Origin of the sequence: Halomonas sp. Cn5-12, assembly GCF_021532545.1 — a bacterium.
Taxonomy (GTDB): domain Bacteria; phylum Pseudomonadota; class Gammaproteobacteria; order Pseudomonadales; family Halomonadaceae; genus Vreelandella; species Vreelandella aquamarina.
In genome coordinates, this window is record NZ_JAKGAY010000004.1 from 57305 (window position 1) to 169452 (window position 112148).

Below are 112148 nucleotides of genomic sequence, written 5' to 3' on the forward strand. Positions count from 1 at the left end.
GCTGCGCAAGCTGGCATTCGCCCACGACTGGCTGCGGCGTGGGGCGCAAGAGCTGTAAACCACGTGCGCTTCGCTCGATGCGGTTTAGTGAAGGCTCAGAGTTTCGATCACCGCTGCCACCTGTTGGCGGGCCTCCCCTTGCAGGGTGTTCAGCGGCTGAGGCAGGCAGGGGGCGCTCACGCGGCCAGTGAGTTCGGCCATGGTCGCCACCACCCGCAGGCTGCCACCATAGTCGTGATAGAGCGCCCATAGCGGGGCCAAGGCGTCGGAACGGGCTTGGGTTTCTTCAGTGTCGCCCGCTTGGGCGGCACGGGTGAGCGCCAGCGCGAGTTCTGGATAGAGCCCGCCGATCACCGAGTACCACGCATCACAGCCTGCCAGCAGGCCCGTGGCGGCGGCGGGGTCGCCGCTGATCCCGATGGTCACGTCCTCGGGAATCAGCGCCCGCAGCCGCGCCACGCGGGCGTTGGCCTCGTCTGGATGGTTGGACACCGGCGGAATTTTGATCGAGCGCACCTGGGGCAGCTCGGCAATGCGCCCGTGCAGTTCGTCGCTGAACGTAAAATGCGTGGTGCCAGGGTTGTCGTACACGCACAGCGGTACGCTGATAGCGCGGCTAACGGTGCTGAACAGGTTGAACACATCGTCATCGGTCAGCTTTTGATAAGAAACAGGCGCTAACAGTAGCCCGCTCGCCCCGGCCTGCTGGGCATGTTCGGCATTGGCCAGCACATCCCGGGTGCGCAGCGCGCCAATGCCCACCACCACGGGCACCCCAGCGGCGTTTTCCACGCTCAGCTTGGCCACCCGAGCCCGCTCTTCCACGCTCAAATAGGCGTAGCTTCCGGTGGAGCCCAGCACGCCGATGGAATCCACCTGCGCTTGCGCCAAACGGCTCACCAGCTGGATAAATTCCTGCTCGTGGATGCCCTGCTCGTTCATGGGAGTCAGCGGAAACGCACTCAGACCGGTAAACATGGGGGTGTCCTTTCAGAAATCTTATTGACCGAAACTAAGGCCCAAGCGCAGCGCTTGCAGGCTATCGAGCTGTAACGTGACGTCATCAGAGAACAGCGGGTGGCCTTGTAATTGCACATTGACTGCTGCCTGGGAGCCACGGTAGCTAAGCGTCACGGCAACATTGGCGCTGTCGCTCACCGGGGCCAGCCAATCGTACTCGACGTCATCCACGCTCACCGATGACAGCCCACGGGCTTCTAACTGCTGCTCGACTTCCTTCTCGATCACCACGCCGTAGTAGAAATAGATGCCTGCGTAGCCCAACCCCAGCAGTACCAGCAATGAAAAGAGCTTGCCCATGGTTTTCCTCTGTTTGAGTACACGTGACGTTATCCCGCCGTCAAACGTGGATGATGCCTGTTTTCTAGAAACAACGGCAAGTTGTGCGTGGTGGATTCAGTAAAACACAGAGCGGGCCATGATGGCCCGCTCTGTGTTTTTGATAGCGCTTTCCCACTTCCTTCAGGCTGGCAAACCCGCACGCTCCTGCCGCGTTTCTCGGCACCCTCTCACACTGGCAGCCAGTTCTTTCACCAACCCATGCACCCGCGTCACGGCGTCATCACCGCTGCTGGCATGTTCGATGCAGTCTACCAGCGCAGAGCCCACGACCACGGCGTCGCTGAAGCGGCCAATGGTGGCGGCCTGTTCGGCGGTGCGGATACCAAAGCCTACGGCGATGGGCAGCGGCGTGTGTTCGCGCAGCTGATTAACGGCGCTTTCTAAACGCTCCGGTGTGGGGGCGCTGCCGCCCGTCACCCCCGCCACGGAAACGTAGTAGATAAACCCGGAAGCGTTGGCCAGCACTTTGGGCAGGCGCTTGGCATCGGTGGTGGGCGTGGCGAGGCGGATAAAATCGATGCCGTGCTGGGCGGCAGGCTGGCACAGCTCTTCGTCGTGTTCGGGCGGTAGATCTACCACGATCAGCCCGTCTACCCCGGCCTTGGCGGCATCGGTGAGAAAACGCTCGACGCCGTAGCAGTAAATCGGGTTGTAGTAGCCCATCAGCACGATGGGGGTGGTGCTGTTTTGTTCACGGAACTGGCGCACCATCTCCAGCGTTTTGGCTTGGGTCTGGCCGTTTTCCAGCGCGCGCAGGGCGGCTTTTTGAATGGCGGGGCCATCGGCCATGGGGTCGCTGAACGGCATGCCGAGTTCAATGATATCCACGCCTGCTTCCGGCAACCCGTGCAGCAGACGGCGAGAGGTCTTGGCATCCGGGTCGCCAGCGGTGAGGTAGCTGATCAGCGCCGGACGGTTTTTCTGTTTGAGCGCGGTAAAGCAGCTGTCGAGCCGAGAAGTACGTTGCAAGGTAGGTTGCATGGGAGTCTCCTGTATCGCGCTCATGAGTGCTTCATGCCAAAGCGATCGCCCAGATGCTGGGCCACGCTGTTCATGTCCTTGTCACCACGGCCGCTGAGGTTAACCACCATCAGGTGCTCGCGGGGAAGTGTCGGCGCGCGCTTAGCCACTTCAGCCAGGGCGTGGGCAGTTTCTAGCGCGGGGATGATGCCCTCTTGGCGGCAGCAGATTTGGAATGCTTCCAGCGCTTCGTCATCGGTGGCGGAAACGTACTCGACCCGCCCTTGCTCGTGCAGCCAGGCGTGTTCGGGGCCAATGCCAGGGTAATCGAGCCCTGCGGAAATAGAGTGAGCGTCGATAATCTGACCATCTTCGTTTTGCAGCAGGTAGGTGCGGTTGCCGTGCAGCACGCCGGGGGTGCCGCCGTTCAGGCTGGCAGCATGTAGGCCGCTGTTGACGCCTTTGCCGCCTGCTTCCACGCCAATCATCTTCACATCGGCGTCATTCAGGAAGGGGTGAAACAGCCCCATCGCATTGGAGCCGCCACCAATGCAAGCCACCAGGGAGTCCGGCAAACGGCCCTGTTTTTCGAGCATCTGAGCGCGGGTTTCATGACCAATCACCGCTTGAAAATCGCGCACCATCGCCGGGTACGGGTGCGGGCCTGCCACGGTGCCAATGATATAGAAGGTGTCGTCGACATTCGTTACCCAATCGCGCAGCGCTTCGTTCATGGCATCCTTAAGCGTGCCGGTGCCTGAGGTGACGGGAATTACTTCCGCCCCTAACAGTTTCATGCGGAATACGTTGGGCTGCTGGCGCTCGATGTCGGTGACACCCATGTAAATCACGCAGGGCAAACCAAAACGCGCAGCCACGGTAGCGGTGGCAACGCCGTGCATGCCTGCGCCGGTTTCCGCGATGATGCGCTTTTTGCCCATTTGCTTGGCCAACAATACTTGACCAATGCAGTTGTTAATCTTGTGTGCGCCGGTGTGGTTTAGCTCTTCACGCTTGAGGTAAATGCTCGCGCCGCCGAAGTGCTCGGTGAGCCGCTCGGCAAAGTAGAGCGGGCTGGGGCGGCCGACGTAGTCGCCCTGAAAATAGGCGAGCTGGCGCTGAAATTCAGGGTCGTTTTTGGCGGTGGCGTACTCATCCTGCAGTTCAAGAATCAGCGGCATTAGAGTTTCGGCGACAAAGCGGCCACCGAAACTGCCAAACAGCCCGTTGGCATCGGGTAGGCTTAAAGGTTTATTCATCACGACCTCTGCGTTTTGGGGCGATTTAGGGTTGTGATGACGTTAGCGCAGGCAGGCGGGAAGAAAAATCGATAAGATGGCACCAACCTGTGAGTTTTACGCAACTATTGAAAGAGACATCCATGCAACACAGCCTGCCGCCCTTAAGCGCCCTACGCGCCTTTGAAGCCACCGCCCGGCTAGGCAGCGTAACCGCCGCCGCCGATGAGCTAAGCGTGACCCACGGCGCGGTAAGCCGCCAGCTAAAGAGCTTGGATGAGCATTTTGGCGTGGCGCTGTTCACCAAAGCTGGGCGGGGGCTAGTGCTCACTCACCACGGTGAACGGTTGCAAAGCGGCGTGGGGGAAGCCTTCGCTAAACTCAGGGATAGTTGCACCCGGCTCAAGCATGAGGTGGAAGAAGCGCCGTTTACCCTGGCCTGCCCCGGCAGTCTGCTGGCCCGCTGGCTGATTCCTCGTTTAGACCGCTTGAACCAAGCGCTGCCGGAGCTAAAACTTCAGGTGGTGGTGAGCGATGCCGAGCAGCCTGGGCAGCCGGAAACCAGTGTCACGCTGGCCTTTTTCGAACCGCCCTGGCCTGAAGAGGGTGAATTGATCACGCTGATGCCTGAGGAAATTTGCGCCGTCGCCAGCCCCCGCTTGGCTAGCGTTTGCCAAAACGCTGATCCGGCAACGCTATTTGCCAATAAGCTCCTTTATACCGCCTCGCGCCCCCAAGCGTGGCCCCAGTGGGCAGCCGCTCAAAAGTTGAATGGCAGCACCTTGGAAACGGCTCTGAAGAAGGGCCAAGGTTTCGCGCATCTTTATTACTTAATGGAAGCCGCCGTAGCGGGCTTGGGGGTAGCTATCGCCCCTAGGCTACTGGTGGAGGACGACCTAAACAGCGGCCGGCTAGTCGCCCCCTGGGGCAGCATCGAAACCCCGGCCAGACTTTGCCTATGGCTACCCAAACACACCAACGCCCGCCGCAGCGAAGCGCTGGTGGATTGGTTACTAAGGGAGTTGAAAGGTTAGAGTTTTACTCGGTGCGGATACACCACGAACGCCAGCTTGTTGCCATCGGGGTCGCGCACATAGGCGGCGTAGAAACCGTCGCCATACTGCGGGCGAAAACCCGGTGCGCCTTCGTCGCTTCCACCGCTTTCCAGGGCGAGGTGATGCAGGGTGTCGACCTCTTTGATATCGGCGAATTGGAAAGCGGTCATGGTGCCATTGCCGACGGTGGCCTCGTGACCATCGAAGGGGTAGCCTACGAAGTATTGGGGCACGTTGACATCGTCCGGGTCACCGAATGAGACGCAACTATCATCTTGCCAACAAATATCCAGCCCCATGGCATTGAACAGCGGCGTATAGAACCGCAGAGCACGCGCGAGGTCTTTCGTTCCCACCATGGTATAGGCCAGCATGCGCGTTCTCCTTACAAGCGATGGACATATACAGGTTATGCCATAACGCCAAACAATCGGCCAATCAGCGATGTCAACGCCATGGCCAGCGCGCCCCAAAACAGCACGCGTAAGGCGGCGGTACGCACTGGCGCACCGCCCACTTTGGCGGCCAGTGCACCCAACAGCGCCAGCGACGCCAATGACGCAATGGCAACGAGAGGTATCAGCAGCACTAAGGGTGCCCACCAAGCGACGAGTAGCGGTAGCAGCGCACCGAGGGTAAACATCACCGCCGATGAGAACGCTGCCTGCAATGGCCGCGCTTGGCTCACATCGGTAATGCCGATTTCATCCCGCGCATGTGCCCCCAAGGCATCTTTTTGCATCAGCTGCTCCGCGACTTGGTGGGCCAGCTCAGGCGTCAGGCCACGCTCGACATAGATGGCGGCCAGCTCCTCTTTTTCGTCATCGAAATGGTGCGCTAACGCCTTCCGCTCCATGGCCAAATCGGCCCGCTCAGTGTCCGATTGCGAACTGACTGAGACGTACTCCCCCGCCGCCATCGACATCGCCCCAGCGACTAACCCTGCCACCCCTGCCAGCAAAATATCGCTTTGTGCCGTAGCCGCTGCGGCTACCCCTAAAATCAAGCTGCTAGTCGACACAATGCCATCGTTGGCGCCTAGTACAGCGGCCCTTAACCAGCCCGACCGATGAGAGCGGTGATGTTCCTTATGAATCATGACATCTCCTGAGCAACCTAACTGTTAGCGCTTTCTTTATTCAGTTTAGTTGATTAACGGGGCATCACCCGCAGCAGTTGCCCATCTGGGCTGTCGGTGAGCAGATACACCGCCCCTTCGGGGCCGACCCGCACATCGCGAATTCGGGCATCCCGCTCACCGAACAGCCTCTCTACCTCTTCTGCGCCGCCGTCTTCGCGCAGCCGCACCCTGCGGACCTCACGATTGACCAACGAACCGACGAGTAGATCGCCCTGCCATTCGGGAAACAGTTCACCTTGGTATAGCGCTAGACCGGAAGGTGCGATGGAGGGCGTCCATTCAAGCGCAGGTGGCAGCATGCCGGGATACGCTTCAAACGGGGATACCCGAGCGCCGGTGTAATCTAGTCCCCCAGTGGCAATAGGCCAACCGTAGTTGCCTCCTGGGGTGATCACGTTTAACTCATCGCCGCCTCGTGGGCCGTGCTCGTGGGCGATGAGACGTTGATTGGCGTCATCGAAGACCAGCCCCTGCACGTTGCGGTGGCCAATGCTGTAAAGCGCTGGCAGTGCGTTAGCATCTGCGATGAAGGGGTTATCGCTTGGGGCGCTGCCATCTGGATTCAGGCGCACAATCCCGCCAATATGGCTGGTCGTTCGCTGCGCTTCTTCGCGGTTATCAAACCCATCGCCTAGGGTCATGACCAGGGTATTATCCGCAAGCCACGCGAGGCGGCCGCCAAAGTGGGCATCGCCGCTTTTTGCTGGGTGTACGCGAAATATCTCTTCCACTTGCTCCAAGCGATTCTCCCCGAGCGTCGCTTTCGCCAAGCACGTGTGGTTAGCGCTAGCGGTGCCACAGGCATAGCTAAGATAGAGCTGTTGGTCTTGCTCGAATTGGGGTGATAACAGCACATCAAAAAGGCCCGATTGCCCAGAGGCATAAACGTCGGGAATACCCCCCAGCGACTCCACCAGTGTCTCGCCCTGCGCGCTTAACAGCCGAAGACGCCCAGGGCGCTCGGTGACCAGCATGCGCCCATCGGGTAACCATGCCAGCGACCACGGATACGCCAAGCCCTCCGTTAAAACGTCTATTTGGTAGGTGCTTTGAGCAGGCTGAGCGTCTACCGAAGGTGCCACGGGCAGTAGTAACGCCCCTGCCATCACGGCTATGTTGGCCGCCCCTCGAGCGTTACTCCTGCCACGTGTGAGCACTGCCAATAGCCACCCCGCAAGCCCTGCCGTAGCCAGCATGGCTACCAACCCTAACGGCCCGCGAGTCGCCGCAATCAACGTGGGCATGGGCGCAAAGGCATTCGCCAGCCAAAAAGTGACCCACAGCCCGACCACGGCCGCTAAGGCGTGAATCAGCGCGCGACACTTCCTCACCTTTCGGCGAACTATCAGCGCAGCAGCAACCTGTGACATGGCAAACCCAGGCAGCAGTACGGCTGCATAAAGGGGGGCAAAGTGGATGAGATCTTTCCCGGTAGTCGATGCTCTTACGCTAAACGGGATAGCCACGCCTAACGCTTGTAGTGCTGCCAGATTGATCTGAGTCTGCACCACGCTCCCCAGGATAATGCCTGCTAACAAAGCGATGACAAAACGCAGAACTCGCGCTCCGACGCTGAGCGGTTGGGTCATAACGCACCTCTGTAGTGGTTCTTTTTGATAACGCTATCCAGCAGACTAAAACATTCGGCGATGCTTGGTCGCTTTTACGTTTCCCGTTACTGATTCAACGGTCATTGCACTATTCCCAACGACGCTGCGTGCGTTTGTCATGTGGCGAGGTTAAGGTCGTTACATGACCTTCGTTATGACTCGTTTTCAAGGAGTGTTTATGTCGCGCTATTCCCTGATGACTGCTCTGTTGATGACTCCGATGGTGATCGCAGGCATTGCTACCGCTGCTACGGCGGCAAACGATACGCCGTTGTTACAGCAGCGTGAGGATTTAACTAGTTTCCAGGTGATTGCCCACCGCGGCGCAAGCGGCCACGCACCGGAAAGTACGTTAGCGGCCTACGAACTCGCCCACCGTTGGGGCGTAGACTATTTAGAGCTGGACGCGCAGCTCAGCGCCGATGGCGAGGTGGTGCTGTTTCACGATGACACCCTCGAGCGTACCAGCGACGGCGAAGGCCATATTCACGATTACACCTTGGCCGAGTTAAAGACGCTGGATACGGGGACATGGTTCCACGAGGCCCACCCCGAGCGTACGGAAGAGGAGTATCGCGGTGCGCAAATCCTGACGCTGGACGAGCTGTTCGATCATTTCGGTCATACGACCCGCTATTACATCGAGACCAAATCCCCCGACCTCAACCCTGGCTTGGAAGAAGCCTTGGTCGAACGCCTGGAAGCCTACGACATGATCGAGCAAGGCCGTGTGCTGGTGCAGTCGTTCGACCAAGAGAGCCTGCTCAAAGTGCGTACGGCGAACCCCCATGTGCCGCTCATTCAACTGCTCTGGTACTCCCCAAGCGAGCAGGATAGCGCCACGTTGACCGAGTGGAACGACACCACGCCGGGGGCCGACAGCATCCGAGATGAGGATTTCGAGCGCATTGCCGAATACGCCGTGGGGATTGGCACCAATGCCGCCTACCGGGGCCAAGAGGTCATCGATGCTGATTTTGTTCGTCAGGCGCAGGCACATGGCCTGTCGGTTCACGTGTATACCATCAATGAGCAGGACGAGATGAAGCGGTTGATGGCGCTAGGCGTCGATGGCCTGTTTACCGATTATCCTGATCGCCTGCTGGAGCTCGTCAGCGAGTAAGCCAGGCTACCTACACCACCGTTGATACAGGCCAACGCACGCACGCGAAAGGTGATGTAAATTACCATGACACCCTGGTCAGTTTTTGCCATTGCGTGTCGCTTGCGTCGTTGAATACAGTCGATAAGCGTTTGGCTCTGGCTGCTCTTTTTTGGTCGTACGTCGCAAGGGAGACGCGTCATTTATTCATTCACAGCTAATGGGTGGGCACTCCCCACAGGAGGCATCACGCTGACGTTTGGCCAGCACGGACACCCCTTAGGTCATGCCGTCTAAGAGGCCGCGACGTACGCTGCTGAGCGCTTCCCTGACAGCGCTCATGGCCGTTGGCCTGCTTTTGACCCCCGCGTCAGCCCAGCCCAACGAATTACCGAACACGATCGTTTTGATTGCCCACCCGTCGGTGGGCACTGCCAACGTTAGCCGGGATACCGCGCGCGCCATGTTCGCCATGCGCCAGCGCACTTGGCCCAACGGACAGGCTGCGCAAGTGTACGTGTTACCCAATCGGGACCCGGTTCACGGCCGATTTAGCAAAGAGCAGTTGGGGGTCTACCCCCATCAACTACAGTTAGCATGGGACAGAATGGTATTTTCCGGCATGGGGCAAGCCCCTAACCGAGCACGCGACCAAGCCGACATGCGTCAGCAAGTCGCTAGCACACCCGGCGCGCTGGGTTACCTTGAAAGGGAGTACCTGGATGAGAGCGTCCGTGTCATTTCAATGGAGTGAACGTTCCCTACTCACGTCATGGCTGGCTGCAGGGCTGCTGACGCTGCTGCCCTTGGGCGCTCATGGTAATGACCACCCAAGCGATACGCTGCAGGTACATGGCTTTCTTAGCCAAGCGCTGGTGGTCACCGATGATAACGATTTTTTTGGTGCCAGTAGCGATCACGCAGGCAGCCTGGAGTTCACCGAGCTTGGGTTGAACGCGTCGTTTCGTCCTCACCGTAAGGTTCTGGTGGCCGCCCAACTGTTGAGCCGCCGCGCTGGCGGCGACACCGAGGATGCCGAGCCCACGCTGGATTACGGCGTCATCGACTATCAAATGAGCTCCAATACCTCACGCACGGTGGGCGTTCAGCTCGGACGTTTCAAGAACCCTTTCGGACTCTACAACCAAACCCGCGACGTGGCGTTCACACGGCCCAGCATCTTACTGCCGCAATCTATCTATTTCGATCGCACCCGCGCCCTGGGCCTGGCCGCCGATGGCGTGAGCGTCTATTGGGAAGCCTACACTGACGCAGGCACGCTGCGTTTTCGCAGTGGGCTTGGCCGCCCGCAAACCGGCTCGACGCTCACGCGCCAGCTCTTCAATGGTGCGGCGCAGGATGTCTCGGCGGCAGAGCCTTCCGCGATTGCCCAACTGCTTTTCGAAGACCCTACCGGCCAGTGGGTCGCGGCGCTAAGTACCGCCAAGGTGAACCTCGATACATCGCTTGGCGGCCAGGCTGCCGATTTCGAGTTCCAGCCCTGGATCGCTTCGCTTCAGTACAACGATGAGTACTGGAGCCTAACCGCCGAGTACGCGCGTCGCCAACAGTCCCTCGACGGCGACTCCTTGCCGCGCACCTTCGATATCACCGGCGAGAGCTGGTACGTGCAATATCAGTACCGCTTTACGCCTACCTGGAGCGGGCTGGTCCGTTTCGATCGCTTGATCAACGACACTGACGACCGCTCGGGCCAGCGCTATCAGCAGGCAGGCCTTGGCCCGGCCCATTCACAGTTTGCCGACGACCTGACACTGGGCGTGCAGTGGACGCCCACGCCCAGGCTGATGTTGGCAGGCGAGTACCACGCGGTGGATGGCACTGGCTGGCTACCCAATCAAGACAATCCAGACGCCAACGCCACACGCCAACGCTGGAATATGCTGCTTTTTCAACTATCGCTGCGCTTCTAACCCATGGACCTGATCGGGAACTGCTGTGATGAGTCGGTTTTCTTCTTTACCAGCACGTCATCGGTTTAGCCTCGCTTGGCGGGTCACCGCGCTTAGCAGCCTTCTGTTGCTGACGTTGGTGGCACTGCTCATTTGGCTTGGGCATCACCACCTGACCCAGCAGTTTGCCAATAGCCGCGTGGCCCATCACGAGCGCCAGCAGCGCGAGATACGCCTTGCCCTTCAACGCTCTGCCGATAACTTACGCCAGTTGGCGGGGCTCACTGCTTCAGCAGCCCCCCTCGGCGAGGCACTGTCCATCGGCGATGTTACCGCCATCGATGACGCGCTACGCGATCAGTGGCCACCGCTGCAATTGGAGGCGGGTGTGGACGAGGTCTTTGTGTTCGACCCATTGGGACGGTTGCTCGGCCACTCCGGTGGCAACCACCCCCCGTTAGATATACCCGTCGAGGGCTGGGTCGACGAGGTGCTGTCAAGCGAGGCCCCGATGACCACGCTGCGCTGCGGGCTGACCTGTCAGCAGTTCGCCGCCGTGCCTATTTTATTGGCAGGCAGCAGCATTGGCATGGTGGTGCTGTCTCGTTCGCTGGCTGACGTGACCCGGGAAGCCAGAGAAGTTTCTGGTAGTGAGGTTGCCCTATTAGTGGCGGGCTACACCGGCACGAACCGCTTAGAGGCGAGCCGCCAGCTGCCGGAGTGGAACGGCCACTTGGTTGCCCTTACCAGCCGCGAGACGACGCTGCCTCTGCTGGAACGCGCGGCGCGCTCGGCGCCCATTGCGGAACTGGCCAAACGGCCGCTCAACCTGTCCTACGCGCAGCGCGACTTAGAACTCAGCGCCGTTTACATGGAGAACGATGCCGACTGGCGCAGCACCGGCTATTTTCTGCTGATTTCCGATGTGACGGCGCAGGTCGTCGCGATTCAGAAAGCCACCAATACGCTGCTGCTGCTCGGCGTGGCAGGCTGGCTGCTCAACTGTTACTCCTCGCCATTCTACTGGGTCCCATGGCACGCCTACGTCGAGTGGCCGCGCTGTTACCGGCGCTGGCCAGAAGGGACTTTACGGAGGTACGCGGCAAACTGCCTGCGCGCACGCCACGGCTCTCCAACGAAATCGATGTGGTAGAGCGCGCGACTCGCACGCTGGCGAACCAGTTAGCGAACTTGGAAGCCAGCGTGACCGAAAACAGCCGCCAGTTGGCCGAGCGTATCGACGAGCTGGCTCATGAGAGAGATTTCGTCAACAGTCTGCTAGATACCGCTCAGGTATTTATCGTGGTACATAGCCAGGAAGGGCGTATTCGGCGGATCAACGACTACACCCGCACTCGCTTGGCGCTGAAAGATAGCGAACTCATTGGCCGCCACTTTAGCGATATTTTCGATCAAGCCCGCCACACGGCGCTGCCGGGACGCTTCATGGCAAAAGATGCGTCGTTCGATTCCGCATCGTCCGCGCCACACCAGGAAGAGAAAACCCTACAAACCGCCAATAAACGCTGCTGCATCGTTGCGTGGTACCACTCCGTCCTGCCCGCTAGCCCCCGGGAAGAGGCGCTGTGCATTTCGGTAGGGTTGGACATTACCGAACGCAAAGCAGCCGAAGAGCGGCTGATTTGGTTAGCAGAACGCGACCCGCTCACGGAGCTGTTCAATCGCCGCTATTTTCAGGATGCCCTGCAAAATGCGCTGTTGCACAACGGCGAAGGCGCCATCTTGCTGCTGGATTTGGATCAGTTCAAAGAGATCAACGAGCTCAGCGGCCACCACGTTGGCGATCATCTTCTGCGCGAGGTCGCCGAGACGCTGTTCTTGAACCTTGGCCAGCGCAGCATCATTGCACGCCTGGGTGGGGATGAGTTCGCGCTGCTGCTGGAAGGGGTCAGCAGCGAGCAGGCCATTAGCATGGCGGGGTATATTCATCAGCTGCTAAGCGGGATCGGTTTCCAATCGGCGGGCAGAAAGCACCATATCTCCGCCAGCATGGGCATTGCGCTCTTCCCACTTCACGGGCGCAACCCCGCCGATCTGCTGGCGAGCGCCGACATGGCGATGTACAAAGCCAAGGAGAGCACTCACCAGCGTTGGTATCTCCTATCCCAGGCCGAAAACGCAAAAGACGAGTTACAGGATCGCGTGTATTGGGTAGAGCAGTTGCATCACGCGCTGGAAAACGACAGCTTCGAACTGATGGTGCAACCCATCGTGCGTTTGGCCGATCAAGATATCAAACATTATGAAGTACTGCTGCGTCTTCGCCATCCCGACGGCAACCTGATCGCTCCACAGCACTTCATTGCCATTGCCGAACAGAGTGGCTTGGTGGTACCGCTGGACCGATGGGTCATCCAGCATAGCGTGCAAGCGCTTGGTACGCTGCAAGATCGCGGTATTTCCTTGGCGGTGAATCTGTCAGGGCAGTCGCTGCATGACTTGGAGCTAAAGCAGTATCTAACCGACGAGCTGCAGTGTAGTGGCGCTGACCCTCATCATTTGATTCTCGAAGTCACCGAAACCGCTGCGATCACCGACTTTTCGACCGCACGCAACGTGTTACAAACGGTGCGCGATTTAGGCTGCCGCACGGCATTGGACGATTTCGGTATTGGCTTTAGCAGCTTTCACTATTTGGGCCAGCTACCGGTGGATTACATCAAAATAGACGGCTCGTTCATTCGTAGCTTATTGATCAGTCCCGATAGCCATACCATCGTGAAAGCCATAGCCGACATCGCCAAAGGGTTTGGCAAGCAAACCATAGCAGAGTTCGTCGACCAAGCGCCGCTACTGCCTATCCTACAAGGGTACGGTATTACATACGGGCAAGGCTTTCATCTAGGCAAGCCACTGCCCCTAGCGCAGCTACTGAGAGGATGAACGATGGGGATAACGACAATAAAACCCACCAGGACGCCACCTGATACGCTTCAAGAGAGCACGTTTAGCCCAACGTTTTTCAATGACCACTTTACGTTGCTCATTGCCCAGACCCCAGACGAACAATATCGAGCGTTTGCGCTGCGCCACGCGGTCTTCATCGAAGAACTCAACTATGCCATTGGTAATGAAAACACGCTGAACATCGAGTGCGACGCACACGATCAACACTCACTGCTCTGCTTGCTTCACCATAACGCGACGGGTATCGACGTGGGCTGCGTCAGGGTCGTGTTGATCGAACCCGTCCGTGGTCGACCTTTATGTTCCCTACCGTTGGAAGCGTACTATCCTGCTCCTCTCTTCATGCCTGATACCCATCCACATGCCTTTTCTTCTGACAAAACGTGCGAAGTGTCGCGATTGGCCGTCCACCCCACCGTGCGGAAAAAACCGCTCTCGCGTCCTGAGCTTGCCTCTCAGGACTTCCCTTCGACTTCACCAACGGCTCAAACGCCTTACGAAAGCATCAAAGAGAGCCCGGCCTTGTTGAGTCTTAGCCTCTTTCTTGCCGCCACGGCCATGGTGGGGTTGAGCGGGCGCCACCATGTCTTTGCCATGTTGGAGCCTCGCTTTAGCCGTTTATTGAAAGCGTCCGGACTGCATTTTCAACAAGTAGGTGGGGTGATCAATTATTGCGGCAGCCGAGCGCCCTACTACATCGACCAGCGGGTAGCGGAGGCGCATCTGCCCAAGCGCATCGTCCCGCTGTACCACACCATCAAAACGCAGCTGGCTGTGCAGCTTTTGGCATCGCTCTGCCCCTCTTGCCGATAGACGTTTCCCCTAAACGGCAGGCGTCATGGAGGACGACGTCGAAACGCTAGTGGGCGAGATGCTGGCAAACTTATCGACGAAATACACGAGCGTTTCAGGATGCCGAAAACGGCGCTCGAAGGTTTCCTGCCGATGCTCATCGTCCGCTTGGTAGCGACGCGTCACGTTGGCTAGGTAGTCGTTGCCAGCTTTGACGACGTTGACGCTATTTTCATGCCCCGGCTCCCGGTACACCAGCGTGACTTTCGACTGCTGCTCCAACAGCGTCGCCAGCCGCTTGGCCGCATCACGCTCTTCGTCGGTGGCCCATAACGGCTGGTCGCGGTTACCGTAGTGGTAGAGGAGGACCGCCAGCAGAACAGCGAAAATGCTGCTGGTCAGCATCCAAGTCAACAGTACGCCCGATACCGGCATGGTCAGCATGATGACGAGCTGAATCACGCTACCGACCAACAAGACCGCTGCCAGCGGCCGCCACATGCGTTGGCTCATCATGGCGCGATTCAAGATGTATCCCCACAGCCCCACCACGCCTAGCGCTCCGAAGAACAAGTGCGCCATGGCCAGCGGCGTTCCCCCGCCGGCAAAGATCGCCACGACGCCCATGACGGGTAACAGGCTATAAAGCCCGGCCAGTAGCACATAGGCACGCTGTAGAGACATAGAGGACTCCTTATTTCATGGTAAAGCCGCGTTTCACCAAGAAGTCACGCATATGGGGGCGCAGCTTGCTATCGAATAGAGGGGTTAGGTTGTGCGACCAATCACTGTTTTTATTACCGCTACTACGCGATTGATAGTACGCCTGCATGGTGTCGTCAAAGGCGGCTACATGATCGCTATCCTCAGTGTAGTAGTCCTCTTTCAGAATCGCTTCAACGGGCAGGCGCGGCTTCACTTCCGGCTGATGTGCTGGGTAGCCCAGGCACATGCCGAACACGGGATACACATGGGCTGGCAGGCGCAATAGTTCACTAACGGCTTCCGGGTTATTGCGAATGCCACCGATATAGCAAATGCCCAAGCCCTCGGACTCCGCCGCGACTGCCACGTTTTGTGCCATCAGCGCCGTATCCACGGTGGCCACCAAGAGCTGTTCTGTCATACCGCGTTCGACGTTGGCACCGGTGCGCTCAGACGCTTCCGTAGGTCGCTTCATATCGGCACAGAAAACCAAAAACGCCGCGCTGCTGGCTACGTAGCCTTGGCCTCCGGCCAGCTCCGCGATGGCTTCTCGATTAGCGGCATCTTTCACATGGATCACCGTATATGCCTGTACATGGCTCGACGTTGCCGCCGCTTGGCCCGCTTGAATCAGTTCACGCAGCAGGCCTTGGGGGATCGCTTGATCGGTGAATTTACGAATCGAACGGTGGGCGTTCAGTAGCTTGATGACATCATTCATACCAGTTGCCTCCTGAGTAATCGTCTATTGAGAAAGTTAGCGCTGGCGACGGTTGAACAGGCCCTGCTTACACTCTCGCTGCGCCTCGACGTCGCCGCGAATCTGGGCATGGCTGATCAGCGCAAAAATGAAGGTACCGCCAATGACGTTACCAGCCAGCGTCGGTAGCGCGAACCCGACAACCGCGTCGGACCATGTAATATGGCCATCGAACACCAAATACAGCGCTTCGCTGGTGCCGACGATGATGTGGGTGAATTCACCAATCGCCATGACATAGGTCACGATGATGATCATCCACACTTTGGCTTGATCGGCAGCGGGAATCAGCCATACCAGGGTCGCAATCATCCAACCAGCGAGAATCCCTTTAGAGAACATTTCCATGGGCGTGTTGGCCATCATGTGCTCTCCTAGCGCGATGAACGCCTGGTGCGTCGCTTCGTCGAACATCGGCATGTGCAAAAAAGTAAACGAGGAGAGCGCCGCCCCCATCAGGTTGCCTACCAATACCACGCCCCATAGCCTGCCCAATGCTCCCAGATTGGGTAACGTGGGTCGGCTCATCACAGGCAGAACGGCAGTGACCGTGTTTTCGGTAAATAACTGTTGGCGGGCCAAAATGACGACGATGAAGCCCACGGTATAGCCTAAACACTCGACTAAAAAGCCAATATCGGTTTGCGGCAGATGGGCATGCAGTACGCCACGTGCCACCATGGAGAAACTCATCGAAATCCCCGCTGCAATGGCTGACCATAGCAACGCCATGGAGTCTCTTGAGAGCTCTTTTTGCCCTTCTAGGCGTAAATGCTGATGCACCACGGCCGCTCTGGAAGGCAAATTCGCTTCTCGTGTTTCCTGCTGAGTACCGGACGCCTGGGAGGTGGGTTCGCGCTGGCCGGTCGCCTCACGACCCTGATCCCCCCCTTCAAAATTATCATCCGCTTGATGTTGTTGGTTCATACCGGCTCTCTCCCTGGTGAGGTTTCAGCGTAACGCTATTGTCTAAGATTGGGTAGCTACTCAAGCGGGTTAACGTACGGTGGATAAAAGAATTTTTACGCACTGTTGCACGCGGGATAGCCAAGGCTCGCTATACTGTTTGTAATACTCAGGCCTATTAACGTTGCTAGGAAGCCGATATGTCACACGCCTCTCACACACCGCCCGGTCAGGCATGGAACGCCGGTCGGTATGCGGAACACGCCAGCTTTGTTCCTGACCTAGGTATGGAGGTCGTGCGCCTGCTATCGCCGCAGCCTGGACAGCGTATTTTGGACTTGGGCTGTGGTGACGGTGCGCTTACCGAGCGCATCATGCAACTTGGCGCCGACGTGCTGGGTATCGATGCGTCAGAAGAGATGGTCGCCGCCGCCCAACAGCGAGGGGTGACGGCGCGTGTGATCGACGGCCATCAATTGCCCTTCGACCACGAATTCGATGCGGTCTTCAGCAATGCGGCGCTGCACTGGATGCTCGACCCTCAAGCCGTGCTGGCGGGAATAAAGCGGGCTTTGAAACCCGGCGGACGATTCGTGGCGGAGTTTGGTGGCCATGGCAATGTGGCAGCGATCTGCACCGCACTGATTGCCTCGCTACAGTTTCGCGGCATTAGCTCGAAGGGACGCCACGCCTGGTATTTTCCGACCACACAGGAGTACACCAACCTTCTGCAAACGGTCGGTTTTCGTGTGGAAAGCGTCGAACTCATTCCGCGCCCTACGCCGCTACCCAAAGGCATGGCAAGCTGGCTAGACACCTTTGCGAGTCCCTTCTTTCACGGGTTAGACCCGGACCTGAAAGACGCTATCTTCGACAACACCCTCAACCTGCTGGCCCATAGCCTAAGCGACGGCCAAGGTAACTGGACGGCGGACTACGTACGTATTCGCGTTGTCGCCCACGCTTAAAACGCGCTCCTTCCTATCGATGTCGGCATCCATCATCAGGGCGGCCCTCTAGCCGCCCTGTTTCGTGATGTTCGAGATGGCTGCTTGGCTAGAACTCATCCCAATCGTCGTTGTTGGGCGCCGCCGTAGACGTAGCGGGCTTGGCAGGCGCATGCTGCGGCGGTTGCGCTAATGTGGGTGCGCTGGCCGCTGGCGCTTGGCTACCTTCGGCCAGCCTGAAGGTGGCCATCAGCGTTGCCAACTGGCTCGCCTGAGCTTCCAGCGCGCTGGCTGCCGAGCTGGTTTGCTGCACCAGCGCGGCGTTTTGCTGCGTCACCGAGTCCATTTCCGTCAGCGCGGCATTGATCTGCTCGATGCCGCTATTTTGCTCGCGCGTTGCCGTGGAAATCTCGCCCATCAACGTGGTGACTTGGCGGATGGCATCGACGGTTTGGCTTAGGGTCTCCCCGCTGCGCTCGGCTTGAGTGGCGCCCGTGGTGATTTGCGACGTGGTCTGTTCGATCAGGCCCCGTATCTCTTTGGCCGACTCGGCACTGCGTGTCGCTAGGGAACGTACTTCGCTCGCCACCACCGCAAAGCCACGCCCCTGCTCGCCAGCCCGGGCCGCCTCGACCGAAGCATTCAGCGCCAGTATGTTGGTTTGAAAGGCAATCGAGTCGATCACCCCGATAATATCGTTGACCCGGTCGGCACTGGCGGCGATCTCACGCATGAGCTGAACGGTACGCTCGACCTCTTCACCGCTCGCCTCGGCAGACTGAGACGCCGTGACCGACAGTTGATCGGCCTCTTGCGCTATCTCGGCATTTTTACCCACCGTGGTGGCCATTTGCTCCATGCTCGAGGCCGTCTGCTGCAGCGCCGAGGCCTGTTGCTCGGTGCGCGACGAGAGATCTTGGCTACCCGATGAGATATCGCTGGCACCGCTGTAGACGTGCTCGCTGCTGCTGCGAAGGGACATGACCAGCGTCTTCAGTTTCTCTTGCATGGTCGCCAGCCCGATAAAGAGCTGGCCAATTTCATTATGTCCACGGTCCTCGATACGCCCGGTCAAATCACCGTTGGCGATGCGATCGAAATGGCCGAGCGCCTGCTGGAGCGGGTTCACCACGCCACGCATCATCGCGATACGAATGGCGATCGCCGCCAGCAGTGAAAACAGCAGCAAACCTATCGCCACTGCGCCGCCGATCGTCGCTAAGCGGTCTACCTGACTCATGACCTGCTGGCCGCGTGCTTCGGTGTAGGCCACGAACTCGCCCATCGCGACATCCAGGTCGGCTCCCAGCTCCCCCAACGCCTCCTGTTGGCGCTGAATTTGAAACGGCGCGGCGTCCAAGAGCGGCACGATGCCGTCGGTCACAAAGGCATGGTAGGCCTCGACCACGCTATCACGCCGTTGGGCCAGCTCGCTGCCCGGCGTGACCGGGATCGCCGAGAACTCAGCGAAGCGGGTTTGCGCTGCCGCCACGGCCTCTGCCGCCATGGCTAAGCTCTGCTGCCCTTTGTCAGGGTTGCCTTGGGTACTGAAGCTGGCCGAACGGTCGAGGAAGGTTTGCGCTCTGAGCGCGTTCACTTGAGTACGGTTTGCCAAGTTGGCAAGCCGCACGTTGATATTATTGATCTCGTTGAGTGCTCGATCACTCGTTGTGTTGGTGTAAAACCCCAGTGCACTGATCAAGCCAATCATCACGACGAGCAGCGCCAGGGCCGCCGTCAGGCTCCATTTTATGGAGAGTCGTTTCATCATTCTGTTCCCTTATGCTTTTTTAGTCGTCACCCCACTCATCACGAGGGTAAAGCATCACAGGAAGTAATATGAAGACACTAAGACCTTTGTCTACCAACGAAGATGACATAACGAACGAACAAAAAAGCCCACCGCCAACTTGCGGTGGGCTTGCTGGAGCACGATGGCTTAGGCAGCGGTATCTTTCAACGTCGCCATGTCGATCACGAAGCGGTAGCGCACGTCCCCTTTCTCCATACGCTCGAAGCCTTCGTTGATCTTGTGAATATCGAGCATTTCGATATCGCAAGAGATGTTCTGCTCGGCACAAAGCTTGAGCAGCTCCTCGGTTTCCGCAATGCCGCCGATGAGAGAGCCTGCGACGACGCGGCGCTTGAACACCAGATTGAATGCTTCGATGGCCGGTTCGATGGGTTCTAGAAGGCCGACCAGAATATGCGTACCGTCGTACTTCAGCGATGCGAGGTAAGGGTTCAAGTCGTGTTGAACCGGCACGGTATCGAGCATGAAGTCGAACGTCTCGGCCACGGCGTCCATTTGCGCCTGGTCGCTGGAGACCACCACATGGTCGGCACCGTTACGCTTGGCTTCTTCCACCTTGGCATCGGAGCGCGTGAAGACCGTCACTTCGGCGCCCAATGCCTTGGCCAGTTTGACCCCCATATGGCCCAGGCCACCCATACCAATCACGCCTACTTTATGACCTTTGCCTACACCGTGATGCTTCAGCGGAGAGTAGGTGGTGATACCGGCGCACAGGATGGGGGCTGCTGAGGCTAGATCGATACCGTCCGGCATTTTCAGCACGAAGTGCTCACTGACGACGATGGCGTCGGAATAACCACCCTGCGTCATGGTGCCGTCTTGGCGGTCCGGGCTGCCGTAGGTCATGGTGAAGCCTTCCAAGCAGTACTGTTCGACGCCATCTTGACAGGCGGAGCAGGTGCGGCAGGAATCGACCATACAACCCACACCGACCAAATCACCGGCTTTGAAACGGGTCACGTCGCTGCCCACGGACGTCACACGGCCCACGATTTCGTGACCAGGCACCACGGGATACTGGGTCATGCCCCAGTCGTTGCGTGCAAAGTGCAGGTCGCTGTGACATACGCCGCAGTAAAGGATTTCAATGGCAACATCGTCAGGGCGAGGCTCACGACGATCAAAGGTAAACGGCGCGAGCGGCTTGTCAGCGGAAAACGCGGCGTAAGATTTTGCTTGGCTCATGAAAACTCCTTTTTTGATGCATCCCGCAGAGGCGGAAGGTGTTTTCATTATTGGCTGCCTAGGCGGAGATAGCGATGAACGAAGCTACGTTTTTTTTGCTTATTTCTCTATAAAAGGGTAATAAAATAACAAAAATGCACAGCAAAACGTCATAATTCTCGCGAACGATTCGACTGCATTTGCGTAAGGAGGGCCTTGTGGCCAGTACCGCACATGTTGGTAATGCGCTTGCCGACCTCATCATACCGCTCGTAAAAGGCGACGGCCCCAGCCCTTCCCGCTTGGATCGCGTCAGCCTGCTCTGCCTGGGCAGGCAGCAAGTCCGTACACCTCTGATGTATGACCCTTGTCTCATCATCATCGCTCAGGGGCGCAAAGTGGGCTATCTGGGCGACCGAGAGATTCACTACAACCCCGGGCACTATTTGGTCCAGACGCTGCCCATGCCGTTCGAGTGCGAAACGTACGGTTCTCCCGAGGCCCCGCTACTGGGTATGTCGGTCAAACTCGACCCAGCACTGCTCAGTGAAATGGTCACCGCGATGGGCGAGGGATACCCGCCAAGCAGCACCGCGCCTTTGCCCATGGCATCGGTCGCAATGAACGAAGGGATGCAGGATGCCGTCATGCGCTTGGCCCATACGCTGCACGATGCGGTTGCGTGCAGCGCCATGGGCGATGCCCGAATACGTGACGTGGTGTTCGAAGCGCTCAAAGGTGAACAAGGCCCGGCTTTGAGGGCGCTGGTGCAGGGGCACGGCAACTATTCACGCATCGTGCAGGTGCTCTCGCAGCTACATACCCACTTTGCAGAGGACTTTTCGGTAGAGCGGCTCGCGCAGCAGGCGAACATGAGCGTGTCGACGTTTCACCAGCATTTCAAGCAGATTACCCGCGCCTCGCCCGCTCAGTATCTCAAGCGGCTGCGCTTGATCAAAGCGCAGCAGCTCTTATTGCAAGATAGCCATAACGTGAATCAGGCGGCGCTGGCGGTGGGCTACCGCAGTGTGCCGCAGTTTAGCCGCGACTATAAGCGCTACTTTGGCGAGTCACCGCTTCAGCATCGTCGCCAGGAGCAGGCGCTGCGCGCTTAGTGGCCTTTAGACACGCCCTGCCTATTTAGCGAAGATCTGGCTCTTGTCTTTGAATGCCTTGAACTCGAGCGCATTGCCGCAGGGGTCGAGCAGAAACATGGTGGCCTGCTCGCCCACTTCGCCCTTGAAGCGAATGTAAGGCTCGATGACAAAGTCGGTGTTACGCGCTTTCAAGCGCTCGGCCAGCGCTTCCCACTCGTCCCACTCCAAAATGACCCCAAAGTGAGGCACCGGTACGTTATGACCATCTACCGGGTTGGTGTGGGCGCTCTCTTGTCCGGGCGTTTTGGGATGCTCATGGATCACCAACTGATGTCCGAAAAAGTCGAAATCGACCCAATGATCGCTGGAACGGCCCTCTTCTAGGCCAAACACATCGTTGTAGAAAGTGCGCGCCAAAGCGACGTCATAAACGGGAATGGCTAAGTGAAAGGGGGAAAGGCTCATGGGTGTCTCCTGATAGGTGCTTTTGTTGGTACACGGCTAGCGCGCTGCGCTTGACCCGTGTCACTATCCTAAAAGGCGCAATGTAAAAATTAAATCAATTGTTTTTTGATCTATTCACAAATTTTATTGATGAAAATCTCACCATGATCCGCGAACTCAAAACGCTCATCGCCGTTGCCCAGCACGGCACCTTTGCGGCAGCGGGCCAGCATATCGGCCTGACCCAAGCCGCCGTCAGCGCGCAGATGAAACGTTTAGAGGCAGCGCTTGGCGTAGCGCTGTTCGAGCGCAGCGGGCGGGCAGCGGTACTGACTAAGCGCGGACAAGAGACGTTGCAACAAGCGCAGGCACTGATAGCCCTATACGGCACCTTAGGCGCCGCTTCTGCTGGACAGGAAGCTGCCACTCGCGTCAACTTGGGTGCGATAGCCTCCATTCAACGCTCGCTTCTGCCGAACGTATTGGCGCATTTTCACCGTCAGTTTCCCGAATGCCGCTCCCGCGTGGTGCCGGGGCTGTCTCTCGCACTGATGAACCAGGTGGATGCAGGGGAACTGGACATGGCGGTGATCATTCGACCGCCGTTTTCGCTGCATAGCGACCTGCGCTGGCAGCCGTTGGCCCATGAGCCGTTTCGTCTGCTGGTGCGCCGCAGGCTAACCACGGATGACTGGCGGGCGCTACTCACTCAACAGCCGTTCGTCCGCTACGATCGTGCCTCGTTCGGCGGCCGTCAGGTCGATCGTTTCTTGCGTGACAACCACTGTCACGTCAGGGACGTGTGCGAGGTAGACGAGCTAGACGCCATCATACAGCTGGTGGCCAACGGCGTGGGCGTGGCGCTAGTGCCGCAGCCAAGCGCCCTTCGGCGCTGGCCCGCGGGCGTGCGTGCCATCGACTTGAAAGAGCACACCTTCCATCGCGATATCGGTATCGTTCATCGCGCTAGCGGCCAGCTCAGCAAACCGGCCCAGGCACTGGCCGCCCTGCTGACGCAAGTCGCCGCAGCCGAACACTAAAACGCCAGCCCGAGGGCTGGCGCTAGTGAGCACGGAGCGCATGTGGCTTAAGCCTCGGTAGTGCTTTCGGCTTCCGTACTGCTCTCTTCTGTCATGCTCTCTTCTGTCATGCTCTCTTCGTCTGCACTCGGCTCGTCTTGCGACGCCTCGTCAGCGCTGGGTAGGTTCATGGGCTCGTCTAAATTGAGCGTCTGTGCCGTGTAAGCGCGCACCTCGCGCAACAACTCAGGGTTCTCCGCCAGCTTTTGGCCGTACGAGGGAATGATCTCGGTCAGTGTAGATTGCCACTCGTCGCTGGCCACCTGAGTCGGGAAGACGCGATCCAGCAGGCCAAGCATGATCGACGGCGCAGTAGACGCGCCCGGCGACGCGCCCAACAGCGCGGACATGGTGCCGTCCTGCGAGGTCACCACTTCCGTACCGAACTGTAGCACGCCGCCACGCTCGGGGTCGTTCTTGATGATCTGTACGCGCTGACCCGCCGTCCACAGCGTCCAATCGTCACGCTGGGCGTTGGGATAGTACGCCTGCAGCGCTTCGAAGCGGTCGTCGTCGGACATCAAGACCTGGCCGACGAGATAACTGACCAGATTGAAGTTATCCAGACCGACTTCCATCATCGGCCAGGTGTTATCCAGCGTCATGGAGCCAAATAGATCCGTCCAAGAGCCCTCTTTCAAGAACTTACTGGAGAACGTGGCAAAGGGCCCGAAGAACAGCGCAGGCTCGCCATCCAGATAGCGCAGGTCCAGGTGCGGGACGGACATGGGCGGCGAACCTTCGCCCGCTTTCCCATACGCTTTCACGTCGTGCTGTGACACGACATCCGGATTGGTGGTGTAGAGAAACTGGCCACCCACAGGGAAACCGGCGTATACCTCGGCTTCGGGAATGCCCGATGCCTGCAGCAGCGGAAGCGCTGCACCACCGGCGCCGATGAACACGTAGCGAGCATCGACCGTGCTCTCTTCACCGCTGTCCAGGTGGGCAATGGTGACTTGCCAGGTATCGTCGTCGTTACGGCTCAGGTCACGTACTTCGCTGTGCAAACCGAGCGTAAAGTGCTCGCTGCGCGTCAGCGCTTCGACCATTTCACGGGCCTGAGCACCGTAGTTCACTTCGGTGCCCATTTGCATGCGCGTGGCGGCCACTGGGCGGTCGTCGTTGTCACGACCTTCCATGATCAGCGGCATCCACTCGGCCAGCTCTGCGCGATCTTCCGAGTACTCCATGCCCGCATACAGCGGGTTCTGCGTCATTGCGTCGTAACGCTCACGCAGGAAGCTGACGTCTTCATCGCCCCACACCACGGCAATGTGCGGCACGCTATTGATAAATGAGGAGGGTTCACCAAGAATGCCGTTCTCGACTTGATGCGCCCAGAATTGACGAGAAATTTCGAACTGCTCGGTGACGTTGATGGCGCGCTGGATCTCGACACGGCCACTGGCATCCGGCGTGTAGTTCATTTCCATGAACGCAGAGTGGCCACTACCGGCGTTGTTCCACGCGTTGGAGCTCTCTTGCGCCACTTCACCAAGACGCTCGTAAAGGTGAATGTCCCACTCCGGCACTAACTCTTGCAGGTAAGTGCCTAACGTAGCGCTCATGATACCACCGCCGATGAGCACCACATCGATCGGTTCATCGGCGGAAACAGGCGATGTCGCCAAGGCTAAAAGTGGTGAACAAAGTAACAGACTTAAACGTTTTTGCATGTCATGTCCCTGACGATACAGAAATGACGTACCGGAACAGCAGGTGCCCAGCGTCGAGGAGGGTAAAAATTGCGACGAAAGTCTAACAAACAACCGGGATCACGGAAATATAAAAGATCGCTTAAATGAGAATGAAAGGAATTAACGAATGAAGCCAGAAGACCTAGAGAAGTTGGTGACGCACAAGATGCCGTTCGGTAAATATGAGGGCTGGCTCATTGCGGATTTGCCAGGCCCTTATTTGAACTGGTTCGCTCGGGAGGGTTTCCCCAACGGTGACATTGGTCAATTGCTGCATTTGATGCATGAAATCGACCATAACGGCTTAGGTGACTTGTTAACGCCGCTGCGTCAGCGCTAACGAAGCGGCTCATCCGCTTAATCGCGGGCACGCAGCGCCTGGTCGCGCTCTTCTATATAACAAGCACACTGCTGGTTCGGATCGCTAGGAAACCGACCTAGCGCGACGGCTTTCTCGAAAAAGCCGCTACCCGGTAATCCATCTCCCCGACGGCTGATCACCAGGGCGGCGATCATCGGCCGCCCGGCGGCGACGTCCTGCTCCATTAACTGCTCCAGCGCTTGTGTCACCCGTGCAATGGTGCGCGGTGGCGTCAGCCCCAAGGCGTTAGCAACCTGCTGATAGGTCATGGGCAGTGCACTGGTGGGTGCCTGAATGAGGAGCGTGCGCACTTGGTGGGCAAGCATAGCGATGGCATCGGATGAGCGCATTGGGTCGTGACTCGCTGATTCAATCATGTGGTAGAAATAGCCACGCTACCACATCGCTGACTATGCTGTGGCCAGACGATACGTTCCTATCACTGCGAGGAGAGACAGATGGTCGGTAGACGCAATCAGCGACATTACAGCCGCTGGCCTAAGGCCTTTGCCTGGCTAAGCGTGCTGGCGCTCGTGGCGGCAGCGCTATTAATGGCAGGGGCTGGCCCCGCCTATCGCTGGCAGTGGGTCGGCTTAGGAGAGGCCTTCAACCTGCTACGTAATGGTGTCTATGCAGCCACGGCGGCAGTGGCGCTGAGCGTGTTGGTGCTACTCATCAGCGCATTCACTCGGCGGGGCGGCACGGCGATCGTGGCCATTGGCGTGCTCATGCTCACCGCAGCCCTACTCTACATGCCCTGGCAACAGTGGCAGCGCGCTCAGCAAGCGCCGGTCATCCATGACATCACCACCGATACCCAAAACCCGCCAGCGTTCGCTGCCCTGCGGGAGGCCCGCGAAGCCGCCCCCAACGAAGTAGACTACCCAGGCGAGGCGACCGCCGAGCAGCAGCAAGCGGCCTACCCGAACGTTCGCCCCTTGGTCGTCGATGCCCCTGCCGCCACCGTACTGGCTGCAGTGCAGGCCGAAGTAGAGGCCGCCGGTTGGAACATTGCCGAGATTACCCCTACCGGTTTGGAAGCCACCGCCGTGACGCGCTGGTTTGGGTTCGAAGATGACGTGGTCATTCGGCTGACCGAGCAGGGCAACCGCACTCGGGTGGACATGCGCTCGGCTTCGCGGCTGGGGGCCAGCGATGTAGGCACTAATGCGCAGCGTATCGAGACGTTTATGAGCGCGCTGCGCGAGCGGCTAGAGTAACTCAGCCGGACGTGGCTAGTGAACGTGTTTTTTGTTGAGTACGTCTTTATGCAGCGTGCTTTCACGGGAAAGAATCTGCTGGGCGTCCAGCTCACCGATGGACACGGCTACGTTGGCGGGAATATCGCCGCTAAGCTGTAGAGCCTGGTAACGCAGCGCGCAGACCCTCAAGAACGAGGTGAAATTCCCCAGGTCATGGCCCGCATCGATCGACTCGTGATACAGCCGAGTGATCATCTGCGCGGTGTTCATTCCGTCGCGCTGCGCGATCTCTTCCAGCAGTCGCCAGAAATAATTTTCCATCCGCACGCTGGTCACCATACCATCGATGCGCAGCGAGTGGGTGGCGCTGCGCCATAGGTCAGGGTCCGCATCGATAAACAGTTTGCACATGGCCATCTCCCCTCTTCGTCTCATTCAGCATAGCCGCCGAGCAAGCGCGCGCCCAGCGCAGGCGCGCACCTGTTGCCGATCGCCGCTACTGATCGAGTAACGCCATAAACTGCGCCAGCCAAGCAGGGTGGGCAGGCCATGCGGGTGCGGTGACCAGGTTGCCATCGGTCACCGCGTCGGTGACCTCTATGTCCGCGAACTGCCCGCCTGCCAACTCGACCTCAGGTTGACAAGCAGGGTACGCCGAGCACCGTTTTCCCTCCAGCACCTTGGCCGCGGCCAGCAGTTGGGCGCCATGACAAATCGCCGCCACCGGTTTCTGGGCATCGAAGAAGTGCGTCACCATCGCTAACACTTCTTGGTTCAGCCGCAGGTACTCCGGCGCTCGGCCACCGGGCACCACTAGGGCGTCGTAATCGGCAGGGTCGACGCTGGCGAAATCCGCATTCAGCGCAAAGCGGTGGCCCGGCTTCTCGGTGTACGTCTGGTCGCCTTCGAAATCGTGAATGGCGGTGGCCACGGTATCTCCCGAGGCTTTGCCGGGGCAAACCGCATCGACACGGTGACCTACCGCCATCAGCGCTTGGAAGGGCACCATGGTTTCGTAATCTTCGGTAAAATCACCGGTGATCATTAGAATACGCTTGCTGCTCATCTCCATTCTCCTTGTGATTGTCGTCGGTGGAGCACGCCATAGGCGTGTGGTGGCAGAGTAGCAAGCCGCGAGAGAACGGGGGTAGTACGCCATTACTACAGCGCGTCAGCGATATGTATGGCTCGCCCCAACGCAAAAAAGAGCGCAAAAAAAGCCCGCTACGATTGAGCGGGCTTGGCACGACAGGTCGGGGTTACAGAAGCGCGTCGATGGGGCGCTTGCCGTCCAACAGCGTGACTTCTTGGTTGATGAGGTCGGGAGTTTGCACCACGCGCAGCAGTGCATAGGCCACGTTGGCCCGGGAAATTTGGTTATCGCCCGCTTCGTCCACGCTGCTAGCGAACTTGAGGGTCGGCGCTTCGTCGGTAAGACGGCCAGGCTTGACGATGACATGGGAAACGTCACTGTGGCGGAGGTGGGCATCGGCGGCGAACTTGGCCGCCATATAGGGGCGCATTTTTTCAGGCGCCTCCAGCGGCTTTTCTGCCCGCATGGCGCTGACCATGATATAGCGCGAGAGCCCCTTCTGGCTGGCGATATCGGCCGCACGAATCGCGCCAAATAGATCGATCAATAGCGTTTTGTCAGGGCCTGTGTGTGGACCAGAACCGGCGGTAAAGACGACTTGATCGCATCCTTCGAAGGCGTGCTCCATCTCGCCTTCTAAATCGCCCACGACGGTACGAATTCCCCGTTCTTGGAACCAAGTGGCCTGCTCTTCGTTACGAATCATGGCTTTAATGGGCGTGCCTGCCTCTTTGGCTAATGCACAGAACTGTTTACCGATCTGACCATTGGCACCAATCACTAAGGTCGTCATTTTGCCTCCTTGTCTATCGTGTCCCCTGTATCAGTGTAGGCGGTGCGTCCAAAGTTCAACCGTAAATACAAACACGGCGGGCACCTTCCGGTGCCCGCGACAAGACCGAACGACCCACCCCGGGGCTAAGTCAGGCTATGGTGCTCGGGCTGGCTTGGCAGCGCGGCCGGTTGGCCAACGCCATGACTAACGTGAAACCGGCTGACCAAGGTATGCATGTCGCCTGCGCGTTCATCCAACGTATGGCTAGCGCTGGAGGCCTCTTGCACCAAGCGTGCGTTTTGATGCGTTACTTGATCCAACTGTGAAATGGCCTGGTTGATCTGATCGATACCGGCCGACTGCTCTTTCGTCGCGTCTGCAATCTCCGTGACGTAACGAGTTACCTCGGAGAGGCTATCGACAATATCCTGCAAATGATGGCTCGATGCGTTTACTAACTGCTCGCCTTCGCTTACTTTTTGTACGCTGTCGTCTACCAAGTGGCGAATTTGCGCGGCCTCTTCTGCACTGCGCCCTGCCAGCTTACGCACTTCTTGAGCGACCACGGCAAAGCCTCGTCCTTGTTCACCCGCTCGGGCTGCTTCCACCGAGGCGTTCAGTGCCAGCAAGTTAGTCTGGAAGGCAATATCGTCGATGGCTTTGATGATGGAGGTGATTTTTTCACTCGCTTGACGAATGTCACTCATGGCCGCCGTCGTGCGTTTGGCGACATCACCCGCCGAGCGCGCGCGGTCATCCACGCTGTTGCTCGCGCCCTTGGCCTGATCGGCATAGTCGGCGGTCTGCTTGACGGTGGCGGTAATCTGCTCGAGGCTGGAAGCCGTCTCTGCCAGCGATGCCGCCTGTTGGTCAGTACGCTGAGAGAGGTTTTCATTACCGGAGGCGATCTGGCGGCTGCTTGCGGCAATCGCCTCGGCGCTTTCACGGATCTGAGACACCATGCCTTCGAAGGTGTCCATCATACGGTTGAACGCTTGGGCAGCTTGACCGACTTCGTCATCACGCTGCAGCGCCAGCCGCATGGAAAGGTCGGCATTTTCACCGGCGGCACCGCTGATGCTCTCCATCTGACGACGCATGGCCACCAGCGGCCCCAGTACGCGTACCAATGTGCGCCAGCCAAAGATGGCCAGTACGACGATCACGCCCAAGGTGACCAACACCAGCAGCGTACGGCCCGCATTCGCCAACGTCTCGGCCTCTTCACTGGCGCTTGCCGCCTGGGCGACGGTGTAGGCTTCGATATCGCTTAGCGCTGAGCGCATCTCACGTGTTGCCGCCGCCACGTTCGCCAACGCCGCTTGCACTTGAGCACCCAGATCCAGTTGCTGCTGGCGTAGCGCGTAGACCGAATCGGCATCTTCCACCATCAACCCGTTCAGCTCGACGATGACCTCATCGAGTTCGCCAATGAGCACGCGCTGCTCTACGGTCGTGCTGGGGGCCTCGGCAATGGCCGCCAAAGACTGTCGTGCCAGCGCCACCTGCTGGGAAATTTCGTTGCTACGCAGATTGACCAACGCATCGATGCTATCCACCTGCATCATCTGTCGCCCCAGATCGGACAGCGTGGCAACGGCCATACGGGCGTTGCCGCTCAGACGACCGATATCGACACGAGCAGAGAACATGCTATCCAACAGTTGAGTCGGCAGCGTGGTGGTGCCCTCTTCCCGCCATGCTTCCATGAGTTCGCGCTGCCGACGCTCTTCGCGCACCTGAGCCAGAGCGGTACGTCCGGCGATGTCTTCGGCACTGCGCATGACGTTAGTGATGGCCGACTGCATTTGAGCAATCTGCTCGGCCATTTGGGCCTGCAGGCTCAGCGCATCGCGCCGCACGTTTTCCAACGCCTCGTCGCCAGCCATTAGCTCTTGGTACTGGCTATCCAGTGCAGCGAGCTGCGTTGCGGCATTGGTCTGCTCGATACGCGCAAGCCCCGTGCGGGCTTGGCTATAGCGTGCTGCCAACTCGCTGCGCGGCGTGACCTCTTCCAACGCTTGGAGATTACCAGCGGCGAGTAGATCGGCATGTCGCTGGCCAAAGGCACCCATGGTCAATACCATGCTGCGGCTCGCATCTTGCAGCGGCAGCACCTCATCGGCCACGAAATGCTGAACGTTGATCAGCCGCTGGTTGGTCATCCACCCAGTGCCGGCCAACACGATGCTGCCCAGCACGGCGGCGACAAAGAGGCTAATGAGCATCGCGCGGATACTTATGGTTTTTTTCATCAGGGGTATTCGCTGTGTCAGAGATTGCAAACGGAATAGAGAGCCACGGCTAGCGGGCTAGGCTGTTCCAATCCACCGGTTCGAACTGGCCATTTCGGATAATGGTAGGCCAGACGGCATCGCTGGCTTGATGGTCGTTCGGGCCCAATGTGAGCGGTTCGCCAACGCCGATATCGATACTGCCCAGGCTCAAAAGGCCATTGACCACCGCTTCTCGATCGGGGTTATTACCCGCCGCCTTGAGGCCTTCGGCAAACAGCTTGGCGGCTAGGTAGCCTTCCAGGGAAATAAAGTCGGGGGTGGCGTCGGGGGCGTACTCTGCCAACGCCTGACGATACTCTTCGACGGCCGGCAGATCGGCATCCAACGGCGGTACCACTTGCGTCACGATGACCCCCTCCGCCTGCGGGCCAAGCGCCTCTAGCAGCGCCTGGCTACCGACGAATGAGACATTTAGAAACAGCGCATCGGGCAGGTCTTGTCGCGCTTCACGAATGAAGTCAGCGGCCGGGCCAAAGGTGCCGACGATGATCACTGCCTTGGGTGTGACCGGTGCCTGAAGAATACTGGCAAGCCCTTGATGAACGTTACGCGTTCCGCGGGTGAAACGACCATGAACCAGTTGGGAGGTATTCAAGACGCCTTGGGCATTGAGCGCGCGAATTGCACCGTTATAGCCCGCGTCGCCAAAACTGTCGTTTTGGGTAAAAAATGCGATCTCTTCGGGCTCTATACCAGCCGCAAGAAGGCCATCGATCATTGCTGCCGTTTCTTGAACGTAGCTGGCACGGTAGTTGATGACATAACGATCGGGCGGGGAGCGGCGCAGAATCCCCGCCCCGGTGAATGCCCCAAATAGCAGCGTCTTTTGCTGATTATAGATCGGGATAGTGACCGCTGCCGTAGGCGTTCCTACATTGCCAATCGCGGCAAGCAGGCGATCGTTACCCACTAGCTCGCGGGTGTACTTGGCTGCCTGCAGCGGCGAGTATTGATCATCGAACGTCGTGAGGCTGATCGTTTTACCATTGATCCCACCTTCGTCGTTGAGCTTGGCAAAGTAGGTGTCGATGCCCTGCTGCATACCAATGCCCAGAGGAGCAGCACCGCCGCTTGCGGGCGCCACCATGCCGACTTCGAGTGCGGCATGAGCCAGCGGAGCAGCCAAAAGCCCCGCCGCCATTAGCCATGTTGTGATTCGACGCATTGGTTCTCTCCCACATCGCGATGCTTTTTTCTAATATCGGCGGAAGAGTATACGACTTAAGCTTGGCGAGCTTTTAAACAGAGTGTAAAAAAACGTGTCTTGATTTAAGCAGGCCGCTCGATGGCGAAGCGGTCAGTGATGCGCACGTAGTCACTCCCCGCCAAGCGGCCGATCGGTTGCAGCGCGGCCATATCCACGTGACGACCGTCCCACAGCGTATCGTCGATATGAATCGACACGATTTGCGCTAACACTAGGCTACCCGCTAGCGGCCGATCGCCAAAACGCTTCACTTCCAACAGTGTACAGCCAAATGCCACCGGGGCAGCTGCGATGCGTGGCACGCTCACCCCCGGCATGGTGGCCTTTTCCAGCCCTGCCAACGTGAACTCGTCTTCGTGTCTTGGCAGGCTGGCGCTCGTGGTATTGAGCGCATCGACCAACCCTTCGGTGCCGACATGTACCACGCACTCTTGAACTTCTGCCAAATTTCGCAGCGTGTCTTTAGGTTGGGCGCTGCCATCCAACAGCGGCGAAAACGCTAAAATGGGCGGGTCGATGCTGGCCACGTTGAAAAACGAGAATGGCGCTAGGTTGGCGTTCCGCTGCTTGTCCTGAGTAGCCACCCAGGCAATCGGTCGTGGGCAAACGCAGCCCGATAGCAGCCGGTAGAGACTACCTGCACTGAGCGGCGACTCGGTCAATAAAGTATTCATGGACTCTCCTGATGGCGTGGCAAGAACGGTGCCCTTAATAGGCCGCTGGCGCCTACCCTCTGTCAAGTATGTTAGCCTACAGACTCATACAACGATCCGGGAACGGAATGCTCACTATTACCAATAGCGTTAGCTTGGCCGACTGGGAAATCGACATTAGCCAAATTCGCGCACAGGGGGCAGGCGGTCAGAATGTCAATAAAGTCGCGTCTGCGGTGCATTTACGTTTCGACATTCAGCGTTCGACGCTGCCGCCGGTCTACAAAGAGCGACTGATGGCCCTGTCGGACCAGCGTATCAGTAAAGAGGGGGTAGTGATCATCAAAGCTCAGAGCTACCGCACGCTCGAGCTGAATAAAGAGGACGCCTTGAACCGCCTCGAGGCGCTGATCAAGAGCGTGGCCAAACAGCCCAAAACGCGCCGTCCTACGAAACCTACGAAAGCCTCTCAGCGCCGCCGAGTGGACCACAAAACCCGGAAAGGCAAGCTCAAGTCGCTACGTGGTAAAGTGCCAGCCAGTGAGCGCTGATCGCTTTCCCCTTTCTACTACTTGACACAGTGAACTCGATGCCATCGACACCTCGCCCGCTATCGCCCTGTATTCACGTATGCCAGATCGAGCCGAACACCCAAACGTGCCAGGGATGCGGGCGCACGTTGGATGAAATTGCCTGCTGGGGAAGCATGACCGAGGCCGAGAAGGCCCCGGTGTGGGAACGAATCGAACAGGAGGGCTACGTCTCTTCGTGATGGCGATCACTCAGGATATGATGCAACTCGCCACAGGCGACCATCGGGTCGTCGCAGTTGATCACGATACTCGACTCCGCCAGCACGTAGCTGCGTCCCGTAATGGTGTTTTCCACCACTTGATAAGCCCCTTCTTGATGCGTGCCGGTAAACGTGCCAATGAAGCCGGTTTCCCTAAGCGATACGGTTTCCAGCTTATCGCCGAGGCTCAACCGCCCCTCGTAATTCATTAGCGCTAGCCTTGCCGACGTGCCGGTGCCCGTGGTACTCCGGCAAATGACGCCGGGGTGCACGTAGGTGGTCGACCGCGAGCGGATATAACCTTCGGCGATCGGCTCTTCGGGCCCCATGAAGTGCAGAAAAGGCAGCGGACCCACGTCGCCTAGGGTGTAGTGGGAGAAACCGCGTTGCGCTTTGATGGCCTCCACGATCTTGTACGCACAAGCCGCCAGCGCCTGCTCTTCATCACGCACCAGCTTGAAGCCCAACGCCTCGGCATCGACCAAGGCGTAAAAACCGCCACTATAGGCGACCGAGTAGGTGACTTCCCCAATCCCTGGCACTTGAATGGTGTCGCGATAGGTATCGATATAGCTCGGCAGGCCTTCGCAGGTCACGGACTCCACCACGCCGTTGTGCACTCGGGCCTCGATTTGAACCAGCCCTGCCGGGGCCTCTAACTTGAAGCGTTGAATTCCCTCCTGCTTGGGCACGATGCCGGTTTCCAGAACGGCCGTGGCCGTGCACAGCGTGTTCGAGCCGGAATAGATCGGGTAGCCCATCACTTCCATGATGATGTATCCGGCCACGGCTTCCGGGTCGGTGGCAGGCACCAAGAGATCCACCGACATTTCGGGAATGCCGTAGGGCTCTTCTAACAACAAACGGCGCAACCCGTCGGCGTCGTCGCGCAGGTACTCCATCTGTTGACGCACCGTCGCACCGGGCAATGCATCGATGCCGCCCGTGACGATGCGGCTGACATCTCCCCCGGCATGGGTGTCCAACAATCGAATCGTATGCAGGTTTTTCACTCACCCGGCTCCTCGGCAGAGGTTATGGCAAATGGGGCACCGTGGGTGTCCCACTGGGCATCGGGAACGATGACGATTTTCCCCAGGTAGTTGCTGCCTCGGTTCACGAAGTAGCGCTCGGCCTGATGCAAGTCAGAGAGTTTGAACGCGCCATGCAGCACCGGTTTTAACTCACCGCTACGTATCCACGCTATCAACTGCTCTGCTTCTTCCCGAGTACCGTGGGACACGCCGACTATCTGCACCTGATAGAGATAGATGCGGGTCCACATGATCTCGCTGAGGTTACCGCCGCTGGCACCGGCAATGGAGAGCCGGGGGTAGGTGGTACGGCGCTGCATATCGCCGATCATGGTATCGATGAACAGATCGGTCATCTCGCCACCAACGAGATCCATGACGGCATCGATGGCCTGACCATCGGTGGCGGCCAGCACACGCTCGACGAAAGTGGGCAGGTCGCCTCGATCGATGACGGCTTCTGCCCCCAACACACGTAGCGCGTCGGCTTTATCGAGCTGGCTAACGGCGTAGGGAATCGCGCCGACGATACGGCATAGCTGGATCAACGCCGTGCCCACCCCGCCGCTGGCGCCGCTGACGAGGATACGCTCGCCCGCCTGAACGTTGGCCGCCGTCATCATGTGGTAGGCCGTTTGATACGAGCACATGCCCATGGCCGCAAGCTCGGCATCGTGTAGCTCAGGGTTGGGGACATGGTGAAACTGGTCGGCAGGCACTGCCACGTACTCGGCGTAGCCGCCGTCTGCGCCGTGTCCGTAGTAGTCCGGCGTCAGGTTAATGTCACGACGCTCGTCGGCATACAAATTGAAATCCAGCAGCCCGCGCTCCCCGATACGCCGGGGATCGCCCCCCTCGCCGACAGAAACGACCCGACCTGCCACGTCAGCGCCTTGAATACGCGGAAACGTCAGCGTCGGCGACCCACCCATGGCAAACGAGGTCACGTCCTCTTTGCCTTTGGTGGGGTATAAGCCTTCGCGCGCTTTGCGGTCGGTGTTGTTTTTCGCCGTCGCCGTGACTTGCACCAGCACCTGCCCAGGGCCGGGCGTTGGCGTGGGAACGTCCTGACGGTATTGCAGAGCGTCGACATCACCGTGACCGGTCAAGAGCATCGCCGACATCGTGGCCGGAATCGTTGCGCTGTTATCCGTGTGGGCCATGGGTGGTTCCTTGTTGAGTGCATATGTCGCGACGATAACAAACGCCGTGCGAGGTTCAAGGGGGCGAACGAAGGACAGCATGCCCTCGATCACGATGGATGAGTAGAGCACATAGTGCCCTTAAGCCACACTCCCCCAGTCAGCCGCCTGGCGGGTCGTCAACTTTTCGCCAATAGTGAGAGTAAGCAAAACCCGTCAAGCTACGGGTCGACCGTGCTTCTGCCCCTGCCAAGGATCGGTATGCTTCACTTCACCTCGACGTACCATCGCCGTCTCACCTGGACCTACTTTGGCCTGTTCATTGCCATTGGGATGACCGGCGGACTGCTTGGCCCAGCACTGCCCCATTTGGCCGAGGCCAGCGGTGCCTCCATGAGCCAAATCGCCGTGCTGTTCACTGCACGTGCCGTTGGCAACATGAGCGGCGCCATGGTCACCGGGCTGCTCATGGATCGCTTCAACGGCCACCGCGTGTTGGTGATGATGGGCGTGCTGGCGGTAGCCGGACTGGCGCTGGCCCCGCTTAGCCCGCTTCTGCTGCTGTTGACGCTGCTGTTCATGCTGCTGGGATTTGCGGAGGTATCGCTCAACGCGGGCGGGAACACGCTGCTTTTGTGGCTGCACCGAGACGCAGCGGGCCCCAATGTAAGCGCGCTGCACTTCTGCTTCAGTTTCGGCAACATGCTCACGCCGCTGATCATGATTGCTGCGCTATCCCTCACCGGACAGTTTCACCTCACGTTTTGGATCGTCGCGGCCAGCGTGGCTGCCATGCTGTGGCCGCTGTCGCGCTTCGTCAGCCCGTCCATGCCCACCGTTGACCCTAATCCCACGTCCTTGGCTACGCTCAAACACCGCGACCCGCTCTTGCTGGGGCTATTCATGCTACTGTTTTCTCTTTATGTGGGCATCGAAATTACGTTCGCCGGCTGGGTCACCGCATACGGTACGCTCTCTGGATTAACCACCGAGCACGCGGCGTTGCTGGCAACGCTGTTCTGGCTGGCGCTCTCGGCGGGACGCCTGCTCGCCATCCCGCTACTACGCGTTTGCTCACCTTGGCAGGTGCTCGCTGGCTGCCTAGCGCTGGGGCTGAGCGCAGCGGCAGGTCTGCACCTCAACGCGCTGCCGCCAAGCGCTGGCGCGCTGCTGTTTGGCCTCTCCGCCTCGGCGTTTTTCCCTACGCTGTTTGCACTGTGCAACCAGTCGATCGTCATGCGCGGGCGCACCACCGGCGCCATCTTTACCGCCGCGGGCAGCGGGGCGCTGGTCATTCCGTCACTGACCGGCCCGCTGCTGGATCTGGCGGGTGCGGGGGCGTTTCCTATATTGTTGGCCACGCTTTGGCTACTGATTGCGCTGGGGCTCTTACTGTTGGCCAGTCGTCTGCGGCAATTGGCGGTTCGACAAGGGGGTTAAAACCAGCGTTTCCGTTTGAACAGCCAAATGAGCACCCCACCAATCCCTAGCATGGCCCCCCAAACGAAAAAGTAGCCGTACTGATAGCTCAGTTCTGGCATGTACTCGAAGTTCATGCCGTAAATACCGGCGATAAAGGTTAGCGGGACGAAAATAGCGGTAATCACCGTCAACACCCGCATGGTGATGTTCAACTGGTGTGATGAAATGGAGATATAGCCGTCGACGAGATCGCCACAAATGTCGTAGTACATTTGCGTTAGGGTGTAGAGTCGCTCGAAACGTTCTTCGACATCGGTTATGGCATGCAGCGTTTCGCTTTCGCCTCGCGGCAAGTGCGCGTAGTCGTACGCCGTCAGCTCTTGGGTGATGCCTTTGTGATAGCTGAAGATCCGGCGCATTTTGACCAGACGCGAGCGATACGTGGTGATTTTACGCATCAACACGTCGTTACCATTGTCTAGCAGCTCGTCCTCGAGATCACTGAGCTCCGTTTCGAATTCCAGCAAGCTATCGATATAAAAGCCCGCCGAGGTGTACATCACTCTCAGTGCCACCTGCTCGGGTGACTGGGCCAATAGCGTTTTGCCGTGCTCATTGAGTAAGCGTTCGATACTCATCGCCTCGCCGGGGTGCAAGGTCACCAAAAAGCGTTCGCCGACGAAGAAACAGATCTGCTGAGGTACGAAGTTTAGCTGGGCATCGAACGAGGAAATGCCGCGATAGATGATCAGCGTGTGATTGTCGAACTCTTCGATTTTCGGCGGATGGCGCTCTTTGTGGGCGTCTTGTATGGCCATCGGGTGACACTCGAAGCGCTCCAGTATCTCACGCTCCTGCGCTTCGCTCTCTCCTTTCATGTCGACCCACAAGTGTGCTGTGGGCATGCGCATCCACTCGTCCATCAGGCGAATGTCGCCCTCGCGCACGTCGCCCTCTGGGGTGGTCAATAGACAACGAATCATACTCGTCCTTGGGTTCGTTAATGGGGGGCAGACGTATCCGCCGGACGTGCCAGCGCGATACGCGCTTTGCCTGCGCGTTTGGCGTTGTACATGGCCTCATCGGCGCGCTTCAATAACTCCTGAGGTGTCTCCGCCGCGTCGTGGACGAACAGCGCCACACCAATGCTGGTACTTACTTGCAGGGTCACGCCACCTGCGCTGAGCGGCTCCTCGATCACCTCGATCAGCTTATGGGCCAGCGGCTCCGGTGCGTCGCTGGTCACCCCCTCGAGCAGCACGACGAACTCATCTCCCGCCCATCGGGCAACGAAATCCGTCTCGCGGACGGTTCGCTGGAGACGGCTCGCGATGTCGCGCAGCAGCTCGTCCCCCATGGCATGGCCGTGCTGATCGTTAATGCGTTTGAACCCATCGAGGTCTAGAAACAGCACGGCCAGCGGTGCGAGCGTACGGCGTACCCGTGCCATTGCCTCCGGCAGACGCTCGTCTAGGGCGCGGCGGTTGGGCAAACGGGTGAGCACGTCTTCTCGGGCCTGCTGGTCGCGTAGGCGCTCTAGCTGCTGGCGTTCGGTAATGTCGTGAATGAACAAGCTGCGGCGTGGGCGGCCATTCACCTCGAAACGCTTCAGTCGCACCTCGACCGGCAAGCGAACGCCATCGCGCCGTAGGGCTTCTCCGGTCACTGGCATGGCGACATCGTCACTGGTGATTCCGTCGGGAAACATGAGCGATGTAATCGGTCGAGTGAGGGCTTCTTTGCGACTCCAGCCGAACATGGTCTCGGCTGCATGGTTCCAATCCAGCACGCGCCCCTGCTCATCGACGCTCAAATAGGCATCATATGCCGACTCGATCACCAGATTGAGTTCGCGGGTTCGCTGCTCGATACGCTGCTCGAGGCTTTGATGCAGCGCCGTGAGCGCCTGCTGATTGGCGGCACGAATCTTCTGCTCGTTGATGAGCCGTTCGCGCAGGTGGATTTCGCCAATCACGATATCGGCCAAATCTTGCATCGCAGCCTTTTCTTGGTCACTTAAGCTGCGTGGCTGGCTGTCCATGGCGCATAGCGATCCGAGGACCAGCCCTTGTGAACTACGCAGCGGTATCCCGGCATAAAAACGGATGCCGCCAGGTGTCATCACGTAGGGATTGGTCGCGAAGCGTGCGTCTTGCTGAGCGTCTTCGACCACTAGCGGCTCATCTTCGAGTACCGTGTAAGCACAAAACGCGACGTCCCTAGGTGTTTCCGATACCGCCATGCCCACTTGAGACTTGAACCACTGACGATCGGTGTCGATCAGACTGATGGTAGATTTAGGAACGCCGAGCAGCACGGTGACCAATCGCGTGATCCGATCGAAAACGGGCTCGTTTGGCGTATCCAGGAGGGCCAGTTCGTTAAGCGCAGCCAAACGGGCAGTTTCGTTGGGGGGTAACAGGTGGCTCATGGCGATCACACCTAAATGGTCATCAAACCCTTAACAGCATAACGCGAAACGAAATGTCCTGCTTAACGCCTTGATTAACGGACTTCGACACGTTGACGGCTCACCAGAGCCAACGCCACGCTGACCGTTGTTGAGAGTAGCAGCGCCCCTACGAACGGGCCTAACGTCGGTACGCTGCCGGGGAACGTGGCGGCCATTACCCCTGCGCTGACGCTGCCCTGACCGATCCAGCCAGGCAGCACGGCCCCTACAAGCCCCGCCAACCCGCCGCTTATTGCTGCCATCGGTGTCATACGCTGCCACAAACCCAGCAGCACCGGCACCACTATCGCTGCACACAGCAGATCGGCAATTAAAAATAGCCGCAGCACGGAGAGCCCTTGCAAGGCAATCACGATCACGGGCAGCATGATCGCCACGGTGAGCCAGCGCGCCTTGTTGAGGGCCTCGGGCCGGTGACCATTGGCCCACAGCGACGCAATGCCGTTTTGTAAGGTGTCGACGCTCGAGGTGACCAGCGTGACGGCCAGTACCAATGAAGGCAGCGTGATCCATACCGGGGCATCACTAAGCAGCGCAAAAAACGGCATGGGCGGCTCGCCGAGACTGACCCCGCTCATCGCTGCCATGATACCTACGCCACCGATCACCATGACGACCAGTACGGTCAAGCCGCCACCCAACCAGGCACCGCGCCCCAGGCTCGCGTCGTCTTGGGCCGCCCATACCCGCTGCCAATAGCCTTGGTGAAACAAGTTGGCCGCGGTCACGGCGATCACCAGCGTCAACGCCACGCTGAGCGAGCTGCCGATGGGGAGCGACGGGAGTTGCGCGTCATTCGGCATACTGGGCAGTCGCCAGAGCGTCACGCTGGCGACGGCGAGCAGCAGCGCCAAAAGCAGCCACGCTTGCCAGCGGTCGGTGGCCAAGCTTGCCCGCAGCCCGCCCATGACGGTGTACACCAGCGTGGTGAGCGCCACCCCGATGATCACCACGGCGGGAGGCACGTCGGAGAGCAGCGCGGTAATCGCCCCGATGGCGGTGAGTTCAGCAGCCAGGAAGCAGCCCATGTAAGCCACGGAAACGAGCGCCACGAAATGGCGTACCCCCTTGCCATAGCAGGCGTCGGCAAACTCGGCAATGCTGCGTCCCTCGGGCAGTGCTTGGCGTATCTTAGGCCCGTAGAGACCCAAAACGATGAACGGCAGCGCCGAGCCAAGGGCATAGCCCAGTAGCGCCACGGGCCCTACGAATGCGCCGATTTCAGGGGGTGCAAAGAGTATCCAAGCCCCCATACCGGACGCCAAAAAGGAGAGCCCCAGGGTGGCCGACGTTTGCGAATTACGGGCGGAGACATAATCATCCAGCGAGCCGCCACTGAAACGTGCCCGAAGACCCAGAAAAGCAAAGCAGCATAACGCTGCGCCTAACACGAAAGACGTTAGGTAAGGCATGTCGCGCTTCCTCCGCCGGTACGAACCGGATCAGGTTCCAGGGTCTGCGTTGCGCGCATTCTCAGCCCCATTGGGGCTCCCCTGGCGACAGTGAGTGGAGGCAGTATCCTCAATCAAAGTGGTGCGTTAGTAAAGCCTTGCCCATGGGGCCGGGCTGCTTATTCCACTTTCTTGGGGACACGCCCCATCAGGTAAAACTCGGCGTTGGGCGGTGTTCCTGCTAGTGTCACCAAGCGGTTGGACATGCCAAAAAACGCGGCAATGGCACCGATGTCCCAGCAATCATCCAGCGTGAACCCCACTGCCTCTAAACGCGCCTGCCATTCGTCTGAAAACTCGCCCAGATCGATGGCACTGTGCAGTGCAAAGTCGAGCATTAACCGATGACGCTCGCTCAATCCCGCCACACGATGGTTGATAGCGATATTATCGGCCAGTAACGGATCTTTACTGTAGATACGCACCAGCGCGCCATGGGCGACGACACAGTACAAGCAGCGATTGCGGGCACTGGTCGCAACGACAATCATCTCTTTCTCTGCTTTGGTCAGCGTCTCCGATGGTCGCTCCATCAACGCATCGTGATACGCAAAAAAAGCGCGAAACTCGTCGGGTCGGTGAGCCAACATCAAAAATACGTTGGGCACGAAGCCCGCTTTCTCCTGCACGGCCAACATGGCTTCCCGAATATCATTGGGAACATTATCCAGAGTGTCAGGAAGTTTGAACCGACTGATCGATGCAGCCATAAAGGCTCCTTTTTTATTTTGAAGTAGAGTCCCACTACCAACTCACTTTTATCCGTAACAAATTGCTAACTAAAGACTCTTTTCATATGGCTTTACGCTCGCCATACTTTTAGTGATCTAATGTCATAAAAGCCGTACGCTATTCGGCTAGCCAAGCGGCGTACTTACAGGGAAACCACCATGTCATACTCCGAAGCAAAAGAGCACACGCCAGGGCGTTTGCATGAACTGTTCGCAGACCCGTACCGTGCGTTCGAGAACGATACGGATGAGCGTCAGTTGCATATCCGTGTCATGCTTCACACCCTGCTGGCCCGGCCTATGCAGCGCGGCCTGGTCACGCTTCGTGTGATTCACGGCTGGGAGAACGGTGGTTTCGAACCTGCCGACCTACAGCATGCCGATTTTACGCTGCACAACCTGCAAGATTTCGAGGCGGCGGCCACCTCCTTTCACGCGGCGGCGGAACGAAATGCCCCCCTACCCGCAGATCAAACCGCTATTCTCGCGGCTCCCCTGGCCGATGCCATTGCCGATGCTGAAGCAGAAGGCAACGCGCTTACCGACGATATTCGTGCCACACCGGCTCGCTGGCCCGCGTTCGAGGGTGGGCTTGCCCTCTACACTCTGTTCAAAATGTACCATCGCCTCGTATATGGCGAGGACGATACCTACCGTTGCTCACAATGTGAGACCCCCCACGGCCTTCGTGAAATTCATGAATTTCACCTCGAAGAGGGAGAATTCGCGCTGCTGGCGCCCGTTCGCGATGAGCAGGAGGCGCCCTACCTGCTCGTACTACACGAGAGCCAGCTTGGCCCCATAGGCCAACTGCTCTCGGAGAGCTTACCGCTGTTTCAGGACGTGTGAAGGTCGCCTCCTCTACCGAGGAGGCGCAGCGCGTTGCCGCTCGCTATAGCGAGATCGTGCTATTGATACCGCTAGAGACGTTTTCGGGCTCGAACCAGCGGGCAGTGACCGTTTTAGTCTGCGTCCAGAACGCAATCGCCTGTTTACCGTTAGGCCCTAGGTCGCCCAGCTTCGACGCCCGAGAACCAGTAAAGCTAAAGTAGGCGACCGGCACTGGAATAGGCACGTTGATGCCAATTTGGCCGACGTCGATGTCGGTCTCGAAGCGTCGCGCGACCCAGCCCGAGTTCGTAAAGATCGAGGTGCCGTTGCCATTCGGATTGGCGTTAACGAAAGCGATGGCGTCGTCCAGCGTTTCGACGTTGACGACACACAGCACCGGCCCAAAAATTTCCTCGCGATAGATCGTCATCTCTGCCGTTACATCGGAAAACAGAGTCGGCCCGACGAAATTACCGTCTGGGTAGCCGTCGACCGTGTAGCCGCGCCCATCAACCAGCAGCGTAGCCCCCTCCTTTTCACCTGCCGTAATCAAACGCTCGACCCGCTCCTTGGCTTGCGGAGAGACCAGTGGCCCCAGATCGGCCTCGCGCTGGGTGCCGGGTCCTACGATCATACCGCGCGCGCCGGCTTCGATGTCTTTGATCCACTCGCGCGCTTCCCCCACCAGCACGACCACCGAGTTCGCCATGCAGCGCTGACCGGCGGCACCAAAGGCAGAGCCCAGCAGGCTATCGATGGCTTGACTACGGTTGGCATCCGGCATGACGACACAGTGGTTTTTTGCACCCATCATGGCCTGCATACGTTTGCCAGCAGCGGCCGCACGGTTATAAAGCAGCGACCCCACATGGGTCGAACCGATGAACGACAGCGCCTTGATATCTTGATGGTCGGCAATTTGATTGGCGACGTCAGGCCCACCGTGCACGACGTTCAATACTCCAGCCGGAATACCCGCTTCATGTGCCAGTTCCACGAGCCGCATGGTAGAACTCGGGTCTTGCTCGGAAGGCTTCAAGACGAAGGTGTTTCCGGTGGCAATCGCCAACGGGAACATGAAACAGGGCAGCATGATCGGAAAATTGAAGGCGGTAATGCCCGCCCCCACACCCAGCGGCTGATGCATGGTATAGACGTCCACCTCGTTGGCCGCATTCTCCGCCAGCTCGCCAAGCTGTAGGGAGGTAATCGAACAGGCGTGCTCTACCACTTCTAGCCCGCGCCCCACTTCACCCTCGGCATCCGGCAGGGTTTTACCGTGCTCTTCGGTGATCAAGGCGGCAAGTTCCGCTGTATTCTCGCGAATCAACGCCTGCAGTTTGAGCATGATGCGCATGCGCTTGCCGAGCGGCACTTTGCGCCACTCTTTGAACGCCGTTTTGGCGCTGGCGATGGCGCGCTCGACTTCTTCGGACGTACAGAACGGTACTCGCGCCACCACGTCCTGGGTGGCAGGATTCACCACATCGCGCCACTCTTGGCTTTGCGACATGACTGGCTGGCCATCGATGTACATCGGAATTTCACGAACGGACATGATGCGTTTCCTCAGCTTGTGTTTGTTATGGGATCAAATAGGGAACCCTTAGGGTATATCAGCAAGTTGACGTAAACGTCAATTAGCCACTGGACAAAGACAATATGCCCTCCGCCCGACGATTTGGCTTTCCCTCTCGGTAAGGGCATCGCTATGCTGAGACAATGACGTATCACTACTCACCCTCGTGAGATGCGCTGTGGTGATCACAAGGAGGTATCCATGCAGACGTTTAGCTGCCGCTGTGGCAATCCGCTGTTTTTCGAAAATACCCACTGCTTGGCCTGTGAGTCGGAGGTTGGCTGGTGCCCCGCGTGTTGTAACATCGTGGCGCTGGAACCGTTGGATAGCGGCGGCTACCGCTGTACCCATGAAAACTGCGGCACGGCACTAATGAAGTGCCACAACTATGCCGTCGAAAACGTCTGCAACCGGATGGTGGTGATGGCCGACGGGCACGCCGATACGCTGTGCGACTGCTGCCGCTACAACGAGGTGATTCCCGACCTAGAGGTCGAGGGCAACCGGGAACGCTGGGCAGCGCTGGAGAGCGCCAAACGGCGGCTTTTCTATACGCTGGATTTGCTCAAGCTTCCCCACGGCGTCGAGGGCGAGGACATCCGCGTCCCACTGAGCTTTTCGTTCATGGCCGATGCGCTGCCCGACCAAGGGCTGTGGCGCTCCACGGCAAACCAAGAAAAGGTGTATACCGGCCATGCCAATGGCCATATCACCATCAACGTCAAAGAGGCCGATGACGTCGAGCGTGAGCGGCTGCGTGTCGACATGAATGAATCCCACCGTACGTTGATCGGCCATTTTCGTCACGAAATCGGCCACTACTACTGGGACCTACTGATCAAAGACCAAGACGAAGCCGCCAGCATTCGCGTGTTCGGCGACCACAACCATCCCACCTATGGCGACGCCCTAGAGCAGTACTATCAGCAAGGCGCTCCAGCAGACTGGCCCACACGGTTCATCTCCGCCTACGCCGCCATGCATCCGTGGGAGGATTTCGCAGAGACGTTTGCCTTTTATCTGGACATGGTGGCTGTGCTGGATACGGCACTGCACATGGGCCTCTCTCGGGCCGAGTACGATGGCTCATTGGAGAGCATGCTACAAGCGTTTCATCAGGTAGGCTTGACGGTGAATGAACTCAATCGTGACATGGGCCTACTGGATCTAGCCCCAGGGGTTCTTGCCCCCGCGGTGCATGAAAAGCTGGCGTATCTACACGATCTCATTCAACGCGCAAACGCCAGCCCTAAAACGGCCTAATCAGTCGTTGTCATGGTCGCCCACGTGGCTCTGGCTTTGGCGCTGAGTGACTCGAGGAACGCCATCGCCGTTTACGAAATACGTAGCGCTGAGCGTATCGTGAATGGCGGCAAAACCAATTTGTAGCTCGTCCACGAAAGCGTGCAGTTTGCTCGGCGAGTGGGCCAATGCCTGAATGTCCGCATCGACCACATCGGCGCGTACCAGTGACACCGTGGCCGCCACGCGATCTTGGCGAGGCAGTAACTGCAGCTCGTGCCCCAACGTTTCCAAGCTACAGGCAATGGAGCGCGGCAGGTGCGGGTCTTGAAGCAGAAAACGCAATACGTCTGGCCCACGCACGCGCAGCCTGACCTGCTGGCGATACATCTGGTACGCCGTCAGGGATTTCAGCACGCTCATCCACTGCAAATTTTCGAACGGCAGCAATTCTTCAGGGTTTTGCGGCAGCAAGCTTGCCGAACGCACGTCGACGATCCGCGTGGTCATGTCCGCCCGCTCCAACTGACGGCCCAGCTTGATGAACGTACGCGCCGGGCCGTGGCTCAAGGTGCCTTCGATGAGCCCTGTTAGCGTTTGGCAGCCACGAATGACGTTTTTCAAAAATGCATCCCGACGCCGAGGGCTCACGCCGTTCTCCGCGTGATCCGCCACGCTGAGATAGAGCTGGTTGACCTCTTCCCAAATCTCTCGGGGCACCACGTCCCGCGTGGTGCGCAGGTTTTCTCTGGCGCTAGCGAGCGCCGAGAGAATCGAGCTGCCGTTTTCGGCATCGGCGCACAAAAAGTGCATCACACTTCGCTCATCGAAACTGGTATGCCGTGCGTTGAAGGCATCCAGCGTCCCGGTCATTTCGATCAGCGGCGCCCAGCCCAGCGGTAAATGGCGTGGCAAATCCAGCATCAGGTGCGTATTGACGCTCAATAACCGTGCGGTGTCTTCGGCACGCTCGATGTAGCGAGCCATCCAATAGAGGTTTTCAGCAACGCGTGACAGCATGGCGCTAGGCTCCTTTCTGCTCAGCGGCACCCGCCGCGTTCTCGTCGGTTTCGACGATCCAGGTGTCTTTACTCCCGCCCCCTTGGGACGAATTGACCACCAGCGACCCTTCGACCAGCGCCACGCGGGTCAAACCGCCTGTGGTTACATGGGTTTCCGGTCCCGAGAGGATGAACGGGCGAAGGTCGACATGGCGGGGCTGAGGCAAACCGTTGGCCAGCGTTGGCGTAGTGGAAAGCGCCAGTGTCGGTTGGGCCATATAGTTACGCGGATTTTCATTGATCAAGCGCGCAAACTCGTCCCGCGTTTCTTTGGTGGAGCGCGGTCCGATCAGCATGCCGTAACCACCGGATTCGTTGGCGGGTTTTACCACCAGCTCGTCCAAATGATCGAGCACGTACTGGCGGTCCTCGTCGAACATACAGAGATAACTCGGCACGTTCGGCAGCAGTGGCTCTTGATCCAGGTAGTAACGAATCAGCTCAGGGACGAAGGCGTAAACGACTTTGTCGTCGGCGACGCCCGCCCCGGGCGCGTTGGCCAGCGCGACGTTGCCCGCCCGCCAAGCGCGCATCAATCCCGGCACGCCCAGCATGGAGTGCGGATTGAACGCCTCGGGGTCGAGAAACTCATCGTCTACGCGGCGGTAGATCACATCGACACGGCGCAAGCCCTCTACCGTGCGCATGTAGACCACATCGTCGTCATCGACCAGCATATCGCTGCCCTGCACCAGCTCGACCCCCATTTGCTGCGCCAGGTAGGCGTGTTCGAAATAGGCAGAGTTATAGATGCCAGGCGTCAGCACCACTACCTGCGGGTCGTCGCCCGGACGGGGCGACATGGCCGCCAGCATGTCGTACAGCTGCGCGACATAGTCGTCCACTGGCAAGATCTTGCCCGAGGCGAAAAGCTCCGGTAACACGCGCTTGGTGACGTTGCGGTTTTCCAGCATGTACGAAACGCCCGACGGGATACGCAAGTTGTCTTCCAACACGTAAAGCGTGCCATCGCCGCCGCGCACCAAGTCAGATCCGCAAATATGGGCCCACACGCCGTGGGGCGGATTGATGCCCACACACTGAGGTCGAAAATTGGCCGACTGAGCCAATACTTCGGCGGGCAACACTTTATCTTTGACGACTTTTTGCTCGTGATAGAGATCATCGATAAACAAGTTCAGCGCTTGTACGCGCTGCTTTAAACCCGCCTCGGTTTTTCGCCACTCATTGGCCGGAATGATGCGGGGAACGATATCGAAAGGCCAGGCGCGGTCGATCATCGCCCCTTCTGAATAAACGGTAAACGTGATGCCCATCGTTCGAATGGCAATTTCTGCCGCAGTTTTACGTTCAGCTAGCTCTTCCGCACTAAAGCGCGCCAACATGTGACATAACTCGTCCGCAGAAGCACGAGGCTTGCCTGGCGCCGCCAACAGCTCGTCGTAAAAGTCACGGCACGCATAGTTATTCCAATCTACTTGGCTCATGGGCGCTCTCCTGGCGCTAGGGTGGAAGCGGCAACTTCCTTAATTCAGTAGTGTAGGCCTGCCGCGTGCAATGTACGTAGCAACTTGACCATATAAACACGCAAAACTCGCGCCATATTCCCCGCTATTTCAACGCTCAATAGGCGCTTAGCGTTTACTCTTCTCTTTGTAAGGCTCGGTTGGCACAACTTTTATACATGAAAGAAATTAACACTCATCTTTTAGTACTTAATCGTTATTAGAGCACCAAAATAGTGCATACCAGTTATCGATTATGGTGCGATGACAATTTTCCACACTCTTTAAACGCCATTACTCATATTGCAGCTGCAAAATAGTTCAACTCCAACGATACTTCTTGGTACTTATTTTCTTCACCGACGCGCTATGCGGAATACGCACGGTGACTTTTGGCTTTCTTTGAGGGTGGCTCATGACCATTCGCGTTGCCTTGCATCACCGCACGACCTATCGCTTCGACCGCCCCGTCAAGCTCTCGCCCCATGTGATTCGTCTGCGTCCGGCCCCCCACTGCCGTACCCATATCGACGCCTATTCACTGAATATTTCAGGCGACGACCATTTCTTGAATTGGCAGCAGGATCCGTTCGGCAACTTCAATGCCCGCGTGGTGTTCCCCGAGCCACGTAAAGAGCTCACCATTGCCGTCGAACTCGTGGCCCCCATGACGGTGATCAACCCGTTCGATTTCTTTTTGGATGACGTCGCCCAAAAGATTCCGTTCACCTATCCCGACGAACTCAGCAAAGAGCTTGGCCCCTACCTAGAGGTAACCGAAGCGGGACCGCGACTCCTGGACTGGTTGAAAGACGTCTCTCTCGAACCGACCACCAGCGTCGATTTCCTCGTCGCCCTCAATCAGCGCCTGCAAAAGGACATCAGTTATTTGGTGCGTATGGAGCCTGGGGTACAAAGCTGTGAAGAGACGCTGACTCTGGCGAGCGGCTCCTGCCGCGACAGCGCTTGGCTATTGGTACAAATACTGCGTCATCTAGGCTTGGCGGCACGCTTCGTGTCGGGTTATTTGATTCAACTGACACCGGATGTGAAAGCGCTGGATGGTCCTAGCGGCACCGCCGTGGACTTTACCGACCTCCACGCCTGGACCGAAGTCTTTCTGCCCGGCGCTGGCTGGGTAGGACTGGACCCCACCTCTGGCCTGTTTGCAGGCGAAGGTCATATTCCACTCGCCGCTACGCCTACGACCGGCAGCGCCGCCGCCATCACTGGCTTTTCCGATAAGTGCGAGGTGGAGTTCGACGTCGAGATGCGCGTCGAGCGCATTCATGAAGACCCGCGCGTCACCAAACCCTATAGCGAGCAGCAGTGGCAACGCATTCTGACGCTGGGCGACGAGGTTGACCAAGCGCTCAACCAGCAAGACGTTCGACTGACCATGGGCGGCGAACCGACGTTCGTTTCCATCGACGACATGGAGAGCCCTCAGTGGAACACCGAAGCCTTGGGGGAGCACAAACGTGAACGCGCCGAAGCGCTATTGTCGCGCCTGCAGGCCGCCTACGCCCCTGGCAGCGTGATTCAGCAGCAGCAGGGCAAGTGGTATCCTGGCGAGCCGCTGCCCCGCTGGGCGCTGGCCTGCTACTGGCGTAAAGATGGGGTGCCGCTATGGCGCGACCCAAGCTGGCTGGCCTGCATGGAAGGTGCCCCCGACGTGGTGGCCGACGACACCATGGCTCAGCGCTTTACTCAAGCGCTGAGCGAACGTCTGGGTGTGGCTCATCGCTGCTGGATTCCTGCCTATGAGGATGCTTACTACTATTTGTGGAAAGAGCAAACGCTGCCGGTCAACGTAGACCCACGCAAAACCGATTTGAAAGATGACGCCGAACGCCGACGCCTTGCCCGCCTGCTGGAGCAGGATCTGAGCGCGGTCGTTGGCTATGCGCTGCCACTGCGCCACTCGATTGCCCAGTCACACCGTTGGGAGAGCGGACGCTGGCCGCTGAAACGCGACCACCTTTTCCTGGTACCCGGGGACTCGCCCATGGGGTTACGCCTGCCGCTCTCTGCCCTGCCCTGGGCCGACCCGGAAGACCAGCCCCAACCGCAGTCGCTGTTTGCTCCTCGCCCGGCGCTGGGCGACATTCACGGAGAGGTGGCGCGTCGTAACGCCGAACAGCACCGCTTCACCAGTGCTGAGCGCCTGGGCCAAAGCACCCATCCAAGCCATAGCCACCCGGAAGGCGAATCGGTACAGCAGCAACCTAGCGCCGAGGAGGATCGGGAGCACAAGATCATCCACACGAGTCTGTGCGTCGAACCCCGTGAAGGCAGGCTGCATATTTTTTTGCCGCCGCTGACTCAGCTCGAGCACTACCTCGACCTGCTCAGCAGTATCGAAGCGTGCGCCCGCGAACTTGCCTGCCCGGTCATGATCGAAGGCTACGCGCCGCCGCGCGATCCGCGGCTGGAAAGTTTCCAGATCACTCCCGACCCAGGCGTCATCGAAGTCAACATCATGCCTGCCGCCAGTTGGCAAACTCTGGTGGCACAAACCGAACGTCTCTACGATGAAGCACGCCAAGCGCGGTTAGGCACCGAAAAGTTCATGCTGGACGGTCGCCATACCGGTACCGGCGGCGGCAACCACGTCACTTTGGGCGGGATCACGCCGGACGATTCGCCGTTCTTGCGTCGCCCCGACCTGTTGGCCAGTCTGGTCACCTACTGGCAGCATCATCCCAGCCTGTCGTATCTTTTCTCGGGACTGTTCATTGGCCCTACCAGCCAGGCACCACGCGTCGATGAAGCGCGCCACGAAGCGCTCTACGAGCTGGAAATCGCTCTGCAGCAAATGCCCGAAGGCGAAGTAGTGCAACCCTGGCTGGTCGACCGTCTGCTGCGTCACTTGCTGACCGACTTGACCGGTAATACCCACCGTGCCGAGTTCTGTATCGATAAACTCTACTCGCCGGACAGCGACAGCGGACGCCTGGGTCTATTGGAGCTGCGCGGCTTCGAAATGCCTCCCCACGCGCGAATGGGCTTGATGCAGATGCTGCTGATTCGCGCGCTGGTCGCCCGCTGTTGGAAAACGCCCTACCGTGGCAAGCCGGTGCGCTGGGGAAGCGCGCTGCAAGACCGCTGGATGCTGCCCCACTATTTGTGGGAAGACCTGAACGACGTGCTCAGCGACCTGCGTCATCACGGATTCGACTTCGAGCTTGACTGGTTTGCGCCGTTCTTGGAGTTCCGATTCCCGGTGCACGGCCGTTTGCATACGCCGATGCTCTCGATCGAGCTTCGCCAAGCCATCGAGCCCTGGCACGTCCTCGGCGAAGAAGCGACTGCAGGCGGCACCGCGCGCTACGTCGACTCCTCGGTAGAGCGCTTGGAAGTCAAAGTCAGCGGCATGAGCGGTGATCGTTACGTCGTCACCTGTAACGGCCGCCCCGTGCCACTTACCGCCACCGGGCGTAATGGCGAAGCCGTGGCCGGCGTTCGTTATCGCGCCTGGCAGCCACCCTCGGCGCTGCACCCGAAAATCCCCATTCACGCACCACTAGTGTTCGATGTCATCGACACCTGGAACCAACGTTCAGTAGCCGGCTGCACTTACTATGTGGTACATCCCACAGGACGTAGCTTCGAGACCTTCCCTGTCAATGCGTTCGAAGCCGAAGCCCGCCGTTTGGGACGCTTCAGCGACAGTGGCCACCGCCATGGCTTTCAGGCCCCCGTACCGGAAAGGGCGAGCCAGGAGCTGCCTTGCACGCTCGATTTGCGCTGGAGCCCACGCTGATGGATGAAGAGTGCTTCCTTATCTGCGCTAGCTACAGGATAATCCGCCCCCTACTCGCTTAGGACAATCAGGATCATGACCGCCCCTGTCTCTCCCTCACTGCTCGGGCTCGGCGCTGCCGGGCTGGTTGAGGACTACACGAATCAGCTAGGCAAGGGACAGCCCGGCACGTTTGATGCGATGCTCGACCGGCAGGGGCAGTTGCGCCCCGGCTGGCAGAGCCTGCTCTGTGCCTTGGAAGCACTCGGCGCGGATGGCCGCTATCAGCAGCATGAAGAGATTCAGCGCCTGCTGGCAGAGAACGGCGTGATCTTTAACATGCACGAAGACACTCAGGGCCGCTCTTGGCGGCTCGATCCGCTTCCCTGGGTGATCGATCAGGTGCAGTGGCAAGCACTAGAGGTCGGCTTGACCCAGCGCACGCGCCTGTTCAATGCGCTCTACGACGATATTTATGGCCCGCGCACACTGTTCGATGCAGGGCTTCTTCCTACGCAGTCCATTCTCGCTTCGCCCCACTTTTTACTGCCTTGCCATGGCTCGCAACCCAGCGACCGTCCGTCGATCAGCTTTCACGGTATCGATGTCATTCAAGATACCGATGGGCGTTGGCGGGTGATGGGCGATCGCCTGCAGGCGCCGTCTGGCACTGGCTTCGCGCTGGAGAACCGCATACTCATGGCCCGCGCGCTGCCGGAAATGTATCGAAACGCCCCGCTCAAGCGGCTGGCGGGCTTTTTGGACAAATATCACCGTACGTTGACCGCGCTGGCCTACCAGCACCGTGACAATCCCACGATCGTGCTGCTCACCCCCGGCCCAGGCAGCCCACGCTACTTCGAGCACGCCTATTTGGCGAACTATCTCAATATCGATCTCGCCGAAGGCCAGGACATGGTGGTACGCGATAGCCAGCTATGGCTGCGTACCTTAGGAGGCCTGCAACCTGTGGATGTGGTGCTGCGCCACTGCGACGACGCTTACTGCGATCCGCTCGAACTACGCGGCGACTCTCAACTCGGCGTGCCTGGATTGCTACAAGCCACCCGCGCCAGCGGCGTGGCCATGTCGAATGCAGTCGGCGTTGGCGTGTTGGAAATGGCCGAGCTGGCCGACTATCTCCCTGCCTTATGCCAGCATCTACTCGGTGAGGAATTGCTACTGCCTAGTGCCGATGCCAGTACCCAACCAGCATCGGCCCCAGTGTTCGATGCCAACATGCAGCGGTTATCCCCCGCAACGCTGAACTTGCGCTGCTTCGTTACACGAATGCCTGGCAGCATCGCGACCCAGTGTCCGCAGCCTAGTGACTATCATGTCATGCCCGGCGGCCTGGCGTGGGTTGGTTCCCCGGGCTCACCATCGTTGAGCAGCCCGATCGTCAAAGATGTCTGGGTCACCGCGAATACGCCCCAACCCCATGTCAGCCAGCTACGCCAAGCGCGTGGCCCAGTGGTCGCCACCCGCGATGGCACCGACTTGCCCAGTCGGGTGGCCGAAAGTCTTTTTTGGCTGGGACGCTACGGCGAACGGCTGGATGCCCGCGCCCGCTTGCTGCGCGAAGCGCTGCTGCGTTTGATGGAGTACGACCAGGACGAGATCGCGGATCAACTGCTAGATGAGCTGCTGCTAGCCCTCGATATCACCACGCTCGACCATGAAGGGGAAAGCACCAAGCCGCCCCTGGTGGGCTTTGCGCAAAAGCGCACGGCGCTGCTGACCCAGTTCGATGAGCGCGACGCCCAAGCCTTGCAGCCACTGTTCGCCCAAATGCTGCGTAACGCTCGCAGCGTGCGCGAACATCTGGGAGATGACTCCTGGCGAGTGGTACACCAACTGCGACAGCGGGTAGACACGTTCAACCCGAGCCTGGGTGCCAGCGCGGCGCGGCGTGCCTGCGAAGGGCTGTCGGCGCAAATTGCCGCCTTTTTTGGCTTGTGCAACGAAACCATGCCCCACCATTACGGCTGGCGTTTCATGGACATTGGCCGCTTCCTGGATCGCGTGTTAGGCCTGCTGTCGCTGCTCAAACTCACTCTCAACGCTCCCCACTCACCGGGGCTGGCGCTATGGGAGGTGGTGCTCGCCACCACCGATAACTTTACGGCCTACCGGCGACGCTACCGAAGCGAGCTGCACCCCGAAGCGATTCTTGACCTGCTGCTCTTCGACGAAACCAACCCGCGCTCGGTGGGCTACATGCTCAAACGTCTGGAACGGCAGATGGATCGGCTGCCCGGCAGCTCGTCGCCCTACCGAAATGCCGAGCGACGTTTGCTCATTCAAGCCAACGCCGCTCTGCATCTCGCCGACATCGACCGAATTAGCCACTTGGCCGATACTCCAGATGCGCAGGCCGCGCTGGAGCAACTGTTGGACGAGCTGATTGCGCCGCTCAATGCGCTCTCCGATGCCATTAGCCACAGCCACTTCAGCCACGTGGAACAGCCGCGCCAACTTGTCAGCATGGAGCCCGACGAATGAACTACACCTTGCGGCACACCACACGCTACCACTACAGCGCACCGGTGACGCTCTGTCATAGCGAGGCCCGGGTACTGCCACGTAAAACCCAGCATCAGCAGTGTGGTGCCTCGGAACTGACGATCAGCCCAATGCCTCAGGTGCAGGCCGAGCGCCGCGATGTGTTTGGCAATCGAGTGCTCTACTTCGCACTGGAAGACGTGCACCAAACGCTGGATGTGACCGTCGTGACGCCGCTCAACACTCAGCCGCTCGGGCCATTGCCGAGCAGCTCTCCGGCGTGGGAGCGTGTGGCCGAGCAGTTGCGCAACGACAGCCGCTTCGATATGCAGCTCTACCGGCTCGACTCGCCGTTCATTCGTCGTAACGATGAGCTGGCGGCCTTTGCGCGCAGCTGTTTCACTCCCGGCCGACCGCTGGTCGATGCCGCGCTAGCGCTCAATCAGTCGATTTACGACACCTTCGAGTACGACCCCAGCTTTACCACGTTGGCCACACCATTGAGTGAGGTGCTGGCTAACCGACGGGGGGTCTGCCAAGATTTTGCCCACCTCGCCATTGGCGCACTGCGCTCGGTGGGCTTGGCGGCACGCTATGTAAGCGGCTACTTGGAGACTCAGCCGCCACCTGGCCAACCACGACTCATTGGCGCCGATGCCTCCCACGCGTGGCTAGCCGCGTGGATTCCGGACTGGGGGTGGCTAGCGCTGGATCCAACCAACGGTACGGTAGCCGGTGAACAGCACCCAGTGCTGGCTTGGGGGCGAGATTATGCGGACGTGGCACCACTCAAAGGCGTGATGAATGGCGGCGGCGACCACCAGCTCGAGGTGGAGGTAGACGTAATGCCCCTCACGGACAACAGCGCGGCCTAAACCGCGCGTGCGAGACGATCACCGTTGAATCAATCCGTTAGTCAACCATGGCAACCACGCCAGCAGGACCAGCGTGACCAGGGTGGCCAGTAAAAAGGGCAGCAACGCTCGGAAGATTTTTAGCGGCGGTGCGCCGGTCATGGAAGAGGCAATGAACAGCCCAGCTCCCACCGGGGGCGTCAGCAAGCCCATTACCAAGGTTAAGCAGACCACCACGCCAAACTGATAAGGGCTAATCGCAAACTGGCTCTGGGCGATAGGCATCAAAATGGGCACTACCAAAATCAGCGCGGCAATCCCATCGATCACCATTCCCACTAGCAGCAGCGCCCCAATCACCAACAGCAAAAAAAGAAACGGACTACTGGTCAACGCAGCAATCCATTCAGCGGCCATTTGCGGCAGTTGCTCGTAGATCACTACCCAGCCAAACACACCCGCTGCGGCAATCAGCATGATGACAAGACCGGCATTGATCGCCGTGCGTGTGAGTACCATGGGAAGCTGCGTCAAACGCAGATCACCATACACGAAGCGCCCCATCAGCAGCGCCGCCAGCGAGGCCAGTGCCGCCGATTCCGTGGGCGTGGCGATACCCAACAAAATGCCGCCGATGATAATCACGGGAATCAGCAGTGCGGGCAACCCCCATAACGCATCATGCAGCGCTTGTTGACGGCTCGGCCACTGCCCTTTCGGGTACTGCTGCACCAGCCCCACCAAAGCGATGACCACAAAAAAACTTGCGCCCAACAAAAGCCCTGGTAACAGCCCTGCAATAAACATCTCTGCAATGGGCACCTGAGCCATGACCCCAAATAGCACGAACAGCATGGAGGGCGGGATGATCGGCGATAGCAGGCCCCCTGCGGCGGTGATCGCCGCGCTGTAGGGGGTATCGTAACCTTCCTGCTCCATTGCAGGCACCATGGCGCGAGACATGATGGCGATTTGTGACGCCGCCGAACCAATGATCGCCGCCATCATCATGTTGGCCACCAAGTTGATATAGGCCAAGCCGCCGCGAAAGCCTCCCACCAAAATGCGCGCCAGAGCAATCAATCGCTTGGTCAACCCGCCCTCGTTCATCAACTCCCCGGCCAGCATGAACAACGGAATCGCCAACAGCCCATAGCTTTCGATGGCGCTAAACAGCTGCTGCGGGTAGGAGTCGAATAGCACCGTATTGCCGGAGGCTTGGATATACCACATCGCCGTGAGCGCCAGTACCAACGCAATGGGCACGGCGCCCAGAAGCAGCAGCAGAAACACCACGACCGTCATACACGTCCCCTCATGGCCGTTAGCGATTGCACTAGATTCGACACGCCGTGCAGGCTCAGCGAGATTGCAAACCAAGGCACGATCAGCCATGCCCAAAATTTTTTAATGCCCAGGGTGGAGGTATTTTCCGCATAGATGAAATTGAACGTCTGGCCCTGGAACGCCCGTATATCGAAGCCGGTTTGAGCCAGCGTCAGCGGCTGATACCACCGCCAGCAGAGCCACACCAGCATCAGGGCAAACAGCAGCACCATCGTATCTACCGCGACGATGACCCACTTTCTTCCTGCAGACGGCAGCAGGTCGCTCACGAGTGTCACCGCGATGCCGTGGCGACGTTTCAGCACCGCCCCAGCAATCAAGAAGGTCATCCAGATCATGGCGTAGATCGCCAGTTCACTGACCCAGTAAAGTGGGCTGCCCAGCGCGCGAAAGGCGATATTCGTGAGGATCAAACACGTCACCGCCGCTGCCAAGGCAGCGGCGGTGATCTCTTCACAACGGGCAAGCCCGTTGGACAGGCGTTGCAGCATGATGATTATTAGCCTTTATTGACACTACTCGTCGCGCAAGCGATCCGCTTCCGCACGCAGGGTTTCCAGCATGGGCGCTTTGGGTGCCCAGATACGCTCCCACTCGGCAATCGCCTCAGAGAAAAACTCAGCGTCGGCTTCGACGATATTGATGTCCAACCCGCGAATCTCCTCTTCCTGAGCGGCGTCCATCTCTTCGAACCCCGTCAGCACGTTCTCCAGATGTTCGGCCATGGCGGTATCGATCAGCTCGCGATCCTCTTCAGAGAGCTCGCGCCAAACGCGCCCAGACACCACCCCCACCATGGGGAACATCATATGATTGGAGATCAGCAGGTTGTTCGCCTGCTCGTAGAATTTCAGAATCAAAATCGAGTCGAAGTCCATATCGATGGCGTCGACTTGGCCATTGGCCAGCGCATCGTAAACTTCCAGTAGCGGCATGGGGGCCGGTGCTGCACCGGTAGCCGTATAGAAATCGCGAATGGGCTCGAAGGGCGTGATACGTAGCCGCTGGCCTTGCAGATCGTCAGCGCTTTCGATAGGACTGCGGCTCAACACTTGGCGCATGCCCACCATGCCGTAACCCACACCGACCAAGCCAACACCTTCCGGCATCAGATCCAGCAACTCTCCGGCGGCATCGGAACGCAGCAGACGCGCGGCATGGTTCACGTCATCCACCAAATAAGGGGCGTAGAGCGCGCCGAAATCAGGAATGCGGTTGGAGATTTCAGCAATGGTCAGAAACGCCATGTCCAGCGCGCCGGTTTGCAGTTGCTGCACCATCTGCGCTTCGTTACCTAGCTGCTGAGCTGGAAACACGCTAACGCTATGCTCACCGCCTGAGCGCTCGCTCAGCGTTTGGGCAAACGCTTCGGCTTCGGTAGACCACAAGTGCTGGGCGGGCGTAATCAGCCCTAGACGAAAATCACGTGCCTGGGCGCTGATAGAGGTAACGGCCAGGGTCACTGCGGCACAGGCAAGCGTCAGCGTTTTCATTCGGTTCATGCAAAGCCTCATTGTCCAGCCAAAGTGCCGGTCGGCGCTTTGGGTATTTTTTTACTTAGTCGGCTTTGAGAATACCTGAGCGGTAGCGTTAATGGCACCCGCCATTGCGCTAACGCAGCGTCGCAATGACGGGTAGGCATCCACTGCCCTAGGCGGCTTCGTAGGCCGCTTTCAAGCGGTAAAACTCGTCGACGATGGCCGCCATTTCGGTAGCATCGTAGTCGCACAGACCGCTCACCACGAGCTTCTTTGAGCCCACACCGACCGCTTCACCAGCCGATTCGATGGAAAACTCCAGCAGCGCGTCGGCACGCTTTCCCTGTACGTCCAACGAGGATTGTGTAAGCGCCAAATGAGGCGAAAAGCCATCCAAGCGATCCAGGCAGAACCCCATGCTGTCGTAGATCACTAACGGACGCTTGGGATTGAACATCACCCCATGCTGCTCCATGAGCGGCTTGAGATAGTGGGGAAAATTCTTACCCGAGAAGGCGACGTAGCAGCGGGCAAAGCCTTCGACCACCGCCTCATCACGCGTCATATCGCCGCTGCGGACGACCTGTAAATAGCATTTACCGCTGTCGTCACAAACGTGAATATCCCCGTCAACGGTTTCACTAAACTTGATCGGTGTGTCGGCACCCACCATATTGGTGAAGCGAAATTCCATTTGTCGCGACAGCCCAAACTTCACCAGCACCAGCGTAAACAGCAGGTCGCCGGGCACGCAGAAACGCCGCGCATCCGGGTTGTGAATCGGGTTGTAGTCGCCAGCCACGCTTTTAGCGAAGCGGCTGGCCTGCTCCGCGGAGATCACCACATACTCTCCGCGCTGCGCGTAAAAATCCTTGAACATGGCTTTGCTGCCTGCCTAGCGTTGAAATCGAAAACCCATAACTGCCCCACGTCGCGCATAATGCCATAAAACACGCGCCAACAGGAGTCATCTGCTAGGAAGCCCGTATGTCCCGTGACACGCCCGCTGCACCACGTCGTTTTCGCCCACTGATCGTCCTGCTGTTTGGCGCGCTAGCCCTCGTGCTGATCTGGCTAGTAGGCAGCCACTGGCTGCTTAACAGCCAATGGCTACCGCAACGACTCTCCACCATCGAAGGGGTCGAGGTACGCTGGACGAACGCCCAGAGCCTTCACCCTGGCCGTTGGGAAGTCGACAACCTCTACCTAGCCCGAGAAGACGAGGCGCTACCGATTACCGTCGAGGCCAGCCAAGCCACCCTGTCGCTATCGCTGCTTGCCCTGCTGCGCGGAGAGCTACATATTCAAGCACTGGAAGCGAACGGCATTCGCCGCTTTACCATCGGGGACATTGCCCTGGAAGCAGAGGGCCAGCTGAAGGTCGAGGATACCCAGTTCAGCCAAGAGACCCTCAGCGTGCCTTATGTAGGCTTGGATATTACCCAGGGCCGCCTCGTCCGCTTGAGCGATCAAACCACGCTGGTGCAGGACATTCAGCTACGCAGTACGGCGTCACTGGACTCACTGTCCACCCAGCAAAGTAACGATGCGCTGACGGAGGCGCTGCTCGACGCCCTCACCGCCCAGCTTGCCATCACGGCTCAAGCCGACGCTTGGGATGTGTTCATGCCTTACTTAGAGGCACTGCCCTGGCTAAGCTTGGCAGGCAGCGGCGTGTTGGAAGGCGAGCTTGCGCTCGCCGAGGGCCAACTGCAGCCGGACAGCGAACTGACGTTAGCAGCCCCCGAGCTGGCCCTCTCGATGGATGAGCAGCGCTTGAGAAGTACCGATAACACGCGCCGCTGGCTGGTAGCGGATGACACACCGCCGCCGCATACCGCCACGGGCCAGGGGCGCGTCAGACTCGCCGTGGAAGAGGGTCAACTGCGCTTCACGACCCAGTTGGAAAACGTCACGCTAGCCGATACGCATCCCTACGCGACGAATACCCAGCTCGCCCTCGCTACCCACATTCCCAATCAGCGCCTGGATCAGCTCGACTTGCCCACCCGTGCGTCATTTGAGCTATCGGGCGAAGTGACACGACTCGACATGCTCGACCGCTATCTCGCAACGGCTTTCGATGGCCAAGGGGTTCGGCTTTCCGGCCAGGGGAGCATCACCGCCAGCGCGACGCTCCAGGATGCACGCCCTTACGAAGCATCGCTAACCGTTCAAGCCCCCACGCTAGGCGCAGAGCTGCTCGAACTCACCGCGCAAGGCAGCGGTACCCTCGACGCGGCGCTCTCTACTAAGGAACAGATAACGGCAAAACTGGCCTTCACGGACGCCACGCTGCGCCATCAGGAGCGCACCTTGCTGGCAAACGCAGCGCTAACACTAGCGGCACAAAGCCCCCTCGACCCCGAGCAGGCCCAACAAAGTGCCACGGCGCAACTGAGCTGGGAAGACGCCACGCTGCCCAATATCCAAACGCTACAACCCTACCTTGCGTCGGTGTTGCCCAGCCCTTCTCCGCTTACGTTAAACAGTGGCACGGCCACCAGCCATGGGCAGCTAATCCTCACGACCGAGCAACTAAGCGGAGAGCTTCATCTAGCCGGCAACGCGCTGACCACCGGCTGGCAACGTAGCGGGCAGCGCGGCACCTTGGTGAGCAATACGCAGCTCACACTGGCGATTCGCCAAGCGGCGCTGGATGGCACGGAGATGGACATCAGCGGCTCGCGGTTAAGCTGGCAGGTGGCCGACCCGCAACGTCCCGGCGAAGCGCTGGAGAGCACGCTGGTGCTGCGCGACGGTCGCTTTCAGCGCCAAAACGCCACCCCAAGCGGGCAGTTCACACTGGAGGGCAGCGTGCAGCGGCTGGGGTTTCTCAACACGTTTTTACCGGATGCCCACGGCGTATCTCTTTCCGGCAACGGTCAGCTTTTTTTGCAAGGCGCGTTTATAGACGACACGCTGCAAGCCCCTACGCGGCTGCGGGTCAATGCTAACCAGTTGGAAGTGACGTTTCTCGACTACTTGGCCACCGGGCGCGGCGAGCTGACCGCCCAGTTAGATAGCCCCGAGCAGGCACAGCTTTCGCTAGGCATTCCACAGTTTGCCCTACGGCGACAAGATGATGACCGCCCGCATCTGGAAGGCCGCCACTTTGCGCTCACCACCCAAACCGACCGCTTTAGTGACGTGCTGGACTCACCCGCTCCCGAACACTTCACCACCCGAGTTGCGCTGCCAATTACCGAGGTGCCGGACATTGCCCGCTACAACCGCTATTTAGCAGAAGATGCAGGGGTTGAGCTACTCTCCGGCAGTGCCAGCCTAACCAGCGAATGGCTGCTAGAGGGGCGGCGCGCCCAAGGTGATATCACGCTGCGCGCTTTTGAAACCGAGATGGCGCTACTGGAGCAGCGCCTGAGGGGCGATGTAACGCTGCACCTACAGCTCACCGAGGGCGATATCGAGACGCGCCGCTTTGTCGCCAATGACTCCTACCTGCGCCTGGAAAACGTTTTTCGCCGAAGCGACGACGGCACTCAGGACGCAGGCTGGTGGGTGCAGCTCACCATGGAAGAAGCCCAACTCAACTGGGGCGACCCGATACATCTCACCAGCCAGCTACAGTTAGGCATGCGCGATACTGGGCTACTGGCACGGCTATTTCTCGCCCGTGCCCGGGAGAGCAACTGGCTGGGCAGGCTTTTAAACGTGCATAACATCAACGGGCACGCCCTACTCACAGTGAGCGGCGAGCAAATACGCCTGCATGACCTCACACTCACAGGCGGGCCGCTGCTACTGCTTTCCGATATGACCCTAGCCGACGGCCAAGCCAACGGCGCGCTTTACGCGCGGCTTGGTGCCGTGGGCCTCGGCGTGGAGCTGAACGACAGCGAACCGGCCCTGCGCGTGCTCCAACCCAAGCGCTGGTTTGACCGCTGGCGAGAAGCCCAGCGTTTTTCAAGGCCTTAGCGGCGCGTGCGCTCCCGACGAATCATCCGTACACGCTCTTTGGCCTTTTGCGGTGTCGACAGCGGCGCGTTGGCGTCTTGGTGTTTAGGCGGCAGCGTGACCCAGGCAAACACCGGCAAAGCCAAGTGCCAATGAATTGCCGCTAAGCGCAGCCCCAGTGTCACACTGAGCGAGGCGGCAATGGCGATAGTCAGTGGCGCATCGAGCGCCTGCAGCGCGACATAGACAATCCCGCCCGCCATGGCAGCGGTGGCGTAAATCTCTTCGCGCAGCACCATGGGCACCCGCTGGGCCAGCACATCACGAATCATGCCTCCCGCCACACCGGTCATCATGCCCATGAGTACCGCTACCACCCCCGACGTGCCCAGCAGCAGCGCCTTGTGGGTACCGATCACGGTAAACAGTGCCAGGCCGAAGGCATCCGCGATGGGTAAAAAACCCCGAGACAGACGATGGATATAGTGAAATCCCACCAACGACACGCCCACCGTGGCGAGGATGACCCACAGATACGTGGGGTCGGTGACCCAGAACACCGGCCGGACACCCAGCACCAGATCCCTCAAGGTGCCGCCGCCGATCCCGGTCACCGCCGCCAGCACCAGCATGCCAAACGGGTCCATCCGCGAACGGCAGGCCAAAATCACGCCCGACAGGGCAAACACGATCACACCCGCCATATCCAACCCATAAATCACACCCGACACGCGGCTCTCCTTTTCATTACTTTCTTTTCATTACTTCCTTTTCACTCGTCCCCATCTACCCATGCCATGTCTATAAAGCTATGGGGGGATCGCTAAATCAGGTGCGGAGGATAACACCCAATTGAATTGGTCTAACTATTTACTATGAATATCACAACCATGCTTATGTCACTGCCAAAGCAGTGGTACGTTGTCCTATAAAATGTGTATTGGCATCAGGAGCGTATATGGATTGGAACCCTGCCTATAGCTGGCTAGTGCTCGCCCTACTGTTGAGCCTAGCCGAACTGACCTCTGGCGCGATGGTGCTGTTGGCGCTCGGCATCGCTGCGGCGCTCACCGCCGCCGTCACGGCTTTGGGGCTATCGCTGCCCTGGCAGTTGCTCAGCATGGGCATCTTTGCGGGAGTGCTGGTGCCATTAGGCGTAATGGTGATTCGGCCACGCTTCTCTCCCAAAGGGGTTGCCTACGGCACCACTGGTACCGGCGTAGAAAAAGGCAACCGCTATACCACGCTGCTGAGAGATTACGACAATGCCACTGGGATTAAAGTGAACGGCGATTTCTACCGTATACGTGTGCTCGAAAGTGGCCAAACAGAGCTGCCCGAAGGCACTCAGGTCGTGTTCAAACGCTTTGAAGGCACGACCGCGCTGGTGAATGTAACGTCATCCATCACGGATGATCATTCACGTGCCACCCCTCAGGAGTCTTGACATGGATTTACCGATAAGCCCCGGCCTACTAATTAGCCTAATCATCGTCGTCATCGGAATTTTGATCATTTCGAAAGGCTTGGTGATCGTTCGCCAGTCGGAAGTGATGGTGATTGAACGCCTCGGCTCTTTTCACCGCGTGTTAGAGAGCGGCATTAATATCATCATTCCATTTATCGAACAGCCCCGCGCCATCACCATGCTGCGCTATCGCAAAATGGGCGAGGAGTACACGGCCATCACTACCGATGAGACCCGCATCGACCGCCGCGAGACAGTGATGGATTTCCCCGGCCAACCCGTGGTGACCACGGACAACGTCACCGTGCGCATCAACGGCGCGCTGTATTACCAGATCATCGATCCCAAGCGGGCGGTCTATGAAGTCGAAAACATGAGCCAAGCCGTCGAGGTATTGGCGAAAACCACGCTCCGCTCGGTGGTGGGTAAGATGGAGTTGGATAAACTGTTCGAGTCCCGCGCGGAGGTCAACAACGAGATTCAGGCGGCGATGGAAGAGCCCGCCTCCAAGTGGGGCGTCAAGATCTCCCGTGTGGAAGTGCAGGATATCGCCATGCCGGAAGAGGTCGAGTCGGCCATGCGCCTGCAGATGGCAGCCGAGCGGAAGCGTCGCGCCACCGTGACCGAAGCCGAGGGTGAAAAATCGGCCGCCATTGCCATGGCCCAAGGCCAGCGTGAATCCGCCATCTTGAATGCCCAGGGCGATAAAGAGTCTGCCATTCTGCGCGCCCAGGGTGAGCAGGAGTCCATCAAGCTGGTGCTGAGCGCTATTGGCGATAGCGAAGAGAACAAGCGCACGGTGGTAGGTTACCTGCTTGGCCAAAGCTATATCAAAGTGTTGCCCACCATGGCGAAAGACGGCGAGCGAGTCTTCGTGCCTTACGAATCTTCGGCTCTGCTGGGCTCCATGGGCATGTTCCGGGAAATGGCAGGCTCCCCAGAAGACACCGTGTCTCATCATTTAAAAAGCCGCTCCGGTCAGGAAAGCGGCTTGAGAAGTGGCATCGTCGGTGGTGCCAGTAGCAGCTAACGCGTTACGTATTAAGCCACTGGCACGGCACTACTCAACCTATAATGCCGTGTCGTTGGCTTGAAAATGCTCCATGAACACTTGGTAGTCTTGAGTAACACAGTCGGCATAGGCCTTAGCAAGCGTTGCGACCACGCCAATAAACTGCTCCTCACGCCCTTCTAATCGCTGGCATACCGCGTTGGCAAACGGTGCGGCTTTGCCTCGGTTAAGCGCCTGCGCGCCGCGCAGGTGTTCCCGGGCCAGAATCTCACCCCACTGCCGTGCCAGCTTGCGGTAGGCTTTACCGCTAGAAAGCTTATGGGTGGGATAGTCTTTTTTGAACGGTGATCGCTCGCGTACCGAAAACACCTTGCCGTTCATGGTCAACCAGCCAAGGTAGGCATCCGGGTGTTCGGCAATGGCATGGAACGCCGCGGCATGGCGAATGCCTTCATTGGGAAACAGCTTGCGCCACGCCTGCTGCTGCGCTTTGTCCATCAGACGATAGGCTTCTGGCGTGACCTGCTCTTTGATGTCTAGGATCACATCGTCGTGCTCGTGATCCGCACCGCCTTCGATCAGCACATAGTACCGCTCGACGCCCAACGACCCAGTGCCTGCATCCAAACGCCGTGCGGTGTCTTTGACGCGGAAGTGCTGCGGGTCGCTCTCCTTGATGGGGTGCTGCAGCGTTTGCTGATACTCCTGCTCGACGATGCGGCTAAGCTGGCTTGCTACATCGGCAGGCAGGTTGGCGAGCTTGCCGGGGCGCTCGGCAAAGTGACGTCCTTTGTCGGGGTCAAGAGTCGTCCACTTCTCCAGCATGCGCGCCCGGCTTTGTTTATCGGCTACTTTACCCATAAAGGATTTGAGCGGGTCTTTCGCGCTGTCGAGCGTTACCGCATAAATCGGCCGCTCTTCATCACGGTACGCACTCAGCGTCTCTATGTAGCCTTCCAGCAATTTTTTGAGCGCTTTATCCACCGCTTTGGAGCTTAACTCAGCGTTCTCACGGGCATCCAACACGAGACTGATAGCCAGCCGCCACACGTCGTACTGATAATCCCCAATGAGCGCATCATCGAAGTCATCCATGCCGTAGCGTACTTGGTCATCGTGATGGCCGTAAGCGCCAAAGTTGTAGGCATGGGCATCGCCTTGTAGCCATGTTTGGGTATTGGGCCAGCCGCCGAACAGCGCGAAGCGCCAGTCGTGCCAAACATCCTGCCAATACAGATGGTTGGAACCGCGAAAGAAACGATAAGGAGAGGCTGCCATTTTGGCGTATTTCGCCTGCCGATGCGCCGCGCTCAGCGACGCATTCGCCTGTTGTATGGCCTTGATGACCTGTTGAGGGCGGTTATGTCCAGTCAATGCGTGGCTCATTGCAGTGCCTTTGTCAGTAGTGCATTAAAACGCTCTGAGATAAGCGTAGACGATGGACGTTAACAGATTAAGACACCCGTCTGCCCAAACGCGTCAGTCCGCGAGGGGCTGAAATGCGAAAGAAACGCTCGACCACCTCTTCACGCGTAGCAGGGGTCACTAATGACACCAGAACAAATAGCGGCAAATTGACCATGAGCCCCCAAAAACCGGCATGAATGCCGAGCGGGTGTCGCCATAGCGTGGTGAATGCTACCGTCACTACGAAACCGCCCAAAATGCCCGCCATAACGCCCAACCTAGAGGCGCGAGGCCAAAAGAACATACCAATGAATGCAGGCAACACCTGCGACGCAAAACCAAGCCCAACCAGCAGGATCATTACTAGGCTACCCGGCTCGGCAATCGCCAGCGGCGCAATCAGCAAGAACATAATGGGTAGAATCAAAAGCCGCGCCAACTGGGCGGTGTCACCCTCCGAGAGCTTGAAAAGCGGCTGCAGCACGTCTTTACTCACGGAAAGGGAAACCGAGTGAATGAATGGCTCGCTGGAAGACATGGAGGCTGCCAGGGTGCCCGCGCCCAGCAGCCCCACCAGCACCACGGGCAAGTGCTGCATGGCGTATTCCAGCACCACGGTATCTGCCCGCGCCAGCTCCGGCAGCGAGAAAATACCGATAAAGCCCACCACCACCATGGGCAGAATCACCACGTAATAGGTAGGCAGCCACGTTGCGCTACGGCGAATGGTACGTGCGGAGGAGGCGCTCATCCACTGCGTCCAGACGGGGGGCATGAACGACAGCATCGAGACGATGATCGACGTGGTCCAGAAGCTAAAACTCATATCGCCCCCCGCGCCGGGGAGGGTCAGAAACTCGGGGTGCTCTGCGGCGATGCGTTCAAATACGCCCGTAAAACTCAGCCCGCCGGTGGCGCTGTGTACGGCCCACAGGCCTACCGCCCAGGCCACCGCCAGCATCAGCACACCCTGGAACGCGTTAGTGCGGCCTATCGCCCGCTGCCCGCTGGCGTAGAGATACACGGCTATACAAGTCAGCACCAACAGCACGCCTAGCCAAACGGGTATCAACCCGCCGCTCATCACAAACAGGATATAAGCGGAACCAATGGTTTGTAGCACTGCGTAGGCCACCGAGCCCACCGCCATCACCAGCGCGGAGAGCGCCCCTAGCGCAGGGCTTTGATAACGGTCGGCAATGGCGCTTGCTTGGGTCACATGGCCAAACTGCTCGCCGAACTGCCATACCTTCGGCCCGAAGTACCACGCCACCAGCGCTAAATAGGCCAAATAAACCGCCACATAAAATACCGCCACGCCCTTGGAGTAGGCCCAGCCCGGTGCGCCCATGAAGGTGTAAGCACTCACACTGCCCGCCGCGATCAGTAAGTAGAGGGTCACTGGCCCCATACTGCGCCCAGCCACGCCCCACTCTTCTAGCGTATTCATAGAGCGCCCCGCCCGTGCGCGAAGGCCGATCAACATGGCGGTGGCCACGTATAACAGCGTGATCACTAACGGCCAGGCACTATTCATGGTCGTCTCGCTCTACAATGCGATTGCCCACCAGCATGACCGCTACGCAGGAGAGGATGATCACATAGCTCCACACCACCAGCAGCGGCAACCCCATGACCAGCGTGGCCCGGTTCACCCAACCAATCACTGGCCAAATACCGGCCAATACTAGCGCCACAAAGGCAATGAAAAGCCCCCAGCCCGCCCAGGACGTGGGCAGCACAAAAATACGTCGCATGTCATATCCATCATGATGAAAGGAAGTCAACACCACCACGGCTGTCATGGCGGTGTCGCGGCGCGTTGCCATACTGGCAGCCACCCTAGCCGTTAAGTCGTTCATGATGAAGATTTTAATGCTTTCCGACGTCTATTTCCCTCGGGTGAACGGCGTGCCGACGTCGATCGAAAGCTTTCGGGGGAGCGCTGGAACGAGGATACCCAGGCGGAAGCTCTAGTCCGCCTGTATCACTCTCTGTGTCCCAATGCATGGGGGTCATCACCCGCCTGATGGCCAAGCCGACTATCGAGAAATCTCCTGCCGTACGATTGCCGCGCCAGCGCTCAGCGCCTGCAGCTTACCCTGGGCGACTTCACGGGGCAGGGGCGTCATACCGCAGTTGGTGCAGGGGTAGAGCTTGTCGGCATCGACGAACTGCAGCGCCTTGCGCAGCGTGTCGGCGACCTCTTCCGGCGTCTCGATGGCGTGGGTGGCCACGTCGATGGCCCCAACCATCACCTTCTTGCCGCGAATCAGCTCGATCAGCTCCATCGGCACGTGAGAGTTCTGGCACTCTAGCGAAACGATGTCGATGTTCGACGCCTGCAGCTTGGGGAAGATCTCTTCGTACTGGCGCCACTCCGACCCGAGCGTCTTCTTCCAATCGGTATTGGCCTTGATGCCGTAGCCGTAGCAGATATGCACGCCGGTCTCGCAGGTGACGCCTTCGATAGCTTTCTCCAGGGCGGCGATGCCCCAGTCGTTCACCTCATCGAAGAAAACGTTGAAGGCGGGCTCATCGAACTGAATGATGTCCACGCCAGCCGCCGCCAGATCGCGGGCTTCCTGGTTGAGGATCTTGGCGAACTCCCAGGCCAGCTTTTCGCGGCTCTTGTAGTGGCCATCATAGAGCGTATCGACCATGGTCATGGGCCCGGGCAGCGCCCACTTGATCGGCTGGTCGGTCTGCTGGCGCAGGAACTTGGCATCCTCGACGAAGACCGGTTTTTCCCGCGAGACGGGGCCCACCACCGAGGGCACGCTGGCGTCGTAGCGGTCGCGGATCTTGACGATCTCGCGCTGCTCGAAATCAACGCCGTTCAAGTGCTCGATGAAGGTGGTGACGAAGTGCTGGCGAGTCTGCTCACCGTCGCTAACGATATCGATACCCGCCAAGCGCTGATCGTGCAGCGATACCCGCAGTGCATCCTGCTTGCCTTGGGCCAGCTCCTCGCCCTGCAGCTTCCAGTCCGACCAGAGTTTTTCTGGCTCGGCCAGCCAAGCGGGCTTGGGCAGGCTTCCGGCCGTCGATGTGGGCAGCAATGTCTTCATAACAATATCCTTGGTAAACAGTGAATCAAAGGGCGGCATCGGCCGACCAGCGCTCGAGCACGTGACGGAAAGGTTCGATGAAGTAGCGCTCGGCAAACTTGCCCTGCTCGACGGCCAGCTGGCTACGCTCTTCGCGGTCGTACTCGATACGGGTCAACGAGTAGTCCTGATGGGTCAGATGCGGTTGATAGACCTTACCTGCCGCCGAGTTAGCGTTGTAAATTTCCGGTCGATAGATCTTCTGGAACGTCTCCATGGTGCTGATGGCGCTGATCAGTTCGAGATCGCTGTAATCGGCCAGCAGATCGCCGGAAAAGTAGAACGCCAGCGGTGCCACGCTATGGGGCGGCATGAAGTAACGCACCTGCAGGCCCATCTTGGCGAAATAGAAATCCGTGAGTGACGATGTGTCGTTCACGTATTCGACGCCCAGCACCGGGAGGCGATTTTCCGTCTGACGATACACCTTGTTGCTGGAAACGCTGAGACAGATCACCGGCGCCTTGCTGGCAACGGATCGATACGCCTCGGAGTCGACGAAACGCTTGAACAGCTTGCCGTGAAGATCGCCAAACCCCTCCGGAATACCAAATTCCGACCGCTCCTTGTTGTGCTCCGAGAGCCACACGCTGAAGTCGTAGTCGCGGACGTAGGAGGAGAAGTTGTTCCCCGTCATGCCCTCGATGCGTTTGTCGAGATGCCGATCGATGATGGTCGTCTTCAACATCTCGATCGCCGGGAAGGTAGCGCCTTCAGCCGCCACGCTTAGCTCGCCGGTAATGATCTCCAGCTCGACGGCGTAGCGGTCTGCCTTGGGGTTATCCCAATGGGCCAGGGTATTGAAGCGATTGTCGATCATGGTCAGCGCGTTACGCAGGTTTTCCTGGCAGCGCTCGCCTCTCGCCAGATTGGCGAAGTTGGTCGTGGTACGCGTGCTCTCGGCAGGACGGTAGTTTTCGTCGAACCGGACGCTCTTGATATCGAAGGTAAAGTCGTAGCTCATCGCGAACAAACACCCTGTTGGTCGAGATTGGCGACGGCGCCCCAATGCAGCTCAGCGCTCGATGCCATGTGTGACGTTTCGATAGACGGGCGTTAGCGCCACGTCATCGAAGAGGATGTGTTCTTTATGCCAGACCCACCATATGAATGAAAAGCGACATTAATTCAACTCATCATGAGAAAACCTCATGATGAGCTGTTTGGCAGGGCGCTTACCCCTGTTGAAACGGATACACCGAGCCAATGTTCAGCAGCTGCGTCAGCTCATCCAGCGCGGTGAGCACCTCCGTCGCGAGCTGCGGATCGGCCAAGTCGTCGGTGGCGAGGCGGTCGCGGTAGTGGCGGCTCACCCAGGCGGTGAGGTCGTCGTAAAGCGCATCATCAAGCAGCACGCGACCGCTGAGGGCAGCCCGCTCGGCCTCGCTGAGCACCACGCGCAAACGCAGGCAGGCGGGGCCACCGCCGTTGCGCATGCTCTGCTTCACGTCCTTGACGATCACTTCGCCAATGGGGTTATTGCCTGCCAGGATGAAGTCCTGCAGCGTGCGCCACACGGCTTCCCGCTCCTGGCACTCGCTGGGCACCACTAGGGTCATGGTGCCATCCGGGTTGGAGAGCAGTTGCGAGTTGAACAGGTACGACGCTACCGCGTCTTCCATGCTCACCGCTTCCACCGGCACCCGGACAGGAATCAGCGGCGTGCTCATCTTGGCGCGCAGCTCGTTAAGCGTGTGCTCTTCATCAAGAAATGCCATTTCGTGGTAGAGCAGCACCGGGCCGTTGCCCACGGCAATCACATCGTTGTGGAACACCCCGGCATCGATGGCCTCGGGATGCTGCTGAGCAAATACGGTCTGGGCGTCGCTCAGCCCGTGCTGGCGGGCCACCGCCTGGCTGGCTTCCAGCGTTTGCCGGGCCGGATAACGCTTGGGCTCGTTCCGCCCGCCGCCAAACGCCTGTCGGCCATACACGAACAGGTGCACGCCGGGCTCGCCATACTCACCGCACAGCCGAGTGTGGTTGGCCGCCCCTTCATCGGAAAACGCGGGGGTGGCGGGCAGCACCGGGTGGTGGGCGAAGTGCTGCTCATCGCGGAAAATCGCCTGGAGCACGCGCCCCGTGGTGCGCGGCTCCAGGTAGCGGTGGAAACTCGACTGCAGGTTGGCCGGGGTAACGTGCATCCGACCATCGGGTGCATCCACGCTAGGCGTAATGGTGCCCGCGTTAGCGGTCCACATGCTGGACGCCGAGCACACCGCCCGCAGCAGTTGCGAGGCTTGCTGCGCGGCACGTGCCAGCATCTCACGGTCGCTGCCGGTGAAGCCCAAGTCGCGCAGCGCGCCCAAATCGGGGCGCTGCTGAGGAGGCAAAACGCCCTGGGCGTAGCCTGCGTCCATCAGCGATTTCATCTTGGCCAGCCCCTGCAGCGCCCCCTCTTTGGGGTTGGAGACCAAACCACCGTGGCTCATGGAGGCGACGTTACCATGGGCAAGCCCCGAGTAGTTATGGGTCAGCCCTACCAAGCCGTCGAAGTTGACTTCCCGGATGCCGTGCATGCTCATAGGCTGACTCCTGGCGGCAGGGTTTCGGGCATTTCCAGGCTTTCGGCCTCCATGGAGGCGACCGGGTAAGCGCAGTAATCCGCGGCGTAGTAGGCACTGGGGCGGTGGTTGCCGCTGTCGCCCACGCCGCCGAAGGGCGCATCGCCCGAGGCACCGGTGGTCTGGCGGTTCCAGTTGACGATACCGGCGCGGATACGCAGCAGGAAGTCGTCCCAATCCGACTGCTCGCCCCCGATCAACCCAGCCGACAGGCCATAGCGGGTGTCGTTGGCCAGGGCAAGCGCCTCATCCCAATCCGTATAGCGATGGACTTTCAGCAGCGGGCCGAAGTGCTCCTCGTCGGGCACGTTCAACCCCGTCACGTCGATCAGCGCGGGGCTGAGCAAGCTAGTGCCCTCTTTGAGGCGCTGCATACGATTGATCACCGTGCCGCCCATGGCTTCCAGTTCATCCTGCGCCTTGAGCAGGCCATCGGCGGCGACAACGCTGACCAAGCCGCCATAAAACGGCGCTGGCTCCTCGTCGAACTGCCCCGCCACGTGCAGCTTGGCGATGGCATCCGAAAGCGCATCGATGAGGTGGTCGCCCACCTCCCCCTGGGGCACCATCAAGCGGCGGGCGCAAGTGCAGCGCTGCCCCCCTGAGAGAAACGCCGACTGGAGAATCGTCAGCACGGCAGCGCGCTCATCCTCCACATCCTTCACCACCAGCGGATTGTTGCCGCCTAATTCCAGCGCGAGGATTTTATCCAGCTGCCCGGCAAACTGCTGCTGCAGCATGCCACCCACTTTGGCACTGCCGGTAAACAGCAGACCGTCGATACCGGGGTGGGCAGAGAGCGCCTGTCCCACGGCCACACCGCCCTGCACGAGGTTGATCACCCCAGCAGGCAGCCCGGCTTCTATCCAGCACTGCAGGGTGAGATCCGCGGTGAGCGGGGTTTGGTCGCTGGGCTTGAACACCACGGTGTTACCCGCCAGCAGCGCAGGCACCATATGGCCATTGGGCAGGTGGCCAGGGAAGTTATAGGGGCCAAATACTGCCATGACGCCGTGGGGGCGATGACGAAGGACCGCTTTGGCACTGCCGACGGCTTTTTCACGCTCCCCGGTGCGCTCGTGGTACGCCTTGATGGAGAGCGCGATTTTACCAATCATCGCACCTGCTTCGGTGCGGGCTTCCCACAGCGGTTTGCCGGTTTCCGAGGCAATGGCAATAGCTAAGTCTTCTCGTCGAGCGGTGACGACCTCGGCAAACCGCTCAACCAGCGCCTGCCGCTCAGCAAAAGGCGTACGTGCCCAGGCCGGGAATGCCGCTCGCGCCGCCTCCACCGCAGCGCCGACTTGGCTGCTGGAAGCTGCCGCTCCTTGCCAAAGCAGCATACCCGCCACCGGATCATGCTTGGTAAAAGGCTCGGCGTTGCCGACGACCCAAGTGCCGTTGATCAGTTGTTGCTGCTGGGCATGCATGTTCTCGGTGTGCATCATGCTCTCCTTTACTGAATTTTTGTCGTTCGCGCGGGTAGAGGGACGTTCCAGGCGTTCATGTTAGGTTTCCAGCAGGCGAACGGCGTCGCCGGTGGAAACCCCTAGCCGATCGGCCTCATCGGTGGTGAGCACGATCGTGCTACTGTCGGCAGGGCCACGGCCGATCCAGCTCGCGGTAAAGTTCAGCATCTGGGTAGATGCCGCCAGCCAGCGGCTAACGCTCTCTTGCGGCGCGTTAGAGGAGACTTCCACCTGATAAAGCTGCGAGTTGCGAATCGCCCGCACGTCATCGATGTAGGCCTCCACTGTGGGGCCACCATCGAAAATGTCGATATAGCCTTCCCAGCGCAGCCCCTCTTTTTTAAGCATCTCCAGCGCTGGCCGGGTGTGACGGTGCACCTGCCCGATACACGCCCGCGCCTCTTCCGACATGAAGGTGGTGTAGATCGGGAACTTGGGCATCAGCTCACCGATGAAGCTCTTCTGGCCCAGGCCGGTTAAGCGGTCGGCTTCGTTGAAATCCATGGGGAAGAAGTGTTTCCCCAGGCTCTCCCAGAAGGGACTAACGTTGTTCTCGTCGAACACGCCGCGCATCTCGGCCAGCACTTTCTGCGGAAAGCGGTCGCGAAACTGGGCAATGAACAGCCAGCGCGCTTTGGAAAGCAGCGCCCCGTTACGCAGGTGCTTGTTGGCCTCGCCGCGATACTCCGGACGCAGAAACAGCGAACACACTTCGGCGTCGCCGGTGTGGTCGGAGCTCAAGAATAGCGTGTCGATGGTGCGATGCAGATCGAGCTGTACCGACGAGTGCGCCAGCGTGCCAAGCCGGTAGTTGTAGAACGGCACTTCACGCCCTACCTGGCCTTCGATGGCGCAACAACCTGCTAGCTCGCCGTTGGTTTCATCTTCCAGCACGAAGAAGTAGAGACGGTCGTCCACTGGCGTACGCTCTTCGAACGCGCGGGCGGCGGACTCGATCTTACCGGCCAAAAACTCGCGGTTATCCGGCAGCGAGGTAAAGCCAACACCGGCCTGCTGCGCAAGCGCCTGGAGCCCATCCAGATCATCACGGGCAATGGGTCGAATGCGCATTACATCTCTCCTTCATCGAGCGCATCGATGGCGCTTGGCAGGGTTAACGGTGCCGCCAGCACCGCCCGTCCCTCTTCTACACCCAAACGCTCCGCGTGCTGCGGCGAGAGCATCAGCTGCCCCGTGGGCGATAGCGCGTAGCGCGCGACGATACAGCGGAAATCGCTCAGCGTTTGATTGGCAATCATCGCCGGTTCGGCATCGGGTAGCGCGTGCTCGGGGCGTATCCGTACCGGGTGCCAGGCGGCGCGACGGAAGGTTTCCAGGCGCTCGCGCTCGGCTTTGACGATGGGGCCTGCATCGAAAATATCCACATGCCGGGAGCGCACGAAGCCCTCGGCCAGCATTTCGGCCAGCGCCTCTTCATGGGCAGGATGCTCGCGGCCAATGGCAGCACGGGCCTGGGGCGTGAGCAGTGGCAAATAGAGCGGAAACTGCGGCATCACCTCGGCAATGAAGCTCTTTGAGCGCACGCCCGCTATGTGATTCATTTCTTGGAAGCTGCGGGCAAAAAAGTGGCGGCCCACGCTCTCCCAAAATGGAGATTCATTCTGGCTATCCAAAAAGCCGGGAAAAGCCACCGCCAGAATCCGTGAGAAGCGCTCCGGATACTGGGCGATGAACATCAGCCGCGCTCGGCGCAGAAGGCTCTCGGCGCTGGTGCCCTTGTAGCGCGGGTCGAGCGACAGTGCACAGAGCAGTGTGGCATCCGAGGCTTCATGAGAGAGCGCCAGTGTTTGCACCTCACGGCGCACGTTGAGCTGCTGCGATGCGTGAATCAGCGTCTCTTGGCGGTAGGTGTAGTAGGCCTCGGCAGCCCCCGCCTGGGCGCGGATGGTGGCCGTCCCCAGCACCTCGTTGCGGCTATCGTCCGCCAGCACGAACATATAGTGCTCGTTACCGGGGTACTCGATCTCGCTCTCGAATGCTTCTTGGGAGCGCACGATGCGCTCCTCAAGACGGTCGCGATTGGCGGGCAGGTTGGTAAGCCGAGGCACCGCATGTTCTGCCAGTTGCTCTAAGGCGGAAAGGTCAGCCAGGGTGACCGGTCGGATTACCAACATGTTTAACGCCCCCTCTTGTGTGACTTGCGCCTGACTCATGCGCTAGCGACAAGTCGCTCGATGGCACGCTCGAGACGCGCCATGCCCTCGGCGATGTCTTCCTCGGGAATCACCAGCGAGGGCGCCATACGCAGCACGTTGGGGCCTGCAATCAGCGCCATCACGCCCTCTTCGATCGCCAACGGCAGAATATCTTTGGCGCGGCCTTCGAAAGCGTCCGACATCTGGGCCCCCATCAGCATGCCCATGCCGCGGATCTCTTTGAAAACGCCGTGTTTGCGGTTGATGGTTTCCAGGTGCTCGCGGAACAGGTCGTGGCGGTGTTTAACACCTTGCAGCACCTCCGGCGTATCGATGAACTCGACCGCCGCCAGCGCCACCGCTGAGGCCAATGCGTTACCGCCGTAGGTAGAGCCGTGGGTGCCGATGGCTAGCGATGTGGCGATGGCATCGGTGGTCAGCATGGCACCAATCGGGAAGCCGCCGCCCAGCGACTTAGCGCTGGTGAGAATATCCGGGGTAATGCCGAAGTTTTTATAGGCATACAGCTCTCCGCTGCGTCCAACGCCGGTTTGCACTTCATCGAAAATCAGCAGCGCGTTGTGCTCGTCACACAGATTGCGCAGGCCCTGCAAGAATTCCTGAGTGGCGGGTACGATGCCGCCTTCGCCCTGCATCGGCTCGACCATGATGGCGCAGGTATCGTCGCCCACGAGCTTGCGCACGCTCTCCAGGTCGTTGAAGTTGGCGTGCAGAATGCCGCCCGGTACTGGGCCAAAGCCTTGGGAGTACTTGGGCTGGCCGCCGACACTGACGGTAAAGAAGGTGCGGCCATGGAACGATTGGTAGAACGAGATGATTTTGTCTTTGTGCTCACCGTAGTGGTCGACCGCCCAGCGGCGGGCCAGCTTTAATGCGGCTTCGTTGGCTTCACCGCCAGAGGAGCACAGGAACACTTTATCGGCGAAGGTGCGCTCGGTAAGGGTTTTGGCCAGTTTGAGCGCCGGTTCGTTGGTGAATACGTTGGAGAGATGCCAAAGCTTTTCGCCCTGCTCTTTCAGCGCATTGACCAGCACCGGATGGCAGTGACCCAGGGAGTTCACCGCAATACCGCCAGCGAAATCGATGTACTCGCGGCCCTCTTGGTCCCACAAGCGGCTGCCTTCACCACGTACCGGAATAATCTGCTGCGGCGCGTAGTTAGGCGTCATGTAGTGGTCGAAGTCTTGACGGCTTGGGGTGTGGCTCATGGGACAGTACCTCCAGTGGAGTAAGCGATGGATTCAGTATACGGGGGGCGTAGGACGCCCTGCTTTCAGTATTGGGACGGTAAATTATGAAAAGCTGCGCCTACCCCAGCCGCTCTTCCCGCGGGGTGATCCCAAAATGGTTACGGTAGGCGGTGGAAAAGTGCGCGCCCGAGGAGAAACCGGTCATCAGGGCAATGTCGCCCACGGGACGGTCGCTCTCTCTGAGCTGCTTGCGGGCTTCCTGCAGCCGCAAGTCCAGATAATAACGGCTTGGCACCGCCTGCAGGTACTTCTTGAATAGTCGCTCCAGCTGACGCCGGGAGATCCCCAAATGCTCGGCCAGTTCCAACGTCGAGAGCGGCTCTTCGATATTGGCTTCCATAAGAGTCACCGCATCTACCAAGCTCTGGGGCGCGTGGCCCAAACGGTTGCGCAGCGGCACGTGCTGGCGCTCATCGGCTAAGCGAATACGGTCGCAAACAAACTGTTCAGAGACCTGCTCGGCCAAGCGCGGGCCGTGATGCTTGCCAATTAGCGTGAGCATCATATCCATAGCGGCGGTGCCGCCCGCGCAGGTCAGGCGGTCGCGATCAATTTCAAACAGCTGTTGGGAGAGCGTCACCTGGGGGTAGGCTTGGGCAAACGCGTCGAAGCGCTGCCAAGGCAAGGTAGCGCGGTAGCCCTCCAGCAGACCACAGCGGGCGAGCACCTCGGTGCCTCCGGCCAAACCGCCGATAGCAACGCCACGGCCATGATGGCTACGCAGCCACTCATTGAGCTTCGCGGGCAATACGTAGGGTAGCGGCGTAGGCGCACACACCAGCAGTAAATCCAGCGGGCCAAGGGGGGCTCCTAACGCATGCTGCGCGATGAGCGAAAGCTGCGCGCCGCTGCGCACGGGCTCTTCATCTAGGCTGAGGGTAACGGTGTGGTACAGCATCTGGCCGCTCAGCTGGTTGGCCATTTGCAGCGGCTCAATAGCGCTGGCGTGAGCCAACAGCGAAAACCCAGGCAGCAACACAAACGCCACCCGCCTGCGGTGGCTAGGGGGTGGCGTTAACGTACTGGAATGCATGTGAATTCGCTGTGCTGCCTATTGCGCTGCATGAAAACCGCCGCTGGTTGACTGGATAAGGCGTTCTATTTAAACGCTATCTTACTCAATTGCGCGATTGAAGGCAGCGCCATGTCCACGCAAACAAAAACAGGACGCATAAATGCAAATTGCCGAGCCTAGGCCCGGCAATTTGCACAATAGCAAACGCTCACTTTAGCCGCCGCTATTGCCTAATCCCAACATGACAATGCCAGCGACGATGATGCCCATAATCACGATGACTAACGGCAGCATTTTATGCAGCCCATTAGCGGGCTTTTTCGCTTCAGGCTGCAGTTGAGGCTGCGAGGTCTCGAAATCCTCAGGTATGCGCTCGCTCAGCACGTGCTCTTTCTCTTCTTCCGGGGTTTTGCTCTCTCGGGTATCCATACGTCACCTCATCCAGTCCGGTCGATGATTCATAGCGCGTCGGCGTGCGCTGCCCGTCGCGCTGCGTTTATAACGTTACGACATCGAACTCGACCTCGGGGTTCACATCGGCATCGTAGTCCACGTCGTCACGCTCGAAGCCGAACAGCTTCAGGAACTCGTGCTTGTAACCAGCATAGTCGGTGATCTGGAACAGGTTCTCGGTGGTCACCTGAGGCCACAGATCCTTACACGCCTGCTGCACGTCGTCACGCAGCTCCCAGTCATCCAGACGCAGGCGGCCAGCCTCGTCGGTGGTGAACTCACCTCCATAGAGGCGCTCGCCGAACAGGCGGTTGAGCTGCTCGATGGTGCCTTCGTGCAGGCCCTTCTCCTTCATCACCTTGTAGACCATGGCGATGTACAGCGGCATCACCGGAATCGCCGCGCTGGCTTGGGTAACGACGGATTTCAGCACCGCCACGTTGGCACCGCCGCCGCTCTCTTGCAGCTTGGCATCGATGGCCGCCGCTGCGCGGTCCAGGTCTTCCTTGGCTTTCCCCAGGGCACCATGCCAGTAGATCGGCCAGGTGATTTCGGTACCGATATAGCTGAACGCCACGCTGCGGGCACCTTTGGCCAGCACGCCTGCATCGGCCAGAGCGCTCATCCACAGCTCCCAGTCTTCGCCGCCCATCACGGTGATGGTGTCGTCGATCTCTTGCTGGGTGGCCGGTTCCACTTCGGCTTCAATAATGGTGTCTTTGTTAGTATCAATGGCCGTGGCGCGGTAGGTCTCACCAATCGGCTTTAGGCTAGAACGTTTGACTTCACCGGTATCGGGCAGCTTACGCACGGGGGATGCCAGTGAGTAAACCACGAGATCAATCTCACCCATGTCTTGCTTGATCAGCTCAATGGCTTTTTCCCGCGCTTCGTGGGAGAACGCATCGCCATTAATGGATTTGCTGTACAGACCTTCCTGCTTGGCAAACTTATCGAACGCGGCGCTGTTGTACCAGCCAGCGGTGCCCGGCTTCTTCTCGGTGCCCGGCTTTTCAAAAAACACCCCCAGAGTGTCGGCGCCGTAACCAAAGGCGGCGGTAATACGCGCCGCTAGGCCGTAACCGCTAGAGGCACCGATCACCAGCACTTTCTTCGGGCCTTGGCTTTTGTCCAAACCACGGGCGCGGGTCGCTTCGATCTGCTCGAGAACGTTCTGCTCGCAGCCTTTCGGGTGGGTGGTGGTGCAGATAAAGCCACGCACTTTCGGTTTAATGATCACATTCGACCCCTTCATCAGATGAGTATTGCGTTCGGCACGGCAGTGCCGAGTTATCAATGAGGGTATTCTAGCGGTCTCGGCGCGCCCTGTCCGCTCTTGAGCTTATCCGCCATTCGCGGCAGGATAGCGGCCTGCCCACCACTTGCCGACGGGATCTTTAATGAATGCACAGCAGCTAGTCGATGAGCGGGGCGATTTGTGGCTAGCACTTGCCCCTCTCTGGCTTGACCGCGAACCCAGCGAGCGCGACTACGCCCATATGATTGAGGTGATTGAGCAGCACAAGATGTCGCTCAAAGAGCTTGAGTGGATGCTACGCCTGGAGCTGGCGCCGGTGATGTCACGCCACCAGCTGTCAGTCGCCAGCGAGTGGCGCAAGTTCGATGACTACAAACTGATGAAGCAGCTGGTGAACCACAATCTGAAATTGAAAGGCTGGCGGCGCAAAAGCTGGGCACTCTTTTCGGGATTGACGACCATGATGGTTCGCCATCGCTGGACCGAGCTAATGCAACGCTTGATGGTCGCGCGCGGGGAGGTTTAGCGGCTGGCTGATTCACTCTTTATCCAGTGCGGCTTCAAGGGCTAAGCGCAGCGTTAACCCATGATCCTTGGGGCCAAAGCGGGCGATGACCTTGCCATCTCGGCCTACCAGAAACTTGGTGAAATTCCACTTTACAGCTTTGGTGCCCAAAATCCCTGGCGCCTCCCGCTTGAGCTGTACAAATAGCGGGTGAGCATCGGAGCCGTTGACTTTCACCTTTTCCAGCAGCGGAAAGCTCACCCCGAACTGCTGCTCGCCAAAGGCGCAGAACGCCTCGGCACTCTCGGGCGACTGGCGGCCAAACTGGTTACAGGGGAAGCCCAACACGGTAAATCCACGATCCCGGTAACGCTGGTACAGCCCCTCGAGCTCTTTCAACTGCGGCGTAAAACCGCACTGGCTGGCCACATTGACCACCAATAATACCTGCCCACGCAAAGCGCGCAGATTGAAGGGCTTACCTTGATGGGTATAACAATCCTGCTCGTAAATCGTCATCGCCAGGCCTCTAAAATGCCTTTGCCAGCATACGCTTTACCTTGCCACGGCAACGTTGGCGACACCAGCCTCGTGATCAAAGGATCGGCCCCGCCGCCACCCGCAGCGCCAGCGCGATCAGTAATACGCCAGTCATCCGATTGATCCAGTGCGCGTGGCGCTGCAGCCACGGCAGCACCCGAGAGTGAGAAAGCCCTACGGCCACCAGCACGTACCAGCCACCATCAATAATAATCGCCGTGGCCACGATAATCGCCTTGGCGAGTAGGCTCATCTCGGGGGTGACAAACTGGCTTAATAGCGCCACAAAAAAGATGATCAGCTTAGGGTTGCCCAGTGCCACCAGCACCGCCTCTTTGGCCGCCTGACGCGGTGTGGTGGCCACGGCGCCCGGCGTAAGCGCGCCACCCCGGCCCGCCCGCAACGCTTTTATCCCCAGCCACGCCAGGTAGGCAGCACCAAACCATGTAATCAGCTGAAAAAGCTCGGGAAAGCGCACCATTACAGCGCCCAAGCCCAGCACGGTGAGCAACGCATAAAACCCTACGCCGAAGGCATGAAAAATAGCCGCCGTGATGCCTGGCACGCGACCACCCCCCAACGTGTGGCGTAGCACCAATGCTAAGCTTGGCCCAGGCGACATGGCCCCCATCGCACAAATGGCAGCCAGCGAAAGCCAGAGTGTCAGCGGCATTTTCTCCTCCATGGATAGCCTCGTTATGAGCTGGCCAGTATACGACAGCGCTTGCCTAAGCTAAGGCCAATTCTTGTGTTGTTGCCTGTAGCATGTCTTTTAACCGTAGGGGAAACCACCCAGGCGCTTAAATAACGCTGTTAGCATGGTACGCTGTTGGGTAAAATTTTCCCCTTTTTGAAAACGATGACGCCTGCCATGCAGGCGGTTCATGGCTAATAAAGGACTTCAATATGGGTAGGGCGTTTCAAAACCGTAAGGAATCCATGGCCAAAACGGCCGCTGCGAAAACCAAAGTTTACAGCAAGTATGGACGTGAAATTTACGTCTGTGCCAAAGCGGGCGGTACGGATCCTAACGGTAACCTCGCACTGCGCGGTTTGATAGAGCGTGCCAAGAAAGACCAGGTGCCCTCTCACGTCATTGATAAAGCCTTGGATAAAGCCAGCGGCGCAGGCGGTGAGGATTTTTCACCGGCGCGCTACGAAGGCTTTGGCCCTGGCAACGCCATGGTGATTGTCGACTGCCTCACCGACAACCCCAACCGCACCTTTGGCGATGTGCGCGGCTGCTTCACCAAAACCAAAAGCAAGATCGGCACGCCAGGCAGCGTCAGCCATATGTTCGACCACTGTGCGATTTTCTCCTTCACCGGCAACGATGAAGAAGCGGTGCTGGAAGCGCTAATGGAAGCCGACGTGGATGTCACCGATATTGAGCAGGAAGAGGGCCGCATCACGGTGTTTGCCCCGCACACCGACTACGCCAAAGCCAAGCAGGCGCTGCTAGATGCCTTCGGCGAAATCGACTTTGAAGTCGACGAGATTCAGTTCCTGCCGCAAACCACCACGCCGATTGAAGGCGATGACGTGGCGATGTTCGAGAAATTTCTCAACATGCTCAACGAGCTGGACGACGTACAGAACGTCTTCCATAACGCGGAGCTACCGGAAGAGAGCGCTTGAGCCGTTAGGCGCTTAACGCATCCTTCGGTACAAAAATCCACCCTTCGGCCGCTGGCATCTCTGCTGGCGGCCAAGCCACACTCCCTTTGGCATGCTCCAAGCTCCACGCCAGTAGTGCACAGTGCCAGAAGCCGGTTGATCAAATCACGGCTAGAGGTAGCATCATTCAGCGTGACGCGCAGGTTTCCCCGCCACGGCATGCCTATCACATTGAGCGCGTCATCCAGCACCACCAGCGCATCGCGGCTGGCAGAGCTGTTATCGCAGTTCCAGCCGCCCACGTCCCATCCAATATAGAGTGTGGTTGGTGTTGTCATCAGCTAGCTGCACCTCGTGCATCTAGGGCGGCATCTGGTGGTAGCAGCGCTGGTTGAATGCCAGCAGCGCTTAGCACTGCTTTGCCGCGCACCGTTAAGTCAGTGATAAACAGAAACTGCTGGCGGGGGTCGACGGGGTAAGCACGGATACGGTAATGCGTGCCCCAGGGCTTCTCCTCCGCCACCACAATAATCGGCTCTCCAAACTTTAAATAAGCACTGGTCAGCGCCACATCGCGCAGTGCTTTGCGCACCCAGCCGGCTTCATGCTCTGGATGAAGGTAAAAACTCGCCACGCACTGCAGGCTAGTGCCACCATTATTGGCGTTATAGATCGCAGAGTCCCAAAGCTTTAAATGCGGCACCGCTACCATATCATCGTCCGGCGTTTGGACCTCGACTGTTCGCATGCCCACGTGCTTCACTTCGCCGTACGTGCCTTCGATATTCACCCAGTCGCCAGGCCGGTACGGTAGCTCGACGGCAGACACTACCCCAGCGATCAGGCTGCTGACATAGTCTTTCAGCGCAAAGCCAATGGCTAAGCCAATCGCCCCCAGCAGCGTCACCATATTGCGCAACGACGGCTCGACAATGATGGGTACGGCAATGGCGAGCGCAGCGATCAAAATTAGCAGGCGGGTGAGCGGCACCAGGGCAAAGACCCGAAAGCGCACTTGGCCGTGCAGCCGATTCGCCACCCAGTTGAGTCCTCGCTGGCTGACAATAATCAGTAGAATCGTGCTGACCAAGATAAGGCCGAGCGTTATCAACGCTTGGCTATCCATTTCGTTAAACAGCTTGGCGTACTGCCCTTGGTCTTCCATTAGTACTCCTAGAGCGGGTCAACGAGATAGTTACGCGACTCAAGCAGCTGCCGCACGCTGGCATAGCTAAGCGGCGCCACCTGCCACCGCCCTTGCTGGCTGCTAAGAATGCCGCGCCGCGCCAGGGCAAAGCGTGCATTTAACGATTCGTGATCCGAAAAAGGCAGCACATGTTTTAACGCATGATCTTCCAGCCCGCCGTGAATCAGCAGCGTATGCAGCAGTAAAGTAGCTAGATCGCCGGTATCTGTGGGTAGTTCGGCTTCGGCCAGCGCGTCCAGTAGCCATAGTTCTTGAGAAGTGTCGCTATCCTCTTTATCGCTACATTTATGGCCATTGTTATCACTGCTATCCGAATCTTCTGCTGGCTCACGCAGCCGCTCACGCCAATAGTGCCAGGCAATTCCCAGGTGCCCTCGGCAGTGTGCCGCTAGGCGCTGCAGCTCTTTATAGGCCTCTTTTTGATCACTGTCGCTGGTGAGAATCGATTTACCCGTACGTGTACTGTACACCGTCGGGCACTCCCCCGCTGCTTGGGAAAAATAGTGGGCTAACTGTTCACCTTCGAGCCCTTGGAGGGTCAATACCGGCACGCCTTCTAGCCCCACCGCGTGCTGTAAGTAAGCGTAGGTCCAGCTATCGCATCCCATCACGCTCTGCCCCAGGCGCCCACTCAAAGCACGCTCAAGCAACTCACGAACGCCTTGCAAGCCATTGGTATGGCGTAAAAAGTGGTACTCCAAGGCAGGAATTGCCCAGCGCTTTAGCTGGGTAGCGTCTTCTACCCAGGCTAGGCTGCCGTCCACTAGCTCTTTCAGCGTGGGTACGGTGAGGCAAGGAATATCCTGTTGCGCAGCCCATTGGCTCACCACGGTGCTGTGCTCGCCGTAAGGCGGTGAAATAAACAGCACAACCGGCGCATCTTCGTAGTCTTTCAGCGCCTGTTTCAAGCGTTCGGTGGCGGGCATCCAGTCAATGGGGGGCGCAACATGCGCCAGCTTCACTTCAGGCAGCGCGCGCAGTTCACTCTCCTGCTTCGCTTGGCGCTCGGAAGCTTCCTTGCCTATCATCCAGGTGGTGGCCGCTCGCCAGCTACGCCGCCACTGGCTCGCCTGGGTGCGCTCAGGGGTTTGAAAGGTGTCTAATGCCACCACGTTCCATGGCGATAAAGCCGCGTTCGTTGAGCCTTGCGCCATATCCCGCCTCGATTCAGTAAACTAGATTAAGGTTAGCATGCCTTATGCCATACCCCCGGGGCTAGCCGAACTTATCGTCTAAAATAACGTCGTTATTGCCAAGTAACTCACTTTTGAGCGATGCGCAGGAGGCAACGATGAGCGTGGTGAATGTCACGATGGCTGAACTACACGAGAAGCTTGCGAAGTGCATTGCAGGCGAGCGGGTGCTCATTGAGCAGGAGGGCAACCGGTTCAGCGGAAGAATTCAGCATGTCGGGGTGATGGGAGTGAAGGTCATTCCCGAAACCGTGATTAAAAACAGTACCGGCGACCCTGGCGATATGGATGGCGTCACTGTGCCTTACGACGACATCTGGGAGCTTGAGGTAAAAGGCGTGGTATTTAGCCGATTAGGAGAGTAGAGCAACATGGTTGATACGCACTACACGCCCGCCTTCTATGCAGACGTGTAGTACGATTGTTAGCGCTTGATTCTCAGAAGGTCAGGCAGATTTTACCAAAGTGCTTGCCCGATTCTTGATGACGAAACGCCTCGGCAATCTCGCTAAGCGGGAAGTCACGATCGATGATCGGCTTCAAATTCGCCGCTTCGATCGCGTCGATCATCTCAATCTGGTGGCGACGGCTACCGACGATCAACCCCTGCAGCTTGGCCTGCTTGGCCATGAGTTTGGCAGTGGGAATGTCTCCCTCGCGGCCGGTCAGTACGCCAATCAGCGAAATGTGTCCACCAATCTTCACGGCATCGATGGATTTCGGCAGCGTACCGGGGCCGCCTACCTCGATGACGTGATCCACGCCTTTGCCGTCGGTCAACGCTTTGACTGCTTTTCCCCACTCGGGTGTCTCGCGGTAGTTGATGGTGTGCTCCGCGCCGAGGCTACGCAGGCGCTCCAGCTTCTCATTGGAAGAGGAGGTCGCGATCACTCTAGCCCCCATCAGCTTGGCGAACTGCAGTGCAAAGATCGACACCCCGCCGGTACCCAGTACCAGCACGGTATCGCCCGCTTTCAAGCCGCCGTCCACCACCAGCGCGCGCCAAGCGGTCAATCCCGCGGTGGTCAACGTGGCGGATTCTGCATGGCTGTAGCCGATCGGCTGGCGAGTGAACCATGTGGCCGGTCGAATTACCTGCTCGCGGGCATAGCCATCGACGCCATCGCCAGGGGTGGTGGTGAAGTCGCCTACGCGCGCCGGGCCTTCCAGCCAGTATGGGAAGAAGGTCGAGACGACCGCATCGCCCACGGCAAACTCTTCCACACCTTCGCCAACGGCTTCCACCACGCCCGCGCCGTCGGACATCGGGATGCGCTTATCGTCGGTGGGAATCATCCCCGCCACGACCGCGTAGTCGTGAAAGTTCAGCGAGCTGGCGTGCAGGCGCACTTTGATCTCGCCGGGGCCTGGCTCCCCTGGGGCTGCCACGTCGACAACGTTCAATTTATCTAAACCGCCGGGTTGTTGAAGCTGGATAGCTTGCATCAGTACCTCCTGTTAAAGCGCCCTTACTAGGCGACCGGTCTAGTCTCAAATGAGGGCATTGTTATCAGGATCAAGGTCGTTACCCAAAAATCCTCCCGACTGGCGCTGCCAAAGGCCTGCATAAATGCCGTTTCGGGCCAGCAATTCCTGATGAGTGCCGCTCTCCACCATGCGCCCTTCATCCACCACAATCAAACGGTCTAGCATGGCAATGGTAGAGAGCCGATGGGCGATGGCAATCACCGTTTTGCCCTCCATCAACGCATCCAACTGCTCTTGAATCGCCGCTTCAACCTCGGAATCCAGCGCCGAGGTGGCTTCATCCAACACCAGAATCGGGGCGTCTTTGAGCAGCACCCGGGCGATGGCAATGCGCTGGCGCTGGCCGCCGGAGAGCTTCACGCCCCGCTCACCCACATGAGCATCCAAACCTCGCCGCCCTTTGGGGTCGACTAGGTCGTTGATGAAGGTATCGGCATGGGCACGGCATACCGCCTGGCAGACATCCTCATCGCTGGCGTGCGGACTGCCATAGCGGATGTTGTCCCGCAGCGAGCGGTGCAGCAGCGAGGTATCTTGGGTCACCATGCCGATCTGGTGGCGTAGCGAGGTTTGGGTGACCTCAGCAATGTTTTGTCCGTCGATCAGAATGCGCCCGCCCTGCAGGTCGTAAAAGCGCAGCAGCAGGTTCGCCAGGGTCGATTTTCCCGCCCCGGAGCGGCCAATCAGGCCGATCTTTTCACCGGGTTTGATGGTCAGGTTCAGCCCATCAAACACATTCTTGCTCTCCCCTTTTGCCTGGGCATATTGGAAGCGCAGCGTATCGAAGACGATCTCGCCGTTGGGCACGGTCAGCGCTTTGGCGGTGGGCGCGTCTTTCACCGTCGGCTCCTGGGCGATGGTGTTCATGCCATCCTGCACCGTGCCGATGTTTTCAAACAGCCCAGCGACTTCCCATAAAATCCAGTCGGACATAAAACGGATCCGCATCACCAGGGCAATGGCGATGGCCAGCACGCCCAGAGAGATCGCCTCCATGTACCACGCTGCAATCGCCATGCCTGCCGTGCCAACCAGCAGCAGCGTATTAAGGAGCGTCAAGCAGACGCTCATCACCGTGACCAGGCGCATCTGGCGATGCACGGTGACCATAAAGCCCTCCATAGCATCTTTGGCGTAGCGCTCTTCGCGCTGAGTATCGGCAAACAGCTTGATAGTCTGGATATTGCTGTAGCTATCCACCACGCGGCCAGTCATCTGAGCTCGAGCATCCGCCTGGGCCATAGAGACATCCCGCAGGCGCGGTACGAAAAAGCGCATGATGCCTAAATAGCCGATCAGCCAAAGGCCTAGCGGCAGCAGCAGCCACGGATCAGCGCGGCCCAGTAGAATGGCCGCCCCGGTAAAATAGACGATGGCGTACACCATCAGATCCATCACTTTGGTGACGGTTTCACGCACCGCCAGCGCGGTTTGCATTACTTTTTGCGATACCCGCCCGGCAAACTCATCTTGATAGAACGCTAGGCTCTGGCTGAGCATATGGCGATGAGAGAGCCAGCGGCCAATCATCGGGTAGTTACCAAAAATGCTCTGGTGGGTGACCAGCGACTGCAGCAGCACCAGTAGCGGCAGGCCCACCACCACTAACAAACCAAGGCCCGCCAGCCACAGGCCGTGGTTGGCCCAGAAATCGGCGCGCTCGACGCCACCCAGCCAATCCACCAAATCGCCCATGTAGCTAAAGAACACCACCTCTGCGGCGGATACCACCGCCGTAATCAACGACATCACTAGCAGCCACGGCCACACCGGGCGCGAAAAGTGCCAGATAAACGGCAACAGCCCTTTGGGCGGTGTGGTGACCTCACCCTCTGGGTAGGGGTTAACGCGCTCCTCAAAAAAACGGAACAGCGGCGAGAGCAGACGTGACAGCATGGAGAGTCCTTACATGACGCGATAAAAGGGAGCACAGCGAGGAGAGTTAGCGTAATGATCGCGACGTCAGGCGTCAGGATGATGACGCATTAGCCAGCGGGCCCAGAAGGGAGCAACAATCATCAGGGTGACCATGCGCAGCAGGTGATGAAACGCCACGAACACCGGGTCAATGTTGAGCGCGACGGCGAGTATCGCCATTTCACCAATACCGCCAAGGGCTAAAGCAAGCAAGGCAACATCGCGCCCTACCCCCACGGTTTGGTGGATGAGTTCGGCAAACAGTGCCAGAACCACCAGCGCAAGCAGCGTCGCCACCCCCGATTGCCAAAGATAGCGCCCGAGTAGCCGCCGCGTCATACCTTGAAAGCGCGAGCCGATGGCGCTACCTAGCACCCAGAGCATCACGTTCATACCCCAGCTTGGCAGGGCGAGACTCGCCATATCCAGCCCGGAGAGCAGTGCGGTGGCTAACAAGGGAGCGAGCAGCGCAGGGCTTGGCAGGCGCCACGGCGGTTGACGACGCTACCCCCGCCAACAGCAGCATGGCCGAAACGGGCCTGTCTAGCACCCGGTGGGCCAGCTCAGGAGTGACTTGGCTCTCCCTGCACTGAAACGACTGCCCTTCACACGCCCCTCCGGTGATCTTTCGGCTATGCGATATGGCAGAGTCGTTTCATCCAACTACTTACTCTGCTAAGCGTTGCCTCAGTTTATCACTATTGGGGTTAATCCTCGTCGTCGTCATCACGCATTCGCGCCTGACGCTCAGCTTCTTCCTCTTTGGCGTCGTCGATGACTTCCATCAGCTCATCCACGTTGGCAATGTGGCTATCAAACTCGAAGTGGCCGGTGAGTTTGCTATCGGGGTGCAGCTCGCCCGCTTCATAAAGCGCCCACATCTCCTTGCCGTAGTGAGTAGTGAGCAGCTCGGGAGCAAAGCGACCAAAATAAGCGCGCATGTTATCGACATCGCGCTCCAGCATGGCGGCGGCGCTGTTATTACCGGCCGCGTCTACCGCTTGGGGCAAGTCGATAATGACCGGGCCATCGGCATCAACAAGCACGTTGAACTCAGATAGGTCACCATGAATCAGACCCGCGCAGAGCATTTTCACCACGTCTTGAATCACTTTGGCGTGATAGCGCAGCGCCTGCTCTTCGGTCAGGATGACATCGTCTAAGCGCGGTGCTACATCGCCTTCAGCGTCGGTAATCATCTCCATCAGCAACACGCCATCCACAAAGCCATAGGGCTTTGGCACACGAACATCAGCTGCGGCTAAGCGGTACAACGCATCCACCTCGGCGGTGAGCCACGCCTGCTCCTGCTCTTTCTGGCCGTAGCGGGTTTTCTTGGCCATGGCCCTCGCTCGGCGGCTGTTACGCTCTTTACGCCCTTCCTGGTATTGCACCGCTTGCTTGAAACTGCGCTGCTTGGCCTCCTTGAATACTTTGGCACAGCGTGTGTCTCCGCCGCAGCGCACCACATACACCTGCGCTTCCTTGCCGCTCATCAACTGCATCAGCACCTCATCGATCAGGCCGTCATCGACCAAGGGCTGTAATCGTTTGGGTGTTTTCATAGCTTGCTGCGAAGGCTCCTTATGATAGCGACCACGTCATTGGGATCGTTAATGGCGAATGCGTCGCACGCGGAAAGCGCGCCCTTTGAGTTTATCCCGCTCCAGCTTGGCCTGAGCTTTCTGGACAGCGCTGCGCGCCACCGCGACGTAAGCGCTTCGAGCCAACACCTTGATCTTACCCACCTGATCACCGCGCAGACCGCTTTCGCTGGTCAATGCGCCCAGAATGTCGCCAGGGCGCAGCTTATCTTTCTTGCCACCCGCCAACTGTAGCGTGGCCATGGGGGGCTCGAACGGCGAACCGTTGGTGGCTTTCGGCAGCGGCTCGGTCGCGAGCGGCTCGCCCAACAGCTCAGCGAGGCGTTCGAGTCGATAATCTTCTTGCGGTGTGACCAGGGTACAGGCGATACCGCTGGCTCCTGCGCGCCCCGTGCGGCCGACGCGATGAACGTGGACGTCCAGCTCGCGGGCGATTTGGTAATTGAAAACGGCATCTAGTTGAGCAATGTCGAGCCCGCGGGCGGCCACATCGGTGGCGACCAAAATCGATGCGCTCTGATTGGCAAACAGCACCAGCAGCCGGTCGCGGTCTTTCTGCTCGAGATCGCCGTGCAAGGCGACGGCGCTAAATCCCGCATCGACCAAGCCATCGGCCACGGCCTGGGTTTCCCGCTTGGTATTACAGAACACCACGCTAGTGGTAGGTCGCGTGGCAAGCAGCAGCTCGATCAACGCAGCAAAACGGTCGTCGTCATGGGACACACGGTAAAAGTGCTGCTCGATGGTCGTGGCATCGTGGGTCTCTGCCACCTTGACACTGACCGGGTCGCGCAGCACGCCGCGGGTCATGGCTGCCAGCCCCTCTCGCTCATCGGGAAACGTCGCGCTGAACAGCAGCGTTTGTCGGTCAGCGGGGGTATCGGCGATGATGTCGTCGATGGTGACCTGAAAGCCCATGTCCAGCATACGGTCGGCTTCGTCTAGCACCAGCACGGCCAGCGACCCAAGCGTGAGCGAGCCTCTGCGCAGATGCTCGTCCACCCGGCCCGGCGTGCCCACCACGATGTGCGCGCCATGTTCCAACGATGCGAGCTGCGGGCCAAACGGGGCGCCGCCGCAGAGCGTGAGCACTTTCACGTTGGGCATCCCGCGGGCGAGACGGCGCAGCTCTTCCGCCACTTGATCCGCCAGTTCTCGGGTGGGACACAGCACTAGCGCCTGTACGCTAAACGCCTCAACACGTAATTGGGAGAGTAGCGCCAAACCAAAGGCCGCGGTTTTGCCCGATCCCGTTCTGGCCTGGGCCATGACATCACGCCCCGCCAGCATAGGCGGCAGGCTTTGGGCCTGAACCGGCGTCATTTCATGGTAGCCAAGGGAGTCTAGATTCGATAACAGCGCGGATGAGAGCGCAAGCGATGCAAAAGAGGTGTCGGACACAAAAAATTCCTGAAGGGGCTATTCAGCCCAGCAAACCGATAATGTAAAGCACCATACCAGAAAGCGCTTTCCACTGCCTTGCTGTATGGGGTGAGGGTAAGAGCAATCGCTACCGCCAACGCTCAGATCGCCAGCACCGCAAAACGCCCATGGCTCAGTGACGCCAAGTCGCTGGGAGAAAGCTCAATCTCTAGCCCCCGCCGTCCAGCGCTAACGTAGAGCGTGGAAAACCGTTGCGCTGAGGCGTCAATATAGGTCGGCAGGCGCTTTTTCTGCCCCAATGGACTAACACCGCCCAGCACATAGCCAGTGGTGCGTTCAACCTCGGCGGGATCAGCCATGGCTGCCTTCTTCGCCCCGGCGGCTTTCGCAATCTGCTTAAGCCCTAGCTGCCCCTTCACCGGCACAATGCCTACCGCCAGCTGTTTACCATCCAACTTCACCACAAGCGTTTTAAAGACCTGCTCAACTGCGACGCCCAGCTTTTCAGCCGCTTCCAGCCCATACGACGCGGCAGCGGCGTCGTGCGGGTACTCATGAAGGTGAAACACAATACCTGCGTGCTTTGCGCTATTAATCGCCGGAGTCATGAAGTTCTCGTCAGTTAACGTTACTGGCTATGGTGGAAAAGCCCGCCTGCGAAAAAAGATATGATAAAACATAAACGACCGCGCCCGCATGTTAAGCGGGCGCGGTCGTTGCGTACGTAGCAACTAGCTTATTACGGACAAGGTTCTTAAGGACAGGGTACTACGCGGCGTAGCGTGTCTTTGGCCCATAGCGTTTGGCCATCCGGCGTGCGGCCATGCTCGTTCCAGCGCTCGGTGGTTTCGAGGCAGAAAGAGCCAGCATCGTCGGTACGCGGGTTAGCGCTGATAGGGCGTTCGCCACCAATACGCATCACATCTGGATTTTCAGTGGTGTAGCGCGGGGCAACGGTAGAACTTGCGCAGCCAGCAACCAAAGCGGTTACCAGCAGCACGGGCAAACAGCGGCGCAGAGGCATGTTTTGAAACCCTCAACATAGCGATAGTGGGCCGACACAATTTGTCGGTAGCGCTAAATATCACTGCCTCTGAGTTCACGTCAATATTTATTCGAACAAACACATTATGTCACTAGCGTAATACTGGTCACCGGGCGTAAATTGCGCAGCCTGCAGTGCTGCTCAACGCTTTCAACAATCTCTTCGGCATCGTCGATTTGCTGCTTATCCAGCTGAATATCGACCATTAAGAAACTGCCTACCTGGGCTAACCGCACATCGTCATCGGCGATATCGAAGTCGGCTACTTGTTGCACCATCTCTTGGCGTACGCTGCCCACCGGCTCACCAAACATTAGCTCGCGCAGCGCACCGCGCACCATGCGGATAGGCATCGGTAAAAAATAGCCCGCAATAATCAACACCATCACGGGGTCGGCAAAGCGCGCATAGCCTGCCCACGGAGTTAATGTTAGACCCCAGGTAAGCGCAAACCCAAGCATCACGGCAGCACTTAGCCAGGTGTCCATCTGCCACTGGCGCAGCTCAGCGGCTAATAACGACGAGCGGGCAATGCGCGCGTAGCGGTTTAGCCACCACCACGTAAGCAAACAGCCGCTAACGTTCACCACCCCAAACATCAGCGCCAAATCCAGGGTAACCAATCGCCCACCTTGTGCAAGGCTCCATAGGGCAGACACCAGCGAAAACACGCACACCAGCGCAATCACTACGCCTTTGAGCAGCACGGCTAATGGCTCAACCGTTAGCCGCCCAAAGGGGTAGTGATCATCCGCGGGTTTACGCGCCTGCTGAAGCGCAAACAGTGAAAGTGAGGCCAGCACTAAACTTAATAGCGAGTAGCCGCTATCAAATAAAATCGTGATCGAGCCGCTTGCAAGGCCTAACACAAGCCCGGTAAAGGCAAACAGGCTGGCAGAAATAGCGGAAAATCTAAGCGCACGGCGCTCGGCAACAAAGGGGGACACGATTTTACTCCTAAAATCTTACTTAATTTTGCGCCATCATAATGATTATATTAAGGGCTCACCAATCGCTCAGTGCTAACAAAGATGGCGCTCAATAGAAGGCGTATTTCATGCGAGCAGAACAGGTACAAGCGTTTATTGATGTCACTGAACACGGCTCCTTCGCCGCCGCGGCACGCCATACCGGCATAAAGCGCAGCACCTTGAGCGCCGCGGTAAACGCATTGGAAGATAGCCTGGGGGTCGAGCTGTTTGAGCGATCGGGCAATAGCCTACAACTCTCGGCGGTGGGCGAAAGCGTACTGCCCGACTGTTACCGGCTGCTAACCAGCGCCAGCCGGATCAAAAAGCATTGCCAACAGCATATGCAGGGGGTGGAAAACCAGCTGTGCATTGCCAGGGACGACGCCCTGCCAGAAGCTTTTTGGCGGCAGGTAATGCATGACTTGAAGCAGCGCTATCCGCTAACAGCCATATCGGTCTACCTATTACCCCCTCAAGAGCACCCACAGTTTGTATCGCGGCAAACCGTGGATATTGCCTTTGGCCTTTACACCGCTGAAGGCGCCTCGGTGAATGCCTCCAACCTTGCCCCTGTTAGTATGTGCTTGGTGGCCGCACCCACGCACCCGCTAAGCCGCCTATTAAGCGTTAACCGAGACGACCTCGCCCAATATACCCAGGTGTGCTTAACCTATGACCAAGGTGACAAACTGGTCAGCGAAGCGCTGTTTTCAGGTAATTATCTTGGTTTCACCATGTTTGAGGTAATTCGTGATGCCGTGATCAACGCTACCGGCTGGGCGCTGCTGCCCTACCCGTTAGTTAAACAGGCACTGGAAGCGGACACGCTGTGCGCATTGAATCATGACCTTGCGCTAGATAGCCACTACTACCGTTTTGTTGAGAGCGATAACCGCGGTGTAGTGGCTACTGCGCTACTGAATAAAGTGGCGCACTTTTTAGCCACTCTCAATTAAGCCACTCTCAATTAATCCTCTCTGAAGTAAGCCACTGCATAGCTCACTGAAGCGTCCCTTAATCGGGCAGTCCAGGTCGAGCACGCCCCACAACTGGTCGTTCACAACAACGGGAGCAACCAGCTCGGCGCGTGAGGCAACGTCGCAGGCGATATGGTCGGCAATGGCGTGAACGTCGTCGATTCGCTGGGTTAGGCGGGTGCGTGCCGCCGCACCGCACACCCCCTTGGCGAAGGAGATGGGGTGGCAGGCCGGCTTGCCCTGGAAGGGGCCGAACCAGAGCGTCTCAGGCTTCCGGTGCAGGTAGAAGCCCGCCCAAATCGCCTCCATCAGGAAGGCACTGGTCTCGGCGCTGTTGGTCAGCCAGTCGCGGCTGTCCAGCAGTGCTTCGAGCTGGGGGGCCAGCAGGGCATAGTCGGCCGTCAATGTATTATTCCCAGCCGGGTGCCGCCGCCGGTCCGAACAGCTCGGCCGCCTTGGCCTTCACTTCCTCGGCCTGATAGGCGCGCACCAGTTGCTGGATTGCCTAGCGCTGCTGGTCGCCGCCACGCACGGCGATCAGGTTGACGTAGGGGGATTCCGGCCCTTCCTTGATCAGGGCGTCGTCCAGGCTCAGGCCAGCGGGCTGGGCAAAGGTATTGTTGATGAAGGCCATGTCCACATCCGGCAGCACGCGCGGCAGCTGGGCGGCCTCGATCTCAGGGAAGCGGAAGTTGCGCGGGCTCTCCACCACGTTGAGTGGCGTTGCCTCTCAGGATGCCGCGTTGGAACTCTCCGGCCAGCTGCGCGGATTGGCCTGCGTGATCATGAAGATCGCCAACGATCTTCGCTGGATGAATTCTAGCCTGCTGGCCGGGCTCGGTGAGATCGAGCTGGAGGCGCTGCAGCCGGGTAGCTCCATCATGCCGGGCAAGGTCAACCCCGTGATTCCGGAATCAGCGGCCCAGGCCGCCGCCCAGGTGATCGGCCTGGACGCCGCGGTGGCAGTGGAGGGGCAGAGCGGCAACTTCCAGCTCAACGTCATGCTGCCGCTGGTGGCCCACAACCTGCTTACCTCGATCACCTTGATGAGCAATATCGCTTGGCTGCTTGGCAACCGGGCCATCGCCACCTTCAAGGTGCGCGAGGAGAATCTGGCTGAGCCGCTGTCTCGCAACCCCATCCTGGTAACGGCACTCCACGGAGTGGTCGACTATGACGTTGCCGCGGCCATCGCTAAGGAGGCTTATCGGGCCGGGCGACCAATCCTCGACGTAGCCGATGAGCAGACTGAGCTTTCCCGCGGGGAGTTGGAACGCCTCCTGGACCCAGCGGCTCTGATCCGAGGGGGCATCCCGAAGTAGTGCTCAGGTCCGCGGCTCGCGTTGCTGTCCTGTCATCCCGCTATTGTCGTTCGCTCTGCGCAGATTGCTCGGATGCAAACACAGCGCATTTGAATTCGAACAAAAAAGTGATGGCGAGCTTAAGAAACCTCTGATTAACCGTATTGGGATCCGTTAACGAGGCCGGTGGAGCATCAGTCGGCGACATGCAGTGTCACGTCGTGATTGGCCATCAGCCGGCAAATCGCCTGCGGCGGGCGCCGGTCGGTGAAGAGAGCGCCAATCTGGGAAACGTTGCCCTGGCGCACCGAAGGGTTTCGGTGGAACTTGGAGTGGTCGGCGGCGAGGTAGACCTGACGGGAGTTGCGGATGATGGCTTGGGCGACGCGTACCTCCTGGCAGTCGAACTCCAGCAGGGAGCCATCTTCGTCGATGCCGATGATGCCGTAGTCGACCTTGAACTGATTGATGAAGTCGATGGTGGCCTCGCCGATGATCCCGCCGTTACGGGAGCATATCTGCCCGCCGGCGATGATCACGCTGAAGTCCTCCTTGTGCTGGAGGATGGCGGCGACGTTTAGGTTGTTGGTGATCAACTCGAGATCGCGGTGCTCCAGCATAGCCTCGGCCACCACCTCGTTGCTGGTGCCAATATTGATGAACAGCGAGGAGCCGTCGGGAATATGTCGCGCAATGCGCTGCTTGGCGTCGAGGTTGAGGGTCTAGCGGGTGCTGTAGGCAGTGTTGACGGTACTCGATCCAGGCCGGCTCCGCCGTGGACGCGACGAATCAGACCTTCTTCGGCCAGGGCGTTGAGGTCGCGGCGTATCGTCTGAGGGGTAACCGTGAAGTGCTCGATCAGTTGTTCGATGCTGGCATATCCCTGACGGCGTACAAGGTCGACAATGGCTTCCTGTTGCTGTTGCTGTTGCTGTTGCTGTTGCTGGTTCATGCTGACTCCTTGTAATCCCGCCATTGTAGGCGATGATCGCCGCATTCGGCAGCCGCTGATCTGTTTCTATCCGGCTAAGGTAGCAGAGAATTCCGAACATGTTGGAGCACTCTTGGTGACCACAAACGAACATACAATGATAAACGACCGGAACCTGCTTGGTAGATTATCAGCTTGCGATCTACTCTCGACAGCATGAACTCAGCACAGGCTCCTGCTCCTACCAGTTCAGTGACTCGGAGTGCGCAGGACTGTCGGCCTCGGCCTCAGGGGTGAGCCTCTCGGGGGTTCATTCCGGGGTTTCAGCAAAGTACTCGTCAAAGCGTTCACGGGCCTGGTCGCCGAAGAGGATCTCGCAGGCCTCCATGAGGCCAGGAGACTGCCTGATACGCTCGTTGCTGACCACCTGGGAGATTTTCGACCGGCGACGCAGAAAGTCTTCTAGCCGGGTGATCATCTCACGGCGCTGTGCCTGACCGAGTTCACAGCGCAGGTACTCGGTACCCTCGATCAACAGCTCGCCCTGACGCGGGTCCTCGCGGATCTCCTCAAGCAGATCGAGGGCGTGAGTGCCGTAGCGCCGCCACAGACGCGCCGTCAGGGGCTCGGAGGCCTCCGGCGACGTCATGGCGTCGAGCTCCATGAGCTCAGCCTGATGGAGGAATTCCTCCTTGACCGATTCGGAGGGCTCGCCGTACCAGCGATAGTCCGGATACGGCACCGAAACCCCGAGTCGCTTCACCTCATCGACGATCTCTTCCCCGACATTCAGACAGTCGGTAAGCTTGCCGCCGAAGATGCTGATATGGGCTTCGGCGTCATCGGTATCGATGGCATGCTTGCGGGAGAGTTGAAGGAAGTCACGACCCCCACCCGCGCTGGTCTTTATTGCGAGGGGTCTGACCCCGCAGCGGGTAGCGATGATATCGTTTCTGCCCAGTGGGTTGTCCAATTCCAGGCGCTTGTTGATGTTGTCCAGCACGAACTGGGTATCCTCGTCGGTCACATGTACCTCGGGTTTCTCCATGCGCGTGTCGGTGGTGCCAATACAGGTGCGCTGACCCATCGGGATAACGAAGAACAGCCGGCCATCATCGGCGAAAAACGCCAACACACGCTTGCTGTCGGTAAGCCGTGGCACGATCAGGTGAATGCCCTTGGAATAGGCGTGCTGGTGCTGAGTCTGCTGCCCGGTCAACGCATTGTGCTGGTCGGCCCAGGGGCCCGCCGCATTGATCAGTACCTTGGCACGGATCTCGAAGGTATCGCCGTTCATGACATTTCGGGCACGTGTGACCCAGACGCCATTTTCGCGCCTTGCTCCCTGCGACTCGACATAGTTAGCCACCATGGCCCCGTAGTTCAGTGAGGTGCGTACGAAATTGAAGACGAAACGGGCGTCATTGTCATGCAGATAGGCGTCGGAATATTCGAAGCCGCCTATGGAACCCTGGGTATCGACGATCGCCTCCTGGCCCTTGATGGCAGAAGGACTCAGGAAACGCGGAATCCGTGTGAAGCCGTTACCCATCAGCCAGTACAGCCAGCTACCAGCCCATAGATAGCGCGGATGGTAGCGAAAGCCGCTGGCAATGGTGGTCAAAAAACGGATTTCCTGGACCGTTGAGGGAAAACTCTTGATCAGATGATTGCGGCTCTTGCAGAGCTTGCGTACCAAGGCGAAATCATAGCTCTCCATGTATTTGATGCCGCCCCAGACGAGATTGGAGGAGTGCATGCTGGTCTCACCGGCGAAGTCACCCCGGTCGATCAGGCCCACCTTTACACCTTTTCCGGACAGGGCGGCGGCGGCTGAAGCGCCGTTGATGCCTCCACCGATGACCAGGGCATCGAACGTCTCGCTGGAAAGTTTTTCGATGTTGCTGTCGCGCAATTGCATGAAGGGACCCCTTCAGAGGTAGTTAAGGTTCTGTTTGGCGGACGCTGAAAATTGAGTCCCCCAGGGCGCCCGTCATGCTCGATGGGACGCCCCGGGGAACACAGACTGACGAGAAGGGTTACTCTTCCTCTTCGCGCTCCCAGTCCATGCTGCGTCTGACGGCCTTCTTCCACCCCTTGTAGGCGCGCTCGCGGCTTTGGCTATCCATCTGCGGCTCGAAGGTACGCTCCACGATGCCCTTGCTCACTACCTCCGCCTGGGTCCAAAGACCCACGGCGATGCCGGCCAGGTAGGCGGCCCCCAGGGCGGTGGTTTCGGTGATCTTGGGACGATCCACATTGACCCCTAGCATGTCGGCTTGGAACTGCATCATGACGCTGTTAGCCACTGCCCCCCCGTCAACGCGCAGGGACTTCAGCGTGATCCCCGAATCGGTCTGCATGGCATCGATGACGTCCTTGGTCTGGTAGCCCAGAGAATCCAGTGTGGCCCGGATGATGTGTTCTTTGCGGGTGCCGCGGGTGATCCCAAAGATCGCGCCGCGTGCATACATGTCCCAGTAGGGCGCCCCGAGCCCCACAAAGGCAGGAACCACGTACACACCACCGGAGTCGTCAACTTTGCTGGCATAGTATTCCGAATCCTGGGCCGAATCGATGAGCCTGAACTCGTCACGCAGCCACTGCACGGCCGCACCGGCAATGAAGATGGAGCCTTCAAGGGCGTAGTTGACCTTGCCGTCTATCCCCCATGCGATAGTGGTCAGCAGGCCGGACTTAGAGACAACTAGGGTCTCACCGGTGTTCATCAGCAGGAAACAGCCGGTGCCGTAGGTGTTCTTGACCATTCCCTTCTCGAAGCAGGCTTGACCAAACAGGGCCGACTGCTGATCCCCTGCGATACCGGCGATAGGTACACGGGCACCACCAAACATCTCGGCCCCCGTATTTCCATAGACCTCGCTGGAAGGACGTACCTCGGGAAGCATGGATGCCGGGATGTCGAGCTCCTCCAACATGCGCTGGTCCCACTCCAGGGTGCGGATGTTGTAGAGTAGCGTCCGCGAGGCATTGCTGCAGTCGGTCACATGGCGCTCGCCGCGGGTCAGGTTCCATACCAGCCAGGTATCCATGGTCCCGAACAGCAGATCGCCGCGCTCAGCCTTCTCGCGTGCCCCTTCGACATTGTCCAGAATCCAGCGAATCTTGGTTCCTGAGAAATAGGCATCTGCCACCAGGCCGGTGGTCTCGCGAATGTAGTCCTCCAATCCGCGTGCCTTGAGCTCGTCACACAGGGCCGCTGTGCGGCGATCCTGCCAAACGATAGCGTTGTAAACAGGCTTTCCTGTATGACGGTCCCAGACCACGGTGGTCTCGCGCTGATTGGTGATGCCAATGGCCGCCACTTCGGAAGGCTTGATGCCCTGCGTTTCCAGGACTTCACGGGCCACGCCCATCTGGCTGCCCCATATCTCCATGGCATCATGCTCGACCCAGCCGGGGGTAGGGTAATGTTGCCGGAACTCTTTCTGGGCGATGCCCACAATCTGGGCGTCTCGATCGAAGAGGATGGCGCGGCAGCTAGTGGTGCCTTGATCGAACGACAGGATGTATTTTTTTTTCATGAGATGTCTCCCTCGTTTTATCGAGTAATTCCTGATTTTTTGTATTGGTACTGCATTTATCAATCCTGTTCAGATGCCGTATTCGGGCTTGACCATCGCTTCTCGACGATGAAATTTACGCCCAGGCACACCACGATGACTCCCAATGCGATCGTCATGGCCAGCGAATTGCCGTCGATAAAAACGTGGCGGTAGAAAAGGCCGCCAGCAGCGCCGCCGACCAGGGGGCCCACCACAGGAATCCAGGCATATTTCCAGTTAGATTCTCCCTTGCCTGCAATAGGCAATATGAAATGTGCCAGCCGCGGCCCCAGGTCTCTGGCAGGGTTGATGGCATAGCCGGTGGTGCCACCAAGGGACAGCCCGATGGCCAGGACCAGCAGCCCGATGATCAACGGATTGAGACCCTCGGTGAATTCGTTAGCACCGATGGCAAGTACACCCAGTACCAGCATGAAGGTACCGATGATTTCGCTCATCAGGTTGGAGGGCGTGTGAGGGATGGCGGGGTCGGTACAAAAGACGGCCAACTTGGCGCCCTGACTCTCGGTTTTCTGCCAGTGGGGGTAGTAGTGCAGCCAGACCACCACCGCACCCATGAAGGCGCCGAGTAGTTGGGCCAGCACATAACCCGGCACCCTTGACCATGGGAATTCACCGATAGTCGCGAGCGCGATGGTGATCGCGGGATTGATGTGGGCACCGCTGAAATGGCCAACCGCATAGATCGCCATGGTGACGCCCATGGCCCAGCCGAAGGTGATGACGATCCAGCCGCTCGCCTCGGCCTTGGAATGTTTGAGAACGACGCCAGCGACCACACCACCGCCGAAGATGATAAGGATCATCGTGCCGAAGACTTCCCCCAGGAAAGGTGTCATAAGTGTTTCCTCTATATTGTAGTTGTGAGGTGTATTCGTTTTCGTTTTCGAACTCAACCAAGGGCGGTTTGCCGACATACGGCTTCGTAACCGCCACAATCCGAGGGCAGGGCCGGAAAACAAGGAGCGCCGACCAAGGCGCTCCAAGCATTCAAAGGGTAATGCGTGTGCCCAATACTTTAAGAAACGCTGCCAGCCAAGCCGGATGTGCGGGCCAGGCCGGAGCCGTGATCAGGTTGCCATCAGTTTCGGCGCCATCGACAGCGATGTCGGCGTAGGTACCGCCGGCCAGCCGCACTTCTGGCGAACAAGCCGGGTAAGCAGAAACCCGGCGACCTTCGATGACCTCCGCTGCGGCCAGCACCTGGGCACCGTGGCAGACAGCCGCCAACGGTTTGTTATGCTCGGCGAAGTGGCGAACCATCGCGATCACCTCGGGGTCCAGGCGCAAATACTCCGGGGCCCGCCCGCCTGCAATTACCAGGGCATCGTAGTCGGCCGCCTTGACGTCCTTGAAGGTGGCATTGAGGGCAAATTCGTGGCCCGGTTTCTCAGTATATGTCTGGTCGCCCTGGAAATCGTGGATGGCGGTCTTCACCTTCTCGCCCTTTTCCTTGCCCGGGCAGATGGCATCCACCTGGTGGCCCACCATCTGTAGAGCCTGAAAGGGAACCATTACTTCGTAGTCTTCGGCGAAATCGCCGACTAGCAGCAGGATGCGTTTTGCAGCCATGGTGTTTTCTCCTGATTGTCATTGTAGTGGGGTGAGATGCCCCTTTCTTGCGTCGGAAATGGTTGCGGCCGATTGGCTCGGGCCTTGGTGTGTCCGCCCGGGTAGTGTCACGGCGCGTTGTGAGATAATGCTCATTAATGATTAGTTATGAACATTTACTAGCGCAATATTGCGCCACCAAGGTGCGCAATGCAACATACAAGGTTAAAATAGTTCGAATTCGAACATTACAGGCCTACTAAGGCTGCCGACAGGGTCGTATCCTTAACGGGTCAGTCGCTAGAGGCACGACGAGCCGCTCGAACGAGACGGCGACATCCTGGTGCTGGCGGCGCTGCAGAAAAAGATGGCGGTGTAGAAAGCCAAGCGGCCCTTGACGCCGGCAGATGGAGGCGACAGAGCGCGAACGGCTCTACGATGGCTGAAAGGAAGCGGTGGAGAGGGTCAAAAGTGATCGCTAAAGGCCTGAAAAATCCAGCGGAATCGGCAAGATATGCAACCGTTGACGAAGCGAATGATGCTTCGAATCGAAGAAAGCAGGGCCATAGCTCAGTTGGTTAGAGCGCCACGTTGACATCGTGGAGGTTGGCGGTTCAAATCCACCTAGTCCTACCAGCTACTGAGTCGCCCCCGCAGCGTTGCTGCGGGGGCGAATTGCTGTGGGTGCCTTTCGGATAGGCTGGCGTGTTTTGGATGCGTTGGCTAGAAAAGCGCCTCGAGGCCAGCCTGGTTAGGGCTCACTGACACATCGTTGACATCATTTATGTGGAAAAAAACACCAAAGCCTTCCACGCTAATAAAAGTGCTAAACAAGGAGCCGCCAGGACACGCCAGGTAAGGAACACAGGCAAGTGTCATCCAGGCGTAATACGCACCTGCCAGTGTCGAAGTTGCCGTCAACCAAGGAGTGATTCCAACGATGGTACGACTCGATAAGAAAGCGACTAGGCTGTATGTCCTAGACACGAATGTCCTGATCCACGACCCGACTGCGCTCTATCATTTTGATGAGCATGATGTGGTTATCCCTATGACCGTGCTTGAAGAGCTGGACAAGCACAAAAACGGCATCCGCGAAATCGCCCGTACGGCAAGGCAAATCAGCCGCACCCTTTCCGACCTGACCAATCAGGTTACCTTCGATGAAATCCAGAAAGGCATCCCCATTCCCCGTATCAGCGGAGAATCCGGCCGCCTACACTTTTTGTGCTACAACGACTTAAAGCCTTTCGACTCGCTAGACGATAGCCTCGACAACCGAATCCTGGCAGAAACCTGCCGGTTGCGTGACGAACGCCCGGATGCGTCGGTCATTCTCATCACGAAAGACATCAATCTGCGGGTAAAAGCCGCCGCACTAAAAGTGCCGGTGGAAGACTACCTGAATGATCGCGCCTTCTCCGATAGCGATGCGATGATTGAAGGTGCCCAAGTGTACGCCTCGGCCGGGCAGGATGGCGCGTCGCTATGGGAAGCGCTCAACGTTGAAGTGACCGTCGAACGCATCGGCCACCATACCTTCTACCAACTCAGCGGCAATATGCCCCGCCACTGGCATGTCGGCATGTTGGTTTCTGATAGCGAAAACGGCGCAGAGTTCGAGGCTATTGTGCGCGAGATTTCGCCCTCCTCTGCCCGGCTTCAGCTGCTCACCAACTACCGTCACCATGCTGGTGTGTGGGGCGTCCACGCTCACGATAGCCGCCAGAACTTTACCCTCAACCTGTTGATGGACCCCGAGATTGACCTTGTCACCATTGCCGGTAACGCGGGCACCGGCAAAACGTTTATGACCCTGGCGGCGGCCTTCCAGCAGACCTTGGACGCCAAACGCTTTGAGCGTATCGTCTTCACCCGCGCGCCCATCCCTATGGGGGAGGATATTGGTTTCTTACCAGGTACCGAAGAGGAGAAGATGTCGCCGTGGATGGGGGCCTTCCACGACAATATGGATAACCTGCTGCGCAACGAAGAGGGAGAATCAAGCTGGGATAACGGTGCCACGCGGCAATTGATTGGCTCACGTGTGCAAATTCGCTCACCGAGCTTTATGCGCGGGCGCACCCTGAACGACACCTTTTTGATCATCGACGAGGCGCAAAACTTCACCCCTAAACAGCTAAAATCGCTGGTCACCCGTGCCGGGCGCAATACCAAGATTGTCTGCCTGGGCAACGTCGGGCAGATCGACACGCCCTATCTCACCGCCAACACCTGCGGCATGGCCGCCGTAGTAGAACGGTTTAGAGATTGGCCCCATGCTGGGCATATCACCTTGAAAAGCGTTGAACGCTCCCGTTTGGCACTGGCCGCCGAGGAGCTTTTGTAGCGCTCTATTCGCCTCTACCGTTAACCTTCACCGCCCAGCTCGCTGGGCGGTGGCACGATCGGTCTCTTAATCGCACGGTGGTCACTTTCTTGCGGTATTGTCACTATTCCAAGGGTTTTCGACGCCAATGGTATCGGCAGCAAACGCCTCGCGCTCGCCTAGAGGACGCGCTTCACCCACGGTGGTGTCATGACAGGTTTGGCGTTCCATTTCACTATTAAGCTCCGCACCAAACAGCACGACAAATGCTGACAACCAAAACCACAGCATCAGGGCCACCACCGCGCCTAGCGAGCCGTACAGCTCGCTAAAAGTCGAAAAGTAGCGCACGTAGAGTGACAACCCTCCCGAGCCCAGCAGCCACATCAGCGTCGCAAACAGCGTGCCGTAACTCAGCCAACGCCACTGCGGTGAGCGGCGATAAGGTGCAAAGCGGTAGAGCAGTGCGATCAGCAGGCTCATCAATACCAGCAGCGCCGGCCAGCGCAGCCACTGCAGCACTCGATCCATAGGAGGCTCGATCATCAATCGGTCCACTAGCGCTGGCACGATGGCGATGAATCCCAAGGAGACCAGCGTCATGCAAATCAAGCCAAAGGTCAGCGAAACGAGGACCACCCCTCGATAGAGCAGTGAACGCTGCTCTTGCTCGCCATATACCGCGTTGAGACCAATGACCAGTACCGAGACTGCTTTCGAGGCAATGAACATGGCAATGAGCAGCCCCGCCAGCGCGGTCAGGACATTACCCGACTCGATGCTCTCGACCACGTCTTGCGCTTGCTGATCGATTAAGTTGGCCGCGTCCGGCGGCATGAAGCGGCTGATCGTATAGAGCTGCCGCCCCGCCTCGACAGGGTCGAACAGTAGCCCCCACACCGAAATCACCGCCGCAATGGTCGGAAACAGCGCCAGCAGCGCGTAAAACGCCACCCCTGCGGCAAACATGGTGACCCGGTCTCGGCGCGCGGCGCGCACGACGCGCCACGCAATATCCTGCCAACCACGCTTTGGAATATCGTTGGGCACATCGGCACTTCGGCCGCGCTCACCCAATGGCTCTCTTGCTTGTTGCCCCACTACTGTCCCTCCCAAATGAGCAAAAGTGCCAGGAGAACGGCCAACGCCATCATCAAGCCTCCACCATGCTGGCGCATCCATGACTCCACTGACAGTCCGCGCAACACCCCCTTCATAACCCAACGCTCACCCTTCAGCGCCAGCGCCACGGAGGTTGTTTTACCTCTTCCACATCGCGCGGCCAGTAAGCGTGCGGCGCTCAAGCCTAGAGTGGCAAGGGAATGGTATCCCCACCACCAATCCCCGGCAGGTGGCGTTGGCACATCAAAACGGCGCAGCGCCAACAAGCCTAACGCCATGCCGACAACGCCTACCGGAAAAGGCCAAATAATGCCCAACCACTCGTTCAAGGGAGGAGCGATCACACTCCCCTCCGGTAACGGCAGCCACAGCGGTGTCATTAGCGCAGCGATCAATGCCGCTAGCCACGCCCCCCACTGAAACGAATGGCTGTTTCCTCGCTGCCGCTGCTGCCATTGTCGCCACACGCAGACCGTCACCAGCGCGGCCGTGCCCATCGCCGCCCAAGTCAATAGTGCGATAATGCGCTCCTGCTCGAACTCATAGAGCGCATGCTTCACCCCCCACTTGCTGAACATGCCTGCCGCGAGTGCGCCTGTCAGCGAAATGCCCGGTAGAGCAATCAAAAGAAACAGCAGCGAGGTGGGCCACTTGGGCATATGCTCACTCACACTGGTACCCATAAAGAGAGCGCCCTTCGCTAACGCATGGTGACCCGCAAACAAAATGATGGCAGGTAGCAAGGCCGGCCATACCGCTGGCACGACGATTCCCATACCCACTAACGCCGTTAACATGCCCATTTGGCTGATACTGGAGTAGGCCAAAATTGCTTTGGGATGCGACTGCCAAATGCCGTACAGGGCCGCACCAAATGCTGCTGCAAACCCTGCCACCAATACGACATTGCCAAACTGCATCATGGCAGGAGATAGCGACTCCATTCCCAACGGCAACACGGTCAACCAACCCAACAAGCCTGCCTTGATCATGGCGCCGCTGAGGACAGCGCTGGCGGGCGCGGGAGCCACGGGGTGCGCTAATGGTAACCAAACATGCAGCCCAATCACCCCCGCTTTCACGCCTAAACCCAGCCACAGCAATAGCGCCATCCACGCACCATGGTCTGCCGTGGCCAGGGTATCGCGCACGCCTTTGAGTGTTAACGTATCCGAGGTGCCTGCGGCCCAGAGAAAACCACCTAATATCAAACCTTCACCGATAACGGCCAGCACAAGATAGGCCTTAGCCCCCAGCTTCGCAGCCGGAGTGCCGTTATGCACTACCAGCGCATACGCAGCGAAGGTCATCAGCGCAAAGCCAAAATAAAAACTGGCAATATCCTGGGCAACTATCAGAAGAATGTTGCCCAGCAAGGTTAGCGGCCACAGTAAGGTTAAACGCTGTAAACGCCGTTGTGCCGACGCATTCCCTCCTTGTGCCTGACGCTGCTCATCGGCGAAGTAACCTCGCGCATGAAACGCCGCCATACTCCAAAGCAGAGCAGTAAAGGCTAGCCACGGTCGGCTGAGCGCATTCAGCTCCCAATACCCACCTAACATCCAAGCATCCATGGTCCACTGCACGTCACCCGCATACGCCAGCAGTAAAGCAGGCCAGGCAGCACTTACCCACAGCATCGAAATGAAATGACGCTGTTGAACAGGGACTCGGTAAGCGCACCATACGGTGCTGCCTGCCACGAAAAGCGGCCAGAGTAAGGCCACGACCAACAGCAGTGAACTCATGGCAGGTACTCCCCAACGGCTACGCGCGTTGCCCAATCCAACGGACTAAATGGCAACCCAGCCAACAAACCTGCCCCTATACTAATGACGGCCGTCAATACCGCTGGCCACAACAGCCATCCGTGGGTTTCCAGCCGCCCTAATGGCTGCTCTTTAGGCCATTGCCCCTTACCATGGGCCGGCCCTTCACGGAACCAGAGGCGATGTACGATAGGGAGAAAATAAATCGCATTCAGCGTACTGCTTGCTACTAGCACGGCCACTACCCAGTACATATCTGCCTCGATAGCGCCCATGCCTAGGTACCATTTAGTAATGAACCCAGCGGTCGGTGGCAACCCGATCATCCCTAGCGCCCCCACCGTAAACGCTAGGCTAGTCAATGGCATGCGCTTGCCTGCACCGTCCATTTCATCAAGGCGATGAACCCCCAGCTCTTCTGCATAATTGCCAGCACAAAAGAACAGCGTCACTTTCATCAGGCCTTGGTGAAGCAAATGCGCCAGCGCGCCTATCGTCCCGAAAGGGCCAAACAAGCTAACGCCTAACACCACATAGGAAACTTGGCTAATCGTCGAAAACGCCAAGCGTGGCTTTAACTCCTCTTGGGCAATCGCCCGCAGCGACCCATAAATAATGGTGATAGACGCAGCGACGGCCAGCACGGTGGTGACGCCCAACTCCACACTAAGCTCAATACCGTATAGGTCGTATATGACACGCAAAATGCCAAACGCACCGGCTTTTACCACAGCAACGGCATGCAGCAATGCACTCACCGGCGCCGGTGCCACCATCGCCCTGGGCAGCCAGCCATGCAGCGGTACCATGGCTGCCTTCACCGCCAAGCCACCGACCAGCAGCGCAAAAATAAGGGTTAGCAAACCACGGTGATCATCCAGGTAGGGGGACAACCCTTGCTCTGACGCAAAAGAGTGATCGTTGGTTAAGCTGTATAGCAAAACAACGCCTAGCAGCAGCACAACGCCCGCCGTGAGGGTGTAACGCAAATACACTCGACCGGCCGCTAAGGCTTTTGCTGAACCCGCGTGCACCACGAGCGGGTAAGTTGAGAGTGTCAGCATTTCGTAGAAAATCAGGAAGGTAAACAAGTTTCCCGACAGGGCAACCCCTAGCGTACTGGTGACACACAGGCTGAAGAAGCCAAAGAAACGCTTCCGATTGGCCGCCCCTTCCAAGTACCCAATCGCGTAAATCGTCGTGCATAGCCACAGCAGTGACGAAAGACCCGCAAACATAACGCCGAGGGCATCCGCCCGCAGCACAAAATCAACGCCTCCCACGATTTGAAAGCTAAAGGTGTCTTCATAGCCTTCTGAAACACGCCCGACCATCACTATCACTAGGAGAATTTTAGCGACCGCCGCCAGTAAGTTGATGTACGTGCGGACACGTCGAGCCTCTTCTGGCAACGAGAAAATAATCACCGCCGCGAATAAGGAGGTTGCCAGCGTCGTCAGGGGTAACCAAGCCGCGTTCATGCACCACCTCCATGCAGCAACCCCAGCGGAAAGTGGGCGAGTAAGCCAAGCGCAAAGGCTGCTACCGCCAAACACAGAGCAACGGCATCCATGCCGGGCGCAAGCGGCTGATAATCGTGTCGCGGTGCGGTTTCATCAAACGAGTAGCGAAATACGCGAAACACGTAGGCAGCCGTCAATAGCGTGCCTGCCAGTAGGGCAGCCACGGCTAACCATTGCTGAGTCAGCACCATGGATTGAAGCAAGAGCCACTTTGCCGTAAAGCCAGCGCTGGGAGGTAGCCCCATTAACGTAACCGCTGCCATGCCAAAGATAAGTAGCGAAAGTGGCAGCCGACGACTGGTTCCTGCCAGCGCTTTCAGTGAGCTTTCACCCGTGGCAATGATCAAATTGCCTGCCGCCATAAACATGGCGGCTTTGGCTAGTGCGTGTCCCATCAAATGTAACCAAAACCCGTCCCATGCCAGCGACAAAGGCAGCGGTGCGATATTGGGACCTAATACCAGAGGAAAGGCCACCATCAAATAGCCCAACTGGCCCACAGTGGAAGAGGCAATCAACGTTTTGAGTGAATCGGCTCGCCAGGCCACCAATCCACCCCAAACAATCGCCAACATGCCCAACCAGGCCACCAAACGGGGAGCAAACAGCGTCTCCGGCAGCAAGATGCCCCAAAGCATCATTAAAATATAGAGCGAGGCCTTAATGACGAGCGCTGCATGCAGTGCACTGACCGGCGTCCAAGCATTCTCGTGTACGGGGGTTAGCCAACCATGTAAAGGGAATAGCGCCGCCTTTAAGGCAAGCCCCGCGCCTATAAGGGCTGCTGCAACCCAAGTAAGGGGCTCTGACTCCACCCGCGCTTCAAGTGCGATTAAATCTAACGTTCCCCATTGACTCATTAATAGGGCAACGCCCAGTAAAAACGCGAGCGACCCCACCAGAGCCAAAAGGAGGTAACGCATACCGGCCTGTAGCGCCGCAGACTTACCCGATAACAGCAACATCCCCACGGCCGCGAGTCCCATTGACTCCAACGCGGCATACAGAATCAACAGATCCGCCGCCAGCCAAATCAGTGAAAGCGCACTAACGAGCAACCCCATTAATGGCCATAACCAACGGACGCTGGCATTGGGGAGCGTTAGGCGAAGATAGCCAGGGGTATAAACGGCAACGGCGGCGGCCGTCCACTGGGTAATCAAGAGCATTAGAGCACTAAGGCCACTCAAGCGCAGCGTTAGCTCGATACCCGCCACCTCCCACTGCCAACGCAGCAATCCGACCTGTTGGTAGTCCAATACCATGACCCCTCCAGCCAGTAAAATCGGCAAGCAGGCCAAGGCCACCGGCAGCAAACGAGAGGGGCGAAACACGGCTCCGAGCGCACCAAACACCATCGGCAGCAGTAGGACAGCGGCGAATGCCCAGTCCGTCATCCATAAGGGATCAAAGGTATTGTCGTACAGACCAAAGCGCCAGATCATGAAGGCGGCCTTACAGGGGCGTATTCATCGTTGAGGGCGGCGCTACCTTCCTGGTGCACTAGCTGGCGAAGGAGTAAAACCCCCAATAGCGACCCCAGCCAAGCGATGAGCAACCCCACCGTGATGAGCGCCTGGGCACTGGGTGACGTACCCGCCATGCCTGCGAGCATCAAGAAAACGCCCGATCCAAGCACATTAAAGGCCATCAAGCGGCGCATCAGATGGTGGTGTAAAGCAAACGCCCCCATGCCCAACGATACAATGACCACAGAGGACAAAATAAGCGGATGCGCGGTCAGTGAAAGCGCCATATCAGGTAATAGAAACTGAGTCGCCACGCCTAGCATGATACTCCAGGCAATGATGAGCAGCCCCTTCGTCAAACGGTGTGGCCATTCGACGCGCATACGATCATAACGTGGCATCGATAGCCTCTGACTGGGCAGTGTGCGTAAGACGTAAATAAAGCCACCCCCCGTGAGCGCACTCCCTAATATCACTTCCACCAAGGCCAGCCACGGGGCGTTCAGGTACCACCACGCTGCACTCATCAACAGCGCAAATAGCACCAAAAGCCAACACGCCCTTAATAGGTGGCGATCGAATAAGCACCCAATGGCGGTCATCAGTAGACAAACGGCTAACCCACTTTCAACGGTATCGATAGACGCTATCATGTGCCTCTGCCTGTCCCTTGCCGCGGTATTAATAGCAGCAGCGTACTATCAAAGGCACCGAACGCCTACTGCTCTCCCCTTAACCCAGCCGCTCGCTTAGCCATTTGCCGATATCGTTGACCTGCTGCGGACACAGTGCATGCGCCATGGGGTACTGGCGATAGTTGACGCTGTAACCCATGGCTTTTAAACGCTCAACGCCGCTACGGCCCAAGGTTTCAGGCACGATGGGGTCGAAGTTACCGTGATGAACTTCAATCGGCACCTGACGGTTAGCCTCGGCAGGCTCGATGCTATCGGCAGTAGCAAAGTAGGTCGACATCGCCAGCAACCCGCCTAGCGGCTGCGGGAACGAGAGAGCCGCCTGATACGCCACCGCGCCGCCTTGGGAGAAACCTGCCACGATGATCCGCTGGCTATCGATACCCTGATCGATCTGCTCTTGAATCAGCGCCTGAATACGCTCGGCGGATTTTTTCAGCTGAACTTCATCAACCCGGCGGCCCAAATCCATCGCCAGAATGTCGTACCAAGCAGGCATCACCATACCGCCGTTAATAGTGACCGGCAGGCGCGGAGCATGGGGCATAATAAAACGCACATACGCGTTTTCCGGCAGTGTCAGGGCGGGTACTAGCGGCTCGAAATCATGCCCATCGGCACCTAGGCCATGAATAATAAACACACACGCATCGGCGGGTTGACCATTTTTTGGCTCAATAATCAGTTCGCCTGGGGCTGTCATGGGTTATTTCCTTACTGATATTAAAAGCGTCACCCTAGCGTAAAGCAGCGCGGGGAGCGAGACATTAACCGCTTAAAACGGCCACACCAATGGAATCAGCGTGACCGCAATCACACCGGTCAGTACGTTTAAACCACCACCAACACGTAAAAAATCACTGACTCGATAGCCACCAGGACCATGCACCATCAAGTTGGTTTGGTAGCCGATCGGGGTCAGAAAACTGGCCGAGGCAGCAAACATCACAGCCACCACAAATGGCATGGGGCTCACCCCAAGGCTCTCTGCGGCAGCCATGACCACCGGAAAAATAATCACCGCCGCGGCGTTGTTGGTCACTAGCTCCGTGAGTAGCGCCACCACGCAGTAGGTACCCATCAGCAGCAACCACGGGCTGCCCGCCACCCACGACAGCACGCTGCCTGCCATGGCATCCGCTGCACCTGACGACTGTAACGCTGCCCCCACCCCAAACGAGGCGGCAATGGTTAATAACACCTGAGTATCTAAGCCCCGCTTAGCCGCGCCCACTGTGCAGCAGCCGGTCAGCAGTGCCATCGCCGCTCCCAGCATGGCGGCATTAAGCATACTCAGAACACCAAACGCAGCCAGCAGCACCGCACCTAGCAAAATCCCCCAGGCCAGCGGAGCCTTCTCGTGGATGGGCCGCGCCGAGCCGTTTAGCTCGCTGATCAGCAAAAAGTCTTTCGACTGCCGATGGCGCTCGATAAACGGCGGGCGCGCCTCTAACAGCAATACATCGGCAGGCTGCAAGCGCACTTGGCCGAGGTTCCCCGTCACGCGCTCGCCGCCGCGGCAAATCGCCAGCACGGCGGCGCCGTATAGCGTTCTAAATCGACCATCACGAATCCGCTGGCCAATAAACTGGCATTGATTGGAGACCACCGCCTCGACCAAACGGCGCTCTTTGAACTCTTTTTCTAGGCTAGAAGCACCATCCCGAGAAGGGATCAGCCCACGGATCTGCTGAAGCTCTACAGCGGCATCCGAGGTGCCCACAAACACCAAACGATCCCCACCTTTGAGCTGCTCCCCTGGCCCAACTACGCTGACCACGTTACCGACGCGCTCGATCTCGACAAGGAACAGTTCCTGCAAGTGGCGCAGCCCGGCCTCTTCGACCGTGCGGTCGACTAGTACCCCTGCCGGGTCTACTTCCATTTCAATAGTGAACTCGCGAGGGTTAGCAAAGGCTTTAGCCGTGCCGCCACGGGCGGGTAATAAACGCGGGGCAAGGAAAATAAGATAAGCCAAGCCCGCTGCCGCGACCGGAATGCCTACCCACGCCAAGTCGAAAAGCCCCATGGCCAAATCAGGGTAGCGCTCGATCAGTAGCCCATGCACTACCAAGTTAGTGCTGGTACCAAATAGCGTGATAGTACCGCCTAAAATAGAGGCAAAGCTCAGCGGCATGAGCAAGCGCTGTGGGGAAAGCCGCACACGGCGGCTCCAGCTCATGACGGCGGGAATATACGTCGCCACCACCGGGGTGTTATTGAGAAAACCGCTGAGCGATGCCACAGGTAACAATAGACGTGTTAGCGCGCCGCGCTCGCTGGTTGGCCGCCCCAGCACGTAGCGAATAATAAGATCGATACCGCCCGTTTCACGAATACTGGCCACCAGCACGTACATAAACGCCACAGTAAACAGGCCACTATTAGAGAATCCACCCAACGCCTGCTGTGGGTCAATCACGCCAAGCGTCATCAGCACCACCACCGCGCCCATTAAAATGATATCTGGCCCTAGGCGTGACAACGCCATCAACGGGAAGATAGTCAGCACGACTCCTACTGCAATCCAAGCATCCAGCGACATAACCCCACATCCTTTCTCAAGCCCACTCAACTGACATAACCGAACAATATGAGGGGCATTGTGCCGCCTAGCAGATATTCTAAAAAGTTATTTTTAGAAACACAGTAAGAAGAAAATAGAATATGGGGCGTGGGGCGTGGGGCGTGGGGCGTGGGGCGTGGGGCGTGGGGCGTGGGGCAGATAATAATCCACAATCGAGTAGGAAGGGGAGTCGCCTCCCCTGTCCTCTCACACCACCGGGCATACGGTTCCGTACCACGGCGGTTCATGAACAACGTTTGAGCCATCTTACCGTATCCAGTATCGATATCAGGCCCTGA

At 58.6% G+C, this 112148-nt stretch carries 99 protein-coding genes, 1 tRNA gene, 5 pseudogenes and 1 riboswitch (1 of these 106 cut by a window edge); of the genes and pseudogenes, 31 read left to right on the plus strand and 74 right to left on the minus strand.

Features of this window, described 5'->3' with window-relative positions; translation table 11 throughout:
- A pseudogene (locus tag L1249_RS17540) lies at positions 1-58 on the plus strand (zinc-binding metallopeptidase family protein) (it extends 910 nt beyond the left edge of the window).
- A gap of 26 nt (positions 59-84) precedes the next feature.
- Here the strand turns inward: L1249_RS17540 and L1249_RS03820 are convergent.
- The 4 genes from L1249_RS03820 to trpB all read right to left on the minus strand — a co-directional run bounded on the left by L1249_RS03820 (position 85) and on the right by trpB (position 3581).
- Positions 85-978, minus strand: coding sequence for a dihydrodipicolinate synthase family protein (locus L1249_RS03820; RefSeq protein WP_044628433.1), 894 nt, complete (start codon positions 976-978; stop codon positions 85-87).
- Positions 979-999: 21 nt separating this feature from the next.
- Complete coding sequence (locus tag L1249_RS03825; RefSeq protein WP_044628432.1) at positions 1000-1320, minus strand: hypothetical protein; 321 nt, start codon at positions 1318-1320, stop codon at positions 1000-1002.
- A 162-nt stretch (positions 1321-1482) separates the two neighbouring features.
- Positions 1483-2331 carry a tryptophan synthase subunit alpha gene (trpA, locus tag L1249_RS03830; RefSeq protein ID WP_442908420.1) on the minus strand — a complete coding sequence of 283 codons (849 nt, stop codon included), beginning with the start codon at positions 2329-2331 and terminating at the stop codon, positions 1483-1485.
- 32 nt (positions 2332-2363) lie between these two features.
- Positions 2364-3581: a tryptophan synthase subunit beta gene (gene trpB / locus L1249_RS03835; protein ID WP_235253403.1), complete on the minus strand. Its 1218-nt coding sequence runs from the start codon at positions 3579-3581 to the stop codon at positions 2364-2366.
- A gap of 122 nt (positions 3582-3703) precedes the next feature.
- Here trpB and L1249_RS03840 point away from each other — a divergent pair, with 122 nt between their 5' ends.
- The gene (locus L1249_RS03840; RefSeq protein ID WP_235253404.1) at positions 3704-4594 is read left to right on the plus strand and encodes a LysR family transcriptional regulator; all 891 of its coding nucleotides are present in this window, start codon (positions 3704-3706) and stop codon (positions 4592-4594) included.
- Here the strand turns inward: L1249_RS03840 and L1249_RS03845 are convergent.
- Genes L1249_RS03845 through L1249_RS03855 form a run of 3 tightly spaced genes read right to left on the minus strand, consistent with a single transcriptional unit; the run spans position 4591 to position 7345 of the window.
- Positions 4591-4989: a VOC family protein gene (locus L1249_RS03845; protein WP_044628428.1), complete on the minus strand. Its 399-nt coding sequence runs from the start codon at positions 4987-4989 to the stop codon at positions 4591-4593. The genes L1249_RS03840 and L1249_RS03845 overlap by 4 nt on opposite strands.
- Positions 4990-5024: 35 nt before the next feature.
- Positions 5025-5714, minus strand: a complete 690-nt coding sequence (locus tag L1249_RS03850) for a VIT1/CCC1 transporter family protein (protein ID WP_044628427.1) — start codon at positions 5712-5714, stop codon at positions 5025-5027.
- 53 nt (positions 5715-5767) lie between these two features.
- Entirely contained in the window at positions 5768-7345 is a 1578-nt protein-coding gene (locus L1249_RS03855) for a PQQ-dependent sugar dehydrogenase (protein ID WP_052509915.1), read from the minus strand.
- Between the two features lie 199 nt (positions 7346-7544).
- On the opposite strand from L1249_RS03855, the gene L1249_RS03860 reads away from it, so the two are divergent.
- The 6 genes from L1249_RS03860 (at position 7545) to L1249_RS03880 (ending at position 14122) form a co-directional block, all read left to right on the plus strand.
- Entirely contained in the window at positions 7545-8489 is a 945-nt protein-coding gene (locus L1249_RS03860; protein WP_044628426.1) for a glycerophosphodiester phosphodiesterase, read from the plus strand.
- A gap of 265 nt (positions 8490-8754) precedes the next feature.
- Entirely contained in the window at positions 8755-9222 is a 468-nt protein-coding gene (locus L1249_RS03865) for a hypothetical protein (RefSeq protein WP_323133905.1), read from the plus strand.
- Positions 9203-10402, plus strand: a complete 1200-nt coding sequence (locus L1249_RS03870; protein WP_228168645.1) for a porin — start codon at positions 9203-9205, stop codon at positions 10400-10402. Before L1249_RS03865 ends, L1249_RS03870 begins: the two co-directional genes overlap by 20 nt.
- 28 nt (positions 10403-10430) lie before the next feature.
- Complete coding sequence (locus L1249_RS17545) at positions 10431-11534, plus strand: cache domain-containing protein (RefSeq protein ID WP_289113679.1); 1104 nt, start codon at positions 10431-10433, stop codon at positions 11532-11534.
- A 149-nt stretch (positions 11535-11683) separates the two neighbouring features.
- Positions 11684-13285 carry a sensor domain-containing protein gene (locus L1249_RS17550; protein WP_323133907.1) on the plus strand — a complete coding sequence of 534 codons (1602 nt, stop codon included), beginning with the start codon at positions 11684-11686 and terminating at the stop codon, positions 13283-13285.
- A gap of 3 nt (positions 13286-13288) precedes the next feature.
- A complete protein-coding gene (locus L1249_RS03880; RefSeq protein WP_044628425.1) occupies positions 13289-14122 on the plus strand; it encodes a PEP-CTERM/exosortase system-associated acyltransferase in 834 nt (277 codons plus the stop codon).
- Positions 14123-14131: 9 nt separating this feature from the next.
- On the opposite strand, the gene L1249_RS03885 is transcribed toward L1249_RS03880, so the two are convergent.
- From L1249_RS03885 to L1249_RS03895, 3 genes are read right to left on the minus strand one after another with little or no spacing between them, the layout of a single operon-like run.
- The gene (locus L1249_RS03885; protein ID WP_044628424.1) at positions 14132-14785 is read right to left on the minus strand and encodes a hypothetical protein; all 654 of its coding nucleotides are present in this window, start codon (positions 14783-14785) and stop codon (positions 14132-14134) included.
- 10 nt (positions 14786-14795) lie between these two features.
- Positions 14796-15527 (minus strand): oxygen-insensitive NADPH nitroreductase, encoded by a 732-nt coding sequence (gene nfsA / locus L1249_RS03890; RefSeq protein WP_044628423.1) that lies wholly within the window; start codon positions 15525-15527, stop codon positions 14796-14798.
- Between the two features lie 36 nt (positions 15528-15563).
- Positions 15564-16493, minus strand: a complete 930-nt coding sequence (locus L1249_RS03895) for a formate/nitrite transporter family protein (protein WP_044628422.1) — start codon at positions 16491-16493, stop codon at positions 15564-15566.
- Between the two features lie 179 nt (positions 16494-16672).
- Between L1249_RS03895 and L1249_RS03900 the strand changes: the two genes are divergently transcribed.
- On the plus strand, positions 16673-17440 hold the full coding sequence (locus L1249_RS03900; RefSeq protein WP_044628421.1) for a class I SAM-dependent methyltransferase: 768 nt from the start codon (positions 16673-16675) through the stop codon (positions 17438-17440).
- An 88-nt stretch (positions 17441-17528) separates the two neighbouring features.
- Here the strand turns inward: L1249_RS03900 and L1249_RS03905 are convergent, their stop codons facing one another.
- Positions 17529-19187: a methyl-accepting chemotaxis protein gene (locus L1249_RS03905; protein WP_044628420.1), complete on the minus strand. Its 1659-nt coding sequence runs from the start codon at positions 19185-19187 to the stop codon at positions 17529-17531.
- A 171-nt stretch (positions 19188-19358) separates the two neighbouring features.
- A complete protein-coding gene (locus L1249_RS03910) occupies positions 19359-20420 on the minus strand; it encodes an NAD(P)-dependent alcohol dehydrogenase (RefSeq protein ID WP_044628419.1) in 1062 nt (353 codons plus the stop codon).
- A gap of 197 nt (positions 20421-20617) precedes the next feature.
- Between L1249_RS03910 and L1249_RS03915 the strand changes: the two genes are divergently transcribed.
- Entirely contained in the window at positions 20618-21514 is an 897-nt protein-coding gene (locus L1249_RS03915) for an AraC family transcriptional regulator (protein WP_044628418.1), read from the plus strand.
- A 21-nt stretch (positions 21515-21535) separates the two neighbouring features.
- On the opposite strand, the gene L1249_RS03920 is transcribed toward L1249_RS03915, so the two are convergent.
- Positions 21536-21961, minus strand: a complete 426-nt coding sequence (locus L1249_RS03920; protein WP_044628417.1) for a VOC family protein — start codon at positions 21959-21961, stop codon at positions 21536-21538.
- 143 nt (positions 21962-22104) lie between these two features.
- On the opposite strand from L1249_RS03920, the gene L1249_RS03925 reads away from it, so the two are divergent.
- Positions 22105-22980 carry a LysR substrate-binding domain-containing protein gene (locus tag L1249_RS03925; protein ID WP_044628523.1) on the plus strand — a complete coding sequence of 292 codons (876 nt, stop codon included), beginning with the start codon at positions 22105-22107 and terminating at the stop codon, positions 22978-22980.
- 47 nt (positions 22981-23027) lie between these two features.
- Here L1249_RS03925 and mqo read toward each other — a convergent pair whose 3' ends face one another.
- Entirely contained in the window at positions 23028-24698 is a 1671-nt protein-coding gene (gene mqo / locus L1249_RS03930) for a malate dehydrogenase (quinone) (protein ID WP_044628416.1), read from the minus strand.
- Between the two features lie 148 nt (positions 24699-24846).
- On the opposite strand from mqo, the gene L1249_RS03935 reads away from it, so the two are divergent.
- Complete coding sequence (locus tag L1249_RS03935; RefSeq protein WP_044628415.1) at positions 24847-25059, plus strand: DUF3820 family protein; 213 nt, start codon at positions 24847-24849, stop codon at positions 25057-25059.
- Between the two features lie 17 nt (positions 25060-25076).
- On the opposite strand, the gene L1249_RS03940 is transcribed toward L1249_RS03935, so the two are convergent.
- Positions 25077-25430: a hypothetical protein gene (locus L1249_RS03940; RefSeq protein ID WP_044628414.1), complete on the minus strand. Its 354-nt coding sequence runs from the start codon at positions 25428-25430 to the stop codon at positions 25077-25079.
- A 108-nt stretch (positions 25431-25538) separates the two neighbouring features.
- Between L1249_RS03940 and L1249_RS03945 the strand changes: the two genes are divergently transcribed.
- Positions 25539-26300: a DUF1499 domain-containing protein gene (locus tag L1249_RS03945; RefSeq protein WP_044628413.1), complete on the plus strand. Its 762-nt coding sequence runs from the start codon at positions 25539-25541 to the stop codon at positions 26298-26300.
- A gap of 15 nt (positions 26301-26315) precedes the next feature.
- Here L1249_RS03945 and L1249_RS03950 read toward each other — a convergent pair whose 3' ends face one another.
- The 6 genes from L1249_RS03950 to L1249_RS03975 form a co-directional block, all read right to left on the minus strand.
- Complete coding sequence (locus tag L1249_RS03950) at positions 26316-26693, minus strand: ribbon-helix-helix domain-containing protein (protein ID WP_044628522.1); 378 nt, start codon at positions 26691-26693, stop codon at positions 26316-26318.
- Between the two features lie 85 nt (positions 26694-26778).
- Positions 26779-27348 (minus strand): DJ-1/PfpI family protein, encoded by a 570-nt coding sequence (locus tag L1249_RS03955; RefSeq protein ID WP_044628412.1) that lies wholly within the window; start codon positions 27346-27348, stop codon positions 26779-26781.
- Between the two features lie 193 nt (positions 27349-27541).
- A complete protein-coding gene (locus L1249_RS03960; protein WP_058576890.1) occupies positions 27542-28168 on the minus strand; it encodes an SDR family oxidoreductase in 627 nt (208 codons plus the stop codon).
- Between the two features lie 125 nt (positions 28169-28293).
- Positions 28294-30405, minus strand: coding sequence for a methyl-accepting chemotaxis protein (locus L1249_RS03965; protein ID WP_058576889.1), 2112 nt, complete (start codon positions 30403-30405; stop codon positions 28294-28296).
- Between the two features lie 49 nt (positions 30406-30454).
- On the minus strand, positions 30455-31612 hold the full coding sequence (locus tag L1249_RS03970; protein WP_044628409.1) for an ABC transporter substrate-binding protein: 1158 nt from the start codon (positions 31610-31612) through the stop codon (positions 30455-30457).
- 104 nt (positions 31613-31716) lie between these two features.
- Positions 31717-32328: a flavin reductase family protein gene (locus tag L1249_RS03975; protein WP_044628408.1), complete on the minus strand. Its 612-nt coding sequence runs from the start codon at positions 32326-32328 to the stop codon at positions 31717-31719.
- Positions 32329-32435: 107 nt separating this feature from the next.
- Between L1249_RS03975 and arfB the strand changes: the two genes are divergently transcribed.
- Together arfB and L1249_RS03985 are read left to right on the plus strand one after the other, a co-directional pair.
- Positions 32436-32858: an alternative ribosome rescue aminoacyl-tRNA hydrolase ArfB gene (gene arfB, locus L1249_RS03980; protein ID WP_044628407.1), complete on the plus strand. Its 423-nt coding sequence runs from the start codon at positions 32436-32438 to the stop codon at positions 32856-32858.
- Between the two features lie 38 nt (positions 32859-32896).
- The gene (locus tag L1249_RS03985) at positions 32897-33079 is read left to right on the plus strand and encodes a DUF1289 domain-containing protein (protein ID WP_044628406.1); all 183 of its coding nucleotides are present in this window, start codon (positions 32897-32899) and stop codon (positions 33077-33079) included.
- Here L1249_RS03985 and L1249_RS03990 read toward each other — a convergent pair.
- Positions 33064-34113, minus strand: coding sequence for a proline racemase family protein (locus L1249_RS03990; protein WP_044628405.1), 1050 nt, complete (start codon positions 34111-34113; stop codon positions 33064-33066). The two genes, L1249_RS03985 and L1249_RS03990, sit on opposite strands and share 16 nt — an antisense overlap.
- Positions 34110-35297, minus strand: coding sequence for a zinc-binding dehydrogenase (locus L1249_RS03995; protein WP_044628404.1), 1188 nt, complete (start codon positions 35295-35297; stop codon positions 34110-34112). The genes L1249_RS03990 and L1249_RS03995 overlap by 4 nt, the downstream gene beginning before the upstream one ends.
- Positions 35298-35537: 240 nt before the next feature.
- Between L1249_RS03995 and L1249_RS04000 the strand changes: the two genes are divergently transcribed.
- The gene (locus L1249_RS04000) at positions 35538-36716 is read left to right on the plus strand and encodes an MFS transporter (protein WP_044628403.1); all 1179 of its coding nucleotides are present in this window, start codon (positions 35538-35540) and stop codon (positions 36714-36716) included.
- Here the strand turns inward: L1249_RS04000 and L1249_RS04005 are convergent.
- The 4 genes from L1249_RS04005 to L1249_RS04020 all read right to left on the minus strand — a co-directional run bounded on the left by L1249_RS04005 (position 36713) and on the right by L1249_RS04020 (position 41332).
- Positions 36713-37681 (minus strand): magnesium transporter CorA family protein, encoded by a 969-nt coding sequence (locus L1249_RS04005; protein WP_044628402.1) that lies wholly within the window; start codon positions 37679-37681, stop codon positions 36713-36715. The two genes, L1249_RS04000 and L1249_RS04005, sit on opposite strands and share 4 nt — an antisense overlap.
- Positions 37682-37698: 17 nt before the next feature.
- The gene (locus tag L1249_RS04010) at positions 37699-39129 is read right to left on the minus strand and encodes a diguanylate cyclase domain-containing protein (RefSeq protein ID WP_058576888.1); all 1431 of its coding nucleotides are present in this window, start codon (positions 39127-39129) and stop codon (positions 37699-37701) included.
- 74 nt (positions 39130-39203) lie between these two features.
- The gene (locus L1249_RS04015) at positions 39204-40583 is read right to left on the minus strand and encodes a sodium:solute symporter (protein ID WP_044629232.1); all 1380 of its coding nucleotides are present in this window, start codon (positions 40581-40583) and stop codon (positions 39204-39206) included.
- Positions 40573-40676, minus strand: a riboswitch (TPP riboswitch). (Overlaps the previous gene by 11 nt.)
- A gap of 65 nt (positions 40677-40741) precedes the next feature.
- On the minus strand, positions 40742-41332 hold the full coding sequence (locus L1249_RS04020; RefSeq protein WP_044629233.1) for a peroxidase-related enzyme: 591 nt from the start codon (positions 41330-41332) through the stop codon (positions 40742-40744).
- A gap of 180 nt (positions 41333-41512) precedes the next feature.
- On the opposite strand from L1249_RS04020, the gene L1249_RS04025 reads away from it, so the two are divergent.
- Entirely contained in the window at positions 41513-42202 is a 690-nt protein-coding gene (locus L1249_RS04025) for a hypothetical protein (protein ID WP_044629234.1), read from the plus strand.
- Between the two features lie 43 nt (positions 42203-42245).
- On the opposite strand, the gene L1249_RS04030 is transcribed toward L1249_RS04025, so the two are convergent.
- The gene (locus L1249_RS04030) at positions 42246-43742 is read right to left on the minus strand and encodes a CoA-acylating methylmalonate-semialdehyde dehydrogenase (RefSeq protein ID WP_044629235.1); all 1497 of its coding nucleotides are present in this window, start codon (positions 43740-43742) and stop codon (positions 42246-42248) included.
- A gap of 222 nt (positions 43743-43964) precedes the next feature.
- Here L1249_RS04030 and L1249_RS04035 point away from each other — a divergent pair, with 222 nt between their 5' ends.
- Complete coding sequence (locus tag L1249_RS04035) at positions 43965-45026, plus strand: zinc-binding metallopeptidase family protein (RefSeq protein ID WP_044629236.1); 1062 nt, start codon at positions 43965-43967, stop codon at positions 45024-45026.
- On the opposite strand, the gene L1249_RS04040 is transcribed toward L1249_RS04035, so the two are convergent.
- Positions 45027-46025: an alpha-E domain-containing protein gene (locus L1249_RS04040; protein WP_044629237.1), complete on the minus strand. Its 999-nt coding sequence runs from the start codon at positions 46023-46025 to the stop codon at positions 45027-45029.
- A gap of 4 nt (positions 46026-46029) precedes the next feature.
- The gene (locus L1249_RS04045; RefSeq protein WP_044629238.1) at positions 46030-47514 is read right to left on the minus strand and encodes a circularly permuted type 2 ATP-grasp protein; all 1485 of its coding nucleotides are present in this window, start codon (positions 47512-47514) and stop codon (positions 46030-46032) included.
- A 433-nt stretch (positions 47515-47947) separates the two neighbouring features.
- On the opposite strand from L1249_RS04045, the gene L1249_RS04050 reads away from it, so the two are divergent.
- The 3 genes from L1249_RS04050 to L1249_RS04060 all read left to right on the plus strand — a co-directional run bounded on the left by L1249_RS04050 (position 47948) and on the right by L1249_RS04060 (position 54657).
- Entirely contained in the window at positions 47948-51298 is a 3351-nt protein-coding gene (locus L1249_RS04050) for a transglutaminase family protein (RefSeq protein ID WP_044629239.1), read from the plus strand.
- 75 nt (positions 51299-51373) lie between these two features.
- Entirely contained in the window at positions 51374-53782 is a 2409-nt protein-coding gene (locus tag L1249_RS04055) for a circularly permuted type 2 ATP-grasp protein (RefSeq protein ID WP_172416363.1), read from the plus strand.
- On the plus strand, positions 53779-54657 hold the full coding sequence (locus L1249_RS04060) for a transglutaminase family protein (protein WP_044629241.1): 879 nt from the start codon (positions 53779-53781) through the stop codon (positions 54655-54657). The genes L1249_RS04055 and L1249_RS04060 overlap by 4 nt, the downstream gene beginning before the upstream one ends.
- Before the next feature lie 18 nt (positions 54658-54675).
- Here the strand turns inward: L1249_RS04060 and L1249_RS04065 are convergent, their stop codons facing one another.
- The 4 genes from L1249_RS04065 to L1249_RS04080 form a co-directional block, all read right to left on the minus strand.
- Entirely contained in the window at positions 54676-55941 is a 1266-nt protein-coding gene (locus L1249_RS04065; RefSeq protein WP_137093494.1) for a TRAP transporter large permease, read from the minus strand.
- Complete coding sequence (locus L1249_RS04070; protein ID WP_137093496.1) at positions 55938-56474, minus strand: TRAP transporter small permease; 537 nt, start codon at positions 56472-56474, stop codon at positions 55938-55940. The genes L1249_RS04065 and L1249_RS04070 overlap by 4 nt, the downstream gene beginning before the upstream one ends.
- Before the next feature lie 24 nt (positions 56475-56498).
- On the minus strand, positions 56499-57485 hold the full coding sequence (locus L1249_RS04075) for a TRAP transporter substrate-binding protein (RefSeq protein WP_044629244.1): 987 nt from the start codon (positions 57483-57485) through the stop codon (positions 56499-56501).
- Between the two features lie 148 nt (positions 57486-57633).
- Positions 57634-58341, minus strand: a complete 708-nt coding sequence (locus tag L1249_RS04080) for a DUF3581 family protein (protein WP_044629245.1) — start codon at positions 58339-58341, stop codon at positions 57634-57636.
- Positions 58342-58448: 107 nt separating this feature from the next.
- On the opposite strand from L1249_RS04080, the gene L1249_RS04085 reads away from it, so the two are divergent.
- Positions 58449-61397: a hypothetical protein gene (locus tag L1249_RS04085; protein WP_172416364.1), complete on the plus strand. Its 2949-nt coding sequence runs from the start codon at positions 58449-58451 to the stop codon at positions 61395-61397.
- Here the strand turns inward: L1249_RS04085 and L1249_RS04090 are convergent.
- A complete protein-coding gene (locus L1249_RS04090; protein ID WP_082051437.1) occupies positions 61394-62107 on the minus strand; it encodes a trimeric intracellular cation channel family protein in 714 nt (237 codons plus the stop codon). The genes L1249_RS04085 and L1249_RS04090 overlap by 4 nt on opposite strands.
- A gap of 227 nt (positions 62108-62334) precedes the next feature.
- On the opposite strand from L1249_RS04090, the gene L1249_RS04095 reads away from it, so the two are divergent.
- Together L1249_RS04095 and L1249_RS04100 are read left to right on the plus strand one after the other, a co-directional pair.
- Positions 62335-62823: an NfeD family protein gene (locus tag L1249_RS04095; RefSeq protein ID WP_172416365.1), complete on the plus strand. Its 489-nt coding sequence runs from the start codon at positions 62335-62337 to the stop codon at positions 62821-62823.
- A 1-nt stretch (position 62824) separates the two neighbouring features.
- Positions 62825-63874, plus strand: coding sequence for an SPFH domain-containing protein (locus L1249_RS04100; protein WP_044629248.1), 1050 nt, complete (start codon positions 62825-62827; stop codon positions 63872-63874).
- 39 nt (positions 63875-63913) lie between these two features.
- Here the strand turns inward: L1249_RS04100 and L1249_RS04105 are convergent, their stop codons facing one another.
- The 13 genes from L1249_RS04105 to fabV form a co-directional block, all read right to left on the minus strand.
- Positions 63914-65242, minus strand: a complete 1329-nt coding sequence (locus L1249_RS04105) for a DUF2252 domain-containing protein (protein WP_172416366.1) — start codon at positions 65240-65242, stop codon at positions 63914-63916.
- Between the two features lie 67 nt (positions 65243-65309).
- Positions 65310-66800 carry a sodium:solute symporter family protein gene (locus L1249_RS04110; protein WP_172416367.1) on the minus strand — a complete coding sequence of 497 codons (1491 nt, stop codon included), beginning with the start codon at positions 66798-66800 and terminating at the stop codon, positions 65310-65312.
- A complete protein-coding gene (locus L1249_RS04115; RefSeq protein WP_228168647.1) occupies positions 66793-67092 on the minus strand; it encodes a hypothetical protein in 300 nt (99 codons plus the stop codon). Before L1249_RS04115 ends, L1249_RS04110 begins: the two co-directional genes overlap by 8 nt.
- Before the next feature lie 213 nt (positions 67093-67305).
- Positions 67306-68334, minus strand: a complete 1029-nt coding sequence (locus L1249_RS04120; RefSeq protein WP_235253406.1) for a methionine synthase — start codon at positions 68332-68334, stop codon at positions 67306-67308.
- Between the two features lie 25 nt (positions 68335-68359).
- Positions 68360-69337 (minus strand): DUF1852 domain-containing protein, encoded by a 978-nt coding sequence (locus L1249_RS04125; RefSeq protein WP_235253408.1) that lies wholly within the window; start codon positions 69335-69337, stop codon positions 68360-68362.
- A 211-nt stretch (positions 69338-69548) separates the two neighbouring features.
- Positions 69549-70898: an N-succinylarginine dihydrolase gene (gene astB, locus L1249_RS04130; RefSeq protein WP_235253409.1), complete on the minus strand. Its 1350-nt coding sequence runs from the start codon at positions 70896-70898 to the stop codon at positions 69549-69551.
- On the minus strand, positions 70895-72367 hold the full coding sequence (gene astD / locus L1249_RS04135; protein WP_235253416.1) for a succinylglutamate-semialdehyde dehydrogenase: 1473 nt from the start codon (positions 72365-72367) through the stop codon (positions 70895-70897). The genes astB and astD overlap by 4 nt, the downstream gene beginning before the upstream one ends.
- 78 nt (positions 72368-72445) lie before the next feature.
- Positions 72446-73477: an arginine N-succinyltransferase gene (gene astA / locus L1249_RS04140; protein ID WP_044629254.1), complete on the minus strand. Its 1032-nt coding sequence runs from the start codon at positions 73475-73477 to the stop codon at positions 72446-72448.
- The gene (locus L1249_RS04145; protein WP_235253410.1) at positions 73477-74541 is read right to left on the minus strand and encodes an arginine N-succinyltransferase; all 1065 of its coding nucleotides are present in this window, start codon (positions 74539-74541) and stop codon (positions 73477-73479) included. Before L1249_RS04145 ends, astA begins: the two co-directional genes overlap by 1 nt.
- A gap of 35 nt (positions 74542-74576) precedes the next feature.
- Positions 74577-75791: an aspartate aminotransferase family protein gene (locus L1249_RS04150; RefSeq protein WP_235253411.1), complete on the minus strand. Its 1215-nt coding sequence runs from the start codon at positions 75789-75791 to the stop codon at positions 74577-74579.
- A gap of 100 nt (positions 75792-75891) precedes the next feature.
- Complete coding sequence (locus L1249_RS04155; RefSeq protein ID WP_170968094.1) at positions 75892-76866, minus strand: GlxA family transcriptional regulator; 975 nt, start codon at positions 76864-76866, stop codon at positions 75892-75894.
- 195 nt (positions 76867-77061) lie between these two features.
- Positions 77062-77277, minus strand: coding sequence for a hypothetical protein (locus L1249_RS04160; protein ID WP_044629257.1), 216 nt, complete (start codon positions 77275-77277; stop codon positions 77062-77064).
- Positions 77278-77344: 67 nt separating this feature from the next.
- On the minus strand, positions 77345-78541 hold the full coding sequence (fabV, locus tag L1249_RS04165) for an enoyl-ACP reductase FabV (RefSeq protein ID WP_044629258.1): 1197 nt from the start codon (positions 78539-78541) through the stop codon (positions 77345-77347).
- Between the two features lie 160 nt (positions 78542-78701).
- On the opposite strand from fabV, the gene L1249_RS04170 reads away from it, so the two are divergent.
- Positions 78702-79085: a DUF7079 family protein gene (locus L1249_RS04170; RefSeq protein WP_044629259.1), complete on the plus strand. Its 384-nt coding sequence runs from the start codon at positions 78702-78704 to the stop codon at positions 79083-79085.
- Positions 79086-79097: 12 nt separating this feature from the next.
- On the opposite strand, the gene L1249_RS04175 is transcribed toward L1249_RS04170, so the two are convergent.
- Positions 79098-79583: a glutathione peroxidase gene (locus tag L1249_RS04175; protein ID WP_044629284.1), complete on the minus strand. Its 486-nt coding sequence runs from the start codon at positions 79581-79583 to the stop codon at positions 79098-79100.
- Positions 79584-79659: 76 nt separating this feature from the next.
- A complete protein-coding gene (locus L1249_RS04180; RefSeq protein ID WP_235253412.1) occupies positions 79660-80277 on the minus strand; it encodes a LysE family translocator in 618 nt (205 codons plus the stop codon).
- A gap of 233 nt (positions 80278-80510) precedes the next feature.
- On the opposite strand from L1249_RS04180, the gene L1249_RS04185 reads away from it, so the two are divergent.
- The gene (locus L1249_RS04185; RefSeq protein WP_044629261.1) at positions 80511-81242 is read left to right on the plus strand and encodes a YebC/PmpR family DNA-binding transcriptional regulator; all 732 of its coding nucleotides are present in this window, start codon (positions 80511-80513) and stop codon (positions 81240-81242) included.
- Between the two features lie 316 nt (positions 81243-81558).
- Here the strand turns inward: L1249_RS04185 and L1249_RS04190 are convergent, their stop codons facing one another.
- Complete coding sequence (locus tag L1249_RS04190; RefSeq protein ID WP_054641285.1) at positions 81559-82386, minus strand: mechanosensitive ion channel family protein; 828 nt, start codon at positions 82384-82386, stop codon at positions 81559-81561.
- 8 nt (positions 82387-82394) lie between these two features.
- On the minus strand, positions 82395-83582 hold the full coding sequence (locus L1249_RS04195; RefSeq protein WP_054645132.1) for a hypothetical protein: 1188 nt from the start codon (positions 83580-83582) through the stop codon (positions 82395-82397).
- A gap of 137 nt (positions 83583-83719) precedes the next feature.
- On the opposite strand from L1249_RS04195, the gene L1249_RS04200 reads away from it, so the two are divergent.
- Positions 83720-83986 carry a hypothetical protein gene (locus L1249_RS04200; RefSeq protein WP_054641284.1) on the plus strand — a complete coding sequence of 89 codons (267 nt, stop codon included), beginning with the start codon at positions 83720-83722 and terminating at the stop codon, positions 83984-83986.
- 73 nt (positions 83987-84059) lie between these two features.
- On the opposite strand, the gene L1249_RS04205 is transcribed toward L1249_RS04200, so the two are convergent.
- The 8 genes and pseudogenes from L1249_RS04205 to L1249_RS04240 form a co-directional block, all read right to left on the minus strand.
- Complete coding sequence (locus tag L1249_RS04205) at positions 84060-85067, minus strand: zinc-dependent alcohol dehydrogenase family protein (protein WP_230834961.1); 1008 nt, start codon at positions 85065-85067, stop codon at positions 84060-84062.
- Positions 85068-85112: 45 nt separating this feature from the next.
- On the minus strand, positions 85113-87005 hold the full coding sequence (locus L1249_RS04210) for an ABC transporter ATP-binding protein (protein ID WP_058576866.1): 1893 nt from the start codon (positions 87003-87005) through the stop codon (positions 85113-85115).
- Between the two features lie 66 nt (positions 87006-87071).
- A pseudogene (locus L1249_RS04215) lies at positions 87072-87512 on the minus strand (AbrB family transcriptional regulator); the annotation flags it as partial.
- 221 nt (positions 87513-87733) lie between these two features.
- Positions 87734-88591 carry a PA4780 family RIO1-like protein kinase gene (locus L1249_RS04220; protein WP_228168650.1) on the minus strand — a complete coding sequence of 286 codons (858 nt, stop codon included), beginning with the start codon at positions 88589-88591 and terminating at the stop codon, positions 87734-87736.
- 48 nt (positions 88592-88639) lie between these two features.
- A complete protein-coding gene (dbpA, locus tag L1249_RS04225; RefSeq protein ID WP_235253413.1) occupies positions 88640-90031 on the minus strand; it encodes an ATP-dependent RNA helicase DbpA in 1392 nt (463 codons plus the stop codon).
- Positions 90032-90153: 122 nt separating this feature from the next.
- Complete coding sequence (gene ybaK, locus L1249_RS04230) at positions 90154-90621, minus strand: Cys-tRNA(Pro) deacylase (protein ID WP_058576863.1); 468 nt, start codon at positions 90619-90621, stop codon at positions 90154-90156.
- Positions 90622-90767: 146 nt separating this feature from the next.
- On the minus strand, positions 90768-91037 hold the full coding sequence (locus tag L1249_RS04235; RefSeq protein ID WP_058576862.1) for a hypothetical protein: 270 nt from the start codon (positions 91035-91037) through the stop codon (positions 90768-90770).
- Positions 91038-91141: 104 nt separating this feature from the next.
- Positions 91142-92005, minus strand: a complete 864-nt coding sequence (locus tag L1249_RS04240) for a cation diffusion facilitator family transporter (RefSeq protein ID WP_058576861.1) — start codon at positions 92003-92005, stop codon at positions 91142-91144.
- Between the two features lie 110 nt (positions 92006-92115).
- Here L1249_RS04240 and L1249_RS04245 point away from each other — a divergent pair, with 110 nt between their 5' ends.
- Entirely contained in the window at positions 92116-92985 is an 870-nt protein-coding gene (locus L1249_RS04245; RefSeq protein ID WP_058576860.1) for a LysR family transcriptional regulator, read from the plus strand.
- On the opposite strand, the gene L1249_RS04250 is transcribed toward L1249_RS04245, so the two are convergent.
- Together L1249_RS04250 and L1249_RS04255 are read right to left on the minus strand one after the other, a co-directional pair.
- On the minus strand, positions 92968-93411 hold the full coding sequence (locus L1249_RS04250) for a GAF domain-containing protein (protein WP_058576859.1): 444 nt from the start codon (positions 93409-93411) through the stop codon (positions 92968-92970). The genes L1249_RS04245 and L1249_RS04250 overlap by 18 nt on opposite strands.
- Before the next feature lie 4 nt (positions 93412-93415).
- A pseudogene (locus L1249_RS04255) lies at positions 93416-93736 on the minus strand (MetQ/NlpA family ABC transporter substrate-binding protein); the annotation flags it as partial.
- Between L1249_RS04255 and L1249_RS04260 the strand changes: the two are divergent.
- Positions 93723-94328: pseudogene (locus L1249_RS04260) on the plus strand (lyase family protein); the annotation flags it as partial. The pseudogenes L1249_RS04255 and L1249_RS04260 overlap by 14 nt on opposite strands.
- 173 nt (positions 94329-94501) lie before the next feature.
- Here L1249_RS04260 and L1249_RS04265 read toward each other — a convergent pair.
- The 5 genes and pseudogenes from L1249_RS04265 to L1249_RS04285 form a co-directional block, all read right to left on the minus strand.
- Positions 94502-95259, minus strand: a pseudogene (locus tag L1249_RS04265) (DeoR family transcriptional regulator).
- 289 nt (positions 95260-95548) lie between these two features.
- The gene (locus tag L1249_RS04270; RefSeq protein WP_058576858.1) at positions 95549-97159 is read right to left on the minus strand and encodes a glycerol-3-phosphate dehydrogenase/oxidase; all 1611 of its coding nucleotides are present in this window, start codon (positions 97157-97159) and stop codon (positions 95549-95551) included.
- Positions 97160-97277: 118 nt separating this feature from the next.
- Positions 97278-98783, minus strand: coding sequence for a glycerol kinase GlpK (gene glpK, locus L1249_RS04275; RefSeq protein WP_058576857.1), 1506 nt, complete (start codon positions 98781-98783; stop codon positions 97278-97280).
- A 59-nt stretch (positions 98784-98842) separates the two neighbouring features.
- A complete protein-coding gene (locus L1249_RS04280) occupies positions 98843-99664 on the minus strand; it encodes an MIP/aquaporin family protein (RefSeq protein WP_058576856.1) in 822 nt (273 codons plus the stop codon).
- Positions 99665-99815: 151 nt separating this feature from the next.
- Entirely contained in the window at positions 99816-100397 is a 582-nt protein-coding gene (locus tag L1249_RS04285; protein WP_058576855.1) for a DJ-1/PfpI family protein, read from the minus strand.
- Between the two features lie 538 nt (positions 100398-100935).
- Here L1249_RS04285 and L1249_RS04290 point away from each other — a divergent pair.
- Both L1249_RS04290 and L1249_RS04295 read left to right on the plus strand, forming a co-directional pair.
- Positions 100936-101012: transfer RNA gene (locus L1249_RS04290), tRNA-Val, on the plus strand.
- A gap of 304 nt (positions 101013-101316) precedes the next feature.
- Positions 101317-102726, plus strand: coding sequence for a PhoH family protein (locus L1249_RS04295; protein ID WP_062375433.1), 1410 nt, complete (start codon positions 101317-101319; stop codon positions 102724-102726).
- An 81-nt stretch (positions 102727-102807) separates the two neighbouring features.
- On the opposite strand, the gene L1249_RS04300 is transcribed toward L1249_RS04295, so the two are convergent.
- From L1249_RS04300 to L1249_RS04330, 7 genes are all read right to left on the minus strand, one after another.
- Positions 102808-103806 (minus strand): YihY/virulence factor BrkB family protein, encoded by a 999-nt coding sequence (locus L1249_RS04300; protein ID WP_228168651.1) that lies wholly within the window; start codon positions 103804-103806, stop codon positions 102808-102810.
- Positions 103806-105575 (minus strand): complex I subunit 5 family protein, encoded by a 1770-nt coding sequence (locus L1249_RS04305; RefSeq protein WP_089675648.1) that lies wholly within the window; start codon positions 105573-105575, stop codon positions 103806-103808. The genes L1249_RS04300 and L1249_RS04305 overlap by 1 nt, the downstream gene beginning before the upstream one ends.
- Positions 105572-107077, minus strand: coding sequence for a complex I subunit 5 family protein (locus L1249_RS04310; protein WP_228168652.1), 1506 nt, complete (start codon positions 107075-107077; stop codon positions 105572-105574). Before L1249_RS04310 ends, L1249_RS04305 begins: the two co-directional genes overlap by 4 nt.
- Positions 107074-108564 carry a complex I subunit 5 family protein gene (locus L1249_RS04315; protein WP_228168653.1) on the minus strand — a complete coding sequence of 497 codons (1491 nt, stop codon included), beginning with the start codon at positions 108562-108564 and terminating at the stop codon, positions 107074-107076. The genes L1249_RS04310 and L1249_RS04315 overlap by 4 nt, the downstream gene beginning before the upstream one ends.
- Positions 108561-109241, minus strand: a complete 681-nt coding sequence (locus L1249_RS04320; RefSeq protein WP_172416391.1) for a DUF4040 domain-containing protein — start codon at positions 109239-109241, stop codon at positions 108561-108563. Before L1249_RS04320 ends, L1249_RS04315 begins: the two co-directional genes overlap by 4 nt.
- Positions 109242-109320: 79 nt before the next feature.
- Positions 109321-109986, minus strand: coding sequence for an alpha/beta hydrolase (locus L1249_RS04325; RefSeq protein ID WP_172416392.1), 666 nt, complete (start codon positions 109984-109986; stop codon positions 109321-109323).
- Between the two features lie 72 nt (positions 109987-110058).
- Positions 110059-111828, minus strand: coding sequence for an SLC13 family permease (locus L1249_RS04330; RefSeq protein ID WP_172416393.1), 1770 nt, complete (start codon positions 111826-111828; stop codon positions 110059-110061).
- Positions 111829-112148 lie beyond the last annotated feature (320 nt).

Excerpts from the sequence above, each read along its gene's own strand:
- L1249_RS04010 (WP_058576888.1), bottom strand. The coding sequence starts at position 39,129 with ATGAGCCACCTGTTACCCCCCAACGAAACTGCCCGTTTGGCTGCGCTT.
- L1249_RS04120 (WP_235253406.1), bottom strand. The coding sequence starts at position 68,334 with ATGAAGACATTGCTGCCCACATCGACGGCCGGAAGCCTGCCCAAGCCC.
- L1249_RS04100 (WP_044629248.1), top strand. The coding sequence starts at position 62,825 with ATGGATTTACCGATAAGCCCCGGCCTACTAATTAGCCTAATCATCGTC.
- L1249_RS04050 (WP_044629239.1), top strand. The coding sequence starts at position 47,948 with ATGACCATTCGCGTTGCCTTGCATCACCGCACGACCTATCGCTTCGAC.
- L1249_RS04030 (WP_044629235.1), bottom strand. The coding sequence starts at position 43,742 with ATGTCCGTTCGTGAAATTCCGATGTACATCGATGGCCAGCCAGTCATG.
- L1249_RS04200 (WP_054641284.1), top strand. The coding sequence starts at position 83,720 with ATGAGCGTGGTGAATGTCACGATGGCTGAACTACACGAGAAGCTTGCG.
- L1249_RS04295 (WP_062375433.1), top strand. The coding sequence starts at position 101,317 with ATGGTACGACTCGATAAGAAAGCGACTAGGCTGTATGTCCTAGACACG.
- L1249_RS04105 (WP_172416366.1), bottom strand. The coding sequence starts at position 65,242 with ATGAGCCACGCATTGACTGGACATAACCGCCCTCAACAGGTCATCAAG.
- L1249_RS03920 (WP_044628417.1), bottom strand. The coding sequence starts at position 21,961 with ATGAGCCTTTCCCCCTTTCACTTAGCCATTCCCGTTTATGACGTCGCT.
- L1249_RS04170 (WP_044629259.1), top strand. The coding sequence starts at position 78,702 with ATGAATGCACAGCAGCTAGTCGATGAGCGGGGCGATTTGTGGCTAGCA.
- L1249_RS04190 (WP_054641285.1), bottom strand. The coding sequence starts at position 82,386 with ATGGAAGACCAAGGGCAGTACGCCAAGCTGTTTAACGAAATGGATAGC.
- L1249_RS03935 (WP_044628415.1), top strand. The coding sequence starts at position 24,847 with ATGAAGCCAGAAGACCTAGAGAAGTTGGTGACGCACAAGATGCCGTTC.
- L1249_RS03955 (WP_044628412.1), bottom strand. The coding sequence starts at position 27,348 with ATGAGCAGCAAGCGTATTCTAATGATCACCGGTGATTTTACCGAAGAT.
- L1249_RS04320 (WP_172416391.1), bottom strand. The coding sequence starts at position 109,241 with ATGATAGCGTCTATCGATACCGTTGAAAGTGGGTTAGCCGTTTGTCTA.
- L1249_RS04280 (WP_058576856.1), bottom strand. The coding sequence starts at position 99,664 with ATGACACCTTTCCTGGGGGAAGTCTTCGGCACGATGATCCTTATCATC.
- L1249_RS04220 (WP_228168650.1), bottom strand. The coding sequence starts at position 88,591 with ATGAAAACACCCAAACGATTACAGCCCTTGGTCGATGACGGCCTGATC.
- L1249_RS04055 (WP_172416363.1), top strand. The coding sequence starts at position 51,374 with ATGACCGCCCCTGTCTCTCCCTCACTGCTCGGGCTCGGCGCTGCCGGG.
- L1249_RS04080 (WP_044629245.1), bottom strand. The coding sequence starts at position 58,341 with ATGTTCAAGGATTTTTACGCGCAGCGCGGAGAGTATGTGGTGATCTCC.
- mqo (WP_044628416.1), bottom strand. The coding sequence starts at position 24,698 with ATGCAAAAACGTTTAAGTCTGTTACTTTGTTCACCACTTTTAGCCTTG.
- L1249_RS04310 (WP_228168652.1), bottom strand. The coding sequence starts at position 107,077 with ATGAACGCGGCTTGGTTACCCCTGACGACGCTGGCAACCTCCTTATTC.
- L1249_RS03885 (WP_044628424.1), bottom strand. The coding sequence starts at position 14,785 with ATGTCTCTACAGCGTGCCTATGTGCTACTGGCCGGGCTTTATAGCCTG.
- L1249_RS03975 (WP_044628408.1), bottom strand. The coding sequence starts at position 32,328 with ATGAATACTTTATTGACCGAGTCGCCGCTCAGTGCAGGTAGTCTCTAC.
- L1249_RS04085 (WP_172416364.1), top strand. The coding sequence starts at position 58,449 with ATGTCCCGTGACACGCCCGCTGCACCACGTCGTTTTCGCCCACTGATC.
- L1249_RS03925 (WP_044628523.1), top strand. The coding sequence starts at position 22,105 with ATGATCCGCGAACTCAAAACGCTCATCGCCGTTGCCCAGCACGGCACC.
- nfsA (WP_044628423.1), bottom strand. The coding sequence starts at position 15,527 with ATGAATGATGTCATCAAGCTACTGAACGCCCACCGTTCGATTCGTAAA.
- L1249_RS03845 (WP_044628428.1), bottom strand. The coding sequence starts at position 4,989 with ATGCTGGCCTATACCATGGTGGGAACGAAAGACCTCGCGCGTGCTCTG.
- L1249_RS04015 (WP_044629232.1), bottom strand. The coding sequence starts at position 40,583 with ATGCCTTACCTAACGTCTTTCGTGTTAGGCGCAGCGTTATGCTGCTTT.
- L1249_RS04205 (WP_230834961.1), bottom strand. The coding sequence starts at position 85,067 with ATGCAAGCTATCCAGCTTCAACAACCCGGCGGTTTAGATAAATTGAAC.
- L1249_RS04060 (WP_044629241.1), top strand. The coding sequence starts at position 53,779 with ATGAACTACACCTTGCGGCACACCACACGCTACCACTACAGCGCACCG.
- L1249_RS03950 (WP_044628522.1), bottom strand. The coding sequence starts at position 26,693 with ATGTGCAAACTGTTTATCGATGCGGACCCTGACCTATGGCGCAGCGCC.
- L1249_RS03820 (WP_044628433.1), bottom strand. The coding sequence starts at position 978 with ATGTTTACCGGTCTGAGTGCGTTTCCGCTGACTCCCATGAACGAGCAG.
- L1249_RS04110 (WP_172416367.1), bottom strand. The coding sequence starts at position 66,800 with ATGAATAGTGCCTGGCCGTTAGTGATCACGCTGTTATACGTGGCCACC.
- L1249_RS03970 (WP_044628409.1), bottom strand. The coding sequence starts at position 31,612 with ATGCGTCGAATCACAACATGGCTAATGGCGGCGGGGCTTTTGGCTGCT.
- L1249_RS03865 (WP_323133905.1), top strand. The coding sequence starts at position 8,755 with ATGCCGTCTAAGAGGCCGCGACGTACGCTGCTGAGCGCTTCCCTGACA.
- L1249_RS03940 (WP_044628414.1), bottom strand. The coding sequence starts at position 25,430 with ATGCGCTCATCCGATGCCATCGCTATGCTTGCCCACCAAGTGCGCACG.
- L1249_RS04180 (WP_235253412.1), bottom strand. The coding sequence starts at position 80,277 with ATGCCGCTGACACTCTGGCTTTCGCTGGCTGCCATTTGTGCGATGGGG.
- ybaK (WP_058576863.1), bottom strand. The coding sequence starts at position 90,621 with ATGACTCCGGCGATTAATAGCGCAAAGCACGCAGGTATTGTGTTTCAC.
- L1249_RS04185 (WP_044629261.1), top strand. The coding sequence starts at position 80,511 with ATGGGTAGGGCGTTTCAAAACCGTAAGGAATCCATGGCCAAAACGGCC.
- astA (WP_044629254.1), bottom strand. The coding sequence starts at position 73,477 with ATGCGCATTCGACCCATTGCCCGTGATGATCTGGATGGGCTCCAGGCG.
- L1249_RS03850 (WP_044628427.1), bottom strand. The coding sequence starts at position 5,714 with ATGATTCATAAGGAACATCACCGCTCTCATCGGTCGGGCTGGTTAAGG.
- L1249_RS04075 (WP_044629244.1), bottom strand. The coding sequence starts at position 57,485 with ATGAACCGAATGAAAACGCTGACGCTTGCCTGTGCCGCAGTGACCCTG.
- L1249_RS04065 (WP_137093494.1), bottom strand. The coding sequence starts at position 55,941 with ATGACGGTCGTGGTGTTTCTGCTGCTGCTTCTGGGCGCCGTGCCCATT.
- L1249_RS04025 (WP_044629234.1), top strand. The coding sequence starts at position 41,513 with ATGTCATACTCCGAAGCAAAAGAGCACACGCCAGGGCGTTTGCATGAA.
- L1249_RS03960 (WP_058576890.1), bottom strand. The coding sequence starts at position 28,168 with ATGACGACCTTAGTGATTGGTGCCAATGGTCAGATCGGTAAACAGTTC.
- astB (WP_235253409.1), bottom strand. The coding sequence starts at position 70,898 with ATGAGCATGCACGGCATCCGGGAAGTCAACTTCGACGGCTTGGTAGGG.
- L1249_RS04020 (WP_044629233.1), bottom strand. The coding sequence starts at position 41,332 with ATGGCTGCATCGATCAGTCGGTTCAAACTTCCTGACACTCTGGATAAT.
- L1249_RS17545 (WP_289113679.1), top strand. The coding sequence starts at position 10,431 with ATGAGTCGGTTTTCTTCTTTACCAGCACGTCATCGGTTTAGCCTCGCT.
- trpB (WP_235253403.1), bottom strand. The coding sequence starts at position 3,581 with ATGAATAAACCTTTAAGCCTACCCGATGCCAACGGGCTGTTTGGCAGT.
- L1249_RS04000 (WP_044628403.1), top strand. The coding sequence starts at position 35,538 with ATGCTTCACTTCACCTCGACGTACCATCGCCGTCTCACCTGGACCTAC.
- glpK (WP_058576857.1), bottom strand. The coding sequence starts at position 98,783 with ATGAAAAAAAAATACATCCTGTCGTTCGATCAAGGCACCACTAGCTGC.
- L1249_RS04305 (WP_089675648.1), bottom strand. The coding sequence starts at position 105,575 with ATGAGTTCACTGCTGTTGGTCGTGGCCTTACTCTGGCCGCTTTTCGTG.
- L1249_RS04040 (WP_044629237.1), bottom strand. The coding sequence starts at position 46,025 with ATGCTGTCACGCGTTGCTGAAAACCTCTATTGGATGGCTCGCTACATC.
- L1249_RS04210 (WP_058576866.1), bottom strand. The coding sequence starts at position 87,005 with ATGCTGTCACGTCTGCTCTCGCCGCTGTTCCGTTTTTTTGAGGAGCGC.
- L1249_RS03895 (WP_044628422.1), bottom strand. The coding sequence starts at position 16,493 with ATGAACCAACAACATCAAGCGGATGATAATTTTGAAGGGGGGGATCAG.
- L1249_RS03910 (WP_044628419.1), bottom strand. The coding sequence starts at position 20,420 with ATGAGCCAAGCAAAATCTTACGCCGCGTTTTCCGCTGACAAGCCGCTC.
- L1249_RS03880 (WP_044628425.1), top strand. The coding sequence starts at position 13,289 with ATGGGGATAACGACAATAAAACCCACCAGGACGCCACCTGATACGCTT.
- L1249_RS04125 (WP_235253408.1), bottom strand. The coding sequence starts at position 69,337 with ATGAGCTACGACTTTACCTTCGATATCAAGAGCGTCCGGTTCGACGAA.
- L1249_RS04160 (WP_044629257.1), bottom strand. The coding sequence starts at position 77,277 with ATGGATACCCGAGAGAGCAAAACCCCGGAAGAAGAGAAAGAGCACGTG.
- L1249_RS04245 (WP_058576860.1), top strand. The coding sequence starts at position 92,116 with ATGCGAGCAGAACAGGTACAAGCGTTTATTGATGTCACTGAACACGGC.
- L1249_RS04315 (WP_228168653.1), bottom strand. The coding sequence starts at position 108,564 with ATGATCTGGCGCTTTGGTCTGTACGACAATACCTTTGATCCCTTATGG.
- L1249_RS04285 (WP_058576855.1), bottom strand. The coding sequence starts at position 100,397 with ATGGCTGCAAAACGCATCCTGCTGCTAGTCGGCGATTTCGCCGAAGAC.
- L1249_RS04150 (WP_235253411.1), bottom strand. The coding sequence starts at position 75,791 with ATGAGCCACACCCCAAGCCGTCAAGACTTCGACCACTACATGACGCCT.
- L1249_RS04070 (WP_137093496.1), bottom strand. The coding sequence starts at position 56,474 with ATGCTGCAACGCCTGTCCAACGGGCTTGCCCGTTGTGAAGAGATCACC.
- L1249_RS03995 (WP_044628404.1), bottom strand. The coding sequence starts at position 35,297 with ATGGCCCACACGGATAACAGCGCAACGATTCCGGCCACGATGTCGGCG.
- L1249_RS04005 (WP_044628402.1), bottom strand. The coding sequence starts at position 37,681 with ATGATTCGTTGTCTATTGACCACCCCAGAGGGCGACGTGCGCGAGGGC.
- L1249_RS04330 (WP_172416393.1), bottom strand. The coding sequence starts at position 111,828 with ATGTCGCTGGATGCTTGGATTGCAGTAGGAGTCGTGCTGACTATCTTC.
- L1249_RS04115 (WP_228168647.1), bottom strand. The coding sequence starts at position 67,092 with ATGGCAACGCGCCGCGACACCGCCATGACAGCCGTGGTGGTGTTGACT.
- L1249_RS03965 (WP_058576889.1), bottom strand. The coding sequence starts at position 30,405 with ATGAAAAAAACCATAAGTATCCGCGCGATGCTCATTAGCCTCTTTGTC.
- astD (WP_235253416.1), bottom strand. The coding sequence starts at position 72,367 with ATGCATGCCCAGCAGCAACAACTGATCAACGGCACTTGGGTCGTCGGC.
- L1249_RS04145 (WP_235253410.1), bottom strand. The coding sequence starts at position 74,541 with ATGTTGGTAATCCGACCGGTCACCCTGGCTGACCTTTCCGCCTTAGAG.
- L1249_RS04095 (WP_172416365.1), top strand. The coding sequence starts at position 62,335 with ATGGATTGGAACCCTGCCTATAGCTGGCTAGTGCTCGCCCTACTGTTG.
- L1249_RS04270 (WP_058576858.1), bottom strand. The coding sequence starts at position 97,159 with ATGCAATTGCGCGACAGCAACATCGAAAAACTTTCCAGCGAGACGTTC.
- L1249_RS04195 (WP_054645132.1), bottom strand. The coding sequence starts at position 83,582 with ATGGCGCAAGGCTCAACGAACGCGGCTTTATCGCCATGGAACGTGGTG.
- L1249_RS04035 (WP_044629236.1), top strand. The coding sequence starts at position 43,965 with ATGCAGACGTTTAGCTGCCGCTGTGGCAATCCGCTGTTTTTCGAAAAT.
- L1249_RS03985 (WP_044628406.1), top strand. The coding sequence starts at position 32,897 with ATGCCATCGACACCTCGCCCGCTATCGCCCTGTATTCACGTATGCCAG.
- L1249_RS03855 (WP_052509915.1), bottom strand. The coding sequence starts at position 7,345 with ATGACCCAACCGCTCAGCGTCGGAGCGCGAGTTCTGCGTTTTGTCATC.
- L1249_RS04175 (WP_044629284.1), bottom strand. The coding sequence starts at position 79,583 with ATGACGATTTACGAGCAGGATTGTTATACCCATCAAGGTAAGCCCTTC.
- L1249_RS04325 (WP_172416392.1), bottom strand. The coding sequence starts at position 109,986 with ATGACAGCCCCAGGCGAACTGATTATTGAGCCAAAAAATGGTCAACCC.
- L1249_RS03945 (WP_044628413.1), top strand. The coding sequence starts at position 25,539 with ATGGTCGGTAGACGCAATCAGCGACATTACAGCCGCTGGCCTAAGGCC.
- L1249_RS03900 (WP_044628421.1), top strand. The coding sequence starts at position 16,673 with ATGTCACACGCCTCTCACACACCGCCCGGTCAGGCATGGAACGCCGGT.
- L1249_RS03840 (WP_235253404.1), top strand. The coding sequence starts at position 3,704 with ATGCAACACAGCCTGCCGCCCTTAAGCGCCCTACGCGCCTTTGAAGCC.
- L1249_RS04045 (WP_044629238.1), bottom strand. The coding sequence starts at position 47,514 with ATGAGCCAAGTAGATTGGAATAACTATGCGTGCCGTGACTTTTACGAC.
- L1249_RS03860 (WP_044628426.1), top strand. The coding sequence starts at position 7,545 with ATGTCGCGCTATTCCCTGATGACTGCTCTGTTGATGACTCCGATGGTG.
- L1249_RS03905 (WP_044628420.1), bottom strand. The coding sequence starts at position 19,187 with ATGAAACGACTCTCCATAAAATGGAGCCTGACGGCGGCCCTGGCGCTG.
- L1249_RS03825 (WP_044628432.1), bottom strand. The coding sequence starts at position 1,320 with ATGGGCAAGCTCTTTTCATTGCTGGTACTGCTGGGGTTGGGCTACGCA.
- L1249_RS04235 (WP_058576862.1), bottom strand. The coding sequence starts at position 91,037 with ATGCCTCTGCGCCGCTGTTTGCCCGTGCTGCTGGTAACCGCTTTGGTT.
- L1249_RS04155 (WP_170968094.1), bottom strand. The coding sequence starts at position 76,866 with ATGCATTCCAGTACGTTAACGCCACCCCCTAGCCACCGCAGGCGGGTG.
- arfB (WP_044628407.1), top strand. The coding sequence starts at position 32,436 with ATGCTCACTATTACCAATAGCGTTAGCTTGGCCGACTGGGAAATCGAC.